119 protein-coding genes and 2 pseudogenes (2 of these 121 running past the window's edge) are annotated in these 110,550 nt (G+C 60.4%); 70 read left to right on the top strand and 51 right to left on the bottom strand.

Annotated elements, in window-relative coordinates:
• The 4 genes from panB to MESOP_RS30390 all read left to right on the top strand — a co-directional run.
• Nucleotides 1-323, top strand: partial view of a 3-methyl-2-oxobutanoate hydroxymethyltransferase gene (panB, locus tag MESOP_RS30405; protein ID WP_013533319.1) — the final stretch only. The gene continues 514 nt to the left of window position 1, outside the view; the window shows 323 of its 837 coding nt (coding positions 515-837); its start codon lies off the left edge, out of view; it ends in the stop codon at nt 321-323.
• Nucleotides 320-1,183: a pantoate--beta-alanine ligase gene (panC, locus tag MESOP_RS30400; protein ID WP_013533318.1), complete on the top strand. Its 864-nt coding sequence runs from the start codon at nt 320-322 to the stop codon at nt 1,181-1,183. The genes panB and panC overlap by 4 nt, the downstream gene beginning before the upstream one ends.
• Before the next feature lie 159 nt (nt 1,184-1,342).
• The gene (locus MESOP_RS30395) at nt 1,343-2,068 is read left to right on the top strand and encodes a LuxR family transcriptional regulator (RefSeq protein WP_013533317.1); all 726 of its coding nucleotides are present in this window, start codon (nt 1,343-1,345) and stop codon (nt 2,066-2,068) included.
• Between the two features lie 94 nt (nt 2,069-2,162).
• Complete coding sequence (locus tag MESOP_RS30390; protein ID WP_013533316.1) at nt 2,163-2,798, top strand: acyl-homoserine-lactone synthase; 636 nt, start codon at nt 2,163-2,165, stop codon at nt 2,796-2,798.
• A 558-nt stretch (nt 2,799-3,356) separates the two neighbouring features.
• Here the strand turns inward: MESOP_RS30390 and MESOP_RS30385 are convergent.
• The 7 genes and pseudogenes from MESOP_RS30385 to MESOP_RS30355 form a co-directional block, all read right to left on the bottom strand.
• A complete protein-coding gene (locus MESOP_RS30385; RefSeq protein ID WP_224688065.1) occupies nt 3,357-3,920 on the bottom strand; it encodes a hypothetical protein in 564 nt (187 codons plus the stop codon).
• Between the two features lie 80 nt (nt 3,921-4,000).
• Nucleotides 4,001-4,582 carry an SDR family NAD(P)-dependent oxidoreductase gene (locus MESOP_RS30380; protein ID WP_013897109.1) on the bottom strand — a complete coding sequence of 194 codons (582 nt, stop codon included), beginning with the start codon at nt 4,580-4,582 and terminating at the stop codon, nt 4,001-4,003.
• A gap of 650 nt (nt 4,583-5,232) precedes the next feature.
• Entirely contained in the window at nt 5,233-6,042 is an 810-nt protein-coding gene (locus MESOP_RS30375) for a galactosyl transferase (RefSeq protein ID WP_013533313.1), read from the bottom strand.
• On the bottom strand, nt 6,039-7,055 hold the full coding sequence (locus MESOP_RS30370; protein WP_013533312.1) for a polysaccharide pyruvyl transferase family protein: 1,017 nt from the start codon (nt 7,053-7,055) through the stop codon (nt 6,039-6,041). Before MESOP_RS30370 ends, MESOP_RS30375 begins: the two co-directional genes overlap by 4 nt.
• A 32-nt stretch (nt 7,056-7,087) precedes the next feature.
• On the bottom strand, nt 7,088-8,569 hold the full coding sequence (locus tag MESOP_RS30365; RefSeq protein ID WP_013533311.1) for a lipopolysaccharide biosynthesis protein: 1,482 nt from the start codon (nt 8,567-8,569) through the stop codon (nt 7,088-7,090).
• Nucleotides 8,570-8,876: 307 nt separating this feature from the next.
• Nucleotides 8,877-9,818, bottom strand: a complete 942-nt coding sequence (locus MESOP_RS30360; protein WP_013533310.1) for a polysaccharide pyruvyl transferase family protein — start codon at nt 9,816-9,818, stop codon at nt 8,877-8,879.
• Nucleotides 9,815-10,778: pseudogene (locus tag MESOP_RS30355) on the bottom strand (glycosyltransferase family A protein). The gene MESOP_RS30360 and the pseudogene MESOP_RS30355 overlap by 4 nt, the downstream one beginning before the upstream one ends.
• Before the next feature lie 502 nt (nt 10,779-11,280).
• Between MESOP_RS30355 and MESOP_RS30350 the strand changes: the two are divergent.
• Nucleotides 11,281-11,568 (top strand): helix-turn-helix domain-containing protein, encoded by a 288-nt coding sequence (locus tag MESOP_RS30350; RefSeq protein ID WP_013897108.1) that lies wholly within the window; start codon nt 11,281-11,283, stop codon nt 11,566-11,568.
• Nucleotides 11,569-11,794: 226 nt separating this feature from the next.
• Here the strand turns inward: MESOP_RS30350 and MESOP_RS30345 are convergent, their stop codons facing one another.
• Nucleotides 11,795-12,184, bottom strand: coding sequence for a hypothetical protein (locus tag MESOP_RS30345; protein ID WP_013533308.1), 390 nt, complete (start codon nt 12,182-12,184; stop codon nt 11,795-11,797).
• A gap of 295 nt (nt 12,185-12,479) precedes the next feature.
• On the opposite strand from MESOP_RS30345, the gene queC reads away from it, so the two are divergent.
• The 3 genes from queC to queE are packed head-to-tail and all read left to right on the top strand — an operon-like array spanning nt 12,480 to nt 14,265.
• Nucleotides 12,480-13,178: a 7-cyano-7-deazaguanine synthase QueC gene (queC, locus tag MESOP_RS30340; RefSeq protein ID WP_013533307.1), complete on the top strand. Its 699-nt coding sequence runs from the start codon at nt 12,480-12,482 to the stop codon at nt 13,176-13,178.
• Nucleotides 13,178-13,534 (top strand): 6-carboxytetrahydropterin synthase QueD, encoded by a 357-nt coding sequence (queD, locus tag MESOP_RS30335; RefSeq protein ID WP_013533306.1) that lies wholly within the window; start codon nt 13,178-13,180, stop codon nt 13,532-13,534. The genes queC and queD overlap by 1 nt, the downstream gene beginning before the upstream one ends.
• Nucleotides 13,531-14,265 carry a 7-carboxy-7-deazaguanine synthase QueE gene (queE, locus tag MESOP_RS30330; protein WP_013533305.1) on the top strand — a complete coding sequence of 245 codons (735 nt, stop codon included), beginning with the start codon at nt 13,531-13,533 and terminating at the stop codon, nt 14,263-14,265. Before queD ends, queE begins: the two co-directional genes overlap by 4 nt.
• 1,086 nt (nt 14,266-15,351) lie before the next feature.
• Here queE and MESOP_RS30325 read toward each other — a convergent pair.
• From MESOP_RS30325 to MESOP_RS30315, 3 genes are all read right to left on the bottom strand, one after another.
• On the bottom strand, nt 15,352-15,636 hold the full coding sequence (locus tag MESOP_RS30325; RefSeq protein ID WP_013525246.1) for a hypothetical protein: 285 nt from the start codon (nt 15,634-15,636) through the stop codon (nt 15,352-15,354).
• Between the two features lie 524 nt (nt 15,637-16,160).
• Entirely contained in the window at nt 16,161-16,403 is a 243-nt protein-coding gene (locus tag MESOP_RS30320; RefSeq protein ID WP_013533304.1) for a hypothetical protein, read from the bottom strand.
• A 67-nt stretch (nt 16,404-16,470) separates the two neighbouring features.
• Nucleotides 16,471-17,190, bottom strand: a complete 720-nt coding sequence (locus tag MESOP_RS30315) for an SOS response-associated peptidase (RefSeq protein WP_013533303.1) — start codon at nt 17,188-17,190, stop codon at nt 16,471-16,473.
• 76 nt (nt 17,191-17,266) lie between these two features.
• Here MESOP_RS30315 and MESOP_RS30310 point away from each other — a divergent pair, with 76 nt between their 5' ends.
• A complete protein-coding gene (locus MESOP_RS30310) occupies nt 17,267-17,500 on the top strand; it encodes a hypothetical protein (RefSeq protein ID WP_013533302.1) in 234 nt (77 codons plus the stop codon).
• A gap of 9 nt (nt 17,501-17,509) precedes the next feature.
• A complete protein-coding gene (locus MESOP_RS30305; protein ID WP_013533301.1) occupies nt 17,510-17,755 on the top strand; it encodes a hypothetical protein in 246 nt (81 codons plus the stop codon).
• Between the two features lie 327 nt (nt 17,756-18,082).
• On the opposite strand, the gene MESOP_RS30300 is transcribed toward MESOP_RS30305, so the two are convergent.
• The 3 genes from MESOP_RS30300 to MESOP_RS36685 form a co-directional block, all read right to left on the bottom strand.
• On the bottom strand, nt 18,083-18,223 hold the full coding sequence (locus MESOP_RS30300) for a hypothetical protein (protein ID WP_245265018.1): 141 nt from the start codon (nt 18,221-18,223) through the stop codon (nt 18,083-18,085).
• 71 nt (nt 18,224-18,294) lie between these two features.
• Nucleotides 18,295-18,684, bottom strand: coding sequence for an ATP dependent DNA ligase (locus MESOP_RS36690; RefSeq protein ID WP_342447417.1), 390 nt, complete (start codon nt 18,682-18,684; stop codon nt 18,295-18,297).
• A complete protein-coding gene (locus MESOP_RS36685) occupies nt 18,674-18,910 on the bottom strand; it encodes a DNA ligase-like domain-containing protein (RefSeq protein WP_338048490.1) in 237 nt (78 codons plus the stop codon). Before MESOP_RS36685 ends, MESOP_RS36690 begins: the two co-directional genes overlap by 11 nt.
• Before the next feature lie 339 nt (nt 18,911-19,249).
• Here MESOP_RS36685 and MESOP_RS30290 point away from each other — a divergent pair, with 339 nt between their 5' ends.
• On the top strand, nt 19,250-19,435 hold the full coding sequence (locus tag MESOP_RS30290) for a hypothetical protein (protein ID WP_013533299.1): 186 nt from the start codon (nt 19,250-19,252) through the stop codon (nt 19,433-19,435).
• Nucleotides 19,436-19,543: 108 nt separating this feature from the next.
• On the top strand, nt 19,544-19,732 hold the full coding sequence (locus MESOP_RS30285; RefSeq protein ID WP_013533298.1) for a hypothetical protein: 189 nt from the start codon (nt 19,544-19,546) through the stop codon (nt 19,730-19,732).
• Between the two features lie 1,070 nt (nt 19,733-20,802).
• On the opposite strand, the gene MESOP_RS30275 is transcribed toward MESOP_RS30285, so the two are convergent.
• Nucleotides 20,803-21,153 carry a sunset domain-containing protein gene (locus MESOP_RS30275; protein WP_013533296.1) on the bottom strand — a complete coding sequence of 117 codons (351 nt, stop codon included), beginning with the start codon at nt 21,151-21,153 and terminating at the stop codon, nt 20,803-20,805.
• Nucleotides 21,154-21,205: 52 nt separating this feature from the next.
• Here MESOP_RS30275 and MESOP_RS30270 point away from each other — a divergent pair, with 52 nt between their 5' ends.
• Entirely contained in the window at nt 21,206-21,976 is a 771-nt protein-coding gene (locus tag MESOP_RS30270) for a hypothetical protein (RefSeq protein WP_245265016.1), read from the top strand.
• Nucleotides 21,977-22,350: 374 nt separating this feature from the next.
• On the opposite strand, the gene MESOP_RS30265 is transcribed toward MESOP_RS30270, so the two are convergent.
• The 7 genes from MESOP_RS30265 to MESOP_RS35980 all read right to left on the bottom strand — a co-directional run bounded on the left by MESOP_RS30265 (nt 22,351) and on the right by MESOP_RS35980 (nt 25,738).
• On the bottom strand, nt 22,351-22,731 hold the full coding sequence (locus tag MESOP_RS30265) for a hypothetical protein (protein WP_013533294.1): 381 nt from the start codon (nt 22,729-22,731) through the stop codon (nt 22,351-22,353).
• A 21-nt stretch (nt 22,732-22,752) separates the two neighbouring features.
• A complete protein-coding gene (locus tag MESOP_RS30260; protein WP_224688052.1) occupies nt 22,753-23,097 on the bottom strand; it encodes a hypothetical protein in 345 nt (114 codons plus the stop codon).
• A 499-nt stretch (nt 23,098-23,596) separates the two neighbouring features.
• Nucleotides 23,597-23,860: a DUF4339 domain-containing protein gene (locus MESOP_RS36825; protein WP_085984565.1), complete on the bottom strand. Its 264-nt coding sequence runs from the start codon at nt 23,858-23,860 to the stop codon at nt 23,597-23,599.
• Between the two features lie 100 nt (nt 23,861-23,960).
• The gene (locus MESOP_RS30255) at nt 23,961-24,224 is read right to left on the bottom strand and encodes a hypothetical protein (RefSeq protein WP_041163917.1); all 264 of its coding nucleotides are present in this window, start codon (nt 24,222-24,224) and stop codon (nt 23,961-23,963) included.
• Nucleotides 24,214-24,453 (bottom strand): hypothetical protein, encoded by a 240-nt coding sequence (locus tag MESOP_RS30250; RefSeq protein WP_041163531.1) that lies wholly within the window; start codon nt 24,451-24,453, stop codon nt 24,214-24,216. The genes MESOP_RS30255 and MESOP_RS30250 overlap by 11 nt, the downstream gene beginning before the upstream one ends.
• Nucleotides 24,454-24,468: 15 nt before the next feature.
• The gene (locus MESOP_RS30245; RefSeq protein WP_013533291.1) at nt 24,469-24,678 is read right to left on the bottom strand and encodes a hypothetical protein; all 210 of its coding nucleotides are present in this window, start codon (nt 24,676-24,678) and stop codon (nt 24,469-24,471) included.
• Between the two features lie 541 nt (nt 24,679-25,219).
• The gene (locus MESOP_RS35980) at nt 25,220-25,738 is read right to left on the bottom strand and encodes a hypothetical protein (protein ID WP_041163530.1); all 519 of its coding nucleotides are present in this window, start codon (nt 25,736-25,738) and stop codon (nt 25,220-25,222) included.
• Nucleotides 25,739-26,053: 315 nt separating this feature from the next.
• Between MESOP_RS35980 and MESOP_RS35880 the strand changes: the two genes are divergently transcribed.
• The 24 genes from MESOP_RS35880 to MESOP_RS30110 all read left to right on the top strand — a co-directional run bounded on the left by MESOP_RS35880 (nt 26,054) and on the right by MESOP_RS30110 (nt 52,596).
• A complete protein-coding gene (locus MESOP_RS35880) occupies nt 26,054-26,332 on the top strand; it encodes a hypothetical protein (RefSeq protein ID WP_164919974.1) in 279 nt (92 codons plus the stop codon).
• A gap of 105 nt (nt 26,333-26,437) precedes the next feature.
• Complete coding sequence (locus MESOP_RS30225) at nt 26,438-26,680, top strand: DUF982 domain-containing protein (RefSeq protein WP_013533285.1); 243 nt, start codon at nt 26,438-26,440, stop codon at nt 26,678-26,680.
• 1,942 nt (nt 26,681-28,622) lie between these two features.
• Nucleotides 28,623-29,297, top strand: a complete 675-nt coding sequence (locus tag MESOP_RS30215) for a DsbA family protein (RefSeq protein ID WP_013533283.1) — start codon at nt 28,623-28,625, stop codon at nt 29,295-29,297.
• Between the two features lie 704 nt (nt 29,298-30,001).
• A complete protein-coding gene (locus MESOP_RS30210) occupies nt 30,002-30,964 on the top strand; it encodes an ArdC family protein (RefSeq protein ID WP_013533282.1) in 963 nt (320 codons plus the stop codon).
• A gap of 135 nt (nt 30,965-31,099) precedes the next feature.
• Complete coding sequence (locus tag MESOP_RS30205; protein ID WP_013533281.1) at nt 31,100-31,510, top strand: DUF2958 domain-containing protein; 411 nt, start codon at nt 31,100-31,102, stop codon at nt 31,508-31,510.
• Nucleotides 31,511-31,593: 83 nt separating this feature from the next.
• A complete protein-coding gene (locus MESOP_RS30200; RefSeq protein WP_013533280.1) occupies nt 31,594-33,321 on the top strand; it encodes a ParB/RepB/Spo0J family partition protein in 1,728 nt (575 codons plus the stop codon).
• Nucleotides 33,322-33,852: 531 nt separating this feature from the next.
• On the top strand, nt 33,853-34,176 hold the full coding sequence (locus MESOP_RS30195) for a DUF736 domain-containing protein (protein WP_013533279.1): 324 nt from the start codon (nt 33,853-33,855) through the stop codon (nt 34,174-34,176).
• Between the two features lie 144 nt (nt 34,177-34,320).
• Complete coding sequence (locus MESOP_RS30190) at nt 34,321-34,560, top strand: helix-turn-helix transcriptional regulator (protein ID WP_013533278.1); 240 nt, start codon at nt 34,321-34,323, stop codon at nt 34,558-34,560.
• Nucleotides 34,557-35,105 carry a S26 family signal peptidase gene (locus MESOP_RS30185; protein WP_013533277.1) on the top strand — a complete coding sequence of 183 codons (549 nt, stop codon included), beginning with the start codon at nt 34,557-34,559 and terminating at the stop codon, nt 35,103-35,105. The genes MESOP_RS30190 and MESOP_RS30185 overlap by 4 nt, the downstream gene beginning before the upstream one ends.
• Nucleotides 35,093-35,776: a lytic transglycosylase domain-containing protein gene (locus MESOP_RS30180; RefSeq protein ID WP_013533276.1), complete on the top strand. Its 684-nt coding sequence runs from the start codon at nt 35,093-35,095 to the stop codon at nt 35,774-35,776. Before MESOP_RS30185 ends, MESOP_RS30180 begins: the two co-directional genes overlap by 13 nt.
• A gap of 181 nt (nt 35,777-35,957) precedes the next feature.
• Complete coding sequence (gene rlxS, locus MESOP_RS30175) at nt 35,958-37,928, top strand: relaxase/mobilization nuclease RlxS (protein WP_013533275.1); 1,971 nt, start codon at nt 35,958-35,960, stop codon at nt 37,926-37,928.
• Between the two features lie 751 nt (nt 37,929-38,679).
• Nucleotides 38,680-40,503 carry a glutamine--fructose-6-phosphate transaminase (isomerizing) gene (gene glmS, locus MESOP_RS30170; protein ID WP_013533273.1) on the top strand — a complete coding sequence of 608 codons (1,824 nt, stop codon included), beginning with the start codon at nt 38,680-38,682 and terminating at the stop codon, nt 40,501-40,503.
• A 200-nt stretch (nt 40,504-40,703) separates the two neighbouring features.
• Nucleotides 40,704-42,734 carry a conjugal transfer protein TraG gene (locus MESOP_RS30165; RefSeq protein ID WP_013533272.1) on the top strand — a complete coding sequence of 677 codons (2,031 nt, stop codon included), beginning with the start codon at nt 40,704-40,706 and terminating at the stop codon, nt 42,732-42,734.
• 115 nt (nt 42,735-42,849) lie between these two features.
• Complete coding sequence (locus MESOP_RS30160; protein WP_013533271.1) at nt 42,850-43,263, top strand: CopG family transcriptional regulator; 414 nt, start codon at nt 42,850-42,852, stop codon at nt 43,261-43,263.
• Entirely contained in the window at nt 43,260-44,228 is a 969-nt protein-coding gene (trbB, locus tag MESOP_RS30155) for a P-type conjugative transfer ATPase TrbB (protein ID WP_013533270.1), read from the top strand. Before MESOP_RS30160 ends, trbB begins: the two co-directional genes overlap by 4 nt.
• A gap of 11 nt (nt 44,229-44,239) precedes the next feature.
• The gene (locus MESOP_RS30150) at nt 44,240-44,548 is read left to right on the top strand and encodes a TrbC/VirB2 family type IV secretion system protein (protein ID WP_013533269.1); all 309 of its coding nucleotides are present in this window, start codon (nt 44,240-44,242) and stop codon (nt 44,546-44,548) included.
• Nucleotides 44,548-44,820, top strand: a complete 273-nt coding sequence (locus MESOP_RS30145; protein WP_013533268.1) for a VirB3 family type IV secretion system protein — start codon at nt 44,548-44,550, stop codon at nt 44,818-44,820. Before MESOP_RS30150 ends, MESOP_RS30145 begins: the two co-directional genes overlap by 1 nt.
• Nucleotides 44,814-47,255, top strand: a complete 2,442-nt coding sequence (trbE, locus tag MESOP_RS30140; protein WP_013533267.1) for a conjugal transfer protein TrbE — start codon at nt 44,814-44,816, stop codon at nt 47,253-47,255. The genes MESOP_RS30145 and trbE overlap by 7 nt, the downstream gene beginning before the upstream one ends.
• A 5-nt stretch (nt 47,256-47,260) precedes the next feature.
• Entirely contained in the window at nt 47,261-47,986 is a 726-nt protein-coding gene (trbJ, locus tag MESOP_RS30135) for a P-type conjugative transfer protein TrbJ (protein ID WP_013533266.1), read from the top strand.
• 28 nt (nt 47,987-48,014) lie between these two features.
• The gene (gene trbL, locus MESOP_RS30130; protein ID WP_013533265.1) at nt 48,015-49,337 is read left to right on the top strand and encodes a P-type conjugative transfer protein TrbL; all 1,323 of its coding nucleotides are present in this window, start codon (nt 48,015-48,017) and stop codon (nt 49,335-49,337) included.
• On the top strand, nt 49,338-50,069 hold the full coding sequence (trbF, locus tag MESOP_RS30125; protein ID WP_013533264.1) for a conjugal transfer protein TrbF: 732 nt from the start codon (nt 49,338-49,340) through the stop codon (nt 50,067-50,069).
• A complete protein-coding gene (trbG, locus tag MESOP_RS30120) occupies nt 50,059-51,087 on the top strand; it encodes a P-type conjugative transfer protein TrbG (RefSeq protein ID WP_013533263.1) in 1,029 nt (342 codons plus the stop codon). The genes trbF and trbG overlap by 11 nt, the downstream gene beginning before the upstream one ends.
• A 13-nt stretch (nt 51,088-51,100) precedes the next feature.
• Complete coding sequence (locus tag MESOP_RS30115; protein WP_013533262.1) at nt 51,101-52,321, top strand: TraB/TrbI/VirB10 family type IV secretion system protein; 1,221 nt, start codon at nt 51,101-51,103, stop codon at nt 52,319-52,321.
• Nucleotides 52,322-52,323: 2 nt separating this feature from the next.
• Nucleotides 52,324-52,596, top strand: coding sequence for a DUF2274 domain-containing protein (locus tag MESOP_RS30110; protein WP_013533261.1), 273 nt, complete (start codon nt 52,324-52,326; stop codon nt 52,594-52,596).
• 132 nt (nt 52,597-52,728) lie between these two features.
• Here the strand turns inward: MESOP_RS30110 and hemN are convergent, their stop codons facing one another.
• Nucleotides 52,729-54,075, bottom strand: coding sequence for an oxygen-independent coproporphyrinogen III oxidase (gene hemN, locus MESOP_RS30105; protein ID WP_013533260.1), 1,347 nt, complete (start codon nt 54,073-54,075; stop codon nt 52,729-52,731).
• Nucleotides 54,076-54,230: 155 nt separating this feature from the next.
• On the opposite strand from hemN, the gene MESOP_RS30100 reads away from it, so the two are divergent.
• The 12 genes from MESOP_RS30100 to MESOP_RS30045 all read left to right on the top strand — a co-directional run bounded on the left by MESOP_RS30100 (nt 54,231) and on the right by MESOP_RS30045 (nt 66,231).
• Nucleotides 54,231-54,980, top strand: a complete 750-nt coding sequence (locus MESOP_RS30100; RefSeq protein ID WP_013533259.1) for a Crp/Fnr family transcriptional regulator — start codon at nt 54,231-54,233, stop codon at nt 54,978-54,980.
• Nucleotides 54,981-55,423: 443 nt separating this feature from the next.
• Nucleotides 55,424-57,052: a cytochrome-c oxidase, cbb3-type subunit I gene (ccoN, locus tag MESOP_RS30095; RefSeq protein WP_013533258.1), complete on the top strand. Its 1,629-nt coding sequence runs from the start codon at nt 55,424-55,426 to the stop codon at nt 57,050-57,052.
• The gene (gene ccoO, locus MESOP_RS30090) at nt 57,043-57,774 is read left to right on the top strand and encodes a cytochrome-c oxidase, cbb3-type subunit II (protein ID WP_013533257.1); all 732 of its coding nucleotides are present in this window, start codon (nt 57,043-57,045) and stop codon (nt 57,772-57,774) included. Before ccoN ends, ccoO begins: the two co-directional genes overlap by 10 nt.
• A gap of 10 nt (nt 57,775-57,784) precedes the next feature.
• On the top strand, nt 57,785-57,934 hold the full coding sequence (locus MESOP_RS30085; RefSeq protein WP_013533256.1) for a CcoQ/FixQ family Cbb3-type cytochrome c oxidase assembly chaperone: 150 nt from the start codon (nt 57,785-57,787) through the stop codon (nt 57,932-57,934).
• A 2-nt stretch (nt 57,935-57,936) separates the two neighbouring features.
• On the top strand, nt 57,937-58,800 hold the full coding sequence (ccoP, locus tag MESOP_RS30080; RefSeq protein ID WP_013533255.1) for a cytochrome-c oxidase, cbb3-type subunit III: 864 nt from the start codon (nt 57,937-57,939) through the stop codon (nt 58,798-58,800).
• A 138-nt stretch (nt 58,801-58,938) separates the two neighbouring features.
• A complete protein-coding gene (ccoG, locus tag MESOP_RS30075) occupies nt 58,939-60,498 on the top strand; it encodes a cytochrome c oxidase accessory protein CcoG (protein WP_013533254.1) in 1,560 nt (519 codons plus the stop codon).
• Complete coding sequence (locus MESOP_RS30070) at nt 60,495-60,992, top strand: FixH family protein (RefSeq protein WP_013533253.1); 498 nt, start codon at nt 60,495-60,497, stop codon at nt 60,990-60,992. The genes ccoG and MESOP_RS30070 overlap by 4 nt, the downstream gene beginning before the upstream one ends.
• Nucleotides 60,989-63,274, top strand: a complete 2,286-nt coding sequence (locus tag MESOP_RS30065; protein WP_013533252.1) for a cation-translocating P-type ATPase — start codon at nt 60,989-60,991, stop codon at nt 63,272-63,274. Before MESOP_RS30070 ends, MESOP_RS30065 begins: the two co-directional genes overlap by 4 nt.
• A complete protein-coding gene (gene ccoS, locus MESOP_RS30060) occupies nt 63,274-63,429 on the top strand; it encodes a cbb3-type cytochrome oxidase assembly protein CcoS (RefSeq protein WP_013533251.1) in 156 nt (51 codons plus the stop codon). The genes MESOP_RS30065 and ccoS (MESOP_RS30060) overlap by 1 nt, the downstream gene beginning before the upstream one ends.
• 433 nt (nt 63,430-63,862) lie before the next feature.
• Nucleotides 63,863-64,150, top strand: a complete 288-nt coding sequence (locus tag MESOP_RS30055; protein ID WP_013533250.1) for a hypothetical protein — start codon at nt 63,863-63,865, stop codon at nt 64,148-64,150.
• A gap of 123 nt (nt 64,151-64,273) precedes the next feature.
• Nucleotides 64,274-65,461 carry a 5-demethoxyubiquinol-8 5-hydroxylase UbiM gene (ubiM, locus tag MESOP_RS30050; RefSeq protein WP_013533249.1) on the top strand — a complete coding sequence of 396 codons (1,188 nt, stop codon included), beginning with the start codon at nt 64,274-64,276 and terminating at the stop codon, nt 65,459-65,461.
• A gap of 563 nt (nt 65,462-66,024) precedes the next feature.
• Nucleotides 66,025-66,231 carry a hypothetical protein gene (locus tag MESOP_RS30045; RefSeq protein ID WP_013533248.1) on the top strand — a complete coding sequence of 69 codons (207 nt, stop codon included), beginning with the start codon at nt 66,025-66,027 and terminating at the stop codon, nt 66,229-66,231.
• Nucleotides 66,232-66,650: 419 nt separating this feature from the next.
• Here the strand turns inward: MESOP_RS30045 and MESOP_RS30040 are convergent, their stop codons facing one another.
• The 12 genes from MESOP_RS30040 to MESOP_RS29985 all read right to left on the bottom strand — a co-directional run bounded on the left by MESOP_RS30040 (nt 66,651) and on the right by MESOP_RS29985 (nt 74,307).
• Nucleotides 66,651-67,319, bottom strand: a complete 669-nt coding sequence (locus MESOP_RS30040) for a uracil-DNA glycosylase (RefSeq protein WP_013533247.1) — start codon at nt 67,317-67,319, stop codon at nt 66,651-66,653.
• Nucleotides 67,316-68,464, bottom strand: coding sequence for a nucleoside triphosphate pyrophosphohydrolase family protein (locus MESOP_RS30035; protein ID WP_013533246.1), 1,149 nt, complete (start codon nt 68,462-68,464; stop codon nt 67,316-67,318). Before MESOP_RS30035 ends, MESOP_RS30040 begins: the two co-directional genes overlap by 4 nt.
• A 163-nt stretch (nt 68,465-68,627) precedes the next feature.
• Nucleotides 68,628-69,218 (bottom strand): Nmad2 family putative nucleotide modification protein, encoded by a 591-nt coding sequence (locus MESOP_RS30030; protein WP_013533245.1) that lies wholly within the window; start codon nt 69,216-69,218, stop codon nt 68,628-68,630.
• A gap of 3 nt (nt 69,219-69,221) precedes the next feature.
• Nucleotides 69,222-69,638, bottom strand: coding sequence for a hypothetical protein (locus tag MESOP_RS30025; RefSeq protein WP_013533244.1), 417 nt, complete (start codon nt 69,636-69,638; stop codon nt 69,222-69,224).
• Complete coding sequence (locus MESOP_RS30020) at nt 69,639-70,304, bottom strand: dCTP deaminase (RefSeq protein ID WP_013533243.1); 666 nt, start codon at nt 70,302-70,304, stop codon at nt 69,639-69,641. It abuts the gene before it with no gap.
• Nucleotides 70,304-70,840, bottom strand: a complete 537-nt coding sequence (locus MESOP_RS30015; protein WP_013533242.1) for a hypothetical protein — start codon at nt 70,838-70,840, stop codon at nt 70,304-70,306. The genes MESOP_RS30020 and MESOP_RS30015 overlap by 1 nt, the downstream gene beginning before the upstream one ends.
• Nucleotides 70,821-71,090, bottom strand: coding sequence for a cell division protein ZapA (gene zapA, locus MESOP_RS30010; protein ID WP_013533241.1), 270 nt, complete (start codon nt 71,088-71,090; stop codon nt 70,821-70,823). The genes MESOP_RS30015 and zapA overlap by 20 nt, the downstream gene beginning before the upstream one ends.
• Before the next feature lie 92 nt (nt 71,091-71,182).
• On the bottom strand, nt 71,183-71,959 hold the full coding sequence (locus MESOP_RS30005; RefSeq protein WP_013533240.1) for a hypothetical protein: 777 nt from the start codon (nt 71,957-71,959) through the stop codon (nt 71,183-71,185).
• Complete coding sequence (locus tag MESOP_RS30000; protein WP_013533239.1) at nt 71,952-72,623, bottom strand: C1 family peptidase; 672 nt, start codon at nt 72,621-72,623, stop codon at nt 71,952-71,954. The genes MESOP_RS30005 and MESOP_RS30000 overlap by 8 nt, the downstream gene beginning before the upstream one ends.
• Nucleotides 72,623-73,609 (bottom strand): ImmA/IrrE family metallo-endopeptidase, encoded by a 987-nt coding sequence (locus MESOP_RS29995; RefSeq protein ID WP_245262908.1) that lies wholly within the window; start codon nt 73,607-73,609, stop codon nt 72,623-72,625. Before MESOP_RS29995 ends, MESOP_RS30000 begins: the two co-directional genes overlap by 1 nt.
• Nucleotides 73,610-73,640: 31 nt before the next feature.
• The gene (locus tag MESOP_RS29990) at nt 73,641-74,015 is read right to left on the bottom strand and encodes a helix-turn-helix domain-containing protein (protein ID WP_013533237.1); all 375 of its coding nucleotides are present in this window, start codon (nt 74,013-74,015) and stop codon (nt 73,641-73,643) included.
• A 1-nt stretch (nt 74,016) separates the two neighbouring features.
• Entirely contained in the window at nt 74,017-74,307 is a 291-nt protein-coding gene (locus MESOP_RS29985) for a hypothetical protein (protein ID WP_245262907.1), read from the bottom strand.
• Nucleotides 74,308-75,730: 1,423 nt separating this feature from the next.
• Between MESOP_RS29985 and MESOP_RS29980 the strand changes: the two genes are divergently transcribed.
• Nucleotides 75,731-76,870 (top strand): helix-turn-helix transcriptional regulator, encoded by a 1,140-nt coding sequence (locus MESOP_RS29980; RefSeq protein ID WP_041164414.1) that lies wholly within the window; start codon nt 75,731-75,733, stop codon nt 76,868-76,870.
• A gap of 372 nt (nt 76,871-77,242) precedes the next feature.
• Nucleotides 77,243-79,027, top strand: a complete 1,785-nt coding sequence (locus MESOP_RS29975) for a hypothetical protein (protein WP_013897102.1) — start codon at nt 77,243-77,245, stop codon at nt 79,025-79,027.
• A 474-nt stretch (nt 79,028-79,501) separates the two neighbouring features.
• Here the strand turns inward: MESOP_RS29975 and MESOP_RS29970 are convergent, their stop codons facing one another.
• Entirely contained in the window at nt 79,502-80,113 is a 612-nt protein-coding gene (locus MESOP_RS29970; protein ID WP_013897101.1) for a TetR/AcrR family transcriptional regulator, read from the bottom strand.
• A 163-nt stretch (nt 80,114-80,276) separates the two neighbouring features.
• Between MESOP_RS29970 and MESOP_RS29965 the strand changes: the two genes are divergently transcribed.
• The 10 genes from MESOP_RS29965 (at nt 80,277) to MESOP_RS29925 (ending at nt 86,739) form a co-directional block, all read left to right on the top strand.
• Nucleotides 80,277-81,206: an alpha/beta hydrolase gene (locus MESOP_RS29965; RefSeq protein WP_013897100.1), complete on the top strand. Its 930-nt coding sequence runs from the start codon at nt 80,277-80,279 to the stop codon at nt 81,204-81,206.
• 36 nt (nt 81,207-81,242) lie between these two features.
• Nucleotides 81,243-81,677 carry a YybH family protein gene (locus MESOP_RS29960; RefSeq protein WP_013897099.1) on the top strand — a complete coding sequence of 145 codons (435 nt, stop codon included), beginning with the start codon at nt 81,243-81,245 and terminating at the stop codon, nt 81,675-81,677.
• A gap of 35 nt (nt 81,678-81,712) precedes the next feature.
• Nucleotides 81,713-82,501: an enoyl-CoA hydratase/isomerase family protein gene (locus MESOP_RS29955; RefSeq protein WP_013897098.1), complete on the top strand. Its 789-nt coding sequence runs from the start codon at nt 81,713-81,715 to the stop codon at nt 82,499-82,501.
• Between the two features lie 93 nt (nt 82,502-82,594).
• Entirely contained in the window at nt 82,595-83,125 is a 531-nt protein-coding gene (locus tag MESOP_RS29950; protein ID WP_013897097.1) for a nuclear transport factor 2 family protein, read from the top strand.
• Between the two features lie 6 nt (nt 83,126-83,131).
• Nucleotides 83,132-83,908 carry an alpha/beta fold hydrolase gene (locus tag MESOP_RS29945; protein WP_013897096.1) on the top strand — a complete coding sequence of 259 codons (777 nt, stop codon included), beginning with the start codon at nt 83,132-83,134 and terminating at the stop codon, nt 83,906-83,908.
• A gap of 140 nt (nt 83,909-84,048) precedes the next feature.
• Nucleotides 84,049-84,291, top strand: a complete 243-nt coding sequence (locus MESOP_RS36345) for a hypothetical protein (protein ID WP_245265014.1) — start codon at nt 84,049-84,051, stop codon at nt 84,289-84,291.
• On the top strand, nt 84,288-84,539 hold the full coding sequence (locus tag MESOP_RS36340; RefSeq protein ID WP_245265012.1) for a DUF302 domain-containing protein: 252 nt from the start codon (nt 84,288-84,290) through the stop codon (nt 84,537-84,539). Before MESOP_RS36345 ends, MESOP_RS36340 begins: the two co-directional genes overlap by 4 nt.
• Before the next feature lie 698 nt (nt 84,540-85,237).
• Nucleotides 85,238-85,441, top strand: a complete 204-nt coding sequence (locus MESOP_RS29935) for a CsbD family protein (protein WP_013897095.1) — start codon at nt 85,238-85,240, stop codon at nt 85,439-85,441.
• 98 nt (nt 85,442-85,539) lie between these two features.
• Nucleotides 85,540-85,782, top strand: coding sequence for a hypothetical protein (locus tag MESOP_RS29930; protein WP_013897094.1), 243 nt, complete (start codon nt 85,540-85,542; stop codon nt 85,780-85,782).
• A 648-nt stretch (nt 85,783-86,430) separates the two neighbouring features.
• A complete protein-coding gene (locus MESOP_RS29925) occupies nt 86,431-86,739 on the top strand; it encodes a hypothetical protein (RefSeq protein WP_013897093.1) in 309 nt (102 codons plus the stop codon).
• Between the two features lie 139 nt (nt 86,740-86,878).
• On the opposite strand, the gene MESOP_RS33090 is transcribed toward MESOP_RS29925, so the two are convergent.
• A complete protein-coding gene (locus MESOP_RS33090; RefSeq protein ID WP_013897092.1) occupies nt 86,879-91,678 on the bottom strand; it encodes an autotransporter domain-containing protein in 4,800 nt (1,599 codons plus the stop codon).
• A gap of 239 nt (nt 91,679-91,917) precedes the next feature.
• Between MESOP_RS33090 and MESOP_RS36335 the strand changes: the two genes are divergently transcribed.
• Entirely contained in the window at nt 91,918-92,349 is a 432-nt protein-coding gene (locus MESOP_RS36335) for a winged helix-turn-helix domain-containing protein (protein ID WP_245265010.1), read from the top strand.
• Nucleotides 92,304-93,563 carry a tetratricopeptide repeat protein gene (locus tag MESOP_RS29915; RefSeq protein ID WP_013897091.1) on the top strand — a complete coding sequence of 420 codons (1,260 nt, stop codon included), beginning with the start codon at nt 92,304-92,306 and terminating at the stop codon, nt 93,561-93,563. The genes MESOP_RS36335 and MESOP_RS29915 overlap by 46 nt, the downstream gene beginning before the upstream one ends.
• 25 nt (nt 93,564-93,588) lie before the next feature.
• Here the strand turns inward: MESOP_RS29915 and MESOP_RS34195 are convergent.
• From MESOP_RS34195 to hemA, 5 genes and pseudogenes are all read right to left on the bottom strand, one after another.
• A pseudogene (locus MESOP_RS34195) lies at nt 93,589-93,780 on the bottom strand (DUF3363 domain-containing protein); the annotation flags it as partial.
• 52 nt (nt 93,781-93,832) lie between these two features.
• Nucleotides 93,833-94,471: a helix-turn-helix domain-containing protein gene (locus tag MESOP_RS29910; RefSeq protein ID WP_013897090.1), complete on the bottom strand. Its 639-nt coding sequence runs from the start codon at nt 94,469-94,471 to the stop codon at nt 93,833-93,835.
• A 172-nt stretch (nt 94,472-94,643) separates the two neighbouring features.
• Nucleotides 94,644-95,093 carry a pyridoxamine 5'-phosphate oxidase family protein gene (locus MESOP_RS29905; protein ID WP_013897089.1) on the bottom strand — a complete coding sequence of 150 codons (450 nt, stop codon included), beginning with the start codon at nt 95,091-95,093 and terminating at the stop codon, nt 94,644-94,646.
• Between the two features lie 88 nt (nt 95,094-95,181).
• A complete protein-coding gene (locus tag MESOP_RS29900; RefSeq protein WP_013897088.1) occupies nt 95,182-95,616 on the bottom strand; it encodes a DUF2267 domain-containing protein in 435 nt (144 codons plus the stop codon).
• 86 nt (nt 95,617-95,702) lie between these two features.
• On the bottom strand, nt 95,703-96,980 hold the full coding sequence (gene hemA / locus MESOP_RS29895) for a 5-aminolevulinate synthase (protein ID WP_013897087.1): 1,278 nt from the start codon (nt 96,978-96,980) through the stop codon (nt 95,703-95,705).
• 239 nt (nt 96,981-97,219) lie between these two features.
• Between hemA and MESOP_RS34190 the strand changes: the two genes are divergently transcribed.
• Nucleotides 97,220-97,477: a hypothetical protein gene (locus MESOP_RS34190; protein ID WP_342447416.1), complete on the top strand. Its 258-nt coding sequence runs from the start codon at nt 97,220-97,222 to the stop codon at nt 97,475-97,477.
• On the opposite strand, the gene fixJ is transcribed toward MESOP_RS34190, so the two are convergent.
• Both fixJ and MESOP_RS29880 read right to left on the bottom strand, forming a co-directional pair.
• Nucleotides 97,474-98,088: a response regulator FixJ gene (gene fixJ, locus MESOP_RS29885; protein ID WP_013897085.1), complete on the bottom strand. Its 615-nt coding sequence runs from the start codon at nt 98,086-98,088 to the stop codon at nt 97,474-97,476. The genes MESOP_RS34190 and fixJ overlap by 4 nt on opposite strands.
• On the bottom strand, nt 98,075-99,628 hold the full coding sequence (locus MESOP_RS29880; protein ID WP_425339699.1) for a PAS domain-containing sensor histidine kinase: 1,554 nt from the start codon (nt 99,626-99,628) through the stop codon (nt 98,075-98,077). Before MESOP_RS29880 ends, fixJ begins: the two co-directional genes overlap by 14 nt.
• Nucleotides 99,629-99,871: 243 nt before the next feature.
• Between MESOP_RS29880 and MESOP_RS29875 the strand changes: the two genes are divergently transcribed.
• Both MESOP_RS29875 and MESOP_RS29870 read left to right on the top strand, forming a co-directional pair.
• Nucleotides 99,872-100,684 carry a universal stress protein gene (locus MESOP_RS29875; RefSeq protein WP_013897083.1) on the top strand — a complete coding sequence of 271 codons (813 nt, stop codon included), beginning with the start codon at nt 99,872-99,874 and terminating at the stop codon, nt 100,682-100,684.
• Nucleotides 100,685-100,889: 205 nt separating this feature from the next.
• A complete protein-coding gene (locus tag MESOP_RS29870) occupies nt 100,890-101,159 on the top strand; it encodes a DUF6455 family protein (protein ID WP_013897082.1) in 270 nt (89 codons plus the stop codon).
• A gap of 74 nt (nt 101,160-101,233) precedes the next feature.
• On the opposite strand, the gene MESOP_RS29865 is transcribed toward MESOP_RS29870, so the two are convergent.
• Nucleotides 101,234-101,932, bottom strand: a complete 699-nt coding sequence (locus MESOP_RS29865; RefSeq protein ID WP_013897081.1) for a CBS domain-containing protein — start codon at nt 101,930-101,932, stop codon at nt 101,234-101,236.
• Between the two features lie 164 nt (nt 101,933-102,096).
• Here MESOP_RS29865 and MESOP_RS29860 point away from each other — a divergent pair, with 164 nt between their 5' ends.
• Nucleotides 102,097-102,312: a DUF1858 domain-containing protein gene (locus MESOP_RS29860; RefSeq protein ID WP_013897080.1), complete on the top strand. Its 216-nt coding sequence runs from the start codon at nt 102,097-102,099 to the stop codon at nt 102,310-102,312.
• A gap of 3 nt (nt 102,313-102,315) precedes the next feature.
• On the opposite strand, the gene MESOP_RS29855 is transcribed toward MESOP_RS29860, so the two are convergent.
• Nucleotides 102,316-103,017 carry a Crp/Fnr family transcriptional regulator gene (locus MESOP_RS29855; protein ID WP_013897079.1) on the bottom strand — a complete coding sequence of 234 codons (702 nt, stop codon included), beginning with the start codon at nt 103,015-103,017 and terminating at the stop codon, nt 102,316-102,318.
• Between the two features lie 153 nt (nt 103,018-103,170).
• Between MESOP_RS29855 and MESOP_RS29850 the strand changes: the two genes are divergently transcribed.
• From MESOP_RS29850 to MESOP_RS29840, 3 genes are all read left to right on the top strand, one after another.
• Nucleotides 103,171-103,605, top strand: a complete 435-nt coding sequence (locus MESOP_RS29850; RefSeq protein WP_013897078.1) for a pseudoazurin — start codon at nt 103,171-103,173, stop codon at nt 103,603-103,605.
• 118 nt (nt 103,606-103,723) lie between these two features.
• Nucleotides 103,724-104,899, top strand: a complete 1,176-nt coding sequence (locus MESOP_RS29845; RefSeq protein ID WP_013897077.1) for an NnrS family protein — start codon at nt 103,724-103,726, stop codon at nt 104,897-104,899.
• Nucleotides 104,900-105,105: 206 nt separating this feature from the next.
• The gene (locus MESOP_RS29840) at nt 105,106-105,603 is read left to right on the top strand and encodes a cytochrome b (RefSeq protein ID WP_013897076.1); all 498 of its coding nucleotides are present in this window, start codon (nt 105,106-105,108) and stop codon (nt 105,601-105,603) included.
• 70 nt (nt 105,604-105,673) lie between these two features.
• Here the strand turns inward: MESOP_RS29840 and MESOP_RS29835 are convergent, their stop codons facing one another.
• From MESOP_RS29835 to MESOP_RS29815, 5 genes are all read right to left on the bottom strand, one after another.
• Nucleotides 105,674-106,543: an SUMF1/EgtB/PvdO family nonheme iron enzyme gene (locus tag MESOP_RS29835; protein WP_013897075.1), complete on the bottom strand. Its 870-nt coding sequence runs from the start codon at nt 106,541-106,543 to the stop codon at nt 105,674-105,676.
• Nucleotides 106,544-106,597: 54 nt separating this feature from the next.
• Nucleotides 106,598-107,704 carry a copper-containing nitrite reductase gene (gene nirK / locus MESOP_RS29830; protein ID WP_013897074.1) on the bottom strand — a complete coding sequence of 369 codons (1,107 nt, stop codon included), beginning with the start codon at nt 107,702-107,704 and terminating at the stop codon, nt 106,598-106,600.
• Between the two features lie 203 nt (nt 107,705-107,907).
• The gene (gene ccoS, locus MESOP_RS29825; protein WP_013897073.1) at nt 107,908-108,069 is read right to left on the bottom strand and encodes a cbb3-type cytochrome oxidase assembly protein CcoS; all 162 of its coding nucleotides are present in this window, start codon (nt 108,067-108,069) and stop codon (nt 107,908-107,910) included.
• The gene (locus MESOP_RS29820) at nt 108,066-110,354 is read right to left on the bottom strand and encodes a cation-translocating P-type ATPase (RefSeq protein ID WP_013897072.1); all 2,289 of its coding nucleotides are present in this window, start codon (nt 110,352-110,354) and stop codon (nt 108,066-108,068) included. The genes ccoS (MESOP_RS29825) and MESOP_RS29820 overlap by 4 nt, the downstream gene beginning before the upstream one ends.
• On the bottom strand, nt 110,351-110,550 hold the 3' end of the coding sequence (locus tag MESOP_RS29815; RefSeq protein WP_013897071.1) for a FixH family protein. The gene runs 298 nt beyond the window's last position; only the last 200 of its 498 coding nucleotides appear in the window; the start codon falls outside the window, past its right edge; the stop codon is at nt 110,351-110,353. The genes MESOP_RS29820 and MESOP_RS29815 overlap by 4 nt, the downstream gene beginning before the upstream one ends.

Below are 110,550 nucleotides of genomic sequence, written 5' to 3'. Positions count from 1 at the left end.
CCAATGCGGTTACCGAGGCCGGCGCCTTCTCCGTGGTGCTGGAGAAGGTCCCCGAACCCCTCGCAAAACGCATCACTGCGGAGATCGCCGTCCCCACCATCGGCATCGGCGCCTCACTCGCCTGCGACGGCCAGATTCTGGTGAGCGACGATATGCTCGGGCTTTTCAGCTCCTTCCGGCCGAAATTCGTCAAGCGCTACGCCGAACTTGGCGAACAGGCCGATGCAGCGATTGCGGCTTATGCCGCTGACGTCAGGAGACGGTGCTTTCCGGCGGCGGAACATCTCTACACCCACGAGGCGAGGGCCGGAGACGTCACATGAGCGTGCCGATCGTTCGAAGCACTGCCGAGCTCCGCGCTGTTACCGCGCGATGGCGTCGCTCAGGCGCCAAGGTCGCCCTTGTACCGACCATGGGGGCCTTGCATGAAGGTCATCTCAGTCTCGTGCGTGCCGCGCTTCAGAAGGCCGATCGGGTAGTCGTGACGCTATTCGTCAACCCCAAGCAATTCAACAGTGCCACCGACCTTGATGCCTATCCTCGCACGGAAAACCAAGATGCTGCAAAGCTGGCGCCGCTGGGCGTGCATTTGCTCTATCTGCCGGATGCAGAAGAGGTGTATCCGCCAGGTTTCGCCACGAGCATTTCGGTGTCCGGCATCAGCGAGGGCCTGTGCGGCAGCTTTCGGCCTGGCCATTTCGACGGCGTGGCGACGGTCGTTGCCAAGCTCTTCCTGCAGACCGGCGCTGACTTGGCCTGTTTTGGCGAAAAGGACTTTCAGCAGCTTCAGCTGGTCAGGCGCATGGTCCGCGACCTGGACATTCCAATCACCATCCTGGCCTGTCCGACAATCCGCGAAGCCGACGGTCTTGCACTGTCCTCGCGCAATCTTCGGCTCTCGCCAGCACAGCGGGCCATTGCCCCAAAATTGGCAGCGCTCTTGCTGGGGGTGGCCGATCGGCTTGCGCGCGGCGCTCCTGTCCTTCCCACTCTTGCGGAAGCGCGCGCGGCAATCCTGGCTGCCGGCTATCGCGAAGTCGAGTACCTGGAACTTCGCCGCGAGGCAGATCTGCAACCGCTGACGAGCCTTGACCAACCGGCACGCTTGCTTGTCGCGGCATGGCTAGGCGACATACGGCTTATCGACAACATAGGAATGTCACCAATTGGTGCAACAAATTAGAGGCTCGCGGCGCTGCATCGCCGCACAACAGGCTCATTGACCAGTAGCAGAGCAATGCCCGCGATTAAGCCGACCAGCTCGCAAACGTCGAATGGATCGCCAATCATTTAGGCGAAGGTCTGCGCCGAGCAACGGCACGGAGGTTTATGCAAAGCGCAGATGCATCGCGTGTTTGAAAATTTCCTCGAGCAACTCTCCGAAAGCGTCGATGCTGTCGATCTGTGTGAGACAATGGCGTCTGCCGCAGCCGCGTTAGACTTTCCGCTCTTCGCCTATTTCAGTTGCCCGTCAGCTTCCGGCCGGAAGCCGCGCTTGATTTCGAATTATCCCCCATCCTGGACATCGCGCTATATGCAATTGCGCTACCACAGGCATGATCCGGTGATCCTGCGCGGGCTTCAAGGCTGGGACACCTTTGATTGGGGTGTGGATTTAGCTCGGCAACATCTCCCGGCTGCACAGCAACGAATTCTGGAAGAAGCAGCTCGATTTGGCATTCGTTGCGGGTTGACCATGTCGATGCACGACCATCGCGGCCGCTTTGCTGCGCTGACCTTGGCTTCCGACCAGTCCCGTCCGCCTCTCTTGCGGTCACTGTCACGGTACGAACAAGCATTGCAGCTGGTCGCGATCAGCTTTCATATATTTGCCCGGCGCAGGCTCGCCGAAGATTGCGTGGTCGATGGCGTAATCCTGACCCCGCGAGAATTCGAATGCTTGAAATGGGCGGCGGATGGAAAGTCGGCTTGGGATATCAGCCAGATTCTCAGCGTGTCGAAACGCACCGTGACCTTCCATCTGGAAAACGCCAAGGCAAAACTTGGCGTGCGAACCATCAACCAAGCCGTAGCACGGCTGGCTTCTTCCCGACATTCGAGATCCTGATTCCTTTCTTCGGATACCTGTAAAGGTCTACAGGCTGCATGATTGTCGGCTTTGCTCTTCGATGGCGGGAACACATCCTGCACGGAGGCGACAAATGATGCAGCTAATCACACCTGAGCTCTACGATGAGTTTTCGAGCGAGCTCAAAGAAATGTACGGACTGAGGCATCGCGTTTTCAAGGAAAGGCTGGATTGGGATGTTCAGACCGAAGAGGAACTGGAAACAGACGCATATGACGGGCTGAGGCCCGTCTATCTCCTTCTCAAAGGATCCGACTGGCGCATTCGCGGTTGCGTCCGTTTGTTGCCGACGACGGGACCGACAATGTTGCGCGACACGTTTCCGATGCTGCTTGGCGAGACCGCGGCGCCAGCGAGTGCCCGCATTTGGGAGAGCAGTCGTTTCGCACTCGATCTCCCTGCATCAACGCCCAAGGCTGGAGGGCTGGCCCAAGCAACCTACGAGCTATTCGCGGGCATGATCGAATTCGGCTTGTCGAACGAACTCACTCGGATCGTGACAGTGACCGATACGCGCATGGAACGGATCCTGCGTCTTGCAACCTGGCCGTTGGCGCGCATCGGGCATCCCAAGGCGGTGGGCAACACGGAGGCGGTCGCCGGCTTTCTCGAGGTTTCGCACGCTAGCCTCATGCGCATCCGCTGGAGGGGACGTTTGAACGGACCTGTATTATGGCAGCCGGTTCTCGGCCTGCCGGCATACGCTTAAGATCTTCCCACACTTGAAGGCGTCATCGCGCTGCCGTTGGCCAAAGGCGTTTCAGAAGCTCGCATGAGGCCTCTATCGACGGTCGGGTATGGTCCATATTGCGGCGAAGGCTGGCGGCTCCAGCAAGGGAGCGGTGCGCAACAGGAAGCTGACCTCAATCACCGCCCGCGCGCTTTCCAACGGAGCTACTCAAGGAATCAGCCTTACGGCTTTGATACCTACGTGAAGCGATGCAGCGCGCCACTGCGTGATGACGACGAGGGGGCATCGCCGGCCGGGCCGGTCAAGCGGCCCGTGAAGGTGGAAATTTTCCGCCCCAGTCCGCGAGCGGACCGAGAAGGTCCCCCACCTTCCGCACCACGCCACTTGACAGTCCCGCCCGCCGCCGTGGGGCGGGCTCTCGCCATCCCTCCGGAAAGACCGGGGAGGCTTCGCCCGAAAGGGCTTTCCCGTCGGGAAACACACACTCAGGACACAGACCATGACCGAACTCGCAAACTTCATCCCCCTCAACGAGGACGGCACCTATCTCGATGGCGTCGTGCGCTGGCGTCTGTGCTAATCGAAACCACGTTCTTCCACAGGTGCAATCTTGCTTCTGTGAAATAAAATCACCTCGTACGAGCTTCCATATTCCGTCTTCACTCCATCCAAGCCGTATCTCTGCGCCAAGGGAGCCCATGCGCCTAGTTCATCGGGGAACACTTGATTACCCTGCTCGTCCATGACCGCTAATTTGAGGGGCTCTTTCGCCTCGACAACAAAGTACTTTCCAGAACTACCTGCATAGCCGCGCGCCGTGTTTACATCGTTTTCTGAGGTCATCCAAATTGCGTCGCCCGTGTGCCCGCTTTGCCCCCGACCGCCCCACACCCCATCCCTGTTAGCGTGGTTGAACTTTGTTCCCGCCGGAAGTTCTTCCATCTTCTTTCTCTCCCAACCAACTGAGGCTGCCTGATCTATGTGGTGAACGGTTTGTCCCTTGCCCTTAGCCGAAACCTGACTACTCGGTACGAGGACGATCACGGTCGCAGCAAGGATCATCCCCTTCCAGAAAGACGGGGGATGCACTCGATGAATCGGGATGGCCGCGGTGGCGGTCTCTTTCGGTGAGGATCTCATGTAAGGATTTCCTTGTGCTCGTTTGTGAATTGTCCGCCATCGCATCCGTTTCGCGATCGTCAAGTCGAATGGAGTTGCCGTCAGGTCGCGATGACCCGGCGGCGGTATTCGCTGGCGGCGTATGCCATGAGCGCGGCGAAGATCAGGCCGCCAGCAAGTTGTATCCAGTCAATGCTGGCGCCTGAAATAGCGATAGCAGGTTCCTGCGGCACCGGGTTGGCGGCCGGCCAAGCCAGTCCATCCGTAAAGCTCTGAGTAGCGGCAAGTTCCTTATGCAGATCAACCCGCTTGGGCCATTCAGGGTCATGCAGGCAGGCGAAATTCACGATCGAAGAGGCCTCGGGCATTGGGCAGGCAAGTGCATGTGACAGATGACGTATCCCGAGATAATTCACGCGTGCGACAATGTCCCGATCCAGCGTGCCCGAGACGCCTGCGGCATTGACGAGGCCGTCGACGCGTTCGGGGAACTGGGTAAGCGCTGCGTCAATTTCTTCGGGAGAACCCTGATCGATGCGAAAGAACGCGTCCAGCATCACGACGGGATCCTCCAGATCGACTCCAATAAGACGCGCGCCTTCGCACCGGGCGAGACGGGCGACTTCGGCGCCGACCCCGGAGCAGACACCGGTTACGACAACGGTTTTACCGGCAAGCTTCAACGGCTTCTCCATCTTTTCGCAAAGGACGGCGCTCTCGAATGTCTGATCAGGTCGCGGCGTCCTTGAGCGCCGACGCCGATTGGTTGAACTCTTCGATGCCGCCTCAGACTCCCGGGCGTGCGGTTGCCCGACTCGGACGTTTCGTGCCTCAGCGATTGAAGCAGCGATACGGGCCGATGCACCGCAGGTGCTGTCGCTTATGTCGGTTCGGGTACGATCGACAAAACTGATTCTATGCATGGTTTTCATCCACACCGTAGATGCAAAGCGCCCGTCGGCTTGGACGGTTCAAGCGCAAAAACCAGGCCAACTGACAGAGCGCTTCGGCCTGGCTGCTGGGTATGGTTTTCCTTAGGCGCAGCCGGTGCCACCGAGAGACCTTCGGCCCTCGACCGCCAATGCGATACCCTCATTTGCGGATGTCAGAAGCTGGAGAATATGGTCCCCGCCTAATGGCCGCTCATGGCCAAGATCCTCCTGAATTGCCCCTGACCGACAGTGAGTCGATTCCCTTACCTGGGCTGACAAAGGGCTATGCAATTCAGGCCAGGCAATCAATCAGGCGTGTCGAACTCGCGCGTCAAGGCCGTAGAGCGCAGCCGCAAACGCCAATATTGCTCAAGCCCTGCTACAACTTTGCAGCCGCCCGTCTATTCTGGTCGTCCGAAGAACTCTTTCCTGTGGCGAGCTGACAACAGACGCAACCCGGCGAGATTCCTCGCGACACGGAAGGGACGCTGCAGAGCGCTTCTGCTTACGAAATACATCTGCATGAGGCTCGGAGTCTTACTGTGCGACCCCTTGTTTGCAACACGGTACACAGCACCCCGGAACGGTAAGCAATTCAAGGGAGTTCCGCGCTTGGCCAGAACTGGTGCTATACGGACGTGGCTGCCAAGCGTATCTTTGATCCATTCGATGGGGGCATCTTCGATTTTTGCCGGCAGCCCGTACAGATCCGAACGAATGATCAGCGATGTTCCGCAATAGTGACTGAACTGGTCACGACAGAGCAGAACATTGCCGCCATCGTCCCAGAGATACCCCTTGTCAATCCTCCAGCCGTTTTCGTTCGGATGCTTAGAAGCATACTGCACGATACGAGAGCTTACCAAATCGTCGTCGTCAACGATCATGAAGAAGCGGCTGCCAGCGGCATTGAGCATGCCGGCAAGAACACGGCGGCCTTTGTCGGCGCGGAATGAATCCAGAAAGTCGTTCTCAGTCGCATCGCCTCGCTCATGAATATCGTTCGGTGGAAAGCTCACCCAGACCACCGAGAACTTATCGGGCATGACAGGAAGATCGGCCCCTTCATTCGCAACCACTATGCCTCGCCAATCGGGGTTGGTTTGATTGGCAATGGATGTGACGGTTTGGGCGAGGTTCCTCTTCAGGAGGCCCCAATCACGCGCGTTATCCTGATGCCTGACAGGCACAATGAACGTTACGGCAGTCATGACAGTCTCCAGTCGTTGACTGTGCCAACCGCCTGTTCTCTTGCCCATCTAATGCCGTCGTCGATCGACATTGCCTTGTAGGATAGATCGGTACCCCCCGAAAAAGCGTTCATGAACCGGCGAATTTTTCCGTAGTTGTTGTCCAGCACCGCGTGGGGGCGCGCTATGAGAATCGAACAGATGTGCACATGCAGGCGATCCGTAAGGATGGCCTTGCCACGGGAAATCTGCCGGATGCCGCGTCGAAAGCGGTTGTTGGCCGCGGCATTCAGTTTGCGCAACCGCACTTCTGAGGGGCTGAGGTGCAGCAAAGCAGATGCCGCACCGAGCGCTTTTGCAACGCGCACCCTCGAGTGGCGCTCGGTGATCCAGTCCTCCCTTGGGATATGGGGGTAGGCAGAGAAATCGACCGCTCCGACCTGCTCCTTGTCCTGGCGAAGCATCGCGAGCACCGGGAAGCGGGGCGCATCAGGCTGCACGCTGCCGATGCAAAAAGCCATGTCGGGGCAGAGATGCACTTGGCAATCGAACTTTTCCTGGGCGAACAGAAGGGATTCCTCGTCGCGCACCAGCAGCACGAAGTTCTTATGTCGGCCAATGGCGCGTCTGCTTTGCTCAAGCCGTTCCGGAGAGCTGTAATGGATCGATTGCGGAAACTGGACGATCTGCCGGTCGGGAAACAACTCCATTATATGTTCCCGGAAGTCCTGGTGAGATACCCATAAGTCGCCGAAATTGCCGCCCCCATGGATAAATATCGGCCCACTCGGAGCCATCCCCTTGAGTTCATCATGGGAAAAATCGTCCGTCGTGCAGACATAGGAAGGCCGCTTTGCGTAACGATCCTTCAAATAGGCAATCTCCCCCAGCCATATTGCCGAGTCGCCACAGTTCTTGATGTCGGGAAAATCCAGTATCGCTATCGGCTCATCGGGCCTGACGAACATCTTTAGGCAATCATGCGTTATGTCCTGCAGCGCAGCAATGAGTTCTAGTTCCTGAGCACCTGGCATCGTACCTCTCTTTTGAATTGACGAGCTGGAGATCACGCGTGGCTGACTTTGGACAGCGCCTTGAAAGCGAGCTTTCTCACTTCGGTTTCTGGCCCATCCGGACGGCCCATAACGATCCAGAGAAAGAGACTGAAACCGCAATAGAGAGTTCCGCCGAGGCAGATGAGGACGGCGAGTTGGAGAACCAAGCCGGTCTGCGTGGTCTGAACGCTGATGTAATGATCGGCGAGCGTTACACCTGCGGCCAGAACGGCCGAGCTGGCGAGCGCCCTGAAATTCGCCAACAACTGCGCCCTGACCGAGACATTGATGAGCCGCTCCACCACCACCATGTTGACGACAGCGCTGAACAGACCGGTGAGCACCCGGCTGAATATCAGCCCCGGTAGCCCCCAGCACACCAAACCGATCGAAATCACCGGTATGCGGACAAGAAGCATCTGTGTATCACGCACGAACAGGGTCCGGGTCTGCCCCAGCGCCATGCCAAGGGGCTGGTTGAGAGAACCCAATGTTTGCAGGGCGTAAACTGAGGCGAGCGCCTGGATGATGAAAATAGCGGGAAGCCATTTTTCGCCGAGCACCAGTCTCACCAGGGGATCTGCTATCACAGCCATCCCTATGCCGGCGGGCAGGGCAGCCGCTGTCAGCAGGGCCTGCGTTCGCGAATAGGCCGCCGCCAGACGCTGAGCATCATGGCGCACATTGGCGAACGCCGGATAGATGGTTGCTGTCAGTGGCGCAGTGGCTTCACGGGTGGCCATCATCGCAAGCTGCCCACCCAGCGAATAATAGCCAATGGCGGACCTGTCTAACAGCTTTCCTATGAGCAGGTAGTCGAAACGCCAGTTGAGCGTATTCACGATCTGTCCGGCAGTAATCCAGGCCGAAAACGAAAAAAACTCTCGCATGTGGGAGAAAGTTACGCGCGGACGGAACGGCATGACGAGGTAGGACGTCACAACATTTGTCGCCTGCATCACCAAAGTGCCGACCACAAGCGCCCAGTAACTCTGGTAGATGATCACAACGCCGATCGCGGCTACGAAACCGGCCACTCTCTGGGCAACGCTCAACACGAACTCTTGCCTGAAGATCAGTTCGCGCTGAAGAATGATTTTTCGCGGGTTCACCAGTCCGCTCATGGCAAGACTGAGGCTCAAAGCGAGCAAGACGCCGAACAGGCGCGGCTCGTTATAGATGAGGGACGCGGGATAGGCGAACGCGGCGAAGAAGATGCACAGTATGAGGCCTCGCGTCGCACCCAAGGTCCATGCGGCGCTGAAATGGGATTCCCTGGGGTCTTCATGACGGATAAGCGCTTCACTCAGTGAAAGATCGGTGATTGAGGTCACCACGGCCAACAATGTCGTCGCAAGCGCCACCACGCCAAAGTCCGAAGGCAAAAGATACCTGGCCAGGACAATGGTGCCCAGCATTGAGAGCCCGTTGACGATTATTCTTGAGAGAGTGACCCAGAGACTTCCCGCTACCAGGCGGTCAGCGATACTCATGACTGAGCCCAACTGGCAAATCCAGAACTCTCGGCTGCAGCCCCATTCTATCGGTGTCCTCTATGCGCAACTGCCCGGCACCGCGCCTGTCTCGACGTGGATACGATCAAAGCTTCCTCGCGCCACAATGCAGTGACGTGCGGGGACGCCAACGCACTTCTCGCTGTTTCACCACGCATTTCGGAATTTTCGGCCCGAGTCACTGCTCGCGGACTTGTCATCGCGTGTCCGTTCAATCGCGCGACCTCGTCTGGCCGCGAGCACCACCCCACGCTGATTTTCAACATTTGCTCGAGCGTCCCGTTGCTTAAAGATAGTCTTTGCGGATTCCGTTCAGAACCTCACCCAAGCGACTCTTCAAGCCGTCTAGCGAGCCATCGGGACTAAGCTGCGGTTCCCGGCGGCTCGCTTTGAACAGACCTGCTGCCGAGGGTGCGGCCAAGAATTTTTTGACCATCGACCGCAGCAAGGACTGGGGCCTCTCCGGGCGCGTGGGGCGTCGCCCTGGGGTTGGGCCAACCAACACTGGCTTCGGGAGGCTGCCGTTTGGTGTGACACCCCAAAAGGGCTTGCCTTTCGCCGACGCTTCCCCCCGCGAGGACACGGGTATCACGTGGGGCTTGTAGGTCGCGCCGACACTCATTGCCCAGTCGTTCCATTTGAAGTCATTGATGGAGGCCGATGTGGCTACCGCGATCCAAGGGACCCGAAAGGCATCGGCGATAATCGCGCCGTGCATGGATTCCGCGATGATTAGCTCCGATTGCGCAATATCGCGGATGACCGCCTTTGCGTCACCGCGTGGGTCCAGATACGTGAGTCCGGCCATCTCGCAGACGGCTTGCCACATGCCGTGTTCGGCGGATTCCCAGTGTGGAATGAAGGTCTTCTTGTATCGTTTCGGCAGTTGCTGGAATTCCGGCATCTCAGCAACCATGACGGCCGGATCAACGATGCCCCGTTCGACAGCAAGCCCGAGCCGTTCGGCTGTTTTCGGACCTCGCACACAGCGGAGATCCCATTCCCGGCTGTTGCTGATGTCGGGCGGTGTGCCGTAGCCCCAGCCGCTTCCCACAACCAGCTTGTGCACACCGCGTGGAAGCAGGCCCGAATTCAGGACAGTGCCGACGCCCACGAGCATTGTTTGTTGGCGCACCTCCCGGAATCCAGGCAACAGAAAGTCCCATAGCCAGAGATTGAGGTCGTCACCAAAATTGCCGTGGCTCGATTCCCAATGATATGGAGTCATTTCGCCTCCGCAAACTTAGCTGTCCCGAGTTCCCTCAGTGTCAGTAGCAACTCAGGGTCACGCCACGCCCAACGCGCGAGCAGGCCGACGTTTGGCACTTTGCCGCGACGAAGAAGTCCGGCCTGGCTCCAAAGCCTGGCGACGCGCTCTGCCCTTGGAGGTGGCGATTGACTCAACTTCCTCTGGCCGTCGGGCAAAACAAGCTTCGAGCGCGTCGAGCGCTGCCCAGGTGTTGAATTGCTGCTGCAGGAAGTGGCGCGATGTGCGGTCGATGCTGTGAAAGATATTGACGCCCAAGCCGCGCACGACGCCCGGATCACCGCAGAGCAGGCTGCGCCGAGAGGCGAGGATTGTATCGCAGAAGAAAAGCACGTCCTCCGCGGCGCGCCGAAGAGTGGCGTCGAAACGGATTTTTTTGAAGATGGTAGGGCCGATCACCATTCCAGAGAGATGGAGAAAGCTCCAGTCCTTCAGCATTGCGCTCGCAAGGTCTGGAATTTCGATGACCAGCGGCTGCTCCCCCAATCGAAGCACCCCGTCCGCCTCTGCGAGTTCGGATATTGCGAGGTGGTAATGGAACTCTTCGCTCGCCTCAATTGAGGCCCAGTAACAGTCCCCTCCGAAGCACAACATGCTCTCAAAAGCGTTGTTCAGATGATGTGGCAGCCACGTATCGTCTGAATCGAGGAAAGCGACGAAACGCGTCAAAGGCGAAGTGTTCTCAAGCCCGGTGTTGCGAGCGCCACCAGGGCCGGCGTTGGCCTGCCTTATGACCGTGATGCGCGATCTCTGATCGGCGTCAAGCGCTTCCATCTCGACCTCAGCCGGAAGAGGGGACTCATCGTCAATAACCAGAACCTCAAAGTCCCGATATGTCTGCTCGAATACGCTCTGTAGCGACCGGCGAAGAATGCCCGCTTTTGTCTGATAAAAAGGGATGACGATTGTGAAAGTGGCCAATTCTCATCCTTGCCTTCGGGAGGTCTGTAGCGAGGCCCGAGTAACGCATTCGGCAATGGGTGGCCAAAGTGATTGTATGGATGATGATCATCCATGGCGTGGATAGGCCGTCAGTGGCTGGCTCGGCCTCGGCGGCATCCTCCTCGTCTATGGCAGCGATAAGCTCGGGTTACTCGGGCGGACTCTCGGTTGCCCATTCCCCTGGCCAGGGCGGCCCCTTTGAGATGGCTAGCAAGACGGCAGGACCACCGGATCCAGGGTTGAGCAAGCCGAATTCCTGCTCGAGAAGGTCGGTGGTAATCAGCCTGGGTGGCGCGGACATGGTCGGTACAGTCGATCACACCATATCGCGCCAGTCAGTTTTTTCCGACTTGATCGGACCCAGTTGAACCACCATATACCGCCTCCGGCCGCCGGTCTAAGGTGCCCATGCACGAGACCTTCCAGGCTGAAAATTTGCGTCAGTTTGTTGCCTGTCCGTGTCCGGAGGAACTCTCCCGAGGTGCCGGGCATCTTGCTCTTCTTCGAGGTGTTTATGAAAGATTCACGCATTCCCGAGCCGGTGTTGACGGCCATGTCGGCGGGGACCCACATCATCCGTGCTTATCGTGAGCACCTTGGATATTCCGTCGAGGACCTGGCAGTGGCGTGCGGGCTTGCCGCTGAGGAAATTCTCAACATTGAGTCCGGTCTGAGATACAACAAGGGTTATCGGGATCGCATCGCAAAATCGCTGTCCCTACCCGCCGGAATTCTTGAGGCGGAGCCGGACATACTGGACGCTGCCTGAATGGTGGAAGGCCGGTTTTCCCCGTCTGTTGCCGGAAACAGGTCTCTCGATTTCGTATTGTTGGAACCTGGCGTTTGCGCCACGGGCCAGGTGTGCCCAGGATATGACCAAGCGAGCAGCAGATGGGTCGCGCTCTCCCTGGGCCGTCGGCATACGCGCCCGGAGGGCCTTGCTGGGGCGCCGCTCGCGGCCGCGTTCGCGGGATGCAGTATGCATTCCAGTCACACTAACTGCCAAGCAGATGACCGGCATTTCGTAGGGCGGCGAGGAAGAAACCGGCATCAACGGTGACATCGATCTTTGCCTGTGCCGAGAGAGGTATGCTTGTCCAGTTCTCCAAAGGCGCCATCAGATCTGAGAACGTGTCATTCACCATGCAATAGTGGGTAAGAAGGCCCTGCCTGTCCAACGCGACCACGCCAGTTTGTTCGCCTCGATAGCGGATGGCGGCGATGCGCTGCACCTGCGGGTCATCGTCGACCCGCACGTCGAAAACCAATGTGCCCTGGCTCCTCGCCGCTATCTCCGCGGCTCTTTCGCTGAAACTTGATGTGAGTGAGCGGACGCTTTCGACCGCCATCTGGAAAATCGCCCAATCCAGTTCCTGCGAGGCCATGTCGGCAATTGCGGGTAGTAGAGGGGTGATTGCAACAACGCATGCGGCTTGTTCACAGATGTCGGCTGACGACCGATCCTAACCGGGGTTCTGCCGCCCATCGTGCTGTCCGATTCGGACTGATCCGGAAGCGAGGGGCACGCCCACCGCCCCTGAGGAGGCTCCGCGCTGTCGCGAACCCTGCCGCACCCGGCAAGTCAGCGCCACAGGGTTCACAAAGTTGACTGGCTGGGCTAGGGGGAGCGCAGAGAAATCTCCGGTCGCAGCCTTACCCGGTCAAAACAAGGATACCACGATGAAGACTCTCGTCATCTGCTCCGGCGGATTGGACTCAGTTTCCCTTGCCCACAAAGTGGCAGCGGAGCACGAACTCGCCGGGCTGCTGTCCTTCGACTACGGCCAGCGGCACAGTAAAGAACTGAAATTCGCCACGCTGTGCGCACAGCGATTGGACATTGCGCATCAGATCATCGACATCCGCCAAATCGGCCGCGGCCTTTGCGGCTCCGCGCTGACCGATGGTGTCGACGTGCCGGACGGCCACTACGCCGAAGACACCATGAAGATCACGGTGGTGCCGAACCGAAACGCCATCATGCTGGCCATCGCCTTCGGACTCGCCGCCGCGCAGCAGCTCGAAGCGGTGGGGATGGCCGCTCACGGCGGAGACCATTTCATCTATCCAGACTGCCGTCCGGCCTTCATCGAGGCTTTCCAGACGATGCAGGACCGAGCGCTCGACGGAGACGCGCAGATCCGTCTTTATACGCCTTATGTGAACCTCACCAAGGCGGACATCGTCGGCGATGGAGCAAGGCACGGGACCCCATTTGCGCAGACCTGGTCCTGCTACAAGGGCGGCGAACGTCACTGCGGACGGTGCGGGACCTGCGTCGAGCGGCGCGAAGCGTTTCAGCTGGCGCAGCACGCCGACCCGACCGACTATGAGGACACCGATTTCTGGCTTGAGGCGCTACGGAGGCGGAGCGCCTGATGTTCCGCATTACCAAGGAATTCCACTTCTCGGCCTCGCATCAGCTCACCTCCTTGCCACCCGAGCACCAGTGCGCGCGACTGCACGGGCATAACTACATCGTCGTAGTGGAGCTTTCGGCCAAGGAGCTGAACTCGCACGGCTTCGTGCGCGACTATCACGATCTGGCGCCGCTCAAACACTATATCGACGAGAGCTTGGACCACCGGCACCTCAACGACGCGCTCGCGCATGAGCAGGTCACAGCGGAATACCTGGCCAGGCATTTCTATGAATGGTGCAAGGCACGGCTGCCGGAAACCGCCGCCGTGAGGGTGAGCGAAACCCCTAAAACCTGGGCGGAGTACCGGCCGTGACCGACACGCGGCCCGCAATTCGGGTCAGCGAGATATTCGGGCCGACGATCCAGGGCGAGGGCGTGCTCATCGGTTTGCCGACGGTCTTCATCAGAACCGGCGGGTGTGACTACCGCTGTTCCTGGTGCGACAGCCTCCATGCGGTTGACAACCAATTCCGCCATGAATGGAAGATGATGCCAGTGGATGCGGTGTGGCAAAGCGTGGTTGCGCTTTCCGGCGCCCGGCCAGTTATGGTGTCCCTGTCGGGCGGCAACCCCGCCATTCAGCCCTTCGGCGGCCTAATCGAGCGGGGCCATGCTGAAGGTTACCGCTTCGCGCTGGAAACCCAAGCTTCGGTGGCCAAGGACTGGTTTGCCGAGCTTGACGTACTGGTCCTCAGCCCAAAGCCGCCGTCGAGCGAAATGAGGACCGATTGGGTTGCATTCGAGGCTTGCATCGAAGCGGCGCGGGAGAAGCCGCAAGTCGTGCTCAAGCTCGTCATTTTCGACGAGAGTGACTACGCCTTCGCCAAAGACGCCGCCGCCCGATTTCCAAGTCTCCCGGTCTATCTGCAACCCGGCAATCACACGCCACCGCGCCGTGGCGAGGAAGACGCAGCTGTCGACCTTGCCGGAATCATGAGGCGCATGGAGTGGCTGATCGAAAAGGTGACGCAAGACAGATGGTTCGAAGCCCGCGTATTGCCGCAGCTGCATGTTCTGCTCTGGGGTAACAAGAGGGCCGTCTAGGTCTAGCTGGCAGGTGTGGGAACTGCACCAACTCTTCGGCCAGAATAACTCGCTCGCATGTGACAGCGCTGCTCGGACAGGCGATTGGTGATCGAGGTCGGACTAGTTCGGTAAATTGAACCGGGTACATGAATGCCAGGAAGTCTTTCTTTAGGGTTATTTGTGTTTCCGCTTCCGCAAAGCGTCTACCGCCCAGCGGTGTATCTGGGTGATCGCGTTACGAAGATATGCCGCGCAGGCCTCCTAGGGGCGGGCCGATCGAACTCAATCGCAAATCCCGCCTCTAGCTTAGTGAACGTCCGATGAGGTAGGGCGTTGCATAAGTGCGGGATCGCCGGCCCTATGAATGGAGCCGCGTTTCCGAGTTGCCGTCCGTTCTTGCGTCAAAAGCCTGTGCCGGGTTGAACCAGCCCAGATGAGGGCCTCACGCTCCTTGCTGTCGAGGCCAGACGTTCGTTTCCGGGTCGAGGTCGCGCAATCGTTGAGTCACTGCACCGGTCATTTCACGAGCGTCTTAATTGGGATGGCTTGGCGCGGTTGCTCTCTTGCAATTCGTAGCCGTCGACGATCCTCGGCATGCAGGTCTGCCACTCTTTTCTCGGATGAGACGATGGGGGATATCGATGGCAACTTCGGAGGACCGCGCTAAACTGGCGGCGACACGCAGCATCGGCGTGTCACCTCAATGGCAACGTTGATCTTCTGAGACGATCCTTTCCTTCCAAGGCCAGGCCCTCAATTTGACGTCCTGGGGCATTGTCCAGATATGCTTTATTTTTTCCGGGATCAGGCGGCACTTGTTGCCATGTTCCTCCGGAACGTCGCCGGCCTCCCGCCAGAGCCAGCAACACAGGACGCATTGAACTCCCTCGCCGCCGAGATGAACATCGGCCGGTATCATTCAGATCGTGCTGAGGGAGTGGCTAGAAACGAATGCCTATCTGCCAGTCCGGATGATTGACGAGGAAAGCGAGACCGACGGGAGCGCTTAGCAACATGGCTCGCAAGGGAATGGCCCGCAGAAAAGGCCCGTGCCTAAGGGACGGGCCAAATACGTTTCGGGAACAATGCCTAGAGCGGTTATTCTCAGCCGCCCATCTTCTTGGCCATGGCACAGAAATCAGCGTGCGACTTGTTGAGCGTGGTGTCGCCGCAGTCTTTCAGCACCGCCTTTTGTTCATCCGGTTTCATGGACATCCATGCGGTCTTGAAATCCGCTTCCGACCTCAAGGTTTTCATGCCGGCATCCGTGAAGAAAGGTGACATCTTTGCAGGATCATCGAGCGCGGAAGTGGTGCTGCTGCCAGCCAGCGCTGAGCCCGTCATCACTGCGAGCGCCATCGCGCCCATCGTAAGCATTTTGATGCTCATTTTTACCTCCGTTAGTTCTACACGCGCAAAATCGCGTGACCTGGGGAAAAAACGTCGGCGTCTGAACTCTGTTCCCGCATCTCGCCGATTCCGCATCGGCAGCCGTCTGACGCGCGCTGGTGTCGTGGAGAATGGCCGGTGCAGTGAGGAGTCCACCGTGCGGCGACGGACCACTGCGGCCAGCCTACAGTGCGATCGGCAAATGCGGGCCCATTAACCACCTTCCTGGATAGATTGGACCCCAATGGGGATGCGGGGGGGTTTACTTTGCGTGGAAAATCACAAGCACAGATTCTATTGTCATGTTGAGCGCGACGGATTGTGGGGAGTTTGGGATTGCGTCGCCAACAGGCCGGCAAGGTTGGGCGGTGGCGACCTTCGCGGTTGCACTGGCCAAAGGGCTGAAACTGCGGAACACGTCCTCACGAGAATTTACGACGGCGGACTTGATGCCGTCGCTATCCGCATCGCGGGCATTGTCAGTTCTGCGGGTTCGGCCTGATCGATCCCCGGCCGCCAGGCGCTTACCCAGCCTTAGGGGGCAGCATCGGTCCAGTGGTGTTCCACCGGATGAACTCGACCTCTTTCCCGGTGACGTCCCGCACGGCCTTCAACAGCACCTCATGCAGGACGCGCGTCTGCCTGTAGTGGTCGCAATGTGGCGATATGAACGGCTTGATGATGCTTAGGTGCAGCGCTTCCGCTGCCACCAGGAAGCGCTCGATTTCAGCCTGTGATAACTGCTTTGAGGGTTTTGACCTAGCCATTGCGACACCTTTTGAGAGTCGCCCACCTGAGGACAATATTCCTACCGCGACCGTTCAGTGTAAAGGCTCAAACGTCGAAAAGGTCGTTTGGTCCCACACCAATTTCGTCAATGATGTCCGGCGTGTTGTTTCGCGGGCTTCCGACCTTCCTGTCAATCGGCCACATCTTCATCAGTTCCGAAGGATATGGCTTCATAAGGTCGCGTGGATCCAGTTCCGGTCCGAGCCAGCGCATGTAATCGGCAGGCGCCAGAATAACCGGCATGCGATCATGGATCGTCGCCATCAACGTATTAGGCTCGCAGGTGACGACAGCGAAGGTCCGGATCAACTCGCCGGTGGCCTTGTCGGCATATTCTTCCCATACTCCAGCCATGGCAAAAGGCTCGTCATCCTTCATTGCGATAGCGTAAGGCTGCTTTTTCTTGCCCGAAACATCGAGCTTTTGCCATTCGAAATAGCCGTCGACGGGCACCAGGCAACGGCGCGCGGCGTATGCTTTTCGGAACATGCCGTTGCTGGCAATCGTCTCGCACCGCGCATTGACAGGCGGTGGCCGCCCGCCGCCATCGCGCGCCCAGCCGGGAACCAGCCCCCACTTCGCAGAAACGAAACCGGCCATGCTCGTGGAAAGCTCTTCACGTACAATGATTGGATAGGTCAGGCTGGGCGCGCCATTCCAGACCGGGAACCCGTTGCCCAAACGCTCAACGTCGCCAGGGTGCGCGAACTCGAAGCGCCGTACCATGTCCGGGATGGTCGATTTTACAAAAACGCGTCCACACATTTAGGGTCGTCTCATTGACAAGGATCGAGGCCCGCCCAAAATGGGAACGGAGTGAGAACGAGTCAAGGTTGTGGTGATGCCGAAGAAGCCAAAGGACGTAATGCTGCCAGCGGTCTCGGGCGTCACAATCGAAATCGATGACCGCGATAATCCCGAGGTCTGCCTGGTCGGGCTGTTGACTGCCGAGGGGAAGCGATCCTTCACCCTGAGCGAAAACGGCGCTCGGATGATGGTGAAGGCGTTGCACTCATTTCTCGATCTCCTCGACGGATCTACGTCCGAGAAAAAGCCCAAAGGCCCCGCCAACTGAGAATCAGATATGGTCAATCCGCCCAAGCGACAGGACGATTATCAGGACCGAGCCATCGACTGCCAGGAGGCCATGGAGCCAGGCTTTCAGGTGATTGTCGATTGCATGCTGGAGGCGGGATGGACGCGAGGCGAGACATTGCGGGCGCTGAAACGGCTCATAGCTGCCGACAATAAGGCTCAGAAAGAGAACGCCAGGCTGGAAACGCAACTCGCAATTGCGCGGGCCATGTTGCGCGCTGGAAAGCCGATTTAAGGTCTGTTGACCTGTTGGGGGTCCCTTGGCAATGCGTCGATTGCCACCGGGCGCATAAACTCTTGCACCGACCTGGGAGGAACATGCGTCCGCAGTCGAAGTTCGGAATGCGCTTGGTAAGGAAATCTCCTTGAAACAGCCAAGCAAGGCCCGCCACTGGCTCCGAGACCCGGTGGCGGGCCACCCGCGATTAATCTTTTTCGTAGGGCTGGAACCTGTTTCTGAAATCGAAGTTGGAAATGTGCTTGGTTGAGATTCCCCTCCTCAAATCCAAGCTCTGGTGCAAGTGCAAGGCCCGCCGCTGTAATTGTGTCCTCAGCGGCGGGCTTACTTCGTCAGGCGCTCCACGGTCTCAATGATCGCCTTGGCCAATGCCTCGCCTTCATAGATCGGCTCTGGGCCATAGTAGCCCGTCACCCATTTCTCAGACGGCAGCACACCGGGCGGGCATACCTGCTCAATGGCCATTCGGACGAGCTTCAAGCCTGCGAGTTCGCCAGTGGGCTCGATTGCCACAGGGGGCGATTCGGGCTGCGGTATCATGGTTTCGCCTCGCGGATCGTTCTCAACGTCGCATGGCGCAATTTGTCTTCGCGCTTAAGGGTTTTCACACGTCCGACAAGGCCAGGTTTGATCCATTCGGCGTCTGGTTTGTCGGCTCCCTTCGGTGGCGTGCCTTTCCCCTCCTGCACCTTGGCCCACAGGCGTTCGCGCATGGCTTTGGTCAGGGCGATGTTTGCCGATCCGACATAGCGGCGTTCTGCATCGCGGGTCGCCATCAAGGCGAGTGGGGCCGATCCCGGCTTGCGCTGCACGCCGGCAACCTCAAAGTCGACTTCCTCGTAGCATTTCGTTTTCAGCCACACTTCGGTATCGCCTGACCGATAGACACTGTCCGGCCGCTTCGACACCATGCCCTCAAGGCCCATGCGGATCAACCGCGGCGTAGAAGTCGGCCCCGCCGCCATGCACATGATGGCTGTACTGGATCGCGCCCCTGGCAGGCCCGACGAGGCCGAGCAGCTTTTCCCGACGTTCCAGCAAAGGTGCGGGGCGCAGGTTGACCCCGTCCAGATACAGCAGATCGAAGGCGACGAAGATGATCCGATCCGGCGCCCATCGCATCGCGGACCGAAGCGAATGGAAATCCGACACGCCTTTCCCATTGAGGACGATTGCCTCGCCGTCGATGATTGCCGAATTGGGGAAAGGGTTGCCGCCGCCTCGACAATCGTCTTGTACGTCGATGACCAGTCGTAGCCCCTTCGCGTGATCGCTCGGGCCGTGCCGTTCTCGATTGTGATTTGCGTCCGATAGCCATCGTACTTGATTCCGTGAATCCAGTTGTCCCCTGTCGGCGGCACCTCGACAAGCGTGGGAAACATTGGCCGGATGAACTTCAGACGCATGAGCTGACCCGCAAAACTGGGATTCAATTTAGCATGCGCTAAAATGGTTCCGGAACATTTTAGGCGAATTGGATGTTTGGCAGCTATGGCGAAGCTATCCGACATTGGACCACCCATTCCCGGCAAGCAGCACGGCGGCCAGCCAGCCGATGAGGACGACAACTTCTATACCTGCCCGACGTGTGGACAGCAGGTCGACATGCGCGACTTGCGGCAGGTGATTTGGCACGAGCAGCCAAAGCACAAGCCGCTCCTTGTCGTCGTCGAATAACGCGCACCTTCTTGAGCAAACGACGACTGAACGTTTCGTACCCGCCCTGCGGCCCCGACTATGCGGATTTAATGATTTCGATTACCATTGCTTTCTTGGGAGGCTGCGATGGAAAGCGCGAATACGAACATGGCGCCCCCTCGGGTCGAGGTGGCCGAGGCCGGCGGAGAATGGTTCGTCCGCATAGTGGCCGACGACGAAGAGCTTACCCGCTCATTCGATTTGGAATCGTTCGCCCTGTCCTACGCGGAAGGCCAGCGGATACGTCTTGGACTTGCCGAGTTCAAGCGGCTGTAGGAAGGACAAGATGCCTCTCTCTGAGAGCCTGCATTCAGTTGAGATGGAATTCCGATGCTCGGAATGCGGATTGGGTTTTGTCAAGCCGGGGCGCTGGTTTAAGTCTGCCGCTCAACATCATTGCTCCGGTTGCCATCACCTCACACACCTCACCTATCCGAAGAAATTGGCATTGTTCGACAAATACGCCAAGCTTCCGACGATGGGGATCGGTGGCGAGGAACGATGAGGAGCGACCGTAGCTTCAATAACTTGTCCTCGGCAACCCTCATGCCCCTTCATCGGTAAGCGGTCTTGGCCGCACAATGCTCAAATCAAACTTGGTTGAAAGGTCGGGCTCCGCTTTGTTGATGGCGGCGGTGGTCATCCGATGGACGGGCGGGATGATTATCATCCGGACGTTCGTTCAGGCCAGAGCGGCGCCCCGAAAATCAGGAACACGACTGCCACCAACACGATGACCAACCCGGCTGTAAACGCGTTCGCAATGATATCACCAGGCTGCATACACTCTCCGTGAATGGGTGCCCGCCACACCAAGGGGGTCGTGGCGGGCAATCAACCAACCGACGATGAGGAGACGATGATCGACGGTCACATTCCCGATGTCGAAGAGGCCGTGTTGTTTCAGAGGCCGGACCTTTGCGCTTCGGCATCGGACTTTAGTCGGGTGCTTGAGGCGGCCCCGCTCGGGGATCGATCGGCACGGCGAAGGCCCGTCACCGATCAGCAATGACGGGCCCCTGCCTCGAGACCGCTCGGCTGTAAACCAAGCTTTGAATCGAACTTCGGTTTCGCAGACAGGTTCCCTCGATCTCCAAAAATTGAGCTTCAGTGGGTCCGCCCCCACTGGCGGGCAGGGGCGGACCCGGCCGGGGCTTGGGGCCTCGACCGGCAGCGGGCACGCTGCCGCTTGCTCACCTACCTCGGCATATCAGGTTCCACTAATGCACGAAAAAGCCCGCCACCTTTCGGAAGCGGGCAGGGTCTATAGTAGCTGGGATCAACCAGCATAGGTCAACGGGCGGCGGCGGGGTTGGTTGCGAGGCCACCCAGTCGTAGGGGAATGCTTACACCTTGGATTTTCGCCACCCTGCCCACCAGGCTTCCCATTGAGAGCAAAACCAGCGCTCGCCTTTGGCAGGATTGACGATGGTCTCGTTGTAATATCGCTGACCAGGCAGGTGATAGATGCGCTCGCCTGTCTCGACGCTGATATTGCCTTTGATGTTGCAGCCATCCGCCGCGCTGGAGCCGCCTAGCCGATGCACAGTCGGAAGGGGATGCTGCTCACTTTGCGGGATGAAGTAGCTTGCAGCGGAAACACCGTACAGCAGAACCGGAATTAGCGCCCGCTGCTCCAGCAGCGAACGTCTGCGCCTTCTCCTAGGCTGAGAAGCCTTTTGCCCTTGGAGGCCCATACCCCTCTCTCCCCAAGGGAAGAATGCGACTAACGGCGGTTGAAGTCCAGCCGTGACTGCCACAGCCTATTGGGGTTATGCACGTGTGAACGATCTGGACGGTTCTTGTGAACGGCCAGGTCACTATGAACTTGAGCAGGGCACGGAATGGTGCTCTTGCTTGCGCTTGGTCACAACCCGTTGGATCGGCCTTGCATTCATGAGCCAGTTGCTGAGCGCGATCTTCAAGCCCGACGGCCGGGAGGAAGCTGAACGGGCGAAGTTTTTGTCGCGAATGTTCGGCATATTCTCCGAGAAGATTGTCTCGCTTTGGTGTGATGACGAGCGATCGCCTTATCAAGACATCGGGCGCCCTACGATAAAAACAAGCACCACCGATCGGGGCTACACGCTGGACTTCACCCTGCGAGAACGGAAGACCGACGCGGTGTACGTTGCCGAAATGAAGTGCGAGATCGAGTACCAAAGCTTCCGATACTTCATTCTGACGAACGCCGAGCAGCTCAAGCATCACAGAAAGCCGGCTTTCAACGTTTTCCTGCGGTCAGCTCGGCCCTCGGAAGACTTGCAGGCATGGGTTTGCAAACAGAAGACGCCTTTCGCTGGCGCAATTCTGATTTGGGGCGCGGTGTCGCCCTCTGGCCGAATGAGCGCAATTCAGGAATTTGGATTGAGAGACGCTCTGTCGCTAGACGAGATGTCCCGCGATCTCATCTCTTGGAAGTGCCAGCGGTATGAGGGCCTGCTCAGTGAGCGCCGAGCTTGGAGCAATCAACTTTTCGATGGACTGCTGAGCTCCGCTTCTGTCGGCGAAGCTGAATAGGGCCGACCATCGATCTGGCCTACTCGCCCGACTATGCTTAGGCTGGATGGAAAGCGCAACGGCAACCCCTACGCAAGTCCTGCATCGGGTGTTGACCTACCTCCTCGCCGTCCATTGAGGATGGCTTCATCAAGGCCATCAGATTTGTTGCGCCAAGACCTTCCACGTCGAGGTTGCCGAGCAGCTCCTGAAGTGGACCAAGCGTGGCCCTAGGTGGCGACAGGCGGTGGGAACCTGTATGGCCGCAATTGAAGGTATGTGCCCCCTCAGGATGCCCGTAGGGCGTTCGAGGCGGCGGCCAAGGAAGAGCGGATGCTCGCATTGCCCTAACGTCAAGCATGAAAGGCCGGCTAGGGACCCTTCAAAACAGCCCACTATTTGGTGGAGGGGTATCGCTTCGTCAGAAAGTTCTGAAGCTCGTCGCGACTATTGAAGTGCTCAAACCCATCTGAGCTATGGAGGATGTAGCCCCCGCCTGTCGTCTCTTCTATCTTCATGCCTTGATAGTTGAAGGTCGCTTTGACATGGGGTGGCAATCCCTGCGTCTGGGGCTTTCCCAATTGGGCATCCGCCGAGCCTGGACTTGCTGTTGCTTGTCCACTCATGCCGCCAGCGAGCTGCCGGTCCACAGATGAGAGGAAATCCCGGATCTCGCCCAAGCGGGAAAGGATCATGATCATCCAGAGTACCACGAGGATGGAGACGATGATGTTGACGAAAAAGTAAATTCGAATGAAATCGCCAGCGAAATCCATTCCATGCCCCCAAATTAGGCCTCAAACGCCGACGCTCGGCGCTCGCGGGTGAGGTGCCCAAACCGACCATAGCCAGTCGAGTATCGATAACCTCGTATCCATGACGTAATCGCCGGCCCATGACCAGAAGTACAGGCTCAGGCAAATGTTGAGCGCGGCCACCGCATAAAGCCATCTCCTCTGCTCGTTGTCGGATTTGTTGGTGTAGAGCGCTACCAAAATTGCAAGCGTCGGCGGTACCACAAGAAATGGAATGATGCTCAGGACCCATGCCAACATCGAAACCGGATCGCTTCTAATGCTAGCCAAGATTGGAGACAGCCTCTTCAATCCCGCCTGCTTGGCATCCTGAACCGCCAATTCCAACGATAGGACTGCGCCACAAGTCGGACAGGTGCTGACCCCGCCAAGGGTTTCGCCAAAGCAAGACGGGCACGAGCCTGTTGCGGACCTCAAATTCCTATGATCCGAAGCCACATCAACCTCTCGTGGAGATCGGCGAGGCCCCGGCGAGAAGCATGTGATAGCGGAGGTTCATCGCTTTTGCAGTCTTGTAAGCGTCGACTGCAGACCAAATCATAATGATCCATCCCAGAAAGACAAACCAGAGCGCTATTGTGAGGACAAACATGAGAATGCCCTTACCTATCTGGCCGTTGTAGAATTGCCCGAGACCGCAGATGAGAAGCGATAGGATGAGCGCAACGCCAGCCGATTTGTTGGCTGCGGTGCCGTCCAGGAGGACACTCGCAACGCATAGCCCGGCTGAGGTCCGATGTTGTTTGTCACTTGGACAATGGTGGCACCCTCGGCAGCACTGACCCGGCTGTCCGAATTTGTCCGAGCAGGTGGTAGGGGTGTAACTCTAACGTGTTCGAATACCGAGAACATGGTCTTTGGCAGCCTTCCAAGCCGTCCCGCCGACGGGGACTACCTGTGTATTCTCAGTTATTCGTCCCTCCTTCGCGAAACTGCGAAGTTCATGGCCGGTGTAGGGACCATAATTCTGAGCCTCAATGTTCAGATGCCAAGAACCATCCAAAGGATGCGGCGGAACGTTGGAAACTGAGTTCGAAATTTCTCCTGCCGCGCTAGGCAGCGTAGACTTTGGCCCTAATTGTTCTGTCATAATTCCCCCCTAAGCCCCTTTAACATTTTTATCAGGGAGGCCTCAAAAAGCAATGCGCATTTCAGGGCGTTGCTACTATGCCAGTGTAAAGAGAGAAAGTTTACTCCATGTCCGGCACGTCGCCGCCGATAAAGAGGGTCGTCGGCTCCCCGTATTCACCAAGCGAAGGGTTGGCATCACGCGACCACGCAATGACGCCGGTATGCTTCCCCGCTAGACCCTTCGCGGTCCTAATCGCCCGATCCTCCGTCTGCCGTTCGGCAGGCCCAAAAACGGGCTGAAGGTCCCCAGTCTCATCGCGGTCGAAGGCGGTGACGACGATCAACTTCGGTGCTTTCTGCTGTGGGAACAAATTATCTGATATGCAATCTTTCCGTTCGGCCAAGCCCCGATGAGAGGTGAGGGCTCAGGCTCATTGGGAAAGAGCGCCGTCTGGCAATTCTGCTTTCCAGATTGGCGATGCGCTCAGTCAGCAAATACCGCTCGACAGCAAACCCACCGCCTGCGAACAGCACGGCAAACGTGGCAAAGGCTGCCGGGTTGGCCACTACCAGCGCAGAGTTGCTTCCAATGAAAGCGATAAGGTCATGCATTGAGCGACGCCACTTTCATCCCAACACAGGCGGTGTAGGGTCAAAGCTGATCGCCACGAGCCCCGGATACCTGTGAGCGAGGGCAATGATTTGGGTCTCAAGCTCGCAGTTGTGGGCCATAAGCGCCTTCACGGTCTCAAGAGGGCTTTCGTAGCGGGCGATAAGCTTCTCCGCTTCGAAGTGCAATTCCGCTTTCGATTCAGCGTCTAGGTGCATCGTGGCCATTGCGGTCCCTCCTAGCGTGTCGCGCGGCGTGGTGCAGTGATCGCGTCAAGGCGGTCCTGAAGGTGCCCGTTGAGGATGATCATTTCCTTGAGGGCCTTCATCAAGTCGCCCTTGTGTACGGCAACGAATTTTTCTCGGCGACGGCTTGAAGGGCAGCCTCTTGCCGGCTGTCCAGGGTCACAATGAGGTCCATCTGAACGTCTCCTAATGTCTCGTACCAACAGGGATCTGGGACAGGATATCTTTGCGCAAACAGGAACGCGAGATGGAAGACAACAAACTTGGCAATGGCGGAAGCGTCGTTGAGATCGTCATGATCGTCGTCCTCCTCTTGGTATCCATCGGCCTCGTCATAATCGTCGCGACTGGAATGCCTTGAACATCCCGCCCTGGAATGCCTTGAACATCCCGCCCTGGAATGCCTCGACGTAAGGAGAAGTGTGGGGCTTGGTTGCGACCTCGCCGCCCCGTGTGTGGTGGATCGAGAGGGGACGGGGGGTCTAGGCGCGGGCCAGTTATCCGATCAGCCGCTCAGATTTTTTTACCAAATATTCCGATCCCATAATGTGATTTGGTTTTTCAGCAGGTCCTCCCAATATTGTCGCTGAGAGGGGATTGGGAGGTCACGCGGATGGAACGCTTGTTGAAGTCCGACGACGTCATACAGCAAGCCATAGACCAGGCCATTCAGGGCGAAATCGTCTCCCTTAAGAAGGCCGTCGCGTTTATCCGAACGAAGCGCCCTGACCTTAAGGACGAGCTGGACGAATTGGGCAACGACAACCCACTGTGTGAAAAGGTGGTCCAAATAGCTGCAAGAACTGGAAAGGGCGTTCTCTTCGACCTGCACGATTAGGAACTGTCCCTCCTCCAGGGGCTGTTCGATATGCTCTGTGAGGTGCGCGGGATGGACCGCGAAAGCCCTGAAGCTACGACGGCTGCGGAACGCCTGATTGCACGTTACAAAACAGGCCTTCGCGGCGATGATCTTTTCCAATCGGTGGCGGCGGAGTAGCTGCTGCTCCAATCTCTTCAGGCAGTCCTGTTCTTCGGGAACCATTAAGGTCACCAAAGGTTTGGCTCGGTGCTAACCGTGCGGGCCGACCATGGAAGAGCTTTCTCCCGAGCAACAGCAGGCTACATCGCGTCTCATTCGGACGTGGATTACTTCAGAGACACTGCGCCATCAAATCCGCCAACTGCTGAACCTCCCAGCAGATTGGGATATGACCGAGGAGCATCGGTCCATGCTTGACGAGTTGGATCGGAAGCACAACGTATCGCCCCATGGAGCCAAGGTACGAACTGAAACGTGCCCCCAAAGGGGAGCCAATCGGACCATAAGTTATAGGCGCCAAACTCATGGGGACTCCCTATGGCGAAGCGCGACAAAGCCGGCCACAAGACTGTTGCCGACTCTCTTCAGGAACTCATACGAAACGAGGACAACCGCCGTCAGGTTCGGAAAGCCTTCAGGTTGGAAGTTGAACCTGAGCTGCCGCCAACTCTAGCCTCATTGCTCGACGCCATTGAAGTGGCTCATCAGGAAACCCTAAATTACCCTGATGAGGCAGTTGAGGTACGACCTGAGGAGAGACCAAGACGGGACCTGGACGGTGTTCGACGTGTTCACCGGGCAGCCGGTTTCGCCTGATGGTTGGCCAGCGATAGGCCTCAATAGGGAATATGCCGACGATCTGGTCGACCTACTGAATGCCGAAGACCTCAAGTGCAGGCTCTCCCACCGTAGGTTCATCTGATGGAACTCCATTGGTTCAGCCCTGTGGTCCCCGTCAGAACCGAGAAGGTCGGCATCACGCTGGGCGTCAGCAACGTCGAGACTGCTGCTGAGGAACTCATGAAGTGGCCCGAGAGGGGACCGAAGTGGAACAAGGCGGTGCAGCTCTGCATCGACTGCTTCGAGGACCGAGCGTCACCCCAAGATGTCCAGAAGGCCTTCGAGGAGGCTGCTAAGGAGCAGGGGATGCTTCGGTCTTTGTAGGAAAGGAAAGACCCGCCACCGGAGGGAACAGGCAGCGGGCTCTTTGAGCGGCTACATCCGAGGATCGACCGCTTCGGATGGTTAACTCGCATCACACACGATCGTTCCGAGTAAGTTCCTCGCTGCTCTGGGGGGTCCCATGTCCGTCACGTTTATCCCTCAGGCAGCCCCGCGAGTTCTCCCTGCTGGAGGTTGAGGGCGCACTGGGACACGTTGCGTTGCTTCCCGCCGAGTGGTTGAGTGCCTATTCACACCAAGCCGGCTGCCTAGTAATGTGATTGGGGGAATGGGGCAGCGGAAATGCAGCCTGAGGACGATCTGAAGTCCCGTATCGAGGCTGCATTGGTTCGCGGCCACTTCACCCAATGGCAGCGCCAATTCCTGCTCGACATGCGTGACCGATTGGTGAAGTACGGCCCGCGCACGCGGCTGAGCGCGAAGCAATGGGCAAAGCTTTACGAGATCATAGGCCCCGCGCCGCCAAACGCCAACGCATCGCCACAATCTCGCTCGGATAGGCCCCCATCGTCCCCGCGATGGCAAACGCGCCGCTGGCGAAGCCCACTCGCCCGCGAAGCTCGTTATTTGGCAGCCAGGTTTGCTAGAACCTTTGGGATCGCTTTGGCTCTGATCGTTGGCTCCTTAATCTACTCCTTCATCATTAGGGGTGGTCACGTTACCTGGCCCAGCATGCCATCCTTCGCGAGGTCCGGCGGATCGGAGTGGGTGCCGCTTGCCAGAACCCAGTTCACGATAACGGATGGCGATACTATTCGGCTCAATGGTGCCGCGAAGGGAACCCGGCTTGTCGGCTTTAACGCGCCCGAAAGCATCGAGCCAAGGTGCGACTCTGAGAGAGACCTTGGGCGTCGAGCGAAGGCGCGCCTCAAAGAGTTGGTTGCTGAGGCGAAGCTGGAGCTGAAGATGGTCCCATGTTCCTGCCCAGCAGGCACTGAGGGCACCGACAAGTGCAACTACGGCCGACGCTGTGGCTTGCTCTTTGCCGATGGTCGCGATGTTGGCGACGTGTTGGTGTCAGAGGGTTTGGCTGTGTCGTTCGTCTGCGGCTCGACGAGCTGTCCACCGACGCCTCGCCCTTGGTGTGGATAAGGCGTCCTGAACCCTGAGACGGCCTCGGTTGCTTTGAGCGCTTTGCCAGCTCCACGGGCTGTGCGGGATGGCATGTTCGAGATGCACGTCTGCAACCCGCAAACCTGAGACCTCGGCGAGGCGACATCCAGTCCCTTTAAGATGCGCCAAATGTGCTGGAGGTCGGTCTTGGCGTGTGACACAAGGCGGGCCAAGATGGCGGCAGCCTCATCCAATGTGAAAGATCGGCGCTTGTCTTTGTCCGGCTCAGCCTTGTCCTTGGGCGCAGCCTCTACCCCGCAGTGTATCTCGCGGTGTATCTCTGGGGAATGGAAACCCTTGGAGTCCTTGGGTTTCAAGGCATTTCTGGAATAAGTGGCTCCCCGGGCCGGAGATGAACTAGCGCTTGCAAAGCGAGCCACAGTGGAGGACTCGGCTGCCGTTCGAGTTTTGTGGCCGCGCTCTGTGAAATTTCCCAGACCTATTTTCTGCAAAGTGCACAGGAAGCGCCGACAAATCCCCCGCCAATTGTTTGAACGGTTCCCGACCTTATGTCGCGAAACCGCCGCCGGTTGCGCCATCTTATGGTGCGCCCGTCGAGCGAGGCCACCCAGCCTACGAAGTCAGCTGTGAGCCACAGTTGTGAGCCACAGTGATGTTCAATGCACGACGGCCCACGCTTTCCGCAGCGCAGCGCTGCGTGAGCTCCTGCTGCGGGCGGCGATGGCACGGGAATTGCGACACGGGGGGTGCGGCGCTTGACCGGAGAGCCGCGACGGGAGAAGCGCCGCAACGTGCCGGGGGTGCCGGCGCCGCGGGCGTCCTGCCGTTCATGTTTGATTGGAGCCCACCCATGTCCAGGCTGAATGCCGCCCTTGTCACAGTAATCGTTTTGTTGGCCCTCGCTTTGTTCGCGCTGGGAGCGCTGAAACAACATCTGGATACGGCCGAGGACCTGCAATGTGTGGAGGACCAACGCCTGATAGCGGCTGACTTGCGCATACGCATTCCACAGCGGCGCGACGCCCTCCTCAACGACCCAGCCTCGCCAATTGCGGGCAATCCGGATGGCGATATCGCTGTGGTCTCATTCTTCGACTACAACTGCGGCGTTTGCCGGGCGGCAGCTCTCGATCTACAGGAGGCCCTCAGCAATGATCCCAATGTGAAGCTTGTGTTCAAGGAACTCCCAGTCCTGGGGCCAGAATCCAAATTTGCAGCGCGCGCAGCGCTCGCGTCGCACAAACAGGGGAAGTATCAGGCGTTCCATCTCGCCCTCATGGCTTTCCCCGGCTTCCTCAACCAGCGCACCACCTTAGCCGTTGCAGAGCGGGTGGGCCTCGATCTCGAGCAGCTGAAGCGGGACATGCAAGACCCAGCCATCGCAAATGCCATCACACGCAATTTCGCACTCGCCAAAGATCTGTATATCGAGGGCACACCGGCGTTGGTGGTCGGCGACGAAGTAATCCCAGGGGAAGTGGGGATGGCCCGACTGCAACGCTCCATTGCTGATGCCCGCGCCTAGGCGAAGGTACGATCTTCGACAGCTGCAAAAGTGCCATTCTGACTGAGGGTCTCGGGATCGTCTTTGGGAGCTGGGGTTTTGATGTGCTCCTGAGCGCCTTATTCGCGGTTGGCTTCTTGACCAGACCGTAACGCGGGGCGCGAGCGCGACGCCGAACATGGCGCCGTCTCCCGGCGTGCGGCTAGGGCCGCGATCTCGCTCCTGGACGCTCTCTCCGTTACGCGGCAAGGGGCGCCGAGAGGTGGAAATTCACGGCTCTGCGGCGTCGACCATATCCACGCGTCCAGGCGCAAGGATCGATGGTATCACATCAGCTGCGGTGCCGACCACCAGTCCTGAATCCCGCGCGCCTGAAGGCGCGCGCCGGGTGCTCGTGCACCGAGCCCGCTTTTTTTTCGCAAGGCTCAGGCGGTCTCGGCCATCCGGCTTCGCCCCCTGGCTTGGGCAGCCTTTCGGCTGCGCACGGCCGCCGGCCGATCGGCCGGCGTGGTCTGTCTTTAGGCCGTCCCCGGGTGCGCGCGGTGGGCGGCTCTCCCTTCTAGGCCCGCCGCGGCATCCCGCAACCCTTCGCTGCGCTTCGGGTCCTCCTCTGCGTTCCGGTCCTTCGGATGCGGTCCGCCTCTCACGGCGGGCCTTTGCGGTCGTTTTCGCCGCCCACCCCGCTTCCGGGGGAGGGCGCGATTTGGCGAGCGGAGGACCAGGGCATGCGTTCAACCAACAAACGTTCCGGCTGCCGAAAGGCTGGCGCAAGCAGGGGCGGGCGCGCAGGCGCCAGCCTTTATCAAGAGATCACGGACCGCATCATTGCCGAGCTCGAGCGCGGCACCGTGCCATGGGTCAAGCCCTGGGGAAGCGCAAAGGCAGGCCTCGGCCTGCCCAGGAATGCGGCAACCGAGCGCCGCTATTCCGGCATCAATATCCTGATCCTGTGGGGCGCGGTCATCGAGCGCAGCTATGCCAGCCAGAACTGGCTGACCTTCCGGCAGGCGCTGGCCCTTGGCGGCAATGTCAGGAAAGGCGAGCGCGGAACGACCATCGTTCACGCCGACCGCTTTGTTCCGCAAAACGAAAAGGAACGCGCCAAGGCCGATGGCGACGAACCACAGGCGGTGCCTTACCTGAAGCGGTTCACCGTCTTTAACGTCGCGCAGTGCGAGAACCTGCCCGAACATCTCCATGCCGCCGCCGATCCGCTGCCGCAGCGCCAGATCATCCCGCAGGCCGAGGCGCTCATTCGTGCAACCGGCGCGGATGTCCGCATCGGCGGCGATCGCGCTTTCTACATGCCGGGCAGCGACTTCATTCAGGTGCCACCGCAACCGGCCTTCTTTCAGCAGATCAACTATTACCGGACCTGCTTTCACGAGCTTGGCCACTGGACCGGCCACCCGACGCGCCTTGCGCGCGACCTCTCCGGCTCGTTCGGCACCAAGGCATACGCGCGCGAGGAACTGGTCGCTGAAATCTGCGCAGCCTTCGTCTGCAGCACTATGGGCATCGAGCCGACCGTGCGCCATGCCGATTATATCGGCTCGTGGCTGAGCGTGCTGCGCGAGGACAATCGCGCCATCTTCCGCGCCGCCAGCCATGCCTCGAAAGCCGCCGATCTCCTGCTCGGCTTCAATGCCGAGGTCGAAGGCGAGGCGCATGCCGAGATCGCCGCATGAGCGCGCTTCGTCTCCCTACGCGAGAGCCTTGCGCTTCTGACGGCGCGCGGTGCGACCGCGCGGCGCGGAAACCCTCGATACCGGCCTGTTGGTCAACCCGCCGTCAATCACGAACCGTTTTGAAGGAACTCCGCAATGATCCTGATCCCTGACGAACTGCGCCTTCTTCTGCTCGCCAATGGCGCTGCCGACACCGAAGCCGACCATTCTCCGGTCGTGAAACTGTTCAATCCGCTGGGCGCCGCCACCTGGCTCCTGAGCGAGCTCGACGCCAATGGCGATGCACTCTTCGGCCTCTGTGATCTCGCATTGGGCTTGCCCGAACTCGGCAGCGTCAGCCTTGCCGAGCTCCAGGCCGTCAAGGGGCCACTTGGCCTCGGCATCGAGCGCGACCTTTATTTCAAGGCGCGGTTTCCGCTCTCGGTCTATGCCGAAGCCGCTCGCCTATGCGGTCACATCACCCAGGCCGAACGGCTCTTGCGGCAGGCCGCCGCCGCCCTCTCGTTTTCCCTTCCCGAGCTTCCGCCCGACCCGGCGGAACAATAGCGCCATCCGGCGCAAAACCGCCGCGCCGCTCGGCCTGCGGCCTCGCGGTCAGGCAATTTCGGCCATTGCAAAGGAGAAAGACCATGCAGCTTGCCCACGTTTCCATCGACCGATTGAGCGTCGCTGCCGCCAACATGCGGCATTCCAAACGCGCGCCCGACATTTCCGACATCCTGCCCTCGGTGCGCGCGCGCGGCGTCCTTGTTCCGCTTCTGGTGCGGCCCAACGGCTCGCCCGACACCTTCGAGATCGTCGCCGGACGGCGACGCTATTTCGCAGCCAAGACCCTTGCCGACGAGCGCGGCGAGGCCGAGCCGCTGCCATGCGCCATCATGGAGGATGGCGACGACGCCGACGCGCTCGAAGCCTCCCTCATCGAAAACATCGCCCGCCTCGATCCCGACGAGGTCTCGCAATGGGAAACCTTCTCCCGCCTCATCAAGGAAGGTCGCACCATTGCCGATATCGCGGCCACTTTCGGCCTTACCGAGCATCAGGTGAAGCGCATTCTGGCGCTTGGCGAGCTTCTGCCCAGGATTCGCGAAGCCTATCGCCGCGAGGAAATCGACGCCGAGACGGTCCGCCACCTCACCATGGCCTCCAAGGCGCAGCAGAAGGACTGGCTGGCGCTCTTTGCCGATCCCGACAACCGCGCGCCGCGCGGCTGGCAATTGAAGCAGTGGTTGTTCGGCGGCCAGTCGATCTCGACCAAGGTGGCGCTGTTTGCCATCGAGGACTATCCCGGCCTGATCGTCTCCGATCTGTTCGGCGAGGAAAGCTATTTTGCCGACGCCGACCTGTTCTGGCTCAAGCAGAATGAGGCGATAGCCGCCAGGCGCGATGCCTATCTTGGGGCCGGGTGGAGCGAAGTGATCGTGCTCGAACCGGGTCAACATTTCCACGCATGGGACCACGAAAAGACGCCGAAGAAGAAGGGCGGCAAGGTCTTTATATCAGTCTCGCATCGCGGCGAGGTCGGGTGTCACGAGGGCTGGCTGTCGCGCAAGGAAGCCCGCCGCGCCCGCGATCAAAGCGAGACCGCAGAGGCCGAGACTCCGGATAAACCCTCGCGGCGCGAACTCACCGGACCGATGCAGAACTATGTCGATCTGCACCGCCATGCCATCGTGCGCTTGGCGCTCCTTGACCGTCCGGCCGCAGCCCTTCGCCTGATGGTGGCGCATGCGATCGCCGGCTCCAGCCTGTGGCAGGTGCGCACCGAGCCGCAGCGCGCCGCCAACGAGATCGTGGCGGCAAGCCTGTCAGCCTGCAAGGCCGAGGCCACCTTCACGGATAAGCGGCGTGAGGTCCTGGCGCTGCTTGGGGAACCGGACGAGGGTGGCGCGGTCGCTGGCCGCAATGGCAGCGACTTCGGCACGGCACGCCTGTTTTCGCATCTCCTGACGCTGTCCGACGACGATGTGATGCGCGTTCTCGGCATCGTCATGGCCGAGACGCTCGAAGCCGGCAGCGCCGTCATCGAGGCGCTCGGCAATCATCTCACTGTCGACACCGCCGCTTGCTGGCAACCGGACGACGCCTTCTTCGATCTGTTGCGCGACAAGGAAATTGCCAATTCCATGCTTGCCGAAATCGGCGGCAAGCATGTCGCGGACGGCAATGTCGCCGAAAAGGTGAAGACGCAAAAGACAATCATCCGCGACTTTCTGTGCGGCGACAACGGCAGGCAAAAGGTCGAGGCCTGGCTGCCGCGCTGGATGAAATTCCCGGTCGAAAGCTACACGGATCGAGGCGGCTTGCGCACCGCCGATCAATGGGCCCGGGTCCGGTCCCTGTTCGGCTGCCAATAGACGTCAGGCTGGGCGGCGGCCTCCAAAGTGGCCGCCGCTCGGCATCGTACCCCGGTCGCAATGGCCGCATTTTCGTGACCTTTGCCGCCGCCTTCCCGCGGCAGAATCCAGCCGGGCAAATCACCTTAATCCCGCGGCTCGATCAGCCCGTCGGAGCCTGCTCCGGCGCCCGACCCCTGGGCACGATCTCAATCGGCACGGCACGGCATCAGCCGCAGTCCTCCAATTCCCGCCTCTCCTGGCTTGGCTGCAGCGACCGCGCTTGCCACGAACTCCATGCTCCCTCCAGGACCATCCCCTGCGGCTGGCTTATCGACCTATGGACGGGTCCGGCCGCCCGAAACCCTCGCCAGCAGCTTTTTTCCCCGCCGCCTGCGGCGGCTTCCTCGCGCCGCTCCGCTTCAAAAAAGCCGCCGGCTCGGGTCCTCCGCTGGCGCTGCGGCCCTGTCGGGTTCAGGCGCTCCGGACGCGTCCATCACGGTCAGCCATCGCAGGGGATGGTCCCCGGCGACAGCAAAAGGAGACTTCGAAATGACCGCGATCGGTTACGTCAACAAGCAGGAAAACGGCGCCTACAAGGGCCAGCTCAAGACCCTCAGCGTCCGCGCCGACATCGACATCATCCCCAACCAGGCCAAGAGCGCCGACAACCATCCCGACTACCGGGTGCTGACGCAAGGGGTCGAAGTTGGCGCCGGCTGGATCCGCACCGGTGAGACGTCAGGCAAGGATTATGTGAGCCTGTCGATTGCAGCGCCGGAGTTCGGACCGCGCAAGCTCTACGCCAATCTGGGCCGCGCCGCCGGCCAGGACGATGACGACACCTACGCCATCATCTGGAACCCGGCCGACTGATCCGGCCGACCCGAGCCCCGCGCCGCAGCCGGCGCGGGGCTCTTGCCGAGGAGCGGCGAAAACTCGCCCCCAACTCTTCGCCCGTCCCCAAGACGACCTCGCCCGCCCATCCTCGCCTGGCTCGCAAGCCAAACGAGGATCATCATGGACAACGAAAACGAACGCGCCGCCCGCGCCAAAAAGGGCAGTCCATTTCTCAACACAGCCCAAGCCGCCTTCTACATAGGGCTCTCCCAGCGCACGCTGGAAAAAATGCGGCTCAACGGCGGCGGCCCGAAATTCCGCAAGCATGGCCGCTACGTCCGCTACCACATCGATGAGCTCGACGACTGGTCGAAAGGCCGCCAGAACCACACCCATTCCAACGATGGAGGCCGCTCATGAGCCGGCCTCCTGTCATCCGTCTGACCGGCAGCCGCCTGCGCCGTGTCCGGGCGACAAGGGCGATCGCCGCGACCGCGATTGCCCTTGGCCTGATTGCCTTCGGCCCGCTTGCAAACCCGTCGCCCTGGCTGATCTGGAACGCCTCGGCGAGCGCGCCGGTCGGCCTCTATCGCGTCATGGCGGGAGCGCCAGCACGCGGCGACCTGGTGCTCGCCGGCGCACCGGATGCCATTGCCGGCCTTGCTGCCGAACGCGGCTATCTCCCGAACGGCGTTCCCCTTGTAAAGCACATTGCCGCGCTGCCGCACGAACGTGTCTGCGCCTTCAACGAGGCGATCATCATCGGCGGCAAGATCGTCGCACGTCGGCTCGCAACCGACACCCAAGGCCGTCCGCTGCCATGGTGGAGCGGCTGCCGCGCGCTCGCTGACGACGAATTCTTCGTGCTGAACGGCGAGGCACCGCGCTCTTTCGACAGCCGCTATTTCGGGCCGGTCCGAGCCGCCAACATCATCGGGAGGCTCGCGCCGCTATGGACCGAGTAGCCCTCCTGATGCTTGGCATGATCGCTGTCGCGCCATGCGCCTGTTCCGCCTCGACCGGCGCTGAGCCGGTCGCCATCTCCCAAAGTCCGCAACTTCGAAGGTGGCATGAGTTCACAGGCGAAGCAAGCAAGCGTTTCCGTGTTCCCGAGGCCTGGATTTACGCGGTGATCGATGCCGAAAGCAGCGGCAAGACGATGCTCCACGGCCGGCCGATCACCTCGCGCGCCGGTGCCATGGGCCTCATGCAGGTGATGCCGGAAACCTATCAGGACATGCGTGCGCAATACGGACTGGGCGCCGATCCCCACGATCCGCGCGACAACATTCTGGCCGGCACTGCCTATCTTCGGGCCATGTATGACCGCTTCGGGTTCCCCGGTCTGTTTGCCGCTTACAACGCCGGACCCGAGCGCTACCAGGCGCATCTGAAGCGCGGCACGCCGCTGCCGAAAGAGACCGTCGATTACCTCAAGCAGCTCCGGGCGGCCGGAGTTTCGGGAACCGACATCGAGCAGTTCAAGGGCAAATCTGTCGCTCCAAGCAGGCAAGATGCACCCTCGGGGCGCTCGCTGTTTTTCCCGCAAAATGGTGATCGCGCCGGCGCGCGAAACGGCGATCTCTTCGTGCCGCTGGGAAGCGACGTCGCACAGGTCAAGGAGCCGGAACGCTAGCAAAGGGGGGGGCCGGACGCGTCCGAAGGGGTGGGGCGCGGAAGGCAAGATAAAGACACCCCCTCCAAGAGGCGGCGAAGTGTTTGTCTGCACATCATTTTTGCCGGAGGCACCCTCCAGCGTCAGGAGAACTTCGGAGCGCAAATGGCTGATTCGACTCTGTTCCAGGCGCAGGCCAAGCATGCAGGATGACGAGTTCAGACCGAAGCTCGGGAAGATTGGCTCCCGGGGTTCGAAGGCCGGCAAACGCTTTGTCGGCCAGGTCCGGGCAGCGATCAACCGAGCTGGTGGCCGGCCCCAGCGTGGTGGCCGCTTCGCGGGCAGCCGGATAGGCCGGGGTGGGGCGACGGCCGCGCTGCTGAAATCACGCGATCGCCATGCAGCCTTCCGCCAGCGCCGGGTCGTCGTCAAGGCGCGTGTCGTCAAGCTGGCCGGCAAGAGCGCGGACGGGGCGCGTGCGCATCTGCGCTACATCCAGCGCGACGGCGTCACCCGGGAGGGCGCGCCTGGCCGGCTCTATGGCGCCGACAGCGATCGCGTCGCCGGCAAGGACTTCCTCGATCGTGCCGATGGCGATCGCCATCAATTCCGCTTCATCGTCGCACCCGAGGACGGCATCGAATTCGACGACCTCAAGCCACTGACGCGGCGGCTCATGGCACAGATGGAGGAGGATCTCGGCACGAAGCTCGACTGGGTTGCCGTGGACCATTTCAATACCGGCCATCCGCACACCCACATCATCGTGCGTGGCAAGGACGATCGCGGTGAGAATCTCGTCATAGCGCGCGAATACATCTCGAGCGGCATCCGCGAGCGCGCTGCCGAGCTGGTCAGCCTCGATCTCGGTCCGCGCACCGACCACGAGATCGAGCACCGCCTGCGTCAGGAAATGCAGCAGGAACGCTTCACCAGCATCGACCGCCGCCTGCTGCAGCTGCGTGACGAGAGTGGGCTCGTGTCACCGGATAGCCGCGATGCGTTTCGACAGACCTTGCATCAGGGGCGCCTGCGCAAGCTCGAGCGGATGCATCTGGCCGAAGAGATCGCCCCGGGCCGCTGGCGGCTCGATGACGGGCTTGAAGCGACGCTGCGCCGCATCGGCGAACGCGGCGACATCATCAAGACCTTGCATCGCGAACTGACGGGCAGGGGGATCTCCCGCAGTGCCGCCGACTGCGTGATCCAAGATGGATCGGGCGAGCAGGCCGCCCCTGTCGTCGGCCGCGTTGTCGCGCGCGGGCTGGCCGACGAGCTCAGCGACCGGCATTACCTCATCGTCGACGGTGTGGATGGCAAAACCCGATACATCAACATCGGCAAAGGCGAGGCGACAGAGCCGACGCCCGACGGCTGCATCGTGCGTGTCGCGCCGAGGAACACAGAGCCCAGGCTGGTTGACCGCACGGTGGCCGAAATCGCGGCTGCCCATCACGGCCGCTACAACATCGACATTCATCTGAAGCACGATCCGACCTCCACCGACCGCTTCGCCGAAACGCATGTGCGCCGGCTGGAGGCAATCCGGCGCGCTACCGGGGGCGTCGAGCGCGAGCCCGATGGCACCTGGATCATCGCGCCGGATCATCTCGATCGTGTAGCCGCCTACGAGCGCCAGCAGGCGAGGACCCAGCCTGTCACGGTCGACAAGCTCTCTTCGATGCCGCTGGAGCGGCAGGTTGGCTTTGACGGCGCGACCTGGATCGACAGCCAGCTTGTCTCCGAGGCATCAGAGAGGTTACGTAACTCGGGCTTCGGCCGTGAGATGCAGGAGGCGCGGAGCCGCCGACAGCAGTGGCTGATCGCGCAGGGCCTTGCCGATCAGGAGCAGGATCGGATCGTCTATCGCGCCAACATGATTTCGATCCTCCGCCAGCGGGAGTTGAACCGTGTTGCCGGTCAACTGTCGGAAGAGCTTGGCCTGTCCTATGCCGAAACGCGGGCCGGTCATCGCGTAGTGGGCACGCTCCGCCGGTCAGTTGAACTCGCCAGCGGCAAATACGCCGTTATCGAGAAATCGCGAGAGTTCACGCTCGTACCATGGCGGCCGGTGCTCGAGCGGCATGTCGGCAAAGAGGTTTCCGGCCTGGTGCAGCGCGAGGGCATCTCTTGGAGCATCGGTCGGCAAAGGAGTGGGCCCAGCGTTTCGTGACTTTCATGGTAGCCATGCGCAGGTGCGGGGTGCCTTCGACCCCCGCAAGAGTTCGACAAGGTGATCCGAGCCATGAGGCATAAGATGACATAACGCGTCCGCCTGCTTGCATAGGCAGCCAAAAATGGGGCTGATAGCCACCCGATTCGCATCGGCATCGAACTTTGATGCACGATCCCAAATCGACTGACGCAGACGAAGCGAATGCGCTGGGCAGCAGAGGAAGGTAGCAATGCAAATGATCCTTAGGGCCATCGACAGAGCCTGGCATTCGGCCTTGTCTAAGATCGACACAGCCCGGTTGCGGCGGCAGCGTCGGCAACTCGGCGACGTTGCCACGGCTGAATTTCAGCGGCCGAAACTCCGCACCGCCGAACACTCCGCCACTAAGTCGGCCACCGGACGATCCTCTCCGCGACACGCGGCGGTGCCCAAGAGGGACAGCTTGCAGGGACAATCTGCGCGGCCGCGCAAGTTGAAAAAGCACTGAACAAAGCCGCAAATCGCGGCAATTGGTAGCGAATTTGACGGCTTTCTCATTCTCTGAGACGGGTGAAGGTCAGGAGACCTGGATAGCCGAAATCAACGGTCCGTCTCGCCGATGTCAAACACGAACTCGCCTATCCGCTGGCTGGATGGCAGCTATCCCAAAAATCGATTTACCTGTTTTGCCGAATTCTACTAGGGAGGCTGAGCGCTTGGCCGTGCCCTTGGGCCGACTGAGGCTATCGGGAAGAATTCGGAGACGATCATGTGCGGGATTGTTGGCATCGTTGGGCATCAGCCGGTGTCGGAGCGGTTGGTCGACGCGTTGAAGCGGCTCGAATATCGCGGCTATGACTCAGCCGGCCTTGCCACCCTTTGCGAGGGCTCGTTGCACTCCCGGCGCGCGAAGGGCAAGCTTGTCAATCTCGAGAAAAGATTGAAGGAAGAGCCGCTGAGTGGCATCGTCGGCATCGCACATACACGTTGGGCGACCCATGGCGCACCCACCGAGCGCAACGCCCACCCGCACATTGCCGAGGGTGTGGCCGTGGTTCACAACGGCATCATCGAGAATTTCGCCGAATTGAAGGATGAACTGGCGGCGGCGGGCGCCGAGTTCCAGACCGATACCGACACCGAGGTTGTCGTACATCTCTTGGCACGATACCGCCGTGAGGGCATGGGGAGGGGTGAGGCAATGCATGCCATGCTGAAGCGCGTCAGGGGTGCGTACGCGCTTGCTGTTCTCTTTGAGGATGATCCGTCCACCATCATGGCGGCGCGCAATGGACCCCCATTGGCGATCGGTCATGGCGACGGCGAGATGTTCCTGGGCTCCGACGCGATCGCGCTTGCTCCCTTCACAAATGCGGTCACGTATCTCGTCGACGGCGACTGGGCCGTTATCGGCAAGACAGGAGTCGATATCTTCAATTTCGATGGCCATCCCGTCGAGCGTCCGCGCCAGACTTCCCTTGCCGGGGCATATCTGGCCGATAAGGGCAAGTATCGCCATTTCATGGAGAAGGAAATTCATGAGCAGCCCGAGGTTGTCGCCCGTGCGCTCGGTTATCACACCAGCTTCGAAGGGAATCGCGCCGACACGACGTCTTGCATGGATTTCGCCGGCATCCCGAGCCTGGCGATCTCGGCTTGCGGCACCGCCTATCTGGCTGGACTTATCGCAAAATACTGGTTCGAGCGCTATGCGCGCCTGCCGGTCGAAATCGACGTCGCGTCCGAATTCCGCTACCGGGAGATCCCGTTGCCGCCGCAGTCGGCGGCTCTTTTCATTTCGCAGTCCGGTGAAACCGCGGACACGCTCGCATCCCTGAGATACTGCAAGGCGCGTGGGCTGAAGACCGGCGCTGTCGTCAACAGCCGGGAATCGAGCATTGCGCGGGAGGCCGACGCCGTCTTCCCGATCTTCGCCGGCCCGGAGATCGGCGTTGCCTCCACCAAGGCGTTCACCTGCCAGCTTGTGGCTCTAGCCACACTCGCCATTGGCGCTGCCAGGGCCCGTGGAACGGCAACGCAAGATGAGGCAAAGGCGCTCGTCACGAGTCTTGCCGAAATGCCGGGCGTCATGGGCCGGGTCCTGAACAGCATCAAGCCAGATGTCGAGCTCCTATCGCGCGAACTGTCAAAATGTCATGACGTCCTGTATATCGGCCGCGGCACCAGTTTCCCACTGGCAATGGAAGGTGCGCTGAAGCTCAAGGAGATATCCTACATCCATGCCGAGGGATATGCGGCTGGTGAATTGAAGCATGGTCCGCTCGCACTGGTCGACGAAAACATGCCAGTGATCGTCATCGCGCCACATGATCGCTTTTTCGACAAGACCGTCTCGAACATGCAGGAAGCGGCCGCCAGAGGCGGTCGGATTATCCTCATCACGGATGAGAAAGGGGCCGCTGCTTCGAAACTCGACACGATGCACACGATCGTGCTGCCGGTAGTCGACGAAATTATCGCGCCAATGATCTTTGCGCTGCCGATACAGCTTCTTGCGTATCACACGGCGGTCTTGATGGGCAAAGATGTCGACCAGCCGCGCAATCTCGCAAAATCGGTTACCGTCGAATGATGGTCACGGCCCTTCGATAGAAATGCACTTCGGCTGAACGAGCAGTCGGACGTTATCGTCGAGGCCTTAATAGCTCCGGCTAATCCTTGTGACGAGCCCGGCGCTGCTCCTCGTCGCACCTGGTCGTGCGTAGTGTGCATTTCAGTTCACATCGCGGCGCGCGATGCTTGCCCCGGTGTTCGAAACAGCGGAGCAAGCCAATGACGCCCACGAAGTTGCTGATTGGGCAGATCGTCGTCGTATTCGCAATCGTCATGCTCGGCGTGTGGACGGCCACGCAGTGGTGCGCGCACATGCTGGGCCATCAGCCGCCACTCGGCGCGCCGTGGTTTGTTGCGGCTGGCTGGCCGATCTACAAGCCGTGGAAACTGTTTGAATGGTGGTACCATTTTGACGCCTATGCGCCCGAGGTCTTCGATAAGGCCGGTGCGCTCGCCGGCGCGAGTGGGTTCGTGGGCTGTGCCGCCGCCATCGGCGGTTCGCTGTGGCGCGCGCGACAGCTCGGATCGGTGACGACCTATGGCTCGTCAAGGTGGGCAACGACTCAGGAGATCGTGACGGCAGGGCTGTTTCGGCCGGCCGGGGTTTTCCTAGGCAAGCTGAAGGATCGCTATCTGCGACATGACGGGCCCGAGCACGTCATGGCCTTTGCCCCAACACGTTCAGGCAAGGGCGTCGGACTGGTTGTTCCAACTCTTCTGTCCTGGACCGGTTCGGCGGTCATTCATGATATCAAAGGCGAGAATTGGCAGTTGACCTCCGGCTGGCGGTCGAAATTCTCCTATTGCCTTCTATTCAATCCGACGGATCCTAGGTCGGCGCGCTATAACCCGCTGCTTGAGGTACGAAAGGGTCCACAAGAGGTCCGCGATGTTCAGAACATCGCCGACATCCTGGTAGATCCGGAAGGCGCGCTGGACCGCCGGAATCACTGGGAAAAGACAAGTCATTCCCTCCTCGTCGGCGCCGTTTTGCACGTGCTCTATGCCGAAGAGGAAAAGACGCTTGCCCGCGTGGCCACTTTCCTGTCGGACCCGCAACGTTCCTTTTCCGCGACGCTGCAGCGGATGATGACCACCAACCACCTGGGCACGCCCGACAAGCCTGAGGTCCATCCGGTCGTGGCCTCGGCGGCACGTGAGCTGCTGAACAAATCGGAAAACGAGCGTTCGGGTGTTTTGTCGACCGCCATGTCATTTCTCGGGCTCTATCGCGACCCGACGGTCGCGGCGGCAACATCGACCTGCGACTGGCGCATTGTCGATCTCATGGATGCCGAGCGACCGATATCGCTCTACCTGGTCGTGCCGCCGTCGGACATCTCGCGCACCAAGCCCTTGGTGCGCCTGATCCTGAACCAGATCGGCAGACGCCTGACCGAGCGCCTTGAGGGCGATCCAAGCAGGAGTCGCAAACATCGACTCCTCATGATGCTCGACGAATTCCCGGCGCTCGGGCGGTTAGATTTCTTCGAGACCGCGCTCGCCTTCATGGCCGGCTATGGCATTCGCGCATACCTGATCGCGCAATCATTGAACCAGATATCCAAGGCCTATGGCGAGAACAGTGCCATTCTCGACAACTGCCACGTGCGTATTGCCTTTTCCTCCAATGACGAACGCACCGCCAAGCGCATTTCGGATGCGCTCGGCACCGCAACGGAGCTTAGATCGATGCGCAACTATGCCGGCCACCGGCTGGCGCCCTGGCTGTCGCACGTCATGGTCAGCCGGCAGGAAACGGCCCGACCGCTGCTCACTCCTGGCGAGGTGATGCAGCTGCCCCAAACCGACGAGCTGGTGCTGATTTCAGGGCTGCCGCCGTTGCGCGCCCAGAAGCTGCGCTATTATGAGGACTGGAATTTTACCGAACGCGTGCTACCTTCCCCGGTGCTGCGGGACAGCCCTTACGCGGACCGTCCGGCTTCGCGCACGGATGACTGGACTGGACGGGTGCGCGGCGTTGACGGTCGTCTGGCTGCGGGCGACGAAATTGCCGACGCGGCGATCGGGGACGAGGGCGGCGTCCAGCAGCAGCGCCATCCAGCTCTAGCGGAAGATCAAGTCGTGCTTTCTCCAGAAGCTGAGCAGGACGATCTCTTCAAGTCTGTTGACGATGATAGCGAGCCGGTCGCCGACAAACGTGTCATGGATCGGATTTCGACGGCGGCCCGCGCCTACGGCATCAATGAGGGAAGGGGCGACGACAAGGACATCGTGCCCGGCTTCTGAACGCTGCTTCCTGACGGCGTACCTCAGCGTAGATAAGGGCGATAAGCGTTTTTGGGCATCTGGCGGATGCTTGTTCCCGTGCCGGCGGGCAGCGCTGGCAGTTGGAACAAGCCACATGAAGCCCCGCCGCATTCGTCACCAATTTCTGCTTGAGTTCGAGTTAAGCGAGAAGCTGGACAAACTCAGTCGTGATCCTTCGACCACCAAATCGGCGATCGTCGCCAAGGCAGTAGAAGCCTTCATCGAGCGGCGTGGCGAGAACGAGCTCGACCAACGATACGGGGTAAGGCTCGACCGTCTTTCTCGCGACCTCGCTCATGTCAGGCGCGACGCCGAGATGACGATGGAGAGCCTGGCGCTCTTCATCCGCTTCTCGATCACGCTTCACGCCCACACGCCGGCCCCGGACAGGGTAACGCAGGCCATCGGCCAGGAGCGCTTCGACAAATTTGTCGAGCAGGTCGGCCGGCAGATCGCTTCCGGGAAGCGGTCGCTTGACAAAGGCAATGGCGGGGGAGGGGAAGGGTGAACTCTCATCCGGAAGCCGACCATCGCCGCCGTGCGATGCTGCGCACCGCCATGGGTCCGGCGATCACCAAAGCGCTTTCAGACCCATCGATCATCGAGGTGATGGTCAATCCCGACGGAGCACTGCGGATCGATCGGCTCGGAGAGGGCCTGGTCGACACAGGCGTACACATCCATCCTACCGAGGCGGAGCGCATTGTCCGCCTCGTCGCTTCCCACGTGCGCGCCGAAGCGCATGCGGATAATCCGATCGTCAGCGCCGAACTGCCCTCGGGCGAGCGGTTCGAAGGCCTGCTGCCACCTGTGGTGTTGGCGCCATGCTTTGCTATTCGCAAGCCCGCCGCAAAGCTCTACAGCCTGGCCGATTATGTCGCCGACGGGGTCATGCTGCCGCTGCAGGCTGACGCGTTGAAGAAAGCCGTCCGCGAGCAGCGCAACATCCTGGTCGCGGGCGGCACCTCATCGGGCAAGACAACCCTTGCCAATGCGCTGCTAGCCGTGGTCGCCGACTGCCACGAGCGGGTGATCCTGATCGAGGATACGCGCGAACTTCAATGTGCAGCAAAAGACTGCGTTGCGCTGAGGACCAGGCGTGGTTCTGTCACGCTCGCCGATCTCGTGCGTTCGACACTGCGCCTCAGACCCGATCGCATCATCGTCGGCGAGATCAGAGGCGCGGAAGCGCTCGACATGCTGAAGGCATGGAACACTGGTCACCCAGGCGGCATCGCCACCGTTCACGCGAACTCGGCGCGGTCCGCCCTCTACCGCATCGAGCAGCTCGCACAGGAAGCCGTGGTCACCGTTCCCCGCCGGCTCATCGCCGAGGCGATAGACCTGATCGTCTTCATCGCCGGCCGCGGATCCTCGCGCCGCATCGAGACGATCGCCGAGGTCACTGGCCTCGACGGCAGTGGCGACTACGCCGTCACCCAGCTCACGCTTCCGCAACTCCAGCAACTCTGAAAGGTCACTTCATGCGCAAGAAGCCTCGCTTTCTCTGGGCCACCACGCTCGCGTTTCTTCTCACGTTTCCGGCATACGCCGCCGGCTCCGGAATGCCCTGGGAGCAGCCGCTGCAGCAGATCTTGGAATCAGTGCAGGGGCCGGTCGCCAAGATCATCGCGGTCATCATCATCATCAGCACCGGCCTGACACTCGCCTTCGGGGACACGGCAGGTGGGTTCCGTCGGCTCATCCAGATTGTCTTCGGCCTGTCGATCGCCTTTGCCGCATCGAGCTTCTTCCTCTCCTTCTTCTCCTTTGGCGGCGGGGCACTCGTCTGATGTTCGCCAGAGAGCACCATATCGAGGGCTTTGAGGTTCCGGTTCACCGGGCACTGACCGAACCAATCTTGCTCGGCGGCGCGCCGCGAGCGGTGGCCATCCTCAGTGGCACCGTCGCCGCGGCCGTCGGGCTGGGGTTGCAGCAGTGGATTGCCGGATTGGTGCTGTGGACCTGCGCGCACACCGTGGCTGTCTTCGCGGCCCGCCGCGACCCCGATTTCGCCAGCGTGCTCGTCCGCCATCTTCGCCTGAAGGGGTGGCTCGCATGCTGAATCTCTCCGAATATCGGGGCAAGGCCGACCGACTTGCCGATCATCTGCCTTGGGCCGCACTGGTGGCACCGGGCATCGTGCTCAACAAGGACGGAAGTTTCCAGCGCTCATTTGGATTTCGCGGGCCTGATCTCGAGAGTGCAACAGAAGCCGAACTCATCGGCATCTGCGCGCGGGCCAACAATGCGCTCAGACGGCTCGGCTCCGGCTGGGCATTGTTCTTCGAAGCCGAGCGCATCGAGGCGCTGGGCTACCCAAGCTCGCGTTTCCCCGACGCTGCGTCATGGTTGGTCGATGAAGAACGGCGCGCGGCCTTTCAAGGCAAGGTCGCGCACTACGAGAGCCGCTATCACCTGACGCTGACATTCATGCCGCCGCCGGACAGCCAGGCGCGGGCGCAAAGCGCTCTGGTCGACTCGCATCATTCCGGAGGCGAGAGAGAGTGGCGCCAGGAACTCACGCGGTTCCGGGACGAGACCGGTCGCGTGCTGGATCTCCTGTCAGGCTTCATGCCCGAAATACGCGCACTCGATGATGCCGAGACGCTGACTTACCTCCACGGCACGATCTCCACCCGCCGCCATCCAGTCGCCGCGCCGGAAACGCCGATCTATCTCGACGGCATCCTGGTCGATGCGCCGCTTACCGGCGGCTTGGAGCCGATGCTTGGCAACCACCATCTGCGCACGCTCACAATCCTCGGTTTTCCGAATGTCACACGGCCCGGAATTCTCGACGCGCTCAACCATCAGGATTTCCCCTACCGCTGGATGACGCGCTTCATTCCGCTGGACAAGACCGAGGCCACCAGGACGCTGACGCGGTTGCGGCGGCAGTGGTTTGCCAAGCGCAAATCGATCGTGGCCATCCTGCGCGAGGTGGTGACCAGCGAACCCGTCCCGCTCGTCGACACCGATGCCGAAAACAAGGCGCTCGATGCCGACGCCGCACTCCAGGCGTTAGGCGGCGATCATGTCGGGTTCGGCTATCTGACGACGACGGTGACGGTTTGGGACGAGGACCATCAAGCCGCTGCGGGGAAACTCCGCGCGGTCGAGCGCGTCGTCAATGGCCTCGGCTTCGCCACGATCCGTGAAGGCGTGAATGCGGTCGAGGCCTGGCTCGGCTCGTTGCCCGGCCATGTCTATGCCAATGTCCGTCAGCCGCTCGTTCACACATTGAACCTCGCCCACTTGATGCCGCTTTCCTCGGTGTGGGCCGGCCCGGCGGCGAACGAGCATCTCGCCAAAGTTACACAGGCAGAGGCCCCGCCGCTTCTGTTCGCCTCAACCAGCGGGTCGACACCGTTCCGGCTTTCCACCCACGTCGACGATGTCGGCCACATGCTGATCGTCGGACCGACCGGCGCCGGCAAATCGGTTCTCGTTGCCCTCTTCGCTCTGCAGTTCCGACGCTATGCCGGCGCGCAGGTCTATGTCTTCGACAAAGGCAATTCAGCCCGGGCCGCAATTCTTGCCATGGGTGGCGAGCATCACGCGCTGCGCGCGCACGGTGCGCTTGCCTTCCAGCCGCTGCGCAAGATTGACGATCCGGCGATCCGCAGCTGGGCAGCCGAATGGATCGCCGGGCTGATCGCCCATGAGAACGTCACCGTCACCCCGGAGGCGAAAGAGGCAATCTGGTCGGCACTCACCAGTCTTGCAACGGCGCCGGCGCAGGAACGCACACTCACCGGCCTGTCGGTCTTGCTTCAGTCCAACGCGCTGAAGTCCGCTTTGATGCCCTACACGCTCGACGGGCCCTTCGGCCGGTTGCTGGACGCGGATGACGATCGGCTGGCCTTGTCGGATGTGCAGTGCTTCGAGACCGAAGAGCTGATGCACAGCCAAGGCGCTGTGCTGCCGGTGCTCACCTATCTTTTCCATCGCCTCGAGGCGCGGTTCGATGGACGACCGACATTGCTCATGCTCGACGAGGCCTGGCTCTATCTCGACAATCCGCTCTTTGCGGGGCGTATACGCGAATGGCTGAAGGTGCTGCGCAAGAAGAACGTCTCGGTCATTTTCGCCACGCAGTCACTGGCCGACGTCGCTGGCTCTGCAATCGCACCGGCCATCATCGAGAGCTGCCCACAGCGCATCTTTCTTCCCAATGACCGTGCCGTGGAACCACAGGCACGGGAAGCCTACGAGCGTTTCGGCCTGAACGAGCGGCAGATCGAGCTTGTCGCGCGCGCCACGCCGAAGCGGCAATATTATCTGCAATCGCGCCGCGGCAACCGGCTGTTTCAGCTGGGCTTGGGCCCAATCGCGCTTGCGCTATGCGGCGCCTCCGATCCGGCCAGCCAGACCCAGATCGACAGGATCCTGTCGGAACACGGACAGGACGGCTTTGCCTTTCATTTCGTGAATGCCCGCGGGCTCTATTGGGCCGCCGAGCTTCTCCGCCAATTCCCTCAACCAGACATGGAGTAATCGTCATGATGCGGCGCCGTTTCCTTTCCGGCCTGATCACCCTTTCCCTGATGGCCAAACCGATGGCCGACTATGTCCAGCCAGCCTACGCGCTCATTGTCTTCGATCCCTCGAACTACACCCAGAATGTGCTGACGGCGGCACGCTCACTGGAGCAGATCAATAACCAGATACAGTCGCTCCAGAACCAGGCGACCATGCTACAAAACATGGCGCGCAACCTTCAGAGGCTGGATTTTTCTTCGGTGGGCCAGCTCACCGGTTCGCTGCAGCGGATCGACGGGCTCATGGACCAGGCGAGTGGTCTGAGTTTTGATCTGGGCAAGCTGCAGGACCAGTGGCGCAATCAATATCCCGAAAGCTACGACGCCACGATCAAGGTCAGCGATGTGGCAAGCGCAGCACGCGAGCGCTGGCAGAGCGCCATGCAGGCGTTCCGGCAGACGATGGGTGTCCAGTCGCAAATCCTCGACAACGTCCGCGGCGATCGCGACCTGCTTGCTGATCTCGTCAACCGCAGCCAGGGTGCTGCCGGTGCGCTTGAGGCAAGCCAGGCCACCAACCAACTGATCGCGCTCTCAACCAAGCAGCAGATGCAGATCCAGACGCTGCTCGCGACGCAGTTTCGCGCTGAGGCCGAGGATGCGGCTCGCAAAGCGCAGTCCGAAGAAGCCGCGCGCCAGACGACAAAGCGTTTCCTCGGCACCGGCACGGCCTATCCCGGCAACTGATCACCATTTCTGGCACGAGGAAGGCGCAATGAACGACCTCGGGGTCATCGATCGCTTCATGGAGACTTTCATCCGCTATATTGACAGCGGGTTTGGTCTGCTGTCGGGCGATGTCGCCTTCCTCACCACGACCCTGATCGGCATCGACATCACGTTAGCCGGGCTCGCTTGGGCATTCGCCGGCGAGCCCAACATTCTCGGCCGCTTCATCCGCAAGGTGCTCTATGTCGGCGTCTTCGCTTTCATCCTGAACAATTTCAAGAATCTCGCCGACATTATATACCGCTCCTTCGCAGGGCTGGGCATCAGCGCTTCGGCCGCCAATCTGTCGTCCGACAGTCTCCTGCGGCCCGGACGTATTGCTGCCACAGGCTTCGAGGGCGCGTGGCCGCTGCTGGATCAGGCGAGCCAGCTTCTTGGCTTTCCCGAAATCTTCGGCAACGCGCTCACCATTTTCGTGCTGCTCGTGGCCTGGTTCCTGGTCATCATTGCCTTCTTCATTCTTTCCATCCAGCTCTTCATCACCATTCTGGAGTTCAAGCTCACCACTCTCGCCGGCTTCGTTCTGGTGCCCTTCGCAGTCTGGAGCAGGTCGGCGTTCCTGGCCGAGCGCGTGCTCGGCAACGTGATCTCGTCGGGCATCAAGGTGATGGTGCTTGCGGTCATTGTCGGTGTCGGGTCCACGCTGTTCGGCGAGTTCGCTTCGGCGCTGCAAGGCAAGGAGCCGGATTTGGCCGCCGCCATGTCACAGGTGTTGGGCGCGCTGGCGCTGCTTGGGCTAGGTATTTTCGGGCCTGGAATAGCGTCCGGTCTCGTCTCGGGTGCCCCGCAGCTTGGTGCGGGCGCTGCACTGGGTACGGCCGCGGCCGCCGCCGGTGCGTCACTCATTGCGGGAGGCGCTGCGATCGCTGGGGTGCGCATGGCAGCTGATGGCGGGCTTGCCGCAATTCGCGCCGGCACCACGATCGGTTCGGCAGCTTCCTCTGCCTGGCAACTAGGACGCGCAACCTCGCCTGACTCCGGCCTGTCCGGTGTGGCTGCCGGGATGCAGGGCGTGGCAGGTGCTGCCAGCGGCGCCGCTGTGCGAGCGGCACGATCTGCCGCGGAAACCGTCGGGCGCAGCGCTGATGCCGGGCGCCAGGCCGCATGGACCGCGACCGGCGGGTCTCCCATCGCCTCGATGACCGAAACTCCTTCGGGTCCGACCACCGATGCTGCCCCTAGCTGGGCCAGGCGCCTGCGTTCCCAGCAGTCTGCGCGAGCCCACCGCCACGCCACCATGCAGGCCGTGCGCGATGGTGACAGACCGGGCGGTAGCGCCAATCCCTCTCTCAACGACAAGGACGACTAGATGCTGTTCAAGCGATCCGTTCAACGCTACGGCAAGACACCCGAGCCCATCACACCGTACCAGAAGGCGGGCCAGCTTTGGGATGAGCGCATCGGCTCATCGCGGGTGCAGGCCCGCAACTGGCGGCTGATGGCTCTTGGCTGCCTGGCATTGGCGACCGGGCTCTCCGGCGGGTTCGTTTGGCAGTCAATGCAGAGCCGGGTGGTGCCCTACGTCGTCGAGGTCGACCGCTTCGGCGAGGCGCGCGCCGTAGCCTCGGCAATCCGGGACTACGAGCCGACGGACGCCCAGATCGCCTGGCATCTTGGCCGTTTCATTCAGAATATCCGTTCCGTTTCCACCGATCCGGTGTTGGTGCGGCAGAACTGGTTGGCCGCCTATGACTTTGCCAGTGACCGCGCCGCGCTCTTCCTCAACGAATATGCCAAGGCGAACGATCCTTTCGGTCAGATCGGAACGCGAAGCGTGTCCGTCCAGGTGACCAGCGTGGTGCGGGCTTCCGGCAGCTCGTTCCAGGTCAAATGGACCGAGCAGGTCTTTGAGCGCGGCAGCCTTGCCAGCACGACCCGCTGGACGGCGATCCTCACCATCATGATCCGCCCGCCCAACAATACAGACCAACTGCGCAAGAATCCGCTCGGCCTCTTCATCAACGCCATCGATTGGTCGCGCGAGCTCGACAGTGCCGCGCCGACCTCCGTTTCCCCCAAGGAGCCCGCCAATGACAAATAAAGCCCCATCGCTCCGTGCCGCGCTGATCCTGTCGGCCTCGGCAGCGGTGCTATCCGCCTGCGCATCCAAGCCGGTGCCGCCGCCCGAGATTGCCTATGACGCTGCCGACTTCAAAGCAGCGTCGATCGAGAAGCCGCCAGAGAAACCGGTTAAAATCGTCGAGGTGCCAAAGCCGCTACCGCTTCCCGGCCAGTTGCAGCCTGACCCGGTCAAGTTCGCCGAAGACAAGCGCTCTCCTGAAGAACGCGTTGCCGATGCCAATAGGGCCGCAACTCGGCAGCCAACCAGGTATGGCTATGTCAACGCGGTCCAGGTCTATCCCTTCACCGATGGCGCGCTTTATCAGCTCTTTGCCGCGCCGGAGCGCGTCACCGATATCGCTCTGCAGCCGGGCGAGAAACTGACGGCGGTGTCCGCCGGGGACACGGTCCGCTGGGTCATCGGCGACACCGTCAGTGGCACCGGTGACGGTCAGCGCACCCATGTTTTGGTGAAGCCGTTCGCGCCCGAGCTTACCACAAATCTGGTGATCACCACGGATCGACGCACCTATCACTTGCAGCTCCAAAGCACGGACAAGACCGCAATGGCGGCCATCTCTTGGACTTACAGCGAAGACCAGATCCTTGCGCTCTCCCGGCGAAACGTTCAGGCCGACGCTGCAACGCCGGTCGCATCGAATGTTGCGCTCGAAAATATCCGCTTCCGCTATTCAATCGCCGGCGACACTCCGCCCTGGAGGCCGACACGGGCCTTTGACGACGGCAGCAAAGTCTATATCGAATTCCCCCGGCGCATCGATCAGGGCGAGGCGCCACCGCTCTTCATCGTCGGTGCCGACGGCGGCAATCAGCTGGTCAACTACCGCATGCGTGGCAACTACTACATCGTCGATCGCCTGTTCGCCGCGGCCGAACTGCGCCTCGGGGCCAAGCCGCAGCAGGTCGTTCGCATCTCAAGGATTGACGGCGGGCAATTGCCGCGTCGGATGCCACTCTTTGCCGGTTTCGGCAGGTGAGGGGAAAAGGCTCATGACCGATACCTCCCACTCCAATGCGCCGCCTAAACTCGATCCCGACCAGCTGCAGCTGCGCGCCTCACCCCGCGGTGCTGTGCGCTTCAGGCGGGGGGTGATTGTCGCGATCTCTGCCGCCGGATGTGGTGCCATTCTGGGCGTCATGATCATTGCGCTTCAGGGACCGGCATTGCGATTCAAAGAGCATGCGGAAGACCTCTACCATCCTGACCACAAGCCCACCGCCGAGGGGCTCGACAGCCTGCCCAGGGACTATTCCGGCGTCAAGCCGAAGGCACCGGTGCTCGGACCGCCGCTACCCGGTGATCTCGGCCGCCCCATCCTCGAGCGGCAGCGCCAACTCGGAATTGCGCCGGGACAGGAGGTCTCCGCCGAGGATCAACGCCTTGCCCAGCAGGCAATCGAAGCGCGCGAGTCTCAAGTGTTGTTCCGGATCGATAATCGACCCAGATCGACAGATCTCGCTGACGGCGGGGAGAGTGTACAGCAGCGGCCTGAAGCGCCGCAATCCGGAGCGACAGCCGGGTCGGCTTCCGTTGCGCCAGCCGAGGGCGATCAAAACAACCAACAGCGCAAGCTGGATTTTGTCAGTCAGCGGAGCACAAGCGGAATCTACAATCCCCATGCGCTGCAGACGTCTGCTTCGCCCTACCAACTGATGGCTGGCAGCGTAATCGCGGCAAGCCTCATTACCGGGATCAATTCCGACCTACCCGGCCTTGTCGTCGCGCAGGTCACAGAGAATGTGCAAGACACAGTCACTGGCAGCATCTTGCTCATTCCACAAGGTTCCCGGCTGATCGGCACCTATGACAGCGTGGTGGCGTTTGGGCAAAAGCGCGCATTGCTGGTCTGGCAGCGAATAATCCTGCCGGACGGGTCCTCGATCGAAATCGATAATCTGCCGGCGACAGACACCGCCGGATATGCGGGGCTTGAGGACAAGGTGGATTTCCACACCTGGCAGCTGATCAAGGGGGTTGCGCTTGCGACCACGCTTGGCGTGGGTACCGAATTGAGCCTTGGAGACAATGAAAGCGATCTGGTCAAGGCGATCCGCGAATCCGCCCAGCAGAACGTCAGTCGAGCCGGCCAGCGCATAACTGAGAAAAATCTCAACGTTCAGCCCACCATAACGATCCGACCAGGCTGGCCACTGCGCGTCATCGTGCACAAGGATCTCCTGCTGCGACCATACAAAATTGAACGGGAGTGATTATGGCCAACTTGAAACTTGGCAAGCTTCCAGACCGAACGCCTTTGAAGATTACCATCACCGTCAGCGCGGAGTTGAGCCAAGAACTCAAGGCCTATGCTGCGCTCTATCGTCAGACCTACGGCGAGTCTGAAACAGTCGCGGAACTCATCCCGTTCATGCTGGCGGGATTTCTGGACGGCGACCGAGCGTTTGCCAAGGCCAGAAAAGAAGGTCTGGCGACGGCCAGCATCTCAGACGAATCGCGGTCTTTGAAAGCCTCAGATTCCGAATGACCGAAGCAGAGAGTCAGTCAAGTGCAATTGTGGCGCACCGTGCGTGTCAGACAAGGGTGTGCGCGGGCAACATCGTCTGGCAAATAGGTCACCGATGATGGACCCTGCGCGGACCGCGACGCACTCGCTGGCTCAAACTCCCACGGAGTGCCTGGCCTTTCCCGTTTTGAGATATTTGTCGAACTTCGCAGCGACGCATCTGACAAAGGGACGACTTTCCAGCGGTACGACGAAACGATCGCCGTCGAGTTCAAGTCGGACCGACTTGTCGAGGGCCACGGTACTCGACCGAAGAAGGAGCTTCTGGCCGGCTTTGCCGAAGCGTTCCACCAAATCGACTGCCGAGAAGCCGAAATCGCACATCAGGCGCTCGATGACCCAGCCGCGGGCGCGGTCGTCGTTCGAGAAGGCAATCCCGCGGACCGAAGCCAGCCCACCGTCATCCACCATGCGGCCATACTCGGCGGTCGAAGGCATGTTCTGTACATAGCCTTGCCGGAATTGGCTGATGGATGACGGCCCGAGACCGATCAAGGTTTCGCAGCGATCCTCGGTATAGCCCTGAAAGTTGCGACGTAAAGTCCCCGCTCGCGCGGCAAGCGCCAGCGCATCGTCCGGTTTGGCGAAATGGTCGAGGCCGATTGGTTCGTATCCTTGGTCGAGTATGGCGCGTGCTGCCAGTTGCGATTGGGCAAGCCGCTCCTCCGGGCCTGGCAACCACGCCTGGTCGATCATGGTCTGATGTTTCTTGAACCATGGCACATGGGCATATCCAAAAAGGGCGATCCGGTCGGGCTCAAGCGTCAGCGCCTGCCTGACAGTGGACAAGACGATCTCCCTCGTCTGGTGCGGCAAGCCGTAGAGCAGGTCGAGGTTGACCGATTCGACGCCGCGCGATCGAACGCCGTCGACAACCGTTTTGGTCTGCAAGAAGGTCTGCTCGCGATTGATCGCCCTCTGTACCTTCTGATCGAGATCCTGGACCCCGAGGCTGGCCCTCGTCATGCCGATTTCGGCAAGTGCGTCGAGGCGGGCTTCGTCCATGTCGTTGGGTTCGATTTCGACGCTGATCCTGGTGCCGGGAAGAAATGAGAAGCTGTGGCGCAATGCGGTCCCGAGCGCCACCATGTCGTCGGGCCTGAGCATTGTCGGCGAACCGCCGCCCAAATGGACGGCACGCACCCGGCCCTTGCCTCCGGCGAGACCTGAAACGGTGGCGATCTCCGCATGCAATGATCCCAGATATCTGGTCACCGGTTCATAGTGGCGTGTCTGCTTGGTGTGGCAGGCACAGAACCAGCAAAGCCTGTCGCAGAAAGGGATGTGCACGTAGAGCGATATCTCATCGTCCTCGCTGAGCGCCTCCAGCCAGCCACGATAATCCGCAGCATCGACGCCCACGTGGAAATGCGGTGCGGTCGGATAGCTGGTATAGCGAGGGACGTTTTCGACAATCCGAGCAGCTACTTTCGACTGCATCTCGTAGTCACCATGTTTGCACCGCTGGAACTCTTGACTGGTTGGCCGGCCAATGCCCTGATTTCGATCAAGTGCAGCTCGGACAAACTGCCGCAAGGATTTTTCTACCCTGGATTGCTACCCTGTCGGTGCTTGGAAGAGGGTACAGCGAACGCATGACATTACGGCAGGACATTCACAGTTCCGGCATTCCCGTTCTTTGCCGCTCTTGCGAGGGAAGGCGTCGCGGTATTTGCGGCGCGCTCGATCCAGACCGTTTGGCTGCGCTTGCCAGGAGTTCATCGCGGCACAAGATCGAGCCAGGAGTCGAACTGGTCGGAGACTGCGAGGCCGTCAACAGCTATTCGAATGTGCTTTCAGGCGTGGTCAAGCTGACGAAGAGCCTTTCGGACGGGCGCCAGCAGATCGTAGGGCTCCAGTTTGCACCGGATTTTCTGGGGCGACCCTTCAAGGTCGAAAGCGAGATCAGTGCGGAAGCGGCAACCGTTGTCACGCTGTGTTCGTTCCCCAAGGCAGCCCTCGAACGGATGGTGAAGGAATCACCGGAACTCGAGCATCGCCTGCTCAAGCAGGCGCTGGACGAACTTGACGCAGCACGCGAATGGATGGTGACGCTCGGGCGCAAGACCGCATCGGAAAAGGTGGCGAGTTTTCTCGTCATGCTCGCCCTGAACATCGATACCAGTGTTGATTCGGCCGCCATATCGGCGTCCTTCGATCTGCCACTGACTCGTGCCGACATCTCTGATTTCCTTGGCCTGACGAATGAGACGGTGAGCCGCCAGCTGACTCGACTGCGAGCTGAAGGCGTGATCCGGATCGAGAACAAGCGCCATGTGAGGGTGGAGAGCGTCGGCCGGCTGGAGCAGCGTTGCGGCGGCCGAAGGCCGCGGCAGTTTGGATAAGCCCAGGCGGCGGGCGCTGCGCCGCCAACTCCGATCCGCGGCAGGACATGCTGCGTTCGAACACAATGTATTGCTGTAGCCTCGAGCGTCGCGGTAGCGTAGACCCAAGAGCATCCGCGACCCTTGTCGGATAGCGAGGCAGCCGGCAAGAGTTCCGGAAAGATCGCCGGTGAAGCATTGATCCTTGAGGTCCTCGTGCCCGCAAGGCTGGCGGCGATGTCACTGCGTCTTTCCCGAGCCATTCCAGGCGACCTTAGCAGCGCTACTTCCAACGTCGCGGAGGCCGCGCTTCGACACATCCGCCCGCCCCAACGTCCGCTCTTCGCGAACTCGATTCTACCGCACAAACCTGGCACCTGACATGGATCAGGGCGGGCAGAGGGCAGCTGCGCAATTGATGCCGAGCGGATTGGCGTCCGCCCGATTCGGGATCAGGATTTGCGATGAAATTCGGCACAGCGATCGTCGTGGTGGGCTTTTTTGCCTTTGCAGCCCTGGTGGCTGCTGGCTTCGGCATTGATGGACCTTTCCGCCAGCATATGGGGGTGCTGTCTTTTGCCCTTATTGCCTTTATCGGGATCTTGTTGCGCAACTCGGAGTTCAAGCCGGCCGCTCCGATCGGCCCGTCCGCCTATATGGACGGTCCGATCCGCTACGGCGCCATCGCCACCATGTTCTGGGGCGTCGTCGGCATGCTGGTCGGCGTCGTTATCGCGCTGCAGCTGGCCTACCCCGATCTCAACGTTCAGCCTTGGTTCAATTTCGGCCGCTTGCGGCCGCTGCACACGTCCGGGGTCGTCTTCGCCTTCGGCGGCAACGCGCTGCTGTGCACGTCATTGTACGTCGTGCAACGCACTTGCCGCGCTCGCCTGTTCGGCGGCGATCTCGCCTGGTTCGTCTTCTGGGGCTACCAGCTTTTCATCGTCATGGCGGCGACTGGCTACCTGCTCGGCATCACCGAAAGCCGCGAATACGCCGAACCCGAATGGTACGTGGACATCTGGCTGACCATCGTCTGGGTCGCCTACCTCATCCTGTTCCTTGGCACGATCCTGAAGCGCAAGGAGCCGCACATCTATGTCGCCAACTGGTTTTACCTCTCCTTCATCGTGACCATCGCGATGCTGCATGTGGTCAACAACCTTTCGATGCCGGTCTCTTTGCTCGGTTCCAAGAGTTACTCCGCCTTTTCCGGCGTCCAGGACGCGCTGACGCAGTGGTGGTACGGCCACAACGCCGTCGGCTTCTTCCTCACCGCCGGCTTCCTCGGCATGATGTATTATTTCGTGCCCAAGCAGGCGAACCGGCCAGTCTATTCCTACCGGCTCTCGATCATCCATTTCTGGGCACTGATCTTCCTGTACATCTGGGCCGGGCCGCACCACCTGCATTTCACCGCTCTGCCCGACTGGGCACAGACGCTCGGCATGGTGTTCTCGATCATGCTGTGGATGCCGTCCTGGGGCGGCATGATCAACGGCTTGATGACGCTGTCCGGAGCCTGGGACAAGTTGCGCACCGACCCGATCATCCGCATGATGGTGATGGCCGTCGCCTTCTATGGCATGTCGACCTTCGAAGGCCCGGTGATGGCTATCAAGGCGGTCAACTCGCTGTCCCATTATACCGACTGGACAATTGGTCACGTGCACTCCGGTGCACTCGGCTGGGTCGGCATGATCTCGTTCGGCGCGATCTACTACATGGTACCGAAGCTCTGGAACCGTAACCGGCTCTATTCGCTGCGGCTGGTTACCTGGCACTTCTGGCTGGCGACGCTCGGCATCGTCGTCTACGCCGCCGCCATGTGGGTGTCCGGCATCACGCAGGGCCTGATGTGGCGCGAATACGACGGGCAGGGCTTCCTGGTCTACTCCTTCGCCGAGACCGTCGCTGCCATGCGCCCCTACTACGTCATGCGCGCCATAGGCGGCGCCATGTATCTCTCGGGCGCCCTGATCATGGCCTGGAACATCGCGATGACAATCCTCGGCCATCAACGCGAGGAGAGGCCGATGTCGGGTGCCCCGCCTGTCCTTCAGCCTGCCAGGGAGCCAAACCAATGGGCTTGATCGACAAACATGCCATTATCGAGAAGAACGCCACGCTTCTTCTCGTAGGCTCCCTTCTTGTCGTGACTGTCGGCGGTATCGTCGAAATCGCGCCGCTCTTCTATCTCGACAACACGATCGAGAAGGTGGAAGGCATGCGTCCGTACTCGCCGCTCGAGCTCGTCGGGCGCAACATCTATGTGCGCGAGGGCTGCTACCTCTGCCACAGCCAGATGATCAGGCCGTTCCGCGACGAGGTCGAGCGCTACGGCCACTACAGCCTGGCCGCCGAGTCGATGTACGATCACCCCTTCCAATGGGGATCGAAGCGGACGGGGCCGGATCTGGCCCGGGTCGGTGACCGCTACTCGAACGCCTGGCATGTCGCGCATCTCTCCGATCCGCGTTCCGTTGTCCCGGAATCGATCATGCCGAGCTACGCGTTCCTGAAAGACACGCCGATCGAGGTGAAGGACTTCTCGACGCATCTGGTTGCCAACAGGCGCGTCGGTGTCCCCTACAGCGATGACATGGTCGCCAACGCCAACGCCGATCTGATGGCGCAGGCTGATCCCAACGCCGACACATCAGGTCTTGAGGCCCGTTATCCCAAGGCCAAGACCGGCGACTTCGACGGCAACCCGCAACAGGTCACCGAAATGGATGCGCTCGTTGCGTATCTGCAGATGCTCGGCACGCTGGTCGATTTTAAGAACTACGACGAAGGCGCCGGTTACCGCTGAGGAGTTTTCCATGAATTACAATCTTATGCGGGAGTTTGCCGACAGCTGGGGTCTGGTTGCCATGGCGCTTTTCTTTGCGGGGGCAAGTGTCTTCGTCCTGCGTCCCGGCAGCCGTAAGTTGGCGGACGAAGCTGCCCGAATTCCGCTTCAGGACGAGTGATCATGAGCGAGGAGCACATCGATGAAGTCTCTGGGGTCTCGACCACCAGCCACGAATGGGATGGCATCCGCGAGCTGAACAACCCGCTTCCGCGTTGGTGGATCACCATCTTCTACGTCACCATCGTGTGGGCGATCGGTTACACAATCGCCTATCCGGCATGGCCACTGCTGCATTCGGCGACGACGGGTGTTCTCGGCTATTCGAGCCGCAATGACGTCAAGAACGAACTGGCGGCTGCGGAAGCAGCGAAGAGCAAATACCTCGCGGCGGTGAAGTCGAAAAGTGTCTCGGAAATCGAATCGGATGATGCCTTGCGCGAATTCGCCATCGCCGCCGGCGGCGCCGCATTCAAAGTCAACTGCATGCAGTGCCACGGCTCCGGCGCCGAAGGATCCAAGGGCTTTCCCAACCTGAACGACGACGACTGGCTGTGGGGCGGCAAGGCCGAGCAGATCCAGCAGACAATCACGCATGGGATACGCTTCGCGGCCGATCCAGACACCCGACTCTCAGAAATGCCCGACTTCGGCGACATCATCACCGCCGACGAGATCCAGCAGGTTAGCGCATATGTCGTCAGCCTCTCCGGCAAGGTCGCCGATGCAAGTCTGATCCAACCCGGTGCCAAGGTCTTTTCCGACAATTGCGTCGCCTGTCATGGTGAGAACGCGGAGGGGAACAGGGAATTTGGGGCCCCCAATCTCACCGACGCCATTTGGCTGTATGGGGCCGGCGAGGCAGCGGTCGCAGCCCAGGTCCGCGGGCCAAAGGAAGGTGTCATGCCGGCCTGGCTCGGCCGTCTCGGCGAGATCAAAGTCAAGGAGCTTGCGGTTTATGTCCATTCGCTTGGCGGCGGAGAATAGGAAGGAAGCCCTATTCTCGGCCTCCCCCTGCCAAGCGACGAGGCCCGGCGCGAGCCGGGCCTCGACACCATTTCGGCTGCGTCGCTTATCGATGCGGCACGAATACCCCTTCTGACATCGGATGGGAGTGGCACGCACGTGCGCAATGATACGCGAACAGAACGGCTCGAAGGCTCGGCCCCAAATTCCTCGAATACCCGCCAGCCGCATTATGCCGGACGCAAGAAAATCTTCCCAAAGCGCGCCTCGGGCAACTTTCGCCGCTTCAAATGGCTGGTGATGGCGATCACGCTTGGCATCTACTACCTGACGCCGTGGCTGCGTTGGGATCGCGGTCCATTTGCCCCGGACCAGGCCGTGCTGCTCGACGTTGCCAATCGGCGTTTCTACTTCTTCTTCATCGAGATATGGCCCCAGGAATTCTTCTACGTGGCCGGTCTCCTGGTCATGGCCGGCGTTTGCCTTTTCCTGATCACGTCGACTGTCGGCCGTGCCTGGTGCGGCTATACATGCCCACAGACGGTGTGGGTCGATCTGTTCCTCGTCGTCGAACGCGCGATAGAGGGTGACCGCAACGCCCGCATGAAGCTCGATGTAAGTCCCTGGACCGCCCGCAAGCTGATGCTGCGCGTATCGAAGCACGCCGTCTGGTTGGTCATCGGTGCGGCGACCGGCGGCGCCTGGATTTTCTATTTCGCCGATGCACCGACACTTGTGGGCGAGCTTTTCACCGGTACCGCCGCGCCTGTCGCCTACATCACCATCGCCGTGTTGACGGCGACCACCTACACGTTCGGCGGGCTGATGCGCGAGCAGGTCTGCACCTATATGTGCCCATGGCCGCGCATCCAGGCGGCCATGCTCGACGAGAATTCGCTCACCGTCACCTACAATGACTGGCGCGGCGAACCGCGCTCGCGTCATGCGAAGAAGGTGCAAGCCTCGGGGCATTCCGTCGGCGACTGCGTCGACTGCAATGCCTGTGTCGCGGTCTGCCCGATGGGGATCGACATTCGCGACGGCCAGCAGCTCGAATGCATTACCTGCGCGCTGTGTATCGACGCCTGCGACGGTGTCATGGACAAGCTCGGCAAGGAGCGCGGGCTGATCGCCTATGCGACGCTGTCCGACTACAACGCCAACATGATGCTGGCGACCGCAGGCGGCTCCAGCCCAGTCAGTCCATCGCTCGTCAGGACCGCTGGCGGCACCTTCTCCGATCAGGTGGCGCATTTTCACATTCGCAAGATCTTCCGGCCGCGCACCTACGTCTACATGGGCCTGTGGTCGCTGATCGGGCTGGGCCTGCTCTATTCGCTGCTGACGCGCGATCTGCTCGAACTGAACGTGCTGCATGACCGCAATCCACAATTCGTCACGCTATCCGATGGCTCCATCCGCAACGGCTATACCGTCAAGCTGCTCAACATGATCCCCGAGCCGCGGACGCTCGTCGTCACCATGCAGGGCCTTGAAGGCGCCGACATGGTCGTCGTCGGCGACGACATCCCGGCACGCCGCTCTTTCGCCATTCCGGTGGAACCCGACCGCCTGAAAATGCTGAAGGTCTTTGTGCGCCAGCCGGCGGACCAGATCCGCGCGCCGGCGCAGACTTTCAAGTTCCGCGTCGAGGACAGAGCCAGCTTCGAGTCGAACGAGTACACCGCCACCTTCAACGCGCCGGAGGCCCCCAGATGACTGCCAATGTACAAAAGCCTCGTGAATTTACCGGCAGGCACATGCTGGCCATCATTCTCGCCTTTTTCGGCGTGGTCATCGCGGTCAATCTGACCATGGCGACGCTCGCCAGCACAAGCTGGACTGGCCTTGTCGTCGAAAACACCTATGTGGCGAGCCAGCAATTCAACAAGAAGGCCACGGAAGGACGGGCACAGGCAGCCCTTGGCTGGACCGGCAAGCTGACCATCGCATGGGGTGAAGTCCGCTACAGCCTCACCGATGCCGCTGGCAAGCCAGTTCCCCTGCACGGCGTCAAAATGCTGTTTCGTCATCCGGCTTACGAGAAAGAGGACGAGTCTGTCATGCTCGAGCTCGGCTCCGGCCAGGAATTCGCCGCGCAGCATATGCCCAAGGACGGCGTCTGGATCGTCGAGATCGACGCCGACGCCGGCCTGGATAAACCGTATCGCGACATCCGCCGGATCATGATCTCCCATGGAGCGCTACAATGAGCTGTTGTGCACCGGGCGCCGAAATGGCGCTGGACCTGGGCAGCGCGGCATCGGTGCTGCCATCCAGCCAGGAAATCAGGCTCGCGAGCCGCTCGCTTGGCGACGATCTTCGTCAGACCGATCTTTCAGTGCCGATGGTTCATTGCGCAGCCTGCATCCGGACGATCGAGACGGCGCTGGCGAAACTCGATAATGTCGAAGGCGCGCGTGTCAACCTGTCGACGAAGCGGGTCGCGGTCCGGTGGCGTGGAGACAAGGTGCCGCCTTTCGTCGCTTCACTGGGACGGCTGGGCTACGAGGCGCATCTGTTCGCCGCCGAGATCGATAAAAATGACAAGACGCTTGCCGAGCTGATCCGCGCCGTTGCTGTCGCGGGCTTTGCCGCAGGCAACATCATGCTGCTTTCGGTCTCGGTCTGGTCCGGCGCCGAAGGGGCTACCCGCGACCTGTTTCACTGGGTCTCGGCGCTGATTGCCATCCCGGCGCTCGCCTTCGCCGGCGGCATCTTCTTCCGTTCGGCCTGGAATGCACTGCGCCATGGCCGCATGAACATGGACGTGCCAATCGCGGTTGGGGTGTCGCTCGCTTACGCGATGAGCCTCTACGAGACGATCAACCATGGCGATCACGCCTATTTCGACGCGTCGGTATCACTGCTGTTCTTCCTTTTGATCGGCCGCACGCTGGATCACGTGATGCGCGAACGTGCCCGCACCGCGGTGAAAGGCCTGTCGCAGCTCGCCGCGCGTGGCGCCATGGTGCTGCGCGGCGACGGCGCGCGCCACTACCTCCCGGTCGGCGAGATCGAACCCGGCATGCGGTTGTTGATTGCAGCCGGTGAGAGGATCCCCGTCGACGGCAAGATCATTCAAGGGGCGTCGGATCTAGACTGCTCGCTGGCCTCAGGCGAAAGCACGCCGAAAAACGTGGCGCCGGGCGAAGTCGTGCAGGCCGGTGTGCTCAATCTTACCGGCCCGTTGACCATCGAGGCGATGGCTGCCGTAAAGGATTCGTTCCTGGCAGAAATGGTTCGGCTCATGGAGGCCGCCGAGGGCGGCCGCGCGCACTATCGCCGCATCGCTGATCGCGTTTCGGCGCTCTACGCGCCCATGGTTCATCTCACCGCCTTCGTGACATTCCTGGGCTGGATAGTGGCAACCGGCGACTGGCACCGGGCGACAACCATCGCCATTGCCGTTCTGATCATCACCTGCCCGTGCGCGCTCGGCCTCGCTGTGCCGATCGTGCAGGTGGTCGCCGCAAGGCGCCTGTTCGAGAACGGCATCATGGTCAAGGACGGCTCCGCCATGGAACGCCTGGCAAGTGTGGACATTGCAGTGTTCGACAAGACCGGAACGCTGACGCTTGGCCAGCCCCGGCTGGTCAATGCGGGCTCGATTGATCCGGGCATGCTGGCAGTCGCGGGAGGCATGGCCGCGCATTCCCGCCATCCGTTTTCAAAGGCCATAGCCGGCTTTGCCATTCCTGGCGGGCAGCTCAAATTCGATGCCGTCACCGAGCATCCGGGATTTGGAATCGAAGCCACTGACGCGGGAAGCACCTGGCGACTGGGCCGACGCGGATGGGCTGGCTGGAAGACTCGAACCGGCGGTGAAGGCAAACACGGCTACGGCGGAACGGTGCTGACGAGAAACGGGATGATCGCCGCATGCTTCGTTTTCGAGGATGCATTGCGCGCCGACGCCAGAGCGGCCATCGATCAATTGAGCGACGCCGGGGTTCCCGTGGAGATGCTGTCGGGCGATACCGCGGCAGCCTGTGCCGAGGTTGCGAAGTCACTCGGAGTCGACGACTTCGTTCCGTGCCTGCTGCCATCCGGCAAGCTCGAACGCATCGAGACCCTCGCGAAAGTTGGGCACAAGGTTCTGATGGTTGGCGACGGCCTCAACGATACGCCGGCGCTGAGCGCAGCGCATGTCTCGATCGCACCGGCCACCGCCGCCGATGTTGGCCGCAACGCGGCGGATTTCGTCTTCCTGCGCGAAAGCCTCCTGGCGGTGCCGCTCGCACTGGACATCTCGCGCAAAGCAGGAAATCTGATCCGGCAGAACATCGCAATCGCAATCGTCTACAATGCGGTGGCAGTCCCGATCGCTATCTCGGGGCACGTCACACCGTTGATCGCCGCAATCGCGATGTCCGCCTCGTCGCTGCTAGTCATCGGGAATGCATTGCGCCTGGAAGGCTTTGTTCGGCACACACCAGCGGAAACTGTTGCCGATGATAGACACTCCAACAATGGCGGATGGGCACAGCTGTAATGACGACGCTTGCCTATTTGATACCTGGGACCCTGCTCCTCGGCGCGCTTGGGCTGTCGGGCTTCCTATGGGCGTTGAAAAGCGGTCAATACGAGGATCTCGACGGGGCAGCAGAGCGTATCCTTCTCGACCATAACGACAAGCCAGAAGGCTGATTCAAGCCGCTCCGCAGACGACCGCGCGGAATGAGGTTGCATAGGGCAGCTTCACTGCCGCCGGTTGACGCTGATCTGTGAAAAGCCTGTGTCGCGGCAGGATTACGTCGCCCCTTCCGCCCAATATGCAGGCGTTGATCGTCTAACCGCGGTCGCCGGATTTCTCACGCCCATTGACCCAGATCAGGGTTATCTACTCATCGGTGTGGTTTCATGGGTCAGTCTTTCAAGGAGAAACCATGCCTAGGTCGACTAATCGCGCCGCCGAGCGCCTCGCGATCGGTCTGGATCAACACCCACACATCGAGCCTTTTGCCCGATTGTTCCACGGGTATGGCAGGGCGTCTCTTTCGGCTGAGCGAGCGTGGCGAAGTCGAGGTGGATGCTGAACATGGCATGCGTATGCCAACGTTTTGTTTGCAGGAGTGAATGGATGTCGCGATTTCGCCTATTGACAATCTTTATGTCGGGAATGCTGGGAACGGCGGCGTTGCCGGGTCCAGTCGCCTCGGCACCAGTCCTTAACCCCGCCAATCGCAATGCGCTGGTCGAGCAGAACGAATCACTGATGCTGGAGAACAGGCTGAGGCGGCAGCAATTTCAGCAGCAGCAGCACTTCCGTGCCCAGGATCGCGAGATCGCGCCGCTGCAACGGCGCGATCGTATGCTTATTTGCCAGCTTCAGCCGTCAAGCAACGGCTTTGTGAGCATCTGCCGCTGATGAGGCGGCTTGCCACCTATTTAGGCGGCCATAGCTCGCGCGCGTCGTGCTTAAACTAGCATCAAAGGCGTCTTTGATTTCGCAGTTCGTGCTTGGGCACTGGAGAGCCTACGCGATGGCGCCATGTTGATGGCCGAGTCCGATTACAGCTTCGACATCATTGTCGTTGGAGCGGGGCCGGTCGGACTTTCCTTCGCCGCGTCGCTTGCCCAGAGCAAACTCAAGGTGGCGCTTGTTGAAGCGCAGGCCCTGGAAAGACTGGCCAATCCGGCTTTCGACGGTCGCGAGATCGCGCTGACTCATGCCTCGATCAGAATCCTTCGGGAGCTCGGCGCCTGGGATATCATTCCCGCTTCGGACAAATCACCACTTCGAGGCGCGCGCGTGCTTAACGGTTCGAGCGGTTTCGCACTGCGTGTTGATGCTCCAAGGGCGTGTGGAGAACCACTCGGAATTTTGGTCCCGAACTGCCGCATTCGCGATGCGCTGTTCAAAATCGTTCGGATGCGTGATCAGCCAGAGCTCCTGTGCGGCCACTCGGTCATCGATGCAACGACCAGCCACAAAGGAGCCGTGGTAAGGCTTTCCGACGGCATGCAGTTGAGCGCCAGGCTTGTTGTTGCCGCGGACTCGCGCCTGTCCCCCACGCGTGATCTGCTCGGCATCGGCGCCGACATCAACCGGCTTGGCCACTCGATGCTGATCTGTCGGGTGCGGCACGAGCGCGACCATCACCATGTGGCAACCGAATGGTTCGATCATCATCAAACGATAGCGATGTTGCCTCTGGGGGAGGGGGTGTCCTCGCTGCTGCTCACTCTGCCCTCAAGCGACGTCGACAGACTGCTTGCCTTCAGCGACGAATTGTTCGTCAGGGAATTGACGAAGCGGTGTCGAGGCCGTCTCGGTGAAATGACATTGGCAAGCAACCGCCACACCTATCCACTGGTCACCACTTGGGCGCACGAATTCAGGGCTCCGAGCGCCGCACTCATCGGTGACGCTGCTATCGGAATGCACCCCGTGACGGCGCATGGCTTCAACATCGGCCTCAGCAGCCAAAAGCAACTCGCCGATGCAATCCTGACTGCAAGTCGGGACGGCCGTGACATTGCCGATCCCGACATGCTGCACGGATACGAAAGGCGGCTTCGCCTGTCCGCGGCGCCGCTCTACCATGGTACGAATATGCTCGTCCGACTCTACTCAAGCGAGCGACTGACGGCACGGCTTGCACGCCATGCGGCTCTTAGGTTCGCCCAACATTTTCCTCTTATCCGGCACGGCATTTCGGCCATGCTCAAACGCTGAAAGCAACCAGCAGCTCTGGAGCTCGTGGACTTGTTGCGACGACCGCTCGGCAAAGGTGGCATCACCGCCCAAATCATCAGTACCGCCGCGTCAGCGAACGCCTGTTCGGTGAGGTTGTGGTGAGACGAATGAGCGGTATTTCGGCGCGGATCATCGGCCGGCGGCGAGCTGAATGACCTCAATGGTCCGGGTTTGAATCGGATTCCACAAGGCTGATTCCTGGAAAACCACTGCGCAAGATCCCGTGCCGCTGCAACTGCAAAACAAGCGGACCCCGTGCGCTTGGGGCGGAGAATCCTTCGATGCGGCCTAGGAGCGCTCCGTCGGTTCAGGCAAGGACGTGACTGCGCGCGAACGGGCCGGGTGAGGGGAAAGGCTCCCCCGGTCCGAGCACAAAGCGCCCAGCGGGATGGCGGCGCGTTAAGGAGCAAACTTCCCTGACGCCGATGCTCTCGCGCCGCAAATTTGATCGGTGCCCAGGTGAACGGAACTTTTCTCAAGAACCATGGTTTCGCATCTGCGAAGCACGTATCTGCTCCCCGCATGTGCCAAGGAGATTCGCCATGAATGTTCGCGAGTTGCTGGACCAAATAAAGGACCTACCGCCTGAGACTTTGGTCTGTGTCGCCGAGATCGATGAGGCTTTTGCGGCCAATGCCGCCAATGTTGAAGCCGTTGAGAGCGCCAAAATCCAGAGCCGCAAGCAAGATGGCACCGAGGCTGTCGAACTCGCCAACGGGACTGAAAAAGTCGTCGTGATCCGCTGGTAATACCCGCGGTAGATGTACCAGCCTTTCGGCGGGCAGGTCTGGCTTCCTGCGCCGGCACGTGGTCGGCTTCGTGCAGTAGGAAGTGGCAACGAAACGATTGTCCCCGCCTTCGATGCGAACTCCCGGAACGATGCAGACTGCAGACGTCCTCTGTTTCCCTTCGGCCGGCTCGGGGAAAAACGCGGAACTGAGGCCTCAATTAGACAGCCTCACGCGAGCCACGCGTCGAGAATTCGCCTCCCCAGCATCGACGAGGCAGACCAACGTCATCAGGTCAATACTGCCGCGGTCAACGCTCCGAATGTTCTTCCGAGGTGAACTCTACTCTGAAAGTCCAGCCCTGCGCCAGGCGTGTTCTACACCCACATGGCGACGCACTTTGTTTCGGCCCCGGCACGCCGGTAGAGAGAACGAAACGGTTAGAGCAGATGTAGCTGGGTTTCCCGGGCGGGCTTAGAGCGGACGCAGTAGAATTCCTCAAGGCGGCCTATAAACTCGCTCTGCCCTCCATAGCTAGGGTGACGAACCGCAGTTGCCTCAAGGCCGAGGTCCACCAAAGCTGCTTGGGCATCGCGTCCAATGGCAACAAGATGTTTCGGCTGCAAGGTGTCGATCAGCGCTTCCAAAAAGGGTTTGCATGCCAATCGCTCGCTACGGGTATGACACCGATTTGTCATCGGCTCATTGGGGCCATGCGGATGAAACGGAAAGACGTTCCAGAGAAAGATCGGTTGTTCGATTGAGCGCAGCATCTGCCATACAACGGTGGCGGTGCGCTCGGCCACGGGGGGGCCTTTAGTCGCTCTCATGAGTGGTTCAGTACCGAGAAGTTCTGAGTGCCAATCAAGATGCGCCTCGTCAGTTAATGCCAGGCCCGTTCGGCGACCGCCCCGATAGCCAAGATCTCGAGCAATCCAGAAGGAATCAACTCCTCTCTCGATTGCTGCACTTAAGACGGCTTCCAGGTTCCGCCGACGGACTCCTGGCGCATCTTCGGCGTCAAATTCTGGGCACGCATCGGCGTAGGGATTGAACGCGTTGGCAAACTGGTAGGACGCGAGTTCTTCGACAAAGTCAGCTGGTTTCATGGCGCAAGCTCTTCCACCATCATATCACGTTTGTCCAGATCAAGGATGAGGCGCCCACGTCGATGCTGTCGCAAAAAGCGATAGGCGGCGTTTCCTTTCAGGATCGCTTCTTCCCAAAGCCACAGCGGGCACTGCTCCGCTTCAAAACCCTGGACGAAACTCCTGACCGTCTTCAGCAGGTTGAAATCAACCTCATCGCGTCCCTCGAAGAACTGATGTTCTTTGGCTCTCGCGAAAACGTAGGCCGCAACACCTTCTTCGAGAATAATCGCGCGGGCACCGTCCTCGCCGTCATCGACTTTGGTCTTGCTCTTCCGTTTGAGCTTCAATAGGGCCCGCGTTACCGGCGACCAACCAAGGATGGCTGCATAGGCATAGTGAAAAGCGTCGTGAAAGCGATAGAAGTCTTCCACGACACTATTGTCGGTGAGGCGGTCCCCGATATTGACGCCGTTGCAGCGCTGATAAACGTATTGTTTGGGGCCAGAATTGCGCTCGAAAATCTCAATCGCGAGTTTTCGAGGCAGCTGCTCCTCAGAGGGGAATTCCAGATCAAACAGCGGAGGGGGAATGCGGTCCGTTGGCCAGCGATCCTGCGCCTTCCGCAGATTGTGAACCGCCGCGTCCCCCAAGGTCACGCCTGCCTCGTTGGCCGCGTGCACCAAATTGCGGAAAATCATTTTTAGCTTTTGTGCAAAAGCGATTGGGTCGCAGTCTGACAGAGCTTCACCGTCGCTATTGGTAAGATTGCCTACCGAATTGGCCAGTTTCAGAAGCGTTCGTGCGAATTCCGTCGTGGGAGCTGCGAGGTTAAGCGTTTGTTGCGGTTGCAGATTCACGAAGCGAAGCGCCTCGTTAGGACCGAACTCGAATTCCTCTGCAATATCAGCTAGCCGGATATTTGCATGGGCTGCAATGACCGCCAGGTACCAAAGCGCATCGCCGAATTCCTCGATCACACCGCTTTCGTACGAGTCGTAGGCTTTGGAGTCCCGCTGCTTCTTTTTCACCTCGCTAAGTAAACTGCCGGTTTCACCAAACAATCCAAGGATTGGCAGGCTCAAATTTCTGGATTTCAGGCCTGTTCGATCCGTCTTGAGCGCTAAATCTTGATATTCGTTTAGTGATAGAGTCGATCCATCCATCGCGAATCCCCCACCAGGGCAGATTGCCAGATGATCACGATATAAGGAATCGCAGCGGCTGAACTTCCTCCCGCTGTTGCTCGTCGGCAACAGGTAATTCGGGGCAAAACGCTCGGTTGATCAGAGAACTGCAGCTGCGCTGAAGGCGCCAAACGCTTCAGCGTCACCAATGTCCAGGTTCACCGACATACCCGCGTTCGGGCAACGTCTTCAGCCAACCCTCAATAGCGGCCCGCTGCCCGTCGGGAAAACGGCATTTGTGGCTTGGCCCTTTTTTGATCAGAAAACGCAGGTGTCCAGGGATAACCGGAGCCGATTTTCCGAAGTATGCGAAGTCGGTCGCAAGCATGACTTTTTCCGTGTTACCGGTATCGCGTTTCCGATTTCTGACACTCAGAGTACCATCGTCTTCACTATGGAAAGAGTCGATCTGCTGGAATGTGCCGTCGTGCGCCGTGTGGTAGATGTTGTCGCCGTAGCGATGCATCATGCTGCCGTTCATGTTTGGCTTTTTGCGCGCGAAGCGCGGGTCTGACCAATAGCCATCGAAGGAGGTGATTTCCGATATTCGCATCCAGTAGACGAGGTAGCCGGTAGCCCGCAGGTCAGCCGAACCTGTTCCGATTATGAGGTCGCCTGCGCTAGCGAATTTTCGGATTATCGGTTTGCAGTTTGCTAGCGTACATACACCCCAGAACGGGTTCGGTGCAAAGCCAAGGTCATGTTCGACGACGTAGGAGTAGATTCGGCTCACGGCTCAACACTTGTTGCGTTTGGTGTGAGGCTTTGGTCTTTTCTCCCCGCCTGGTTGTTCCCAGACATCGGTCTCGCCCTTTAGAGTCGGCATCAAGACTTCAGAATCGCGGTCAACTGTGGTAGCGTATTTCCCGATCGAAGCGGGAACACCGCCTGTGCCCTCCTGGTCCGTGTGCAGCCAAATCGCCACGACCCGAATGCCAGCACCGGCAAACGCCATCGTTCGCGCATCTATGGTGCCGAGATCTCCTGGGACTGCTGGGAGCCCGACGACGCCGATGTCAGTGTCCGGGTCGACTGAGGACATGTCACTCGGAACATCGTATCGTGGATTGAAACCTGCCCCTTGCAGGATCGTCTCGATTGTAGCACGGTCGCCACCGTTGAAATGTTCATTAAGAATGAAAGCGTCTGCCATTCACGGTCCTCCTAAGGCTTTAAAAGCCATGCTCGCAATGACGCCGGCAACCGCAGCAACCGCAACACCGCCAGCAAGTGTCATTATACCGAATGCGTAGGAAATGCGTCGCTCGATTTGATCCATCCTTTTGTTGATGGAGTTCAGCGATGCGGTCTCGGCGGGGAGTAATCCCATCAAAGTCGTGTCGATCTCCCGAAATCCCGGTTTTTGCCGGGCGTATTGTTCCGTCGCGCCTTCGAGACGCGCAAACCAGATCAGGAATGCGTCCTGATTGCACCGCACCGTCACTGTCTGCGGTCCTGCGTTGAAGACAGCGAACAGAAGCTTTCCTTTGTAGCCCGGATCGACGTGAAATCCGCTTACATTCACAAGACCGCTGTTTTTTAGCGTACTCTTCATGTTGATGAAGCCGAGAAGGTCATTCGGGAGCGTTACGAACTCTCGCGTGGTCAAATAGGCGAACTGCCCGGGCGGTATTACGATAGCCGCCTTGTGCCCTAAGCGTTGAACCAGGCCCGGCTTGCGGGTGTCTCGACCTTCCGGGCTGATGAAAGCTTCGTCACCGATCCGCAGTGTATAGGCTGCGCAATCGACCCGCTGCGGGGCGAATGGTGCGATCCAGCCGCCGCCATGTTCAGCGATGAGCTTACCCGATAGAAACATTAAGTCTCCTGAGCGTAAACCTGCCTGCGCGCAAGCTGTCGTCGACGATCGTCCACGAGAGCGTCGAGATCAAAATCAGCCGCTTTTGCGCTGTGAACGATCCACTCTGAAAGCGCGGCGTTTGCAGCAAGGGCGATCGCACGGAATTCCTCGAGATGATCGATCTTCTCGCATGCATCGGCAAAACGTCCGGCGTGGTCGGTAAAGGCGAGGTCGGAGGTCGCACCACCGACCAATCCCCCGGTTCCTACATCCGGCAATCGTTGGTTCAGCGCATTTGCAGCGCTCAGCACAACGAGAAACGCGTCGACGAGCGTTTCGCTTCTGGTTTTGACTTCGGCATCACCCCGGGCAAACCGTCCCGCGTATTTCGCGAAATGTAAGCCGTAATGCTTCAGGCGATCCGCGCGCGACAGCGACAATATGTCCAAGTGATTGTGCAGATCGTGCTCATACTGTGCTCGCTGTCGCGACCGCATCGAAATGCGGGGCTTCTCCGGGCTCGCCTTTCGATTCTTAGCTGTGATCGGCGCCATTGTTATAGCCCGCCTCCGCCTGCTCAAGTTGCTCATATGCCAAGATGCCGGCCATCAGCATCGCCTGGATCGGCTCGATTTCCGCGGAGACCGCTTTAGTCACTTCGCCAGCGTCAATTTCAAAGCGTTTGGCAAGCCGAAGAGCCTTTTCTTGTTCTCCCTCGATGCATCCGATAACGATGCGTTGGCCGAGAAAGTCCACCTCGATCTGTCCGATATCCTCAAAGGCGGGGAGCTTTGCGTCGTTCATAAAATCATTCCTTTGATTGCAGCCCCTAAATTTCGTATACGGGCGCAGATTTATCGAGCGCCAACCCGATGTTGCATACTGCTACGGCTCGACTAGGCCGCCAGGCCTGTTGGACCGTCGCAAGCTGTTATCAACTCGAAAATCTCGCCGCGTTGCAGGTCTGGATCGAGACACGCATGCGTGGACTGGATTGTCAGCGTCCCAATCTCAAAACCCGTTTCGTTGGCGATGAACTGCAGCAGGCGGCCGAGGCCAATGAGATTACCAAGCGTACGCTGGACGTAATAGTGGTTGCGATAGACGGCCATCATGCTGAGCCGCCAGATATTTCCCTGGCGCTCGGGCTTTAGCTCGATGAAGCTCAAGCATTGCCGGTTCATTTTCTTTCGCAGATCGCGAGCCGGATCGAAGAGGGCGATCTCTGTCACGTTGCCGAAGAACTTTGCTTCTCCGCTTCTCATCGCCCGCAGCGTCTCGATATTCGCGGAAAGCTGATTGACGGTTCCCGCACCCCTTCCGCCGCCGTTCGGCCAGGCGACCATACGCTGAAAATAGCGACCCCACTCGCCCTGACGATGCATGCGGCGCTCGTAGACCTGCATGTAACGCTTCGTCAGCGCGTCGATGCCGTCGCCTCTATCAAGGGCGGCAGGGAAGATCGTATTGGCGACCGTGCTGACGCAGCATCTGTCATGATCGCGCAGAAACGCGTCGACCTGACACACAATCTCGTCCTCTCCTGGCGAAAATCCGGTCGGATTTTCGATATGGAGCATAAGCCCGTGTTGATCACCGTCGGCCTTGAGCCGGCGGGCTGCCCTAACCCATGCGGAGACGGGGGTGGGTGCGGGCGTCATAGGATTATACATCGTCGGATGCTCCATGTTGGATGACGAAGGCGCCAGCAAAGCGGCGGGTGAGGTAGGTTTCGGAAAACCAGGCGTAGCCCGCCCATCCCCATCTCAGTCCCCAGGAGTTGCGGACCAGAAAATGCGATGCGCCGTTAACGTAGCCGTATCCGGCTAGGACGACCGCGTGCGCCAGTGTAGGATCGATTGGAATATGATCTTCCGCCATCAGCGCCTCCGGTCCGATGAACCGTGCTGGCTGGTAAAATGCGGACGAAATGAACAATGTGATGACGACAGGTGACCCCGAGTCGATCTCAGAGCGCCAGCGATCAGAATCGCTGCTTCGTTGACCGGTATCACAGCGGACGACGACTGGGCGTTGCCCGGCCGGTTGATAGGGATTGAGGCAAACTTCGCGATCTTGATAAGGCCAGAACTCCTCATCTGGTTGGCCGTCATTCAAGATCGCTGTACACGTCGCTTCAATCGTCGAGCCTTGGTCCGGCTGCAACCCATCACGTCGCGTTGCGTGGTAATAAAGCCATTCAGGAGACAACTGGGTCGGGTGCTTATGCGCCGCTCGGTGGGTCGCGCTCGCCGCGAAAGACAGGCAGGTTGGGCGGCGACCTTGATCGCGAGCCGGCTCAAGCTGGTTTCTGAGATCGGCGACGACATTCAACATCAGCGCGCAACGCCCGCGTGTCTGAACGAGGGGCGAAACAATCCTGCATCGTGCGAATAGACAGGTCTGTAATCGAACGACCATCGTTTAGGATTGTCGTCCGGAGCCCACTGCCGGCGCTCCCACAAAGTATAGACTCCGTGCACGGTCGCATCTGAAGCCCGCGCGAGCACATGCCGGATCGCGGGAGCCCCAACCACCCCTTCGGTGACCTGTTCGCGGCCATCTTTCAGTATCGCGAAGCCGGCCATTTCCAGTTCGTCGAAATTCCAGACGTAACCGGCGTTGCTATCTTCGCGCAGCTTGACCACGAACAAGTCGTCTCGGCCGGCTTCGATCACCGTACCCTCGTCTCGCTCCGTCAGGTGCCACACATCGATGTTTTGCGTGGACCCAATTGGATAGTCGGGCACGAGTGCACGCTTGATCGTCGCTGGTTGCGCTTTGACAAGCTGCGTCCGGATTCCGGCCCCAATAACCCTGTTGCGCACTAGCGCGTAGAGTGTCGCGCGATAGCTTGCGCCAACGCGCAAAGCCAATTGGTAGACGACGTCTGCCTTCTGAAGATGCTGCGGCGTCCAATGGTGACGCTGCATGAGTGCCGTAATCAGCCAGTCAGGCACGAGGAAGTATGACGCGAAAGCATCGGCTTCTTGCTCGGCGGGTGGAAGGTTGATGTAGTCCCGAGCATGATCCGGCGACCGGCGCAGAATACTATCATCATCCGCATGGGGATCGTGGTTCAGCACATGGTGGCCAAGCTCGTGCGCAGCAGTGAAGCGCTGTTGGCCAAGCGGACGGCGCGTCGTCAGAATGATCCCTGGATTGCCGCCCTCGCGCAGATAAGCCCCCAAGAGCGGTTCAAGCTTCCGGAAAAGCAAGGGGACGTTCTGTCGGTAGATCGAACCGAATACGTCCACGCGATGCCCTCGCGCGGCGCCTTGATCCAGGCCGAGGTCGCGCTGCAGGCGAAGCGCTGCCCGCATGCCTTTCAGGACTGCGTCGCGCGTGGGCGCCCTAGCCATTCTTGTTCACCTTCGAACGGGAGCGCAGGAATTCCGCAAAGCTTGCCAGCTCACCCCTGTCGTTCTCTGACAGATCGCTTACTGTGCGCGCCAGAAATGCGACGTCTTCGGGCACGTGCAGCTGCTCGGATTCGCCGGTAAACCAGGATGTCGGCCGCTCGTACAGAACGGCTAGGCTTTTCATTTCGAGGGCGCCGACCCCCCTCTTGCCCGCCTCCATTTCCGAAATTGCCGAGCGGCGGACTTTCAGGTGGTTTGCCGCTTCTTCTTGTGTGATGCCCACATATTCACGCGCGTCCTTGAGGCGCTTGCCGAGCCGAACGGCCTCCGGGTTTGGACCTGCGAATCCAACAGGGGTCCGTGCCATATTACACCTCCTCGGTTTCGGGCTGGCTCACTCTCCACGCTTCACGACATGTCTCCATGACGGTCACGACGCAGTGTTCGACACTACGGAAGCCACCAGCTGGCATTACGTCGTCCGGAAGGTCGAGTGCGAACTCTTCCTCGATGCGCAAAACAACCCGGACCATCACGAGCGAGTCGACCGCAGGCTCCCATGCCGCACGTGGAGCAGGACGGTCATTGATGGCCGTACTGATTTCATTTCGGATTGCGTCTTCAAACGCTTGAGCAGGGAACATGATGATACCTCGCATGTCCATTTATCCGACTCGAATCTAGCACATGTCTGAAAAACAGACAACGGGGGCTCTGCGTGGCGCGGTTTATCTAAAGTTTGCTGCGACCCTAGAGCAGCGGTGATAGCAGCTTTTCTGGTTTGGGCCGAAGGAGACCGAATTGGGCATTACCCCGCCGGCCGGATTCAAATGACTGCAACCTGCGGGATCGCAACCAATGTCGTTGCGGCCAATGGGGTGCCAGCGGAATGGCCTTTCTGGCTAGTTCGTCCCAGGACCGGCTCGTCCGCTTGCGGCACCAATGCGGTCATTCGCCAACAGGCTGCGAATAGTCCAAAGCTCGTATACAGTCGAATTGTAGGAAATTCGTCGGTGCTCCGTGGGCCAAACGGATGCGAAACCAAGCAGCCGTTGTCCAGTCTCGGTTTGCATACCGGGTCCGATGGATCCGCCGAAATGGCGTCCACGCGCCTTTCTGTTTGGCGCTGCGAAGGCGCTACCGGAAATGATGCAGTCAAAAGGATGCATGCTGCGACAGCGACTACATTGTTGTAGCGTTTTCAACAGCGTAAGAATCCGACGGTATTTGGGACGGTATTATAGAATTTCGGAAAAAAATTGGGTAGCAAAATCAGTGTGTTGAAATTCCGGTTGATCATCGAGTGGGAGTAGAGGACAGGCGGCAAGGGCGTTAACCTGCCGAGCGCCCCGGCCCGATCGTCACCTTCCGCTGTTTGTTTGCGATAACCTGTTCGATTTCCCAGCAAAACACAGGAATGATCGGAACGAAGTTGGGACAGGTGTACAGCGCAGTCGGCCTGTTGGAGAGTTGCGGCATGCAACGGCGTGCAAATAGGCGGGTTTGCTTCGTGCCCCAAGACCGTCATTCAATGGCTGCGCCTCATCCACCAAGTTGGCGCAGACAACCGTTCGGGCCGCAAGTTGATGCAGGCTTATTTTCGGCAGCGCGGCGTGACGTGAGGTTTTCGGGCAAGCAGAACCGCGCACCGGCGATCTCAAGCACGCCGTTGCGAGTGCTCGGCGGTCCGGCGGTTCCCAACAGCCGTCGGTGTTAGTCATGCTACCGTTCAGCAATGCGATTCAACCCAACCGGTGCCTACGGCGGTGAGCTTTTCATTTCGGAGACAGAATTAATGATGGGTCATAGAGGGCGAAGGCACTGCCGGTATCGAGCCGGAGCAACTATTCGAGAGTGCCATTAAATAGCAAGTCGCATCGGGCGTGACTGTTATGCTAATATGAACATCTCCAATTCGATGCGTCAGTGTCTGACGATAGGTACTCAGCTGATTCGCCTATCGAGCACGGCCGCGGGAAATAAACATCCCGGGCCGAAGCCAGTTAGGGGGCCTGTAGAGGGAGGACCGTCGACGGCTAGCAGAGAAAAAGGGCAAGTAACCGGGATCGCGGCGCAAATCTTATGTCCGACAATCGAAACATTGCCGCTGCGATCGAGGCTTGCTGTGACGCCGCCTTCGAGTTTAGGCAGTGGCCCGCAGCGCTTCAAACGCTGGCCCATTCCCTAGGAGCCACGAGTTGCGTCATCCGCACCTGCGATCCAACTCACCCGTTTCGTAGCGATCAGCGATCGCCGACCGCACTAAGACCCGACTCGACGGAGCATGCCGAATTTGCCGCCCTTTGGATCGAAAGAGTCGAAGGTGCTCCCGATCCGCATGAACGTAGACCGCGCAAGAGGTTGGCGAAGCTGACAGACAGCTTCGTTGTTGAGGATGAGATCACCACTCGCGATGAGCGTGAGATTCTCCCTTATTACCAAGAAATCGCGCGACCAGGCGACCGGGAATGGTGGGCTGCAATAGACTTCATGGTGAAGGATCGAAGGTGGATACTCTCGATGTTTCGTGACGCTCATAAGGGACCATTCTACCGGAGCGAAGCCGAGGATTTCTTGGTGATCGTTCCGTCGATGGTTCGCATTATCAGTGCTGCGGAAAAGGTTTGGGAAACGGCGGTCGAACCGAACCTGGCCATTCTGGACCGGATGGGGAGCGCAGCGCTGTTGTTAAACTGCCGGGGCCGCGTCACCCGCTACAACAAACACGCGGAAGCTCTGCTTGGTAGTGGCCTCGTTGTCCATGGCGGTCGACTCCGGGCGGCAGATCGGGCCAGTGATTCACGCTTGCAGAAATTGATTGCAGGCGTGGTCAGCCAATGCGGCGACTTCAGCGACGGGGAGCCCGTCTTGATTGCTCGCGAGGGTTCGCCATGGCTTCTTGCTGAAGCCATTCCGATGACCTCGTTCGTCCATGACCTCTTTAACGGCGGAGACGCGCTCCTCTATTTTACCGACCTTGTGGCCGAACTGCCGCTGCCCAAGCACCTGATAAGGCAGGCTTTTCAACTGACAGCAGCCGAAACGCGGCTGGCCTGCAGCCTCGCCGATGGTCAAGGTATCAGCGCGGCAAGCTCTGCCCTGGGGATTGGTCGTGAAACTGCCAGAACCCAGCTCCGTGCAATATTTTCGAAAACAAGCACCGGAAGTCAGGCGGAACTCGCGAAACTCTTGTCCCGATACCAGGGGTCCCCCACGCATTGAATTCGTGGTGTCACCCGTTCGGGTGAAGCCCTAACCGTCCAAGGGTCGCACTCTGCGCTGAATCGGGGTCGTCGGGCATGTTCACAACAACAGGCGCCATTAGGATTGCCCCCCGCCAAGCAGGGACCGGTAATGCTCAGACGGGGCACTATACCAAGAAAGCGACAGCACGTGGCGCGCCGCCCATCCGCAAACGGGGTTGACCATGGGGTATTCCGCAAAAGCATCCTGTTTACTGGCCTGTGTCGTGCCGTTTCTGGACATTGCTTCCGCCCAGACAGCGGATCATCAACGCCCGCACCTCCGATCGAGAATTGGAAGAGACAGGGCTGATCGGAGCTTGCCGATCGTACCGAACGCCAGGAGGTTCAGATGAAACTGCGTGCTTGCCTGCCAAGTGCAGGATGGACCGCGATTGCCTTGATGAGTTTCGGCGCAGGCGCTGCCATTGCTTACGCCGCAGACAGTCCGTTGCAGTCGCAGCTTGCGGCGGCGCCAAGGGTCCCGTTGCCGGGGGAACTCGACATCACACACTGCGTCGCTCTGGCCGCTGCCGGCCAATCATTGGCCCCGGAAGATATGAAGGCCTACGAGGAGGCTCAGCCGCCATTGTGGGATGACCTGGGCTCCCTGAGCTATCCGATCAGCACAAAGAGCGCCGATGCCCAAAAATACTTTGATCAGGGGCTGCGGCTCGCCACCAACTTCAATCACGCGGAGGCGCAACGAGCCTTCCGCAAGGCACAAAGCCTCGACCCGGACTGTGCGATGTGCTTCCTCGGCGAGGCGCTGATCCTAGGGCCGAACATAAACGTGCCGATGGATCCCGTCGCAAATGCACCAGCGATCGTTGCTATTCGAAAGGCGCAGGGTCTTTCATCCGGTGCCACCGAGAAGGAGCGGGGACTGATCGAGGCGGTCGCCAGGCGGTATTCCGAAGATCCCAACGCCGATCGAAACACTCTGAACGCCGCTTTTGCCGATGCAACCGCGGCGCTTTCTGACAAATACCCTGAAGATCTCGATCTCGCTGTGTTGGCCGCTGAGGCCGGCATGGACACGCAGCCTTGGGACTACTGGCAGCCGGGTGGCACGGAACCCAAGGGCCGCACCGCCGACGTCCAGAGGCGGCTGGAAGGCGTTCTCGCAAGGAAGCCTGATCACCCGATGGCGATTCACCTCTACATTCACCTTGTAGAGGCCTCGGATCGTCCGGAGCGCGCCGAGCGCTACGCGGATCGGCTGGCAGCTCTGATGCCGGGGGCCGGACACATCGTGCATATGCCGAGTCATATCTACTACCGCGTCGGCCGCTACACGGATTCGCTGAAGTCCAACGAAGCTGCCTCGAAAGTGGACGAGACCTACCTCGCCGAGACCGGTGCTGTCGGTGTCTATCCGCTCGGCTACTATTCCCACAACGTGCACTTCGTGTTGGTTTCGGCCCAACTCCTCGGTGACTCGAAGACGGTGCTCGCAGAGGCCGATAAGCTGGACAAGTTTCTGACCAACGAAGTAGCGACGGCCATTCCGATCGTGCAGCCGGTGAAGGCAGCTCCGTATTTCGCCTGGGCGCAATATGCCGAGCCGGATGCGATCCTGGCTAAGGCCGAACCGGCCGGTGCGCCGCCCTACATCACGTCGATGTGGCATTATGCGCGCGGCATCGCCCTGGCCGAGAAGAAGGACCCCTCGGGCGCCCGAGCCGAGGCGGATGCCATCCACAAGATTGCTCAGAAAACCGACTGGTCGGTGCACGATGCCTGGGGAATCCCGGCAATGACGGTCCTGCAAGTGGCCGAGGATGTCGTACGCGCCCGCGCTGCGCAGGCCGAGAACGACGTCGGCGGCTCGATAAGCTTCTGGAAGAAGGCGGTCGAAGCGGAGGACACGATCCCCTACATGGAGCCTCCATACTGGTATTATCCCGTGCGGCAATCCCTGGGCGCCGCCCTCCTCAAGAATGGCCAGCCGGCGGACGCGGCGAAGGAGTTCGTGGCGGCTCTCCACCGCACACGCAGCAGCGCCTGGGCACTGTTCGGGCTGCAGCAGGCGGCGAAGGCCCAAGGCGATACTGCCGCCGAAACCAAGGCCGCGGACGAACTTTCCAAGGCCTGGAAGGGCGATCCGGGGATGCTGACGCTCGAACGGCTCTGACAAACCTCATCCCGGGCGGGACTCGGCCGCCCGGGCTCCAACCCGATGGAATTCCGCATCTTCCGCTCCACCTGGACATGGCGCAACGCAGGCCCATAATGTTTTTTGAGGCTTGGATTTTTTCTCGGGATATTCCGAGATGACGGACGGATGTGGTCTGCACCAGTCAGGTCTTTCCTTAGGTCGCCAGATGCGAACACACGAAGGTTGGAGCAGTGACGGTACTTTTGGAGACCGCTATGGTGCGCTGTCGAACGCCGCAATGTGCAACGAATCGCCCGATTGGTCCCGATAGTTGGCGAAACCTCAAAATATTTTTTGCGGCGATTTTCCCTTTAAAATCAAAAGCGTAATTTTTTGACGGCCCACGCGCCGGTTTTCGGCGTCGAAGGTGGGAAAAAATTCCAGCCAGATCAATGACCTAGATGGGCTAAAAAACAATCGAGTGGGAGTGAGGGGGAGTAGTGTGGAATGCTATACAAGTATCTTGCCGAATACGACTTCCTTAAACTCTAATAGAGGACCGTCGCTCTTTTCGGCGCGCATCCGCAATAGAGTTCCCTCCCAACTATTTAATATGAAGCGGGCCAGCGACCATGCAGTGAATTGACGATCGATCGCTCCCTGGTCCTGTGCTTCCGAAATACAATCTTCAATTACACGGCTCCAGGCATCGAAGTGCTTGGCCAAGTGCTCGCGTATCAATGAGCTGTGATCCGCAGCCTCGGCGCTGAAATTGCCCATCAAGCAGCCACGGACATAGTTCGAGGCCCTGAAGCTCTCGATCCTGTCGTCAAAAAAGGCCTCCAACCGGGCGAGTGGCGCGATCTTCGGATTACATAGGAACTCGCGCAGCCTGATCTGGCCGCGCTCAGAATATCCATCGATCACTTCGGCCCCAAACGCCTCCTTGCTGGCAAAGTAGGTGTAGAACGATCCTTTGGGCGTGCCGGCTCCCTCGACAATGCTCTGAATACCAGTCGCGGCATATCCTTCAGCGTGAATCATCCGGATGCCGGCCGCGACGAGATTGTGTCGGGTGTCAGGCTTCGGCTTCGGGCCTCGACGGGCTGGATGAGATTTCATGAAAAACCCTCTTGACTAATTACAGACGACCGGTCATCTGGTATTATCGCCGTTCAAACGACGCATGTCAACAGGGACGTTCCTGCCGTCCGCCAAGGCATGCGGCGAGGTTGAGAACGCGAGTATTGCGCCGATGACGAAAGCTGCCGTCGGGAGACCGAACATGGTTCGCAAAATTGACGTGACGGTGCCTGCGGAAGGTGGAATCGACCTCGGTGCTTGGCTGTTCGTGCCCGAAGGCGTCGGCGCTCGCCCGGCCATTACGATGGCCCACGGCTTTGCCGGGACCAGGGGGCACGGCATCGAGCGGTTCGCCCAAGCCTTTGCCGCGGCAGGATTTGTCGTTCTAGTCCACGACCATCGCAATTTCGGGACGAGTGGGGGAGATCTTCGAGGGGATATCGATCCCTGGCGGCAGGTCGCGGACTGGCGTCGCGCAATCTCCTATCTCGAGGCGCGGCCGGAAGTCGATCCAACGCGCATCGGCTTGTGGGGCACGAGCTACGCTGGCGGACACGCTCTTGTGTTGGGCGCCACAGATCGACGTCTGCGCTGCGTCGTTGCGCAAGTTCCGACGATCAGCGGCTATGAGCAGGGATTGCGGCGAATCTCGCCCGACGCTCTGCCAACGTTGGAGCATGCCTTCGACGACGATGAGCGAGCGCAGTTGCGGGGGGAGCCGCCTCGCCGACAGGCTGTCGTGAGCGCCGATCCTTCGGTACCCGCCGCTTACCGGTCTCAGGACGCCATTGATTTTTATCTTCAGTCTCTTCCCGCGGACCTCTGGGAAAACGAAATCACTCTCCGCTCGACACGGGCAGCGCGCATGTACGAACCCGGCAATTGGATTGCCCGCGTTTCGCCAACGCCGTTGCTGATGATTGTCGCACGCGATGACCGGATCACTGTGGCAGATCTGGCGCTTGCTGCTTACGAGCGCGCGCAGGAACCCAAACAGCTCGCCTTGATGGCGGGCGGCCATTTCGACCCTTATCTGGACCAGTTTTCGCTCGCCGAAGGCGCGGCAACTGAGTGGTTTTGCGAGCATCTCGGCGACCCGCTTCGACGCTCCAGCGTCGTTCACCGGTCGTAGCAATCCATGTCAATCGAAAATGAGGCGAGTGAGATCATGACAAATGCCAAGTATTCCACTGCGGTCAGTGCGGGAGACGTCGAGGAGATTCGCGCCCTGTTCTTGCGCCAAGCCGCGGGCGAAACCGCCCATGATATCGAGGTGATCGACGCTGTGCTTGCGCACGCGCTGCCGGGACAGCCGGATCCCGTGAACTTCGTAGCCCGCGCCTATCGGTTCTGGGGGCGCGAGGCGGTCATCGAACACTTCCGTACCATCTTCACCGGAACGTGGCGCTTCGAACCGGACGAGGAAGCGATCCGGATCATACCCCTCGGCCCTGACGCGGCGCACATCTATGCGCCGACGCGCGTCACCGCGGGTCCGGCTGGCCAGGAGGCGCCGACCTACACGTTTCTCGTCAATGAGTTCGCGATCCGCACCCCCGAAGGCTGGCGCATCTCGGCCATCGTTCCCGTCCCGGCGCAGTGAGTGGCATCACCGATAGCAAGCATGAGGCGCTCACTATGACCCATCTGACCTGCACCATCGACCATCATGTCGCAATCATCACACTCGACAACGCTCCGCAGAACCGCATCGGAGACCAGATGGTCGAAGAGCTCGCTGCCGCGATGGCGCGTATCGCAAGCAGCGAAGCCAGGGCTGTACTGCTGTGCGCCGCGGGGCCCGACTTCAGCTTTGGCGGCGACATCTTACCCTGGCCGGAGCGCAGCCGCTCGGAGCTCCGGGCGACCTTCGAGCGCTACATGGACGTATTCAACCAGTTCGAACGTCTGCCGTTGCCCGTCGTGGCGGCGGTGCAGGGACTTTGCTTCGGAGGCGGGCTTGAGCTCGCCTTGCGCGCCGACATGATATTCGCGTCGAGCTCGGCCCGGTTCGGCCATCCTGAGCAGACGCTAGGCATCGTGACTTTGCTCGGCGGTATCTACCGCGTTGCCGAACGGGCGGGTCGTGCGCGCGCATCGGAATGGGCACTGACGTCCGAGCAGATCTCCGCCGCAGCCATGGAGCACGCCGGCGTCGTCAACAAAGTTTTTCCTGACGCGGACCTGCTCGCGGAGTCGCGCGCCTTCGTGGAAAAGCTCGCGATGGGGCCGACTCGCGCCTACGCGGCGCACAAGGTGTTGCTGCGCGCCTGGGCGAATGGCGGGGTCGCCGCGGCCGACGAAATCATGTTCGACATAGCAATGCCTGTTTTCGACTCGCGAGACGCGACCGGCGGTATCGTCTCGGCCGTGGATGCGATGAAAGCCGGGAGGCCGCGACCCTCCTTTCCTTTCGAAGGCCAGTAGAGACGTTCGCCGTAGCGAGCGAACCTTGCCGGCGATCGCCGTAGGTACGCTCCATCAGCGAACTGACTGTGAATCACACAAGGGATTACTGAAATGCGCAAGACGCTCTTAGCCGCTGTCGGTCTGATAGCCCTCGCCAGTGAATCTGTCTCCGCCGCACCGGCCGATTATAAAGATCCTCTCGACCCATCGACCCTGGCGGTCATCGGGTCACAGTTCGCCAAGGTCATGGAGTTAGCCAATCGGCATGATGTCGCGGCCTTGCACGGAATGTTCTGGCAATCGCCGTCGGCCCTTATTGTCGCAAAGAGCGCAAATCCATCGTCAGAAGGGAACTGGGCAGGCTTTTGGGGCAACGAGGCAATCGATCAAAAACTCCGCGCTATCGCCGCATCCGGGCCGGTCGTGCTTCAGCCAGATTTTTCAAGACTCAAGGTCGTTGGCCTGACGCAAGACGTTGCGGAATCCTATGCGCCGATAACCATTACGGTTTCATATGCGGGTCAGGACGGCACGCCGAAGCCGTTTCTGATGATCATGAACTGGATAAAGGTCGGAACGGATTGGAGGATCGCCTCCGAAGTGATCCTGCCGGTCCCACCGACGCCTGCCGTGAAGGAGTGACCGGCGATGATGAACAGGCGAACCTTCTCCGCCACCCTGGTTGCCGGCGCTGCCGCCTCGCTGGTAGCCACCCGCGGCCTCGCCGCAATCCCCGTTCCGACGAAAGCACGCAACGTCGTTCTCCTGCATGGACTGTTCGCCGATGGCTCATGCTGGTCCGAGGTGATCGCGCGTTTACAGGGGGCTGGGCTCAATGCCACTGCCGTGCAAAATCCCCTGACGACGCTGCCTGAAGCAGTCGCATCAGCGCAGCGCGTGCTGGATCGGCAGGACGGCCCGACCGTGCTCGTTGGGCATTCTTTCTCCGGAATGATCGTCACGGAGGCTGGCGTTCATCCCAACGTCTCGGCGCTTGTCTATGTGGCGGCGCGGGCGCCGGACACAGGTGAGGACTATACGGCTCTGGCAAAGACTTTTCCGACGCCTCCGGCATCCGCAGGGATCGTTTATGATGGTGATGAGGGTCGCCTCAGCGAAGCGGCGTTCCTGCGTGATTTCGCGGGCGATCTGCCGAAGGAAAAGGCCAGGATCCTCTATGCTGTCCAGGAGCCGTTCCAGAAGGCCCTGCTGACGGGAAAGACCTCGCACGCGGCCTGGCGGTCGAAGCCGAGTTTCTATGCCGTTTCGACGGAAGATCGAACGATCAACCCCGATCTCGAACGCTTCATGGCCAAGCGCATGGGCGCCAAGACCATCGAAGTGAAAGCAAGCCACCTTTCACTGATCTCTCATCCGGGCGACATCGCCCAGCTCATTCTGGAAGCGGCAGGACAACCCGGATAACCGGGCGGTGCGAGAGACATCTCCGCCCAGGCGATGATCGCGGGTTCGCCTTCCATTGATCGGCGAGGCCGCTCGGGAGAAACGATCTGGCTCGGCACATGTCGAGCAAGCTTCAAAACAATGTGAAAGTGGAGTCTACAATGACCGAAAACCTCAGCACCGAAGTTACGATACCTGTGAAACATCTGAAGGTCGTGGTGAACCGACCATTCGACCAAGTGCGCGATGCGTTTCAAGCGGCTTTGCCGCAACTCGACGACACCGGACAGGCGCTGCTGCACGCCGGTGATATCGATCGTGCGCGCGCGGCCCTCGAAGCACTCCCCGAGCTCTCGATTTTCCAAAGCCGAATCATGGGGATGTGCTGCAAATCGCCGGATTGACGCGCAAAGCGCTCCAGTACGACATCGGCAATCCGAATACGGCGTCGAAGATGACCAGGCATCAACTCGCGGCCGCGCAATATGCGCCGTTTCGCGTCGTACTCTACGAAGATGCCGAGGGCCGCGCCGTCTTCGAGTACGACAAGCCCTCCTCACTCTTTGGCCAGTTCGGCGATCCTGCGGTGACGGCAATTGCCGAAGGCCTCGATCGCGCTATCGAGCGGGCCATCGCCCAGGCTGTCGGCTGAAACGGCGCCAGGGCAGCGGCGAGGCAGCCCTGGCCTGCTCTAGCACCAGAGCAAAATCCAGCCCACTGGCGATCTCCGATCGGCGTGCCTAAACTAGATAGCGTCGTGACAGGCATGACGGTACTTTTCCCCTGCTAGCGGAGCGGCAAGCTTTAAAATCAACACCGTAAGATGTTGACGGCCCGTGGGCCGGCTTTCGGCGCCGAAGAAAAGAAAAAATCTAGATAGATCAATTATATAACTGGATTTTAAACAATCGAGTAGGAATGATTCAGACCCACTCAAACGCCGCCGAAAATACGTCAGTGTGCGACGTAACACGCTGAAAGCAAAAATAGATCCCTCCAGGGACAATCAGCGACAATCGGGACGCAGAGATTGGCTCTGATGGACCGCTTGACGGACCTCCCACATACCATGACGACCGCAGTGCTGGCCTCTCATAGGCCAAGCTGCGGTTTCCCATCGTTACCCCCGTTCCCCATGGCAATTCTTCCATTCAGCCGGAACAAGCCCCTTCGTTTCCATTAGGCGCGGTGGAGGAGTTTTCCATGGCAAGAATGCTTTCTGACCGCAAAGGGCGATATGACTTTGTGTCAACCGATCTGGCGTCGGGCAGGGCGCTGGCTGTTCCAGGAACATACTTGCCTGGATTGCGTTTCCTATTCCGGACCTTCGAAAACAGGGAGACTGGTGTCATGGACTGGAACCGCGTGGAAGGAAACTGGAAACAGGTGAAAGGCGAGGTCAAGGAGCAGTGGGGTAAACTCACCGACGATGACCTTGACCGCATCGCCGGCAAACGCGATCAGCTCGAAGGCAAGATCCAGGAGCGTTACGGCATCGAGAAGGATCGTGTGCGGCGCGATGTCGATGATTGGTACAGCCGACAAGGTTGGTAGGCGTCAGGCCCTGTGCGCCGGCGGTCGCCGCCCCTTTGTGGCGCTCCAGGTGGAACAATATACCGACATCGAAATTCTCCTATCAAAGGAGGCGAGTGATGGAACTCATTGATACTCGGGTGCTCCACCAAGCAGGAGCCGACTGGGTCGAATTCCATGGAGAAGGCGGCGAGTCCGTCAGAGTGACGCTTGCCGCCGGCGACAGGAACCGGACAGACGACGAAATCATAAATGCCGCCAAAGCCGTGCTGGTGCAGGTCGCGACATTCGGCATGGCGGACGAAGAAGCGAATGCCCGCGCGCCACAGACTCCGGCATTCACTGTTGCCAGGCAGAACTGACATGGACCTGTTTAGACGTGTTGTTGAATTCCTCGGAAAGACGCGGTCGCCTCAAGCCTCCGGTGACATGCTCACACAGACGGGGGCTGGCCCAGCTGTTGCGGCCCACTCAAAGGATGCGGCCTCGAACACCCCGACAGGCCACAATCCGCTGGCCACGGCAAAGAAAGCACGGGTCGAAAGACGGCGACACGGGCTGCTGGACGTTGATTGACACCGCGTCGGGCACAAGCCCGAGGCGTATCTTAGGCGGAATTCGTAGCAAGGAATCGTGCAGTGGCAGAAAATCTTTCGCGAGAGAAGGAGCAACAAGGTACCAGGAGGTTAATGATGTGGGCGGTCACGGCTGTGGCCGTGATCTTTATAGTTCTGCTCGCTCTCTTCGTGTTCGGCCCTTGGGCATAATCCTCATCGTGACTTGGCTGCCGTCCTTCGATCCTGCGTAATTCCCGTTGATGACGAAAACGGGACTGTCGAACATCCACTCGTCCTCCAATCCGAAACAGCTCCAGGTTGCGTAAGCCGGCGCCGAGCGACTGCCGGAGGAGTTTCAAAGGCCATGATTAACAACTCAACGATCGACGGAACATATGTTGAGACCGCTGGTTTGGTAACTGCAATGCAACCTCATCAAAAAGGATGTTCGCTATGTTTGCCAAACTTCTTTCTGCATCAGTGCTGACCCTGGCGTTGGCCACATCGGCCATGGCACAATCAAATGGATCCGGTACCAACAGCGGTACCGGCTCGAACAACGGTACCGGCGCCGCGTCCGGAACCAGCGGCGGAACCACCGGCTCTGGCACGCCCGTGAACCCTTCCGATCCCAGCACCACAAATTCCACAACCCAATCGAACGGCATGACCGACCGCTGTAAGGATGCCGCGGGCAACGACACCGACAACAACACCGCCTCCGGCACGACGACATCGGATATGCAGAACTGCAACAAATGAGCGGGTGCACCAGAGCGCTGCCGGACGCTGCTCCTTTCCACGCGTCGGCAATGATCCGGCGGCGTTTTTGCGGATGCAATAGCGGCAGACGCCGATGCGCCGGATCGGTTCCGTCACTTTTCGTTCACGCCACTCCCCATCAGAATTTGACGTTGAAGTTGAAGCGCGCCGACTGATCGGAGATTCCCGAGCCGAACTGGCCGCCATAGGAAACGCCGAGGGTGGCATTGGGCGTGATCGCATAATCGAGACCGGCTTCGATCACCGCGGCATCCCGGGCGATCGGGATCCCGCCGATGTTGAAGGCATTGCCGCCGCCAGCAAAGCGCATGGTCGAGGTCGGCGCCATGTCCCCGAAGGCATGGCGCCAGCCGGCCATGCCCTTGGCGGTAAGCGTGGTCCCGCCGATGGCGAAGGTCGTCGATGCTCGAAGGCCGAGTGTCGCGAAGGTCGAGTCGGTGTTGGCCGAGGCGCCAGTCAGCGCCGCTGCGCCGCCCTGCTCGGTGAAACCATCGGTGTGGAGGTTCACGTAGGCAAGGTTGGCAAAGGGCTCGAACCGGGCACCGCCCGCCCTGAAGCCATAGGCGAATTCGCCGAACATCTGCGCCGTCGCGGCGTTGTAGTCGCCCTTTGGACCGTCGCCGAAGCCGGGGAACGTCACGCTCCGGCTGGTCGAAACGTCATGCCAGGTGTAGGCAGCACCCGTTCGGAACGCGACGTCACCCCAGGCGGTGCCGCCGTAGAGTCCGACATAGTAGTTGTCGCTCGAACCTGAGGAGTGGCGATCCTTCACGTCGAAGGAGGTCTGGCTGTAGCCGGCAACCGCGCCGAAGCGCCAGGTGTCGAACACCGGCGCATCGGCGCCGAAGAAGAAGCCGCCGGTCTTGCGGTTCAGATGGGCGGCGTTGCCGTCACTACTCGCATGGCCCCACGAGCCGAAGCCCTGGCCCCAGACCGCGAAACGGTCGGTGTTCGCCTTGACCGTCACAGGCTTTCCGCCGTCATAGGTCGAGACCGTGCCCGATGCGCCGGCGGCATCGAAGGCCGCGCGGATACGGTCGTTGACGGCGTTGCGGATGAAGCGGCTGTCCTCGATCAGCGCGGTCCTGGCCGAGCCATGGATCTCGCCCGAGAGCTGGTCGAAGGCATATCGCGCCTGCGGAGCCGACAGGTTCACGACCGCGCCATAGAGCGGGTTGCCCCAGCCGAGGCTCTCGACGCCGCCGCCGGTGGCCCTCTGGTTCGCAGTCGGGCCGACGCCCGCGAAGTCGATATTGTTGCGAGCCATCGTCAGGTAGACATTGTTGGCGTCGTAGCTGAGCGAGGGATCGAGGAAGGCCAGGTCCGAAGTCGCCCCGGTGAAAGTGCCGGTTCTCCCGCCGCTCGCGGTCACGATCGTGTACTGGGTTTGCGGTGCGTAGCTGCCCGCCCCCGCCAGCACCGTCACCGTGCCGCCGTTGATCGCGGCGGCACCGGTCGCGATGATCCTGTCGGATTGCCCTCCCGCATCGACCTCGACCTCATAGATCGAGCCGGTGTTGAAGGTGATGTTGCCGGCGATATTGATTGTTCCGATCGAATTGCCGGGCGCTACAGTGCCGGAGACGGTTGTATCACCTACCGTGCCGGTGCCCTGGAGGCGGCCAGCCGAGAGGACATCCAGCATGCCGCCGAGCGAACCGTTCACCGCCAGCGCCCCGCCGGCAATCGTCGTTGTGCCTGTGAAACCGGAGGAATCGCCTGTCAGGTTGAGCAAGGCCGTGCCAGTCTTGTTGAAGCCGCCATCGCCCGACAGCACGCCGGCATAGGTCGCGTTGGCGGACTGGTCGAAGGTGAACGACGCGCCCGAGGCAATGGCCGCATCGCCGCCGAAGCGCTCGGCCGAGGAGGCCAGCCCGCCGGCCTCGATCGCCCAGTCGAGCGATGACAGGCCGGCCAGCGTCAGCACGCCCGTGCCGCGTTTGATCATCGCGCCGCTTGTGCCGTTGAGCGCGGCGATGTCGCCAGAAAAGTTCGCATTGCCTGCCTGGTCGAAGACCAGCGTGCCGGCATTGCCGATATTGCCTGAGATCGAGGCGGCATTGCCGATCAGCGTGCCTGCCGCGACAAACGCGTTGCCGTAGGCATTGGCGCCGTTGTCGAGCCGCAATGTGCCGCTGCCCTGCTTGATCAGGTCGCCGCTGCCCGAGACCACGCCCATCAGCCCGAGTTCGGTGCCGTCCGCGACATCGAAGCGGCCGGCCTGCGTCAACGACACCGCTCGCGCGGTGTCGAAGCTCGCCGTGGTCGAGAGGGTGCCGCCCGCGAAGGTCAGGCCGCCCGTGGCAGCGCCCAGATTGGCGTCGCCCGACACCGACAGCGCACCGCCCGAGATCGTGGTGCCGCCGGTATAGGTGTTGGTTCCAGCCAGGGTCAACGTGCCGGCGCCGGCCTTGGTGAGCGAGGCGCCGCTCCAGCCGGTCGCAAGGTTCGCCGCCTGATCGGCCAGCACCGTCCCGACCGTGAAGCTGTCGGTAGCGTTGGTCAGCGTGAAGGTGCCATTGGCGAGATTGTTGCCGGCGTTCCAGGTCAGGCCGTAGCTGGCGAGATATTGCAGATTGTCGGACGATTTGCGGGTGGAGACGGTGAGGTAGTCCACCGTGCCGCCGAAGCCGCCCACGTTGATGCTGGCGAAGTCGCCGCTGATGCCAGATGCGGTATCGATCAGCACCATGTCGAGCTGGCTCGCATCGGTGATGCCGCTGATGTTGAAGGTAACGCCGTTGCCGATCGTGATGCTGTCGGAGGTAAGCCCGGGGCTGCTCGCGCCGGCGGCGATGGACAGGGCAGTGTTGTCGCCGAAGGTCACATTTTGCGCGACGTTCAGGGTTGTCGGCGCCTGGATCGCCAGCGTGCCTCCGGTGACGTTGATGCTGCCGGCCAGATTGGTGATGCCGCCCGATATGCCGTTGCCGAACTGGAGCGTGCCACCGGCGATGGTCGTGCCGCCGGTATAGGTGTTGGCACCGGAAAAGGTCAGTGTGCCCGTGCCGGTCTTGACCAGCGAGCCGCTGCCGGAGATGACGCCGACCACCTCGGTCGAGAGATTGTTCGAGCCGACCGTGAGTTCATTGGCGCCGAGGATGTAATTGCCGGCGCCCTCGATGGAGCCTGCGGTCAGCCGGCCATCACCGTTCGGGCCTGTGCTGTTCGAGAAATCGACCGTTGCACCGGCGTCGTTGATAAGCGCGGCACTGCCCGCCGTGCTGGTGTGGTAGAAACCAAGGAAACTGTCGTTGGTGATCGTGGCATTGCCAGCCGTGCTGGTGTGGACGAAATACAGGCCGCTGCTGTTGGTGATGGTGGCGGCACCAGCCGTGCTGGTGTCGTAGAATTCCAGGATGCTGTTATTGGTGATCGTGGCATCGCCCGCCGTCCTGGTGCCGTAGAATTCCAGGATGCTGTTATTGGTGATGGTGGCGCTGCCGGCCGTGCTGGTATCGTTGAAATGCAGGATGCTGTTATTGGTGATGGTGGCACTGCCCGCCGTGCTGGTGCCGTAGAAAGTCAGATTATTGTTGTTGGTGATGGTGGCGGCACCAGCCGTGCTAGTGTCGTAGAATTCCAGGGTGTCGCTATTGGTGATCGTGGCATTGCCAGCTGTGCTGCTGCTTAAGAAAGACAGATAGCCATAGCCGTTGTTGGTGATGGTGGCGCTGCCGGCCGTGCTGGTATCGTTGAAATGCAGGAAGTTGTTGCTGGTGATGGTGGCGGCACCAGCCGTGCTGGTGTCGTAGAAAGACAGGGTGCCGGTGTTGGTGATGGCGGCATTGCCGGCCGTGCTGGTGTTGTAAAAACTCAGCAAACCGTAATTGGCGATGGTCGCGCTGCCCGCCGTGCTGGCGTCGTTGAAAGACAGATTGGTGCTGTTGATGATGGTGGCGCTGCCGGCCGTGCTGGCGTCGATGAAAGACAGATTGGTGTTGTTGGTGATGGTGGCATCGCCCGCCGTGCTGGTGCCAAGGAAATCCAGGACGCCATTGTTGATGATAGTGGCGCCGCCCGCCGTGCTGCTGCCGTAGAATCGCAGTTGGTTGTTGTTGGTGATGGTGGCATTGCCGGCCGTGCTGGTGCCGTAGAAATTCATGCCGCCGATATTGGTGATGGCGGCGTTGCCCGCCGTGCTGGCGTCGATGAAAGACAGATTACTGTTGTTGGTGATGGTGGCATCGCCCGCCGTGCTGGTGCCAAGGAAATCCAGGATGACGTTATTGGCGATCGTGGCATTGCCAGCCGTGCTAGTGTCGTAGAATTCCAGGATGCTGTTATTGGTGATCGTGGCATTGCCAGACGTGCTGCTGCTTGAGAAAGACAGATAGTTGTTGTTGGTGATGGTGGCGCTGCCGGCCGTGCTGGTATCGTTGAAATGCAGGAAGTTGTTATTGGTGATCGTGGCGCTGCCAGCCGTGCTGGTGTCGTAGAACCTCAGATCATAGTTGTTGGTGATGGCGGCATTGCCGGCCGTGCTGGCGCCCGAGAAGTTCAGGGTGCTGTAGTTGGAGATGGTGGCGCTGCCGCCATTGATCGTGATGCCGGTCCCCGTGAAAACCTGCCCGGCCGTGAGACTGAACGTGTAGTTCGAGGCTCCGGCATCGAGCGTCCAGCCGTCGAAGCTGCCGGAGGAACCCAACGTCAACGTGGTCGTGTTCGAGGCGCCGAAGGTGGCCGTGCCGGTCGGCACGCTACCAGGGGTCCAGTTGTTCGCGTCGAAGAAATCGTCCGATCCCGGATTGACCTGCCAGGTTGCGTCCTGTGCCCGCGCCGGCCCGGTGGCCGGGAGCGTCAAGGCCAGCGCCAGAGCCGTCGAGGCCAGCAAGGCTTTCCGCAGCGGGCCGCCCAAGGATTCCGTGTACAGGGAAGTGACGCCGCGCGGCGAAGTCGAAGGTGTTCTTGTGTCCATGGTTCCCCAGCCCGCAAAGAAAGGCGCGGCCGCCGGATACCGATTCACCCTTCGCCCACGTTATTGTTGGCCAACCCTGCCATCGCACGCCGGAAACGTCCTGAATCGGAGGGCGCGATGTTCTGAACGTTTCCGTTATTTTCTGAATGGACCGCGCCTTGCCGCGTTTTTAAGATGATTTGAGCAGTTTTCGGGATAGAGCCGTTGTTGTGCGGCTTGGGGGGAATAGGCGCGCCGTGTTGCGGTTTTTAGGCTTTGAATTGGATCGGCAGCGGGCCGAACTGCGCGGGCCGGAGGGCGCCGTCATCAGAATCCGGCTGAGAAGCCTCGAACTGCTGAAGGTCTTCGCCACCAATCCGGGGCGGGTTCTCAGCAAGCAGGAACTGATGGAGGCCGTTTGGCCGGATATCCATGTCGGCGAGGACAGCCTGTTCCAGTCCATCCGCGAGCTTCGCACCGCTTTGGGCGACGAGCAGCGGCAGATCATCAAGCTGATGTCCGGCCGGGGCTATCTGTTTGCAGCCGCGGTGTCGGGTGGGGCGGAAATGGATGCCCCGGCCCCGCGCACACGGCAATCGGAACCGAAACGGAGAACGAACCAGCGTCGGGCCGGCGCGATTCCGGCATGCCGCGCCGCGCCGCGCTCGTTGCGATGGCGGGGCTCGGCGTAACGGCCCTGGTGGCGGCGATGTGGCGCCCCCGGCTCTTCACGGGCTCGCCCGTGACCGTCTCGGTGATGCTCATGGCGGCGGCGACCGATGATCCGCTGGCTGCCCGGATGGCTGCGGATGTCACCCGCGACCTGACCGACGGGCTGGCGAAGATCGAGACGATTCGCGTGATGCTTCCGTCCGGCGTCGCACAAAGCGCCGGTTATATCCTCAGCAGTGAGCTGGAGAAGACCGAAACCACGTGGAATTTGCGCGCGCGCATGACCGAACCGGCAACCGGTGCGGTCATGTGGACGACGTCGCTGTCCATCGATCGGACCGGCGCCGATGCGCAACTTCAGCAGACCCGCCTGACCGCCGGCATGGGCCACCCGCTGGCGCTGCGCATCAACGCGCTGCTGAAAGCAGGTGAGCACGCGGCCGAAGGCTCGCCGACCGGCACCGCCAAGGTCGCCATCGAACAGGCGACGGCCTCAATCAACCACACGACGCTGGAACGCTTTCGCGCCGCGCTGGCGATCCTGGAGAAAGCTCTTGCCGACGATCCCGACAACGTCGACCTGCAGGTTGCGCTGGCGGCGTTTCAACTGCGCGGGGTTCAGATGGCCTGGTTCCCCGCCGCCGAGCGCGAGACGGTCGAGAATAACGTCGGCGCGATCATGGCACGCGCGTTGCGCGCACGGCCCGATTACATCCCGGTGCTGGAAACGCAGTGCCGGTTTCTGTCGGCGACCAACCAGTTCGTCGAAAGCCTGGTGGCATGCGGCAAGGCGCTCGCCCATGATCCATGGGACGGGATCGCGCTATACCTCGTCGGACTGTCCCAGGTTTTCCTGGGCCGCTTCGACGACGCGCTGGCCTCGTTCAAGCAGGCGGATGGGTTCGATACGCCCCGCGTAGCGCGCTGGACATGGGCGCTCGGCGTAGGCTGGACGTACCTTTTTATGGGTCGCGCGGAAGAAGCCTTGCCCTGGCTGCAACGATCGATCGCCATCACGCCGGGCACCGGACGCACGCATATGGCTCTGGCGGCGGCCTATCAGCAATTGGGCCGAGCCGACGACGCCAGGGCCACCATGGTGGCGGCCATGGAACTGTGGCCCGGCTCGACCGCGCGCAACGCGCCGCCGCCCACCAAAAATTGCAGTGCGATTTATCTGAAGGCCTACGAACGGGTTTTGCGGCTGATGGTGGCCGCTGGGTTGCCGGAATGACCAAGCGCCGCGGGCTAAATACCGAGCCCCTCTGCCGCCCCAACTGCCACGACACCGAGCCACCCTGCACGATGCCGCTGACTTCGGTGCGGAGCTGGCGGTCGATGACCGGCCGCCACGGCATGAGGGTGAACTGGTGCGCCTGCTCGAGCACGGCGAACTTGCCGCTCGATAGCTGAACGGTCCCGGGGAGTTTGCTGCTGACGGTCTCGCCATCGAAATCGAGGTGGCACGATGGTTCTGGCGTTCTGCCTAGCAGTTTTCGCGCGTCATCCGCCCATTTCCAGCAGCAAGTTCTGCTTCAGTATTTCGATGCTCCGCAAGCCGAGCAGGCGAATGACGCTTTTGTCCTTCAGGCGGGTGAAGACCCGCGACACCGTCTCGATGGTGAGGCCGAGATAGTCGCCGATATCCAGTCGCGACATCGGCAACTCGATTTGACGCAGGCCACCCTGACGTTCCGCCATGTCGACCAGGAATGCTGCGACGCGTTCGATGGCATTCTGGCGGCCGAGGACCAGCAGATGCTCCTGGGCCCTGATCAAACCCTTGAGTGCAAGCGGCAGCAACTGACTGGACATATCTGCTGTTGAGGCGATCCGGAAGACGCGAATGCCGGTCGCACCGATTGCCTCGGCGAAGAAATGGTGTGTGGCATCGGCCTCGAAGCCGAAGGTTTCTCCGGCCAAATGAAAGGCGCTGATCTGCCGGCGGCCGTCAGCCAGCAGCCGGTATACACGAACGGCGCCGAATTCGACCTGGTAAAGAGGCCCGGCCTTTTCGCCTTGGGCGTAGATCTCTGTGCCGGCGGGGAAGAAGCTGACCGGCTGTGCCATGGCCCCATCGAGAAGCGAGAACGGGCTCGGCTGCGATGGCAATTCAATCTTGGCGATTTGTTGTGCGTACATGGCTGTGTTCCCGATTGATCCGCGACGACAGCAATCGCGCGATTCCGGGCCCGCCGAAATTCGGTTATGTCCCTAAGGAAAACTACTTAGGTATTCGCCGGGATGTCAGGGCCATTGGACGCGTGCGACCTGATAGTGTGCCGTTGCGCTCGATGGACAACGCCCCAGCACACTAGCTGTCCATGGCCTCGCGCCCCGAAACCGTGGCGACCAAAATGCGGAAGAAGACGTGTGGAAGGTCTGTCGCAACCTCGGACTTCTCAGGTTTGAGAGCGCCAGGCTCCCACCAATCGGCGTGCTTGCTCAGCAGCGCCCAGGCATGATCGCGCTGCACCTTGTGCCCAATCCGGTCGGGCAATTCCTCGTAACGACCATCGGCGACAATGCTCCTCCAGCCTCGCCCTTCGCCGTGTTCGTCAATCTGAACAGACACCAGTGGATTGGCTCGCATCCATTCGATTTTCTTGCCCGGCATGGAGAACGCGTAAAGATGAGCATCCGAATAAGCGTAATGGAGGGGAACGACATAGGGCTGACCGTCCTTCGCGCATGCAAGACGGGCCACGCGGTTGGCGCCCAACAATCTGGTACATTCCAGGACGGAAAGTGTGCGGATCAGCATCGATGCGATCTCCTGTTCTTGTCTGCTTTTGCATCAGAGCCAGCGATGTGCCGGCCGGTCTCTTACGGCCCGGCGGTCGCGGAATTGGTCAGTCCGCTGGCCACAGCTGACGAAGCGACTTCTTCATGGATGCCCTTACCTGCACGATCTCGCCGTGCGATATATGTCGATCGAGCAGCATGAAAACCGCGTTGACCGCCACATCGAAATCCACATCTTCATCATATCCGAAGCTGTTGCGGACACTGAGAACAAAGTCGCGCTTCTTACGGCCATGGGCTGCGGCCGATGGCTTCCAGCCTTCGAAGTACATGCCGCGAACCAAGACAGGCAACTGTGCTGAAAGATCAGCCATTTCCGCTTCGGACAGCCAGTCCCGCAGCGTGTGCAGAACGCATCGCAACAGTCGGCAAGCACTTGGTTCGCTCCAGCGGAGATCCCTGGCAAGCTCCTTTACCCACTGTTGAGCCTGCTGGGCGGCGTGGTTCAAATCGCCAAAAGACGTCTGGGACATGTGGCTCATGGTCTGCTCCTTGGAGGTTTGTCGTCATCCTGGAGCGACGCCGAGATCGGCGCCTTGCGCCTGATCAATGTTTTCTCTTTGCGGCTTCAGCCGCCTGACTTGGGCACCAGCAGCGGAACGATCCGGTCGCTCTTGGCGACAGAAGGCCGGCCGGCGGAACCATAGGGAATGCCCAGCGCATCCCAGGTCTCGACCAGCGCATCCTGCAGTCCCGCGATCAGTTCATCGGAATGGAACGGCGTCGGCGTGATGCGCAGCCGCTCCGTGCCGCGCGGCACGGTCGGGTAGTTGATCGGCTGGATATAGATGCCGTGCACGCCAAGCAGGCGGTCGCTCGCCATCTTGCAGAGCTCGGGGTCACCGACCAGCAGCGGCACGATATGGGTCGGCGATTCCATCACCGGCAGGCCGGCGGCCGACAGGATCTGCTTGGTCCGGCTCGCCTGCTGCTGCTGGGCGTCGCGCTCGGCCTGCGAGCGCTTGAGATGGCGGATCGAGGTGGTGGTCGCGGCGGCGATCGCCGGCGGCAGCGCCGTGGTGAAGATGAAGCCCGGCGCGTAGGAGCGCACCGCGTCGATCACCGCACTGGTGCCGGTGATGTAGCCGCCCAGCGTGCCGAACGCCTTGGCCAGCGTGCCTTCGATGATATCGATGCGGTCGGCCAGGCCCTCGCGCTCGGTGATGCCGCCGCCGCGCGGTCCGTACATGCCGACCGCATGGACCTCGTCGATATAGGTCATGGCATTGTGGCGCTCGGCGAGTTCGACGATCTCCCTGATCGGCGCGATGTCGCCATCCATCGAATAGACGCTTTCGAAGACGATCAGCTTGGCGCGTTCGCGGCCGGCCGCGTGCAGCAGGCTTTCCAGATGCGCGACGTCGTTGTGGCGGAAGATCTTCTTTTCAGCGCCCGAGCGCCGCACGCCCTCGATCATCGAGGCATGGTTCAGCTCGTCCGAGATGATCAGGCAGTTGGGCAAAAGCCGGGCGATGGTCGAGATCGACGCTTCATTGGAGACGAAGCCGGAGGTGAAGACCAGGCCTGCTTCCTTGCCGTGCAGGTCGGCAAGCTCGTGCTCGAGCTCGACCAGCGGGTTCGAGGTGCCGGAAATGTTGCGGGTGCCGCCGGCGCCCGAACCCATCTTGCCGGCCGCGTTCTGGAACGTGGCGATGACGTCGGGATGCTGGCCCATGCCGAGATAATCGTTGGAGCACCAGACGGTGATTTCCTCGACGCGGCCGTTGGAACGCCATATGGCGCGTGGAAACTTGCCCGCGATGCGCTCGAGGTCGGCGAAGACGCGATAACGACGCTCGGCATGGAGCTGGTCGATCGCTTCCTCGAAGAACCGCTGATAGTTCATGTCAAACCTTCCTGAATGAAAAAGCCGAGTGGCCGCGAGAGCTGGTCGAAGCTCTTGGCGTCACCTTTGCAGCGGCAAGGTGGGCTCGCATTGAGCCAGGTCAATTTTTGCTAGCGCGCTCGACGGTTCGGCGAAATGACTTTCTTCCTTCAGTTCGAAGAACGGACTCCAAGCGCAAAAGCATGTCTGAGCACCTGCCAGGTTAGTCGGCCTCAACCCATCATTTGGCCACCGCGAAAATGATTCAAATCAAAGCGCTGCAGGAGTCCTTCTTTCACAGTGGCGCGATGTGGAATCCGATCGCAAGCGCGCCATATGGCCGTAGCCTCGAACTGGCCGTCATCGATGATGACGGCCTGCACCCGCTCGTATTTCCCTGTGAAAAAGGTAAGGAAGGCTGGAAGGACGCTGCCACCGGTGCTCGCGTTGACATTCGGCCGACCCACTGGCGGCACTGGAAGCCAGAACACAAGCAGACAAATTCACTTCCTGCTTAATGCGTGGAGTCGGCGATCATAGCCATGCGCACGAGGTGCGACAGGCTGCCCGCGCCCATCTTGCTCATGACATTCGCGCGATGGATCTCGACCGTTCGCGGGCTTATGCCGAGATCGTATGCGATTGTCTTGTTCGGCAGGCCCAAAACCAGGCCATCAAGCACTTGCCGCTCACGTTCCGAAAGCGTGGACAAACTTTTCCGGATCTCGGAGGCTTGCGGATGGGCAACCGCCGCATGACTGCGATTGTCCAGAGCCAGGCGGATCGCATCGATAAGGATCTCGTCGTCGAACGGTTTCTCGATAAAATCGGCAGCTCCCTCCTTCATCGCCTGAACCGCCAGCGCAACGTCCGCGTGACCCGTCATGACAATCACAGGGACAGTGCGGCCGCGCGCTCTGAGCTGACGCAGAAATTCGATACCGTCGATCCCCGGCATGCGCACATCGGTAAGGATGCAGCCGTCTATGTCCTTCGTCGACGTTGCCAAAAACGCTGTGGCCGACTCGTGCAGGCGCACAGCAAAATCGGCCGTTGCAAGAAGAAATCCCAGCGATTTGCGAACGTCGACGTCATCGTCGACCACGTGCACGACATCATTGCCTGCCATTAGCGACCTCGTCCTTTTCGACAATGCGCAGGGTGAATCGAAATGCGGTTCCTCCGCCTGGCATTGCCTCAGCCCAGATATGACCGCCGTGAGATTCGACGATAGTGCGGCAAATGGACAGGCCCACACCCATGCCCTGTTTTTTTGTGGTGATGAAGGGTTGGAACAGTTGTGCCGAAATTTCTGGCGCCAAGCCTGGGCCCGTATCCTTCACGCTGACCTCCGCCATTCCGTCCGCTCGTGTTCTGGTAACCACCCGCAACTCACGGCGCGGCGCTCCCTGCATAGCCTCCACCGCATTGCGCATCAGGTTGAGCAGAACCTGCTGGATTTGGATACGGTCGGTCAAAACGAGTTCAGCCGCCGGGTCAAGCTCATAGCTGACGCGCACGTCAGCTTCCCTGGCGCCCACCAGAGCAAGCGATGAGGCTTCCTCGATAATCGTAGCCAACCGCTCCACCTGACGCTCGCTTTCGCCGCGTGCGACGAAATCCCGAAGATGCCGAATGACGTCTCCAGCCCGCAAGGCCTGCTCCGCTGCCCTTTCAACGGCTTCACGCAACATCTCGGCGTTGTCGTCCTTGCTCTTTTCGAGAAGCCGGCGGCTGCCTTTGAGATAGTTGGTGATGGCCGTCAGTGGCTGGTTGATCTCATGCGCCAACGTCGAAGCCATCTCGCCAAGCGCAGTGAAGCGGGCCATATGAAGCAGTTCCTGCTGCTGCTCCAGGATCCTGGCTTCCGATTTGTGTCGTTCGGTGAGATCGCGGCAGAAGCCGGTAAAGAACCGGCCGGTTCCCGGATGCATTTCGCCGACAGCGAGCTCCATCGGAAATGTCGATCCATCCTTGCGCATCCCGGTCACCGTTCGGCCCAGACCGATAATCCGGCGCTCTCCCGTGGTCAGATAGCGCTGCAGGTACCCGTCGTGCTCCTCCCGATAGGGTGATGGCATGAGCATGCTGACATTCGCACCAATGACTTCACTGGATTTGTAGCCGAACAAAGCTTCGGCGGCCGCACTGAAGGATTGAATGCGAGCCTGCTCGTCGATGACGACCATGGCATCGGGAACCGTCGCCAGAATTGACCGCAGATGGTCCTCGCGCAGCTGGAGGGCGGCGTTGGCGAAGGAAAGATCACTGACATCCGTGCCCTGGACAAAGATCGCGGTGATGCGCCCATCATCAGCCTTGATGGGCTGGTAGACGAAGTCGAGGATGCGTTGCTCTGTGATTCCCTCTTTGGGATTGCGAAGGACGACTTTGACACCGCGCCCGACATAAGGCTCGCCAGTCTCGCTTACCTGGTCGAGCAGTTCGAAGAAGCGCTGACCCTCAAGCTCGGGCAAGGCCTCCCGCACCGGCTTTCCGATGACCTGCCGCTGACCGATCAAGCGTTGATAGGCGGCGTTGGTCAATTGGAAAACATGGCCGGGCTCGCTCAGCAAGGTCATGAACCCGGGAGCTTGCTCAAACATCAGGGCAAGAAGCTCATGCTCCGCGGCGCCGCGCTGTTCCTCGCGCTTACCATCGGAAAGCACTGCCGCCGCGGTTTCGCGGCCAGATGGGACTGGCGCCTTCTTGCTCACATGCAGCCCTTGGATTTGAGAACCGGCAACGCCGGCTGATGTAGCACTCATCCCTTCTCAGGCATACCGCTCTGGAACGAGTAGAATCGCGCCCGCGACAATCAAGACGCCGTCCTTTGACCCGCATCAAGGTGTCGGAGGCCGAAGCGTGCAATTTCGCAAGGCATTCCACCGTCTTCAGCGCGAGGAGTTTTCATGTCCTACAGGTCGATAGTCGTCAATCTCGCGGTAGACGCGGATCCGGCGCCCATTGTGAAGCTCGCTGCGGGTCTTGCCGAGCGCTTTGACGCTCATCTGATTGGCCTGGCCGCCGCGGATGTCCCGCCACTGGTCAGAACCGGCGAGGGTTTGGTCTACGAAGGTGAGGTCATGCAGATCCAGCGGACGGAAATCGAAAAACGCCTCGCCGAACTGCGCGGCGAATTCGAGCGGCTGGTTCCGTCCGCCGTCAGCAGCGAATGGATGCAGCAGGTCTGTAGTCCGACCCGCCTGCTTAGCACTGCCGCACGCGCGGTTGACCTGATCGTGACCGGCGGTGGTGAAGGCGGTAATGTCTTCCGCGCCGTCGATGTCGGTAGTCTGGCACTTGGCAGCGGGCGGCCCGTCTTTGTCGCAGCCGACAATGTCGAGCATGTCTTGGCAAAGACCGTCCTCGTCGCTTGGAAGGATGCCAGGGAGGCGCGCCGGGCGATCGCTGATGCATTGCCCTTTCTGTCGAAGGCCAATGAGGTGGTCGTCGCCACGATAGAGGACGATGCCGATGACAGTGTCCGCAACAGCCTGGCGGACGTGGCGGTCTATCTCGAGCACCACGGCATCATGGCGAGGACGGAAATACTTACGGGCGAGGCCAAAGCAGAACGGCTCGTGGCGTTCGCGCGCTCGATCCGCGCTGATCTGATCGTCTCTGGCACCTATGGTCACAGCCGATTGCAGGAATGGGCGTTCGGCGGCATCACCCGAACACTGCTTCGGGAGAGCGGCATCAATCGGCTCATGTCGTACTGAGCCAATAGCCTGGCTTACAACCGCAGGGCACGAAGTCACAGTCCGGATCGAACCGATCCTTCAAGAGAGCCTTTGACCGTGATCGCAATTGCTGGCTCGGAGATCGGAAGCGGGGGACCGGATGCCGACGAAGCAGTTTGTTGACCGAGATCAATGTCATGATGCTGCCTGCGGGCAATGATTGGCATGTGCAGGAGCAAACCACATGACCTTTCTCGACTATCTGATTTCGGTCGACGCCAGGACGGCGTTGATGGGCCGCATGATGCGGACACTGGGCGTCGACAGGCAATTGAAGGTCGTGCCGGATCACGCGGCTGTCACCAACCGGGCGGCAAACCGCTGCCGTGCCTGCGGTCATCAAGACGAATGCTCGACCTGGCTCGACGATCACCACCAAGCTGACGAGCCGCCGGCCTATTGCCGCAACAGTGACCTGGTCGCTCGGTTGCAACACGTGTCTGGCGACCGATAGTCGTTCACCTCGTCTGGACAGCAAAATGAAATGAACGCGGGTGGCGAAAGCCGCGAGCGAGTTCACCCTGGAGCTCATGAAACAAGAAGTACGGACGTCGGTCCGGTGCAGAAAAGATTGTCCTTCACCGCTTTGATACCGGGGACGTTTTCCGCGGCCACAATCGCTGACTGACGTTCGCGTTCGTCGAAGATGGCGCCGCTCAGTTCGACCGCTCCATTTTCCACGGCGACGTCGATCGTATCGGCTCGAGCCCACTTCTGTGCCGAGAGTTCCGCGACAATGTTTTGTCGAATCTGCTCGTCGCTGGCGGTGTTCGATGTCGAGCTTGACCAAACACCCACCAACGCCCGAACCAGATCTGAGCGCGTGACGATGCCAACCACCTTTCCCTCAGCAAGGACAGGAATGCGATTGACGTGGTGCCGGGTCATCAGTTCGACGACTGTCGCAAGCGAAGTTGTCGGGGATGCCGTGACGACACTTTCGCTCATCACCTCTTCAATCCGCCGTCCGTTGGCCAGGACATATTCTTCGGCAGCTTTTCCCGGGCTGATGAGAAATTCCAGCCAGCGTGGCCGCTTGCGCTGCGTGCCCAATTCCCGGCGGCGAAGGAAGTCGCCCTCGCTGACAATACCCATCAGTTCACCATCGTTGCGAATGACGGGAAGACCGCTGATCTTGTTGGCGAGCATCAGTGCCGCCGCATCGGCGACTGACGCAGACGGGTCAACCGCGATCACCGGCGTGGTCATTATCGCTTCGGCTTGCATGGCTGCCTCCTCGGACAATTTCCCACGCATATCGAAGTCTCGCTCGCAGCGTCCTTGATCTGAATCATTTTCAGGGATCGGCAACGTCGGTGGCAGGTTGCGAAAGCGCAACGACCGCAGGGTTGGGGGGATGTATGACGACACTTTCAACTGCGGAGGCGACCGTGAAGAAGTCCGGTTCTATCAGACCCGACATGGTCGTGGACGAGATCATGAGACAATGGCCGGCAACGGTGCCGGTGGTGCTGAGCTACAGAATGCTTTGCGTCGGCTGTCCGATCGGCGCTTTCCACACCGTGGCCGAAGCATGCCGCGAGCATCAGGTGGACGAAACCCGATTCATTTTAGACCTGGAATCAGTCGTTCGAGGAGAACGGTGAGGATCACCCCTTGGCTCGGCTCTCGGCGAGAACGACGAGGCGATGCGCATCCTTGACCGTGACTTTCTGGCGTCCGCTGACGATTATTCCGATGTCTTCCCATTTGCTCAGCAGACGGCTTACCGTGTGCAGCGTCGTGCCTGTCATCTCGGCAATATCCTGCCTGGAAATCGGGAAGTCGATTTCGATGCCGATGTCGGTCTTTCGGCCGGTCTGGTTTGCCAAACGCAGCAACGCATGCGCGACCCGCTGCTCGACCTGCTCCGTCGACATCTCGACCACCCGTGTCTGGGTCTCCTGCAGCCTGGTACCGACGGTCTTGTAGGTGGTTGCTCCAAACGCCGGAAATCGTCGCACCAGCTCCGGCCAGAGTACGTTGGACCAGGCCAGCACCACGCAGTCGACCGCAGCGACGGCGCTTGCGGGATAGGTTGTCCGGCCCAGCGCGGCGGCGACGCCAAAGATCTCGCCTTCGCTGATGTATCTGGCGATGACCTGCTGTCCATCCGGCGTGGTGCGGACGACCCGTATGTGACCTGAAATCAGCACGAAAAACGAATGGGCCTCGCTTTCCTGCTCGAAGATCGCGGACTCCTTGGCATAGCGTGACGATCGAGCGCTTCTGAGGATTTCGTTTTGCTCTTCGGGAGCCATCCCCTGGAAGAGCGGCAGCTGCGATATCAGCGATCGGTCCAGCGCAGCCAAAACGAATTTCCTCACGACCCCGAGACGCTGCGCCAATCGCGCGGCAAACCTTTCTTAGCGCGAGTTTGCGCCAGCGCAAATTGTTCGCAGCCGCATCGGGCTAAATGACGTGGAACGGCGCAATGCCGCGAACATGAGACAAAGGATAAATCGATGAAACTCTTCCTCGCTGCTGCAATCTCCCTCCTCGCGCTCGCCGGCGGCGCAAGCGCGGAAGAGCATGTCGTGCAGATGCTCAACAAGGGCGAAAAAGGCGCCATGGTTTTCCAGCCGGCCTTCGTCAAGGCCGCACCCGGCGACACCGTAAAGTTCGTGCCGACCGACAAGACCCATGACGCCGAGTCGATCAAGGGCATGATTCCGGATGGCGCCGAGCCGTTCAAGGGCAAGCCGAGTGAGGAGATCACCGTTACGCTGACCAAGGAAGGTGTCTACGGCGTCAAATGCGCGCCCCACTATGGCATGGGGATGGTCGCTCTGATCGTTGTCGGTAAGCCGGTAAACCTGGATGCGGCGAAAGCGGTCAAGCACGTAGGCAAGGCAAAGACGGTGTTCGCCGACCTGTTCACCCAGGTTGCGGCCAACTAGCCGCAATCAGACAGCCTGCTCGCCGCAAGTCGGAGTGGGCGAGGGCCGGATGGACCGAGGGCGGCGGTTCATCCGGCTCTTTTTATTTGAGGATACAAGTCATCTGAGGACACAAGTCATGGCAATTGCACGTCTGCGGCGCTATTCCGGCCCCGCCTTTCTTTCCTACGGGTTCCGGCCCTTCTTCTTCCTTGGGTCCCTGTATGCCGCGCTCTCGATTCTGCTCTGGCTACCGATCTATGCGGGCGAGCTCCAAGCCCACAGTGTATTTGTTCCGATCGATTGGCATATCCACGAGATGCTGTTCGGCTATCTGCCGGCGATCGTTACCGGGTTCCTGCTGACCGCCATCCCCAATTGGACTGGCCGGCTGCCCGTACAAGGCTTGCCGCTGTTGGCGCTGGTTGTCCTGTGGCTTGCCGGGCGCGCCGCTGTCTTCTTCTCGGCCGACATCGGCTGGCAAGCAGCCGCGGTGATCGACGGCTCATTTCTGTTCGCGGTTGCTGCCGCCGCCGCCCGCGAAATCATCGCCGGACGCAACTGGCGCAACCTCAAGGTGCTGCTGCCGCTTGTCGTGATGGCCTGCGCCAACGGCGCATTCCACATCGAGGCCCATGTCCAGGGCACGTCGGACATCAGCCGCAGGCTCGGCATGTCCGTGGCGATCCTGCTCATTTCGCTGATCGGCGGACGCATCATTCCAAGCTTCACGCGCAATTGGCTCGTGCGCGAAAATCCTGGCAGGCTGCCGACGCCATTCGACCGTTTTGACATTGCATCTCTGACCATTTCAGCCATCGCTCTGGGTGTCTGGACGTTCGCCCCCGACAGCGATATCTCCGGATTGCTCCTGGCGGCCGCCGCCACCAGCCAGGCATGGCGGTTGGCGCGATGGGCGGGCGATCGCACCTTGCGAGATCCGCTCGTTCTCATTCTTCACCTCGCATACGCCTTCGTGCCGGTTGGACTTTGGCTGATTTCGGCGTCGATTTTCATGCCTGCGATGGTGCCGATTGCTGCCGGACTCCATGCTTTGGGCGCCGGCGCGGTCGGATCGATGACGATCGCGGTGATGGCCCGCGCCACGCTTGGCCATACTGGTCGGCAACTCCGGGCCGGACCGCAAGCGATTGTTGTCTTCGCCGCGATCCTCATCGCAGCCATGTTGCGCATACTTGCTGTTTTTATCCCCTATGACGGGATCGTTCATGCCGCGGGCGCTGCATGGATTCTGGCGTATGTCGGCTTCCTCCTTACTTACGGCATGGCCTTGACGACGCAAAAGGCCAGGTAGCGACGAAAGAGACTGTGAGACCAGCCCTGCCGCTACAGTCAAGGCGGCATGGCGGCGGCTGTGCTTTCATGACACGCATGCCCGTCGGCTTACAAATGCGTAAGCTTCCGGCCACAATTCCGGGAGGATTCGAGCCCAATTGTGCCGAGGTTTCCAGGCTATTCAGTATCGCGACTGCGCAGCTGTTGAATCATCAGGGGAGTCACATGACGGAAACCAGGATTGGCTATTCATCTTACCAAATTGCGCTTCATTGGATCATAGCGGCGCTGGTGTTGTTCCAACTGTTGTTCGGGGAGAGCATGACAACCGTGGTCGACGCGGCCGAAAATGGAGCCGCGGTCTCTCCTGCCGACCAGACATTGGGCTCTGCTCATTTTTGGGTGGGGATTTCGATCCTGGCGCTCGTGTTCGTCCGGCTCACAATGCGCCTGATATCCGGTGCTCCTCGCCCGGCGGACCGCGGGCCCGCCTGGATGCGGATCGCCGCGCGTGGATCGCACGGCCTTTTCTATCTTCTCTTGCTCGCAACGCCGATTGTTGGACTCCTCGCTTTCTATATTGGCGATCCGTGGGGCGACATCCATTCGCTCAGCAAGCCGGTGTTTATCGTCCTGATTTCGGTTCATGCCTTGGCGGCCCTGTTCCACCAGTACTGGCTTCGCGACGGCACGCTGAAGCGGATGCTGTCGCCCGGTCGGTAGGACGGGTCTGGCAAATTTGTCGCCCACGTCAAAGCCGGGCCTGTTGGGCATACTCTGACGGCGCCTGCCGTCAGATCATGCCCAAATGGGAGAGCAGATCGCTCGCCCAGCCAGGGCGATCCCGAACCAGCCTGAACCCCAGATTGTCGGGGGGCAGGCCAACAGCGCAGCCTCCGCTTTTTCCGTCGCTGACGAAGTTCGACATATAGGCTCTGTGAAGGCCTTCGAGGACGTGGACGCCGCAATTGTCGACCGAACTCGCAACACCGCTTCCGTCTTCGGCCAGCGTCGTGCGGACATAACAGGTCGAAGTCCACTCCCAGACGTTGCCGGAGAAGTCGGCCAGGCCGCGCGAATTCACACCAAAGGAGCCCCGGCTCCTTGGCAACGGGTCCGGTTTGCGATTGAGGTCAAGCTCTGCCTGGTAGCTGGTGAGCCAACGTCTGGCCGGGTTGTCGGCATCGTTTTCGACACCCTCGAATTCCCCAGCAAACCGCTCCGCCGCGGCAAAGGCCCACTCTTCGTCGGATGGCAGCCGCCACAGGCTGCCGGTCACATCAGAATACCACCGGGCGTAGGCAACGGCGTCGAGATAGCTCACTCCTGTTGCAGGTGCATCGCGCGGGATTGAGCGGGTCTCCTCCGCCGGCCGACAGGCGCCAGCCGACACACAATCCGCGTAGTCGGCAGCGCTGACCTGATAGGTCATGATCTCGAGCGGACCGTTGAGTTGCCGCTCGACTTTGGGATTTGCTTGCGGGCGTCCGCCCCTAAGGTACTCGCCCGGCATCGGATAGATGATCGAACCTGGAAGCAGGCTGACCGTCATGGCAGCGACATGGGACTGTCTACGGCCACTGGCTGTCTGTATCGATAGCCCAACCGGCACGGCTGCGGCCATCATGGCGATCGGCATGAGTTTCAGGATGAAAGCCGACATGTCTTTTGTCCATGCCCGGACAGCATTGCTGTCCGGGCAAATTGAAAGTGCCGTTCAGTTGATGGCGATGGGCTTGGGTGCTTCGACCTGCGTCATCAGGTCGTCATTCCAATCGCCCTCGACCTTGAAGTGAGCGGTTGCTCCGAGTTCCACGGCCTCGATCAGATTGTGATTGACGTAGGCGTAGACGCCCGGCTGCAGGAATGTATAGAGCGCCGCCCCCGCAGAACCGCCGCGGATGAACCAAGTCTCCAGATCCTTGGCCGGCGGGTTTGCGAATTTGCCCAGCTCCCAGACATAATCGCCGTGGCCGCCGATCAAATGCGGCCGCGTATCGCGATTGGCCTGAGAATGGACGATGAGCACCGTTTCGCCGACCTTGGACTTCATGGCGTTGTCGCCGGTCAGGGATCCGACCTTGCCGTTGAACACCACATGGGTCGGAATAAGCCCACGCATCACCTTGACGGTGTCATCGTAGCCGTCGCCGGCGGATTCGTAGCTCTTGAAATTGCCCTTCTCGTCGCGCGGAATGTAGAAGTCACTCTCGCCGATGTAGAAGATCTTGTCGTACTTGACCGGTTCGCCCTTGTCGTTCCTCAGCCCGTCGCGCGGCAGCACCATGACGGCACCGTTCATGCCGGACACGACGTGCCAGGGGATCATCGCGCCGCCAGGGGCGCAGTGATAGACAAACGTTCCCGTCCGCGTCGCCTTGAAGCGCAGGGTCACCTGTTCGCCCGGATTGATCAAGGTCAGGCCCCCGCCACCCAGGCCGCCGGTCGCGGCGTGGAAGTCGATGTTGTGGGCCAGCGAGTTGGTGTCGGGATTGATGAGGGTCAGCTCGAGGTAGTCGTCCTGGTGCACGACCATCAGCGGGCCTGGGATCGAGCCGTTGTAGGTCATCGCGTTGAGCTTTGTGCCATCGGCATCGATGACGACAGGTTTTTCCTCGATCGTCATGGTGAACTCGACGATCTTCGGCCCGCTCTTGGCGATCTGGTCATGCGGATGCACAAAAGGCGGTGCCATGAGCGTGATCTTTTCACGGGGCAGCCCGCGGATCTCCGCCTTTGTGACCGTTGCCGACAATGCGGGCAGTGCCGCAACCGCGGCAGCGCCGAGCGCTGCTCCGAAGAGGGCTTCGCGTCGCGTGATCATGTGAATCTCCTGTGTCTCGACCGTTGCGGATGAGAAGAAAGCTACAGGACCTGACGCAGGGTTTCTTTGCGCTGGCGCAAATTGATGGGCATTAGTCGGAGAAACAACAGCCTGGAATACAACGATCTCGCGCGTCACGATTGAGGTGGAGAGGTTGGTGTCTCGGTCTTCTTCCAAAGGAGAGCTGTCACCATCGATTATCTTTAGATCAGTGGACGCTTTTTCTCTTCTGGATCGATGAGAATTCGCTCGGCTGCACCGTCGAGATCTTCATACTGGCCACTTTTCAACGCCCACAGGAAGCCGCCCAAGCCAAGCGCGCCAAGAAAGAGAGCGACGGGTATGAGATAGGTGAGGGTGGTCATGACGACCGGGCCAGTTCGTTGAAGTCGGACAGCCTGTCACGGCGAACATTTTTGGCCTGTGAAATGGGCTCGGAGGTTCGCAGTCGCAACGCATTTCCGATGACGAGCAGTGATGAAGCGGACATGGCAATTGCCGCTATCAAGGGCGTGACGTGTCCAAGTATGGCGATCGGTACTGCCACCGTATTGTAGACGATTGCGATTGCGATGTTCTGCCGGATCAGGCTTCCTGCCTTGCGCGAGACGTCCAGCGCGAGCGGCACCGCCACGAGGCTTTCACGCAGGAAGACGAAGTCCGCGGCGTTGCGGCCAACATCGGCTGCGGTTGCCGGTGCGATCGAGACATGCGCTGCGCTCAGTGCCGGCGTGTCGTTGAGGCCGTCGCCAACCATCAGAACCCTGTGCCCAACTTTCGCGAGGGTTTCGATGCGCTCGAGCTTGCCGGATGGCAGCAGGCACGGAACGAAGTCGTCGATTCCGAGTGACTTCGCAACCTCGGCACAGGCTGCCGCGGTATCGCCCGACAGCATCTCCACGGGAACCCCGGCGTCGCTCAATTGATCGATGGCCGCTCTGGCGTCGGCGCGCAATGCATCCTCGAAAACGAAGCATGCGGCAATCATCCCGTTTCTCGTCAGCACCGTTCCGCCGTAGCCGTGTTTGCCTTCACCGCCGGTTCGAGCCTTCCAGCCAGCCCATCCGCGTCGGCCCAGTCGCCAGGTACTTGCCGCGTCAGTGGCCTCGATTCCAAATCCCGGATGCTCGGTGACGGCATCGAATTTGAGCTGCCCGCCAGGAATGGCAAAGCCGGCTATGGCCTTTGAAAACGGATGACGCGAGTGCGCCGCCAGGTCGGCTGCGACTGTCAGCATGGCCGGATCGATCGACGGCGCGTTGACGAGCCGGGGCTGGCCAAGCGTCAGCGTTCCGGTCTTGTCGAAGACCGCAATGTCCACACTTGCCAGGCGTTCCATGGCGGAGCCATCCTTGACCATGATGCCGTTCTCGAACAGGCGCCTTGCGGCGACCACCTGCACGATCGGCACCGCGAGGCCAAGCGCGCACGGGCATGTGATGATGAGGACGGCGATGGCGATCGTCATCGCCCGATGCCAGTCGCCGGTCGCCGCTATCCAGCCCAGGAATGTCACAAACGCCGTCAGATGGACCACCGGGGCATAAAGCGCTGAAACGCGGTCGGCGATACGGCGATATTGCGCGCGGCCGCCCTCGGCGGCCTCCATCAACCTGACCATTTCCGCCAGGAACGAATCCCTTGCGGCGGCTGCCGCCTCAATCGTCAGCGGGCCGGTAAGATTGAGCACGCCGGCCTGTACCGCTTCGCCCGGCGCCACGTTTTTCGGCGTGCTTTCGCCTGAGGCCAGCGAGCAGTCGAGATCCGACGTTCCCTGGATGATCTTGCCGTCGACGGGGATCCTCTCACCGGCCGCGATCAACAACCGCATGCCTGGTTCGATCTCGCCGACCGGCAGATAGTCGCGCGCGCCATCGCCGCGCAGCACCATGGCGCCACGCGCCGCCAGCTGAGACAGGCCTTTCACGGCAGTCCGGGCACGCTCCCGCATCACATGATCCAGCGTGCGTCCGATCAAAAGGAAGAACAGCAGCGATACCGACGCGTCGAAATAGGCGTGGTCGCCATGATTGATCGTCTCATAAAGGCTCATGGCGTAGGCGAGCGAAACACCGACCGCGATGGGCACGTCCATATTCATGCGGCCATGACGCAAAGCATTCCAGGCCGAACGGAAGAAGATGCCGCCGGCGAAGGCGAGGGCTGGAATGGCGATCAGCGCCGAGACCCAGTGAAACAGGTCGCGGGTAGCACCTTCGGCGCCGGACCAGACAGAGACCGAAAGCAGCATGATGTTGCCCGCCGCAAAGCCGGCAACAGCGACGGCGCGGATCAGTTCGGCAAGCGTCTTGTCCTTGTCGTCGATCTCGGGTGCGAACAGATGCGCCTCGTAGCCCAGCCTGCCGAGCGCGGTGACGAAGGGTGGCACCTCGTCTCCACGCCACCGGACCGCGACCCGTTTCGTCGACAGGTTGACGCGCGCGCTTTCGACGTGATCGAGCTTTCCAAGTGCCGCCTCGATCGCCTGGATGCAGGCGGCGCAATGAACCGCCGGCACTGAAAGGTCGGTCTGCCGAAGACTGTCGCCAAGCGATCGGCTCGCTAACCTGATCTCCTGGCTGGATGGCAGGACCGACGTGGAGCCGTTCAGATCCAGCGCCATTTCAGCGCCCGGTGCACAACAGCTCACTGCAGCGCTCCATGAGAAATCATGATCCTGCGGACGTCGCGATAGGGTCGCGCCAGGCCGGCATCGGCGTCGACTTCGACGATCCAGACGCCGTCCTTCGGCATATGCTGCGCTGCGAATTCCTGGCCTGAGGCGAGGGCGAGCGTGACGGATTCGTCCTCTTTCTCGTAGGCGGGATGACGAAACAGCACCTTGA

Source organism: Mesorhizobium opportunistum WSM2075, from assembly GCF_000176035.2.
Classification (GTDB): domain Bacteria; phylum Pseudomonadota; class Alphaproteobacteria; order Rhizobiales; family Rhizobiaceae; genus Mesorhizobium; species Mesorhizobium opportunistum.
Note: the sequence above shows the minus strand (reverse complement) of the source record. Positions and strands in the feature narration are given on the sequence as shown.

What these genes read in the sequence shown, in the direction of transcription:
- panC (WP_013533318.1), top strand. Translation starts at nt 320, where the DNA reads ATGAGCGTGCCGATCGTTCGAAGCACTGCCGAGCTCCGCGCTGTTACC.
- MESOP_RS30395 (WP_013533317.1), top strand. Translation starts at nt 1,343, where the DNA reads ATGCATCGCGTGTTTGAAAATTTCCTCGAGCAACTCTCCGAAAGCGTC.
- MESOP_RS30390 (WP_013533316.1), top strand. Translation starts at nt 2,163, where the DNA reads ATGATGCAGCTAATCACACCTGAGCTCTACGATGAGTTTTCGAGCGAG.
- MESOP_RS30385 (WP_224688065.1), bottom strand. Translation starts at nt 3,920, where the DNA reads ATGAGATCCTCACCGAAAGAGACCGCCACCGCGGCCATCCCGATTCAT.
- MESOP_RS30375 (WP_013533313.1), bottom strand. Translation starts at nt 6,042, where the DNA reads ATGACTGCCGTAACGTTCATTGTGCCTGTCAGGCATCAGGATAACGCG.
- MESOP_RS30370 (WP_013533312.1), bottom strand. Translation starts at nt 7,055, where the DNA reads ATGCCAGGTGCTCAGGAACTAGAACTCATTGCTGCGCTGCAGGACATA.
- MESOP_RS30365 (WP_013533311.1), bottom strand. Translation starts at nt 8,569, where the DNA reads ATGAGTATCGCTGACCGCCTGGTAGCGGGAAGTCTCTGGGTCACTCTC.
- MESOP_RS30360 (WP_013533310.1), bottom strand. Translation starts at nt 9,818, where the DNA reads ATGACTCCATATCATTGGGAATCGAGCCACGGCAATTTTGGTGACGAC.
- MESOP_RS30345 (WP_013533308.1), bottom strand. Translation starts at nt 12,184, where the DNA reads ATGGCCTCGCAGGAACTGGATTGGGCGATTTTCCAGATGGCGGTCGAA.
- queC (WP_013533307.1), top strand. Translation starts at nt 12,480, where the DNA reads ATGAAGACTCTCGTCATCTGCTCCGGCGGATTGGACTCAGTTTCCCTT.
- queD (WP_013533306.1), top strand. Translation starts at nt 13,178, where the DNA reads ATGTTCCGCATTACCAAGGAATTCCACTTCTCGGCCTCGCATCAGCTC.
- MESOP_RS30325 (WP_013525246.1), bottom strand. Translation starts at nt 15,636, where the DNA reads ATGAGCATCAAAATGCTTACGATGGGCGCGATGGCGCTCGCAGTGATG.
- MESOP_RS30320 (WP_013533304.1), bottom strand. Translation starts at nt 16,403, where the DNA reads ATGGCTAGGTCAAAACCCTCAAAGCAGTTATCACAGGCTGAAATCGAG.
- MESOP_RS30315 (WP_013533303.1), bottom strand. Translation starts at nt 17,190, where the DNA reads ATGTGTGGACGCGTTTTTGTAAAATCGACCATCCCGGACATGGTACGG.
- MESOP_RS30310 (WP_013533302.1), top strand. Translation starts at nt 17,267, where the DNA reads ATGCCGAAGAAGCCAAAGGACGTAATGCTGCCAGCGGTCTCGGGCGTC.
- MESOP_RS30305 (WP_013533301.1), top strand. Translation starts at nt 17,510, where the DNA reads ATGGTCAATCCGCCCAAGCGACAGGACGATTATCAGGACCGAGCCATC.
- MESOP_RS30300 (WP_245265018.1), bottom strand. Translation starts at nt 18,223, where the DNA reads ATGGCCATTGAGCAGGTATGCCCGCCCGGTGTGCTGCCGTCTGAGAAA.
- MESOP_RS36690 (WP_342447417.1), bottom strand. Translation starts at nt 18,684, where the DNA reads ATGGGCCTTGAGGGCATGGTGTCGAAGCGGCCGGACAGTGTCTATCGG.
- MESOP_RS30290 (WP_013533299.1), top strand. Translation starts at nt 19,250, where the DNA reads ATGGCGAAGCTATCCGACATTGGACCACCCATTCCCGGCAAGCAGCAC.
- MESOP_RS30285 (WP_013533298.1), top strand. Translation starts at nt 19,544, where the DNA reads ATGGAAAGCGCGAATACGAACATGGCGCCCCCTCGGGTCGAGGTGGCC.
- MESOP_RS30275 (WP_013533296.1), bottom strand. Translation starts at nt 21,153, where the DNA reads ATGGGCCTCCAAGGGCAAAAGGCTTCTCAGCCTAGGAGAAGGCGCAGA.
- MESOP_RS30265 (WP_013533294.1), bottom strand. Translation starts at nt 22,731, where the DNA reads ATGGATTTCGCTGGCGATTTCATTCGAATTTACTTTTTCGTCAACATC.
- MESOP_RS36825 (WP_085984565.1), bottom strand. Translation starts at nt 23,860, where the DNA reads ATGACAGAACAATTAGGGCCAAAGTCTACGCTGCCTAGCGCGGCAGGA.
- MESOP_RS30250 (WP_041163531.1), bottom strand. Translation starts at nt 24,453, where the DNA reads ATGCATGACCTTATCGCTTTCATTGGAAGCAACTCTGCGCTGGTAGTG.
- MESOP_RS30245 (WP_013533291.1), bottom strand. Translation starts at nt 24,678, where the DNA reads ATGGCCACGATGCACCTAGACGCTGAATCGAAAGCGGAATTGCACTTC.
- MESOP_RS35980 (WP_041163530.1), bottom strand. Translation starts at nt 25,738, where the DNA reads ATGGTTCCCGAAGAACAGGACTGCCTGAAGAGATTGGAGCAGCAGCTA.
- MESOP_RS35880 (WP_164919974.1), top strand. Translation starts at nt 26,054, where the DNA reads ATGGCGAAGCGCGACAAAGCCGGCCACAAGACTGTTGCCGACTCTCTT.
- MESOP_RS30225 (WP_013533285.1), top strand. Translation starts at nt 26,438, where the DNA reads ATGGAACTCCATTGGTTCAGCCCTGTGGTCCCCGTCAGAACCGAGAAG.
- MESOP_RS30215 (WP_013533283.1), top strand. Translation starts at nt 28,623, where the DNA reads ATGTCCAGGCTGAATGCCGCCCTTGTCACAGTAATCGTTTTGTTGGCC.
- MESOP_RS30210 (WP_013533282.1), top strand. Translation starts at nt 30,002, where the DNA reads ATGCGTTCAACCAACAAACGTTCCGGCTGCCGAAAGGCTGGCGCAAGC.
- MESOP_RS30205 (WP_013533281.1), top strand. Translation starts at nt 31,100, where the DNA reads ATGATCCTGATCCCTGACGAACTGCGCCTTCTTCTGCTCGCCAATGGC.
- MESOP_RS30200 (WP_013533280.1), top strand. Translation starts at nt 31,594, where the DNA reads ATGCAGCTTGCCCACGTTTCCATCGACCGATTGAGCGTCGCTGCCGCC.
- MESOP_RS30195 (WP_013533279.1), top strand. Translation starts at nt 33,853, where the DNA reads ATGACCGCGATCGGTTACGTCAACAAGCAGGAAAACGGCGCCTACAAG.
- MESOP_RS30190 (WP_013533278.1), top strand. Translation starts at nt 34,321, where the DNA reads ATGGACAACGAAAACGAACGCGCCGCCCGCGCCAAAAAGGGCAGTCCA.
- MESOP_RS30185 (WP_013533277.1), top strand. Translation starts at nt 34,557, where the DNA reads ATGAGCCGGCCTCCTGTCATCCGTCTGACCGGCAGCCGCCTGCGCCGT.
- MESOP_RS30180 (WP_013533276.1), top strand. Translation starts at nt 35,093, where the DNA reads ATGGACCGAGTAGCCCTCCTGATGCTTGGCATGATCGCTGTCGCGCCA.
- rlxS (WP_013533275.1), top strand. Translation starts at nt 35,958, where the DNA reads ATGCAGGATGACGAGTTCAGACCGAAGCTCGGGAAGATTGGCTCCCGG.
- glmS (WP_013533273.1), top strand. Translation starts at nt 38,680, where the DNA reads ATGTGCGGGATTGTTGGCATCGTTGGGCATCAGCCGGTGTCGGAGCGG.
- MESOP_RS30165 (WP_013533272.1), top strand. Translation starts at nt 40,704, where the DNA reads ATGACGCCCACGAAGTTGCTGATTGGGCAGATCGTCGTCGTATTCGCA.
- MESOP_RS30160 (WP_013533271.1), top strand. Translation starts at nt 42,850, where the DNA reads ATGAAGCCCCGCCGCATTCGTCACCAATTTCTGCTTGAGTTCGAGTTA.
- MESOP_RS30150 (WP_013533269.1), top strand. Translation starts at nt 44,240, where the DNA reads ATGCGCAAGAAGCCTCGCTTTCTCTGGGCCACCACGCTCGCGTTTCTT.
- MESOP_RS30145 (WP_013533268.1), top strand. Translation starts at nt 44,548, where the DNA reads ATGTTCGCCAGAGAGCACCATATCGAGGGCTTTGAGGTTCCGGTTCAC.
- trbE (WP_013533267.1), top strand. Translation starts at nt 44,814, where the DNA reads ATGCTGAATCTCTCCGAATATCGGGGCAAGGCCGACCGACTTGCCGAT.
- trbJ (WP_013533266.1), top strand. Translation starts at nt 47,261, where the DNA reads ATGATGCGGCGCCGTTTCCTTTCCGGCCTGATCACCCTTTCCCTGATG.
- trbL (WP_013533265.1), top strand. Translation starts at nt 48,015, where the DNA reads ATGAACGACCTCGGGGTCATCGATCGCTTCATGGAGACTTTCATCCGC.
- trbF (WP_013533264.1), top strand. Translation starts at nt 49,338, where the DNA reads ATGCTGTTCAAGCGATCCGTTCAACGCTACGGCAAGACACCCGAGCCC.
- trbG (WP_013533263.1), top strand. Translation starts at nt 50,059, where the DNA reads ATGACAAATAAAGCCCCATCGCTCCGTGCCGCGCTGATCCTGTCGGCC.
- MESOP_RS30115 (WP_013533262.1), top strand. Translation starts at nt 51,101, where the DNA reads ATGACCGATACCTCCCACTCCAATGCGCCGCCTAAACTCGATCCCGAC.
- MESOP_RS30110 (WP_013533261.1), top strand. Translation starts at nt 52,324, where the DNA reads ATGGCCAACTTGAAACTTGGCAAGCTTCCAGACCGAACGCCTTTGAAG.
- hemN (WP_013533260.1), bottom strand. Translation starts at nt 54,075, where the DNA reads ATGCAGTCGAAAGTAGCTGCTCGGATTGTCGAAAACGTCCCTCGCTAT.
- MESOP_RS30100 (WP_013533259.1), top strand. Translation starts at nt 54,231, where the DNA reads ATGACATTACGGCAGGACATTCACAGTTCCGGCATTCCCGTTCTTTGC.
- ccoN (WP_013533258.1), top strand. Translation starts at nt 55,424, where the DNA reads ATGAAATTCGGCACAGCGATCGTCGTGGTGGGCTTTTTTGCCTTTGCA.
- ccoO (WP_013533257.1), top strand. Translation starts at nt 57,043, where the DNA reads ATGGGCTTGATCGACAAACATGCCATTATCGAGAAGAACGCCACGCTT.
- MESOP_RS30085 (WP_013533256.1), top strand. Translation starts at nt 57,785, where the DNA reads ATGAATTACAATCTTATGCGGGAGTTTGCCGACAGCTGGGGTCTGGTT.
- ccoP (WP_013533255.1), top strand. Translation starts at nt 57,937, where the DNA reads ATGAGCGAGGAGCACATCGATGAAGTCTCTGGGGTCTCGACCACCAGC.
- MESOP_RS30070 (WP_013533253.1), top strand. Translation starts at nt 60,495, where the DNA reads ATGACTGCCAATGTACAAAAGCCTCGTGAATTTACCGGCAGGCACATG.
- MESOP_RS30065 (WP_013533252.1), top strand. Translation starts at nt 60,989, where the DNA reads ATGAGCTGTTGTGCACCGGGCGCCGAAATGGCGCTGGACCTGGGCAGC.
- ccoS (WP_013533251.1), top strand. Translation starts at nt 63,274, where the DNA reads ATGACGACGCTTGCCTATTTGATACCTGGGACCCTGCTCCTCGGCGCG.
- MESOP_RS30055 (WP_013533250.1), top strand. Translation starts at nt 63,863, where the DNA reads ATGTCGCGATTTCGCCTATTGACAATCTTTATGTCGGGAATGCTGGGA.
- ubiM (WP_013533249.1), top strand. Translation starts at nt 64,274, where the DNA reads ATGTTGATGGCCGAGTCCGATTACAGCTTCGACATCATTGTCGTTGGA.
- MESOP_RS30045 (WP_013533248.1), top strand. Translation starts at nt 66,025, where the DNA reads ATGAATGTTCGCGAGTTGCTGGACCAAATAAAGGACCTACCGCCTGAG.
- MESOP_RS30040 (WP_013533247.1), bottom strand. Translation starts at nt 67,319, where the DNA reads ATGAAACCAGCTGACTTTGTCGAAGAACTCGCGTCCTACCAGTTTGCC.
- MESOP_RS30035 (WP_013533246.1), bottom strand. Translation starts at nt 68,464, where the DNA reads ATGGATGGATCGACTCTATCACTAAACGAATATCAAGATTTAGCGCTC.
- MESOP_RS30025 (WP_013533244.1), bottom strand. Translation starts at nt 69,638, where the DNA reads ATGGCAGACGCTTTCATTCTTAATGAACATTTCAACGGTGGCGACCGT.
- MESOP_RS30020 (WP_013533243.1), bottom strand. Translation starts at nt 70,304, where the DNA reads ATGTTTCTATCGGGTAAGCTCATCGCTGAACATGGCGGCGGCTGGATC.
- MESOP_RS30015 (WP_013533242.1), bottom strand. Translation starts at nt 70,840, where the DNA reads ATGGCGCCGATCACAGCTAAGAATCGAAAGGCGAGCCCGGAGAAGCCC.
- zapA (WP_013533241.1), bottom strand. Translation starts at nt 71,090, where the DNA reads ATGAACGACGCAAAGCTCCCCGCCTTTGAGGATATCGGACAGATCGAG.
- MESOP_RS30005 (WP_013533240.1), bottom strand. Translation starts at nt 71,959, where the DNA reads ATGTATAATCCTATGACGCCCGCACCCACCCCCGTCTCCGCATGGGTT.
- MESOP_RS30000 (WP_013533239.1), bottom strand. Translation starts at nt 72,623, where the DNA reads ATGTTGAATGTCGTCGCCGATCTCAGAAACCAGCTTGAGCCGGCTCGC.
- MESOP_RS29995 (WP_245262908.1), bottom strand. Translation starts at nt 73,609, where the DNA reads ATGCGGGCAGCGCTTCGCCTGCAGCGCGACCTCGGCCTGGATCAAGGC.
- MESOP_RS29990 (WP_013533237.1), bottom strand. Translation starts at nt 74,015, where the DNA reads ATGGCACGGACCCCTGTTGGATTCGCAGGTCCAAACCCGGAGGCCGTT.
- MESOP_RS29985 (WP_245262907.1), bottom strand. Translation starts at nt 74,307, where the DNA reads ATGCGAGGTATCATCATGTTCCCTGCTCAAGCGTTTGAAGACGCAATC.
- MESOP_RS29980 (WP_041164414.1), top strand. Translation starts at nt 75,731, where the DNA reads ATGTCCGACAATCGAAACATTGCCGCTGCGATCGAGGCTTGCTGTGAC.
- MESOP_RS29975 (WP_013897102.1), top strand. Translation starts at nt 77,243, where the DNA reads ATGAAACTGCGTGCTTGCCTGCCAAGTGCAGGATGGACCGCGATTGCC.
- MESOP_RS29970 (WP_013897101.1), bottom strand. Translation starts at nt 80,113, where the DNA reads ATGAAATCTCATCCAGCCCGTCGAGGCCCGAAGCCGAAGCCTGACACC.
- MESOP_RS29965 (WP_013897100.1), top strand. Translation starts at nt 80,277, where the DNA reads ATGGTTCGCAAAATTGACGTGACGGTGCCTGCGGAAGGTGGAATCGAC.
- MESOP_RS29960 (WP_013897099.1), top strand. Translation starts at nt 81,243, where the DNA reads ATGACAAATGCCAAGTATTCCACTGCGGTCAGTGCGGGAGACGTCGAG.
- MESOP_RS29955 (WP_013897098.1), top strand. Translation starts at nt 81,713, where the DNA reads ATGACCCATCTGACCTGCACCATCGACCATCATGTCGCAATCATCACA.
- MESOP_RS29950 (WP_013897097.1), top strand. Translation starts at nt 82,595, where the DNA reads ATGCGCAAGACGCTCTTAGCCGCTGTCGGTCTGATAGCCCTCGCCAGT.
- MESOP_RS29945 (WP_013897096.1), top strand. Translation starts at nt 83,132, where the DNA reads ATGATGAACAGGCGAACCTTCTCCGCCACCCTGGTTGCCGGCGCTGCC.
- MESOP_RS36345 (WP_245265014.1), top strand. Translation starts at nt 84,049, where the DNA reads ATGACCGAAAACCTCAGCACCGAAGTTACGATACCTGTGAAACATCTG.
- MESOP_RS29935 (WP_013897095.1), top strand. Translation starts at nt 85,238, where the DNA reads ATGGACTGGAACCGCGTGGAAGGAAACTGGAAACAGGTGAAAGGCGAG.
- MESOP_RS29930 (WP_013897094.1), top strand. Translation starts at nt 85,540, where the DNA reads ATGGAACTCATTGATACTCGGGTGCTCCACCAAGCAGGAGCCGACTGG.
- MESOP_RS29925 (WP_013897093.1), top strand. Translation starts at nt 86,431, where the DNA reads ATGTTTGCCAAACTTCTTTCTGCATCAGTGCTGACCCTGGCGTTGGCC.
- MESOP_RS33090 (WP_013897092.1), bottom strand. Translation starts at nt 91,678, where the DNA reads ATGGACACAAGAACACCTTCGACTTCGCCGCGCGGCGTCACTTCCCTG.
- MESOP_RS29915 (WP_013897091.1), top strand. Translation starts at nt 92,304, where the DNA reads ATGCCGCGCCGCGCCGCGCTCGTTGCGATGGCGGGGCTCGGCGTAACG.
- MESOP_RS29910 (WP_013897090.1), bottom strand. Translation starts at nt 94,471, where the DNA reads ATGTACGCACAACAAATCGCCAAGATTGAATTGCCATCGCAGCCGAGC.
- MESOP_RS29905 (WP_013897089.1), bottom strand. Translation starts at nt 95,093, where the DNA reads ATGCTGATCCGCACACTTTCCGTCCTGGAATGTACCAGATTGTTGGGC.
- MESOP_RS29900 (WP_013897088.1), bottom strand. Translation starts at nt 95,616, where the DNA reads ATGAGCCACATGTCCCAGACGTCTTTTGGCGATTTGAACCACGCCGCC.
- hemA (WP_013897087.1), bottom strand. Translation starts at nt 96,980, where the DNA reads ATGAACTATCAGCGGTTCTTCGAGGAAGCGATCGACCAGCTCCATGCC.
- MESOP_RS34190 (WP_342447416.1), top strand. Translation starts at nt 97,220, where the DNA reads ATGATTCAAATCAAAGCGCTGCAGGAGTCCTTCTTTCACAGTGGCGCG.
- fixJ (WP_013897085.1), bottom strand. Translation starts at nt 98,088, where the DNA reads ATGGCAGGCAATGATGTCGTGCACGTGGTCGACGATGACGTCGACGTT.
- MESOP_RS29875 (WP_013897083.1), top strand. Translation starts at nt 99,872, where the DNA reads ATGTCCTACAGGTCGATAGTCGTCAATCTCGCGGTAGACGCGGATCCG.
- MESOP_RS29870 (WP_013897082.1), top strand. Translation starts at nt 100,890, where the DNA reads ATGACCTTTCTCGACTATCTGATTTCGGTCGACGCCAGGACGGCGTTG.
- MESOP_RS29865 (WP_013897081.1), bottom strand. Translation starts at nt 101,932, where the DNA reads ATGCAAGCCGAAGCGATAATGACCACGCCGGTGATCGCGGTTGACCCG.
- MESOP_RS29850 (WP_013897078.1), top strand. Translation starts at nt 103,171, where the DNA reads ATGAAACTCTTCCTCGCTGCTGCAATCTCCCTCCTCGCGCTCGCCGGC.
- MESOP_RS29845 (WP_013897077.1), top strand. Translation starts at nt 103,724, where the DNA reads ATGGCAATTGCACGTCTGCGGCGCTATTCCGGCCCCGCCTTTCTTTCC.
- MESOP_RS29840 (WP_013897076.1), top strand. Translation starts at nt 105,106, where the DNA reads ATGACGGAAACCAGGATTGGCTATTCATCTTACCAAATTGCGCTTCAT.
- MESOP_RS29835 (WP_013897075.1), bottom strand. Translation starts at nt 106,543, where the DNA reads ATGTCGGCTTTCATCCTGAAACTCATGCCGATCGCCATGATGGCCGCA.
- nirK (WP_013897074.1), bottom strand. Translation starts at nt 107,704, where the DNA reads ATGATCACGCGACGCGAAGCCCTCTTCGGAGCAGCGCTCGGCGCTGCC.
- ccoS (WP_013897073.1), bottom strand. Translation starts at nt 108,069, where the DNA reads ATGACCACCCTCACCTATCTCATACCCGTCGCTCTCTTTCTTGGCGCG.